The organism is Actinoplanes sp. NPDC051405 (genome assembly GCF_055586185.1).
This window is the reverse complement of sequence record NZ_JBVJIR010000002.1, coordinates 251,162-361,442: the sequence shown is the minus strand read 5'-3', so window position 1 is coordinate 361,442 and position 110,281 is coordinate 251,162. Positions and strand designations below refer to the sequence as shown.

Below are 110,281 nucleotides of genomic sequence, written 5' to 3'. Positions count from 1 at the left end.
GGACGAGTACCGGCTCGCCGCGAAACTGTTCGCCTCGCCGCTGCCGGTGCTGGTCTGCCCCGGCAACCATGACGTGCGCGACGCGTACCGCAAGGGTCTGCTGGGGATCGCCGAGGGCGGCACCGCCCCGATCAACAGCCGGCACGACGTCGCCGGCGCGGTCTTTCTGCTGGTCGACTCCAGCATCCCGGGCGCCGACGAGGGCCGGCTCGACGAGACCACGATGGCCTGGCTCGCCGGGCAGCTCGCGACCGTCCCGGCGGAGACGCCGGTCCTCATCGCCTTCCATCACCCGCCGGTCGAGCTGCACCACCCGGCGCCCGACTCGATCCGTCTGCTCGACACCGAGCCACTGGCCGCCCTGACCGCGGCCCACCCGCAGGTCGTCGCCGTGCTGACCGGGCACGCGCACACCGCGGCGGTGAGCACGTTCGCGGGACGGCCGCTGCTCGTGGCGCCCGGGGTCATCTCGACGCTGCGGATGCCCTGGGAGGGTCCGGGCCCGCTGGCCACCCGCGATCAGCCGCCCGGCGTGGCCTTCCCTCCGGGCGGCGGCACGGCTGGTGGGTGGTCGCCGGCACGTCACCGGCCTGTACGTGCACGGCCTGCTCGCCGCGGCCGGGCTCGCCGCGCTGGTGCTGCACTCGGCGCAGGCCTTCCGGCTGGTGCGGGCCGCCGGCGCGGTCTATCTGGCAGGCCTGGGCCTGTGGATGATCGTCTCGACGGTCCGCCGCCGGGAGCCACCGCCCCGGCCGCGGCGCGTCGGCCTGCGCCACCCGTACGGGCAGGCGCTGCTCGGCAACGTGCTCAATCCGAAGGCCGCCGCCGTCTACCTGACCCTCGCGCCCCAGTTCCCGGCGCCGGAGCGCCCGGTGTGGGCGCCGATGATCGTCCTGGTCACCGCGCACGCGCTTCTTGTCGTCGGCTGGCTCGGCGCCTGGATCGTCGTCTCGTCGGCGGGCGCCCGCCTGCTGCGCACCGACCGGGCCCGGCGGGTGATCAACCGGGTCGGCGGCGCGATCCTCGTGGCGCTCGGCATCCGCTCGGCGGCCTCACTGGCCTGACAGCCACCGGTACGGCGCCGCGAGCTTCTTCGCCGCCGCCGGGCCCCACGAGCCCTGCGGGTACTTCGCCAGCCGGGGTGGCGCGTCCAGGATCGGCTGCACCGCCCGCCACGCCGCCGACAGCCCGTCCGGCCGGGTGAACAGCGACCGGTCCCCGAGCAGCACGTCGTGGATCAGCCGCACGTACGGCGGCAGCGGCTCGGCGTCGGGCAGCTCGGCCAGCGGCAGTTTGATCGTCGCCGGCTCGACCTGCAGCTCGACGCCCGGCTTCTTGGCCAGCAGCCGCAGCTCGATCTGCCCGTCACCGGACAGCGAGAAGGTCAGCGCGTTCGCCTGGGCCGGCAGTCCCTTGAGCGGCCGGTCCGGGGTCCGCAGCACGATGGTGACCCGCTGCTCGCTGGCGGCCATCCGCTTGCCGGTGCGCAGCAGGAACGGCACGCCCTTCCAGCGCGCGTTGTCGATCCACAGCTTCGCGGCGACGAAGGTGTCCGTCCTCGACTTCGGGTCGATCCCCTTGACGGCGCGGTAGCCGTCGAACTGGCCCAGCACCACCTCGGCCGGGTCCAGCGGACGGAACGAGCGGATCACCCGTTCCCGGGCGGACTGCAGGTCGGCGGCGCCCAGGCTGGCCGGCGGCTCCATGGCCACCTCGGCGGCGACCTGGAACAGGTGGGTGACGAGCATGTCGAGCACGGCGCCGGTCGCGTCGTAGAAGCCGGCCCGGTCGTCGACCCCGAGGTCCTCGGGGACGTCGATCTGCACGCTCTCGATGTGCTCGCGGTTCCACATCGCCGCGAACAGCTCGTTGGCGAAGCGCAGCACGTGCAGGTTCTGGGTCGCCTCCTTGCCCAGGAAGTGGTCGATCCGGTAGACCTGCGACTCGTCCAGCACGCTGTGCACGATCCGGTTGAGCGACCGGAAGTTGCCCGGCGAGGTGCCGAACGGCTTCTCGTAGACCACCCGCGCGCCCTCGGCCAGGCCGTGCTGCCCGAGCGCCCGGGTCAGCTCGGGGAAGGTCTGCGGCGGCACGGCCAGGTAGTGCACGAGCTCCGCCTCGGGGCCCAGCTTCTTGCGGGCGCCGTCGATCACGTCGAGCAGGCTGCCGGGGGAGTCGGTGGAGAAGCCGCCGCCGGCGAACAGCAGCCGCTGCTCGAACTCGCGCCACGGACCCTTGTCCGGGTGCGGTCCGAACTCGACCAGCGCGTCGTGCACGTGCTTACGGAAGTCCTCGTGGGCGACGTCGCCGCGCCCGTTGCCCACCAGCACCCAGTCGGCGGGCAGCAGCCCCTCGATGGCCAGGGTGTAGAAGGCGGGCAGCACCATCCGCTTCGCCAGGTCACCAGTGGCCCCGAACAGTACGAACACGGTCTTCGTCGCCATGGCTCCAGCATTCACCGTTCGGAGCCCGGCTAACCGCGGATGGGCGTACCGCGGGTGTGACGCCGGACGCGTGCGCACGATGTGCCGAAAAAAGTCGCCGATATTTTGAACCGGCTGAATTCGCCGAAGATCTGAACCCGATCGCTGTGTGGTCGCGTACTTGCTGCCGGAACGACATTGATGTCCGACGACGAGGAGTGGTGATGAGACTGCGACAGCGACGACGCATCGGGACCGGCCGGACCGGGGTCAACCGTAAGGCGATCGGCGGCGCGGTCATCGCTGGTGTGCTGGTGGTGGGCGGTGTCACCGGTCTGCAGCTCGCTTCGGCGGGCGAGCAGGCGCAGGCGTCGGAGATCGTGGTGGTCGACGGCCAGAACTTCGACATCGCGGGCTGCGAGAAATTGGAAATCAACGCGGGCGCCGTTGTCTGTGACGGCGAACCATTGGCGCCGGAGGAAGAGATCGGTGCCGCCGAGGCGGCCGCCGCATCGGCGCAGGCGCTCGAGGCCGCATGCGATCAGTTCGCGATCGATCAGGCCGCCGCGGACGAGGAAGCCGCCGGTGCCGCCGAGGAGGGCGCGGAAGAGGGCGCCGCCGGTGACGAGGCCGCTCCGGCCGAGATGTCCAAGAAGGCCAAGAAGGCCGTGGCCAAGAAGTACGCCAAGGGCATGGGCGCCGAGAAGGCGGCGGGCAAGAAGAAGGGTGCCGCCGCTGAGGAGGGCGCTGCTGAGGAAGGCGCTGCCGAGGAAGGCGCCGCTGAAGAGGGCGCCGCCGAGGAGGGTGCCGGTGCCGAGGAGCTCGACGCCGCCGTCACGGACGCCCGCGCCGCTCTGCTGGTCGCCTGCCTGGACCTCTCCGCCGCCAAGGCCGCCGCGGGCGAGGCCGCCGGTGACGCTGGTGCCGGCGAGGAGGCCGGTGCTGGTGAGGCCGGTGCCGGCGAAGAGGCCGGTGCCGGGGAAGCCGGTGCTGCCGAGGAGCAGGGCGCAGTCAAGAAGAAGTAGTCAATGAGCACCGAACGGCACCGGCCCGTCCCGCACTCATCCGCGGGACGGGCCGGTGCCGTGTTCACCCAAGGTCAAAATCTGTCCGGCGTACGCACGCCGTCGGCGGTGGGCTTCCAGTCGCCGCTGTCCCGGCTGTCGAAGGTCAGCCCGGCACCCGAGGCGATGGCGATGGCGATGAAGAAGAGGAGGACGGCGATTCCCATGACGTTCACACCCTTGTTCCGGCGGTTCGTTGGCCGGTGCGCACCGGGTTGCTTGTTACCAGCATGGACCCGTGCCGAAGCCCCGGACAGTGGCAGAGATGCCATACATCTTCAAAATCCTGCCAGTACGCCGTAGGCTGTCCGCATGTTGCGCAGTGTCGCCGTGATCGCCCTTCCCGACGTGGCCGTCTTCGAGCTCGGAGTGCTCTGTGAGCTCTTCGGTTACGACCGGACCGCCGAGGGACTGCCGAGCTACGAGTTCGCCGTCTGCAGCGTCGACGGCGCTCCCGTCCGTACCCATGCGGGTTTCAGCATCTCGCCCGCCCACGACCTCGGCCCGGCCGACGAGGCCGACCTGGTCGCGGTCGTGCCCGGCACCAACGACCGGGAACCGCCGGCGGCGGTCCTCGACGCGCTGCGCCGCGCCCACGCCCGCGGCGCCTGGGTGATGAGCGTCTGCACCGGCGCGTTCACGCTCGGCGCGGCCGGCCTGCTCGACGACCGCCGCTGCACCACCCACTGGCGCCACGCCGACGCGCTGGCCGCCCGCTTCCCGCTGGCCAAGGTCGACCCCGACGTGCTGTACGTGGCCGACGGCAACGTCATCACCAGCGCCGGCACGGCGTCGGCAGTGGACTGCGGCCTGCACCTGATCCGCGAGGAGCAGGGCTCGGCGGTGGCCACCCAGCTCGCCCGCCGGATGGTCGTGCCCCCGCACCGCGACGGCGGCCAGGCCCAGTTCATCGAGACGCCGGTGCAGCCCATCGAGTGCGACACGCTGCAGCCGCTGCTCACCCACGTGCTGGAGACCCTGGACCAGCCGCACACGGTGGACACCCTGGCCGCCCAGGCCCACATGGCGCCGCGCACCTTCGCCCGCAAGTTCCGGGCCGAGACCGGCGCGACGCCCCACGACTGGCTCACCGGCCAGCGCGTGCTGCTGGCCCGGCGGCTGCTGGAGGAGTCGGACCTGGGCATCGACACGATCGCGGTGCGGGCGGGCTTCGGCAGCGCCGCGACGCTGCGGCACCACTTCGGACACCGGCTGGACACGACGCCGCAGGCATACCGGTCGATGTTCCGCACCCGCACCCACTGATCCGCCCCGCCGCGCCGCCGTGGTGGCGGCCGGGGTGGTGATCGGCACTGGATACCATGAGCCCCGCATCGGAGGTGCATGGTGACGGACGCGACGCGGTCGCTGCGGTGGTACGGCGGGCTTGCCGTGCTCTTCTTCGGCATCGGGCCGGCGGTGATGCTCACGCTGCTCGTCGTGCAGGGCCGGACCCCCGGCTCGGTCGGGGTGCTGCTCATCTTCGGCATTCCGCTGGTGCTGCTCGCCCTGGTCATCGCCGGGCTGGGGCTGACCGGCTCCGACCCCGAGCTGACCAGCCGCCGGATGCACCTGGCCATGGCCCTGGTGGCCGGCGCCGACGTGCTCATGCTGGGCGGCAACGCGATCATCCGGATGATCGCCGAGTGATCTTCCGGCGGGCCCTGCCGCTCGGGCCCGCGCTGCGCGACCGGCTGGGCCGGCCGCGCCGGGTGCGGACCATCGCCAGCAGCCCGCGGTCGCGGGTCTGGCGAGCTGAGTTCGCCGGTACGCCCGCAGTGGTCAAGCAGATCGTCGGAGGCACCGACGCGGCCCGCCGCTTCGACCGGGAGCTGACCGCTCTGCGCCTGGCCGGGGCCGCCCGCCCGGCCGTCGTGCCCGAGGTGCTCGCCGCCGACCCGCGGCGGCGGGTGCTGGTGCTCGAACACCTCGCCGAGGTCCCCGACAGCGCGCCCTGGGCGATCCGGTACGCCATCGCGCTGGCCCGCCTGCACGCCCTCAGCCCTGGCGACCTGCCCGCTGACACCGGGCCCGGGCGCCGTGACGTCCGGGCGTTCCTCGACCTGGCCCGCGCGCTGGGCGTCACCGTCCCGGCCGGCGCCGACGACGAGCTGGAAGCCCTGCTCGAACGCCTGGTGGCGGCCGGAACCGCGGCGTTGCTGCACGGCGATCCCTGCCCCGGCAACGAGATCACCACCGCCGGCGGCATCCGCTTCGTCGACCTCGAAGGTGCCGCCGCCGGTGCCGGGATCAACGAGCTCGCGTACCTGCGGATCGGCTTCCCGACCTGCTGGTGCGTGCGGTCCACGCCGGAGTCGTTGCTGATCGCCGCCGAGCGGGCGTACCGGGAGACCTGGCGGTCGTTGCGCGGTGGTGACCCGCCCGGCGACCTCGCCGACGCCTGTCTGGGGTGGGTCGTGCAGGGCGAGGCGCTGGTGGAACGGGCCGAGCGGCGCGGCACCGACCACTTCGCCCGGATGCTGCGCGCCGACTGGCAGTGGGGCACCATGACCGCGCGCGAACGGGTCGCGTACCGGCTCGGGGTGGTTGCCGCCGCGGCCGACGGACGCGCTGACCTCGCGGGCACCGTACGGCTCTGCCTCGCGATGCGGGAGGCCCTCGCCCGCCGCTGAAAATAATCTTGTTCGTCGATGTCACGCCGACCGGCTCCCACGGACCTAACTAGGTGGGAGTTCAACGGCGAACGGAGACATCGGTGCCCGACGCGTACGGCACGCACGACACACCCAAGGTGGAGCGTGCGGCGTCACCGCCGATTCCTGATGCGCCACCCGCGGAAGAGATCGAAGAGTTCTTCCGGCGCTACTGGGCAGGGCTGGTGCGCAGCCTGCTGCGGGAGGGGGCCGACCGCTGGGAGGCCCAGGACGCCGTTGCCGAGGCGATCCGGGAGGCGCTGCGTCGCTGGTCGGAGTTGACCCACCCGGTCGCCTGGGTGCGCACCGCGGCCCGGTCACACTGGCTCAAACAGCGACGCAGCGCCGGGCGCGGCGACGTCGAGGTGCTGGTCGCCGACGTCGGCGAGCTGGGCACCGGGCAGGCCGACCCCGAGCTGGTCGCTTACGAGCTGCAGGAATGGTTCGCGGGGGTGCTGGCCCAGCTGCCGCCGGCGCGGCGTGAGGCATTGGAGCTGTCGGCCGAGGGGCTGACGCCGACCGAGATCGCCCGGCAGGTGGGCAAGACGCCGGAGGCGGTCCGTACGGCTCTGAAACTGGGCCGTAAGCAGGCGGTGGCCATGTGGCAGGCGACGCCTTCGCAGCGCGGGCGGTCAGCTGAGCCTGGCGCCGAGGCCGCGTCCAAGCCCGAGGCCGCGTCCAAGCCCGAGGCCGCGTCCAAGCCCGAGTCCGAGTCCGAGGGAGGCCGGTCATGACGGCGCACGACGATCCGTTCCCGCCGGACGAGGGTGGGCTGACCCACGCGATGATGATCGCCGCGCTGAACGAGATCCTCGCCGAGTGCGGTTACGACCCGGTGCCCGAGGAGGACGAGCCCGCCACGGCCGAGGCGCCCGCGGACCGGTTGATCCAGGACGCCCGCCACCGCGCCGACGGCATCGTCGCCGCTGCGCTCGAGACCGCGGTGCAGTACACGGATGCCGCCCTCGATCAGGCCGCGCGCACGGTGCTCAGCGCTCGCCGTACCCTCGCTCCGCTGCCGGCCGCGGCCCGCCCGCTGGAGCCGGCGCGGCAGCCGGTCCCCGGCACCCGCGGCCAGAGCCTGGGCGACATGTGGTTCGCCGCCGCGGCGGCCGCGGGCGTCTACCTGCCGATCGCCGAGGATGCCGCGACGCGCACGCTGGAGGCGTACGCGGATTGTCTGCGGGCCGCGACCCAGGCGAGCCCGCCGGATCTCGACGCGGCCTACCAGGTCGGGGTGGAGGTCGTCGCCCTCGGCGTCAGCCGGCCCGAAGCGCTGCCGGCCAGCATGACCCTGCTGCTCGACCACCTCAGCGACGGCGACACCGTGCAGCGCCCGGCCCGCCAGGTCGCCGGTACGTTCGCCGCCGGATTCGCCGCCGCGATCCAGGCCCGCACACTGGCTCAGCAGGAGTCGCTGCACCGGGCCACCCAGCGCGCCGCCCGCGAGTTCCAGTCCGCCCTGCAGCACAGCGAGGCCCGCTACCACCGGCTCGCCTACTACGACCCGGTCACCGGCCTGGCCAACAAAGCGTGCCTCGTGCAGCGCCTGCGGCAGTCCGCCAACGGTGACGACCCGGACCGGCACGTCGGACTCTGCCTCATCGACCTGGGCGGCCTGGTGGCGGTCGGCGAGCAGTTCGGGGCCGAAGCCGGCGATCACGTGCTGACCGAGGTGGCCCGCCGCCTCCAGCGGGTCGCCCGGCACCCGGACTATCTGCTGGCCAGGCACAGTGCGCACACGTTCGTGCTGCTGGTGCAGGACAGCGGCGGCCTGGCGCACCTCGCCGAGCTGGCCGAGCGGCTCACCCGTGAGCTGGCCGAGCCCGCCTCGCTGCCCGGCACGGGTCTGACCGCCCCGCTGCACGCCGCGGTCGGGGTCGTCGACGTGCCGACCGCGGGCCTCGACGTCACCCGGGTGCTGGTCGACGCCGAGATCGCGCTGCGCCAGGCCCGGGCCGGCACCACCGGCTGGGCCGCGTACGACCCGCAGCCCGCCGGTCCCGGCCGGCCGCGTGCCGCCACCGGTGTCTCCGGGCTCGTCACCGGGCCGCCGTCGTACCAGCCGGTGGTGCAGCTGGGCACCGGCCGCGTCGCCGGGCTGCACGCGCGGATGGCGTGGCGGCACCCGCACCTGGGCATCCTCGACCTCGCCCGGATCGGGCAGCTCACCGGTGACCGTGACACCACGACCCGGCTCGCCGGCAGCTTCCTCGGGCAGGCCTGCCGGCAGGCGATGAGCTGGGACGGCGGCCGCAAGGGCCCGTTCATCGGCCTGGAGCTGCCGGTGCACCAGATCGGCTACCCCGACATCGTCGACCTGGTGCGGGAGGCGCTCGCCGGCAGCGGCCTGCCACCCCGGCGGCTGCACCTGCACCTGTCGGGGCTGGACGCCGTACCGGCCGGGGAGCACAGTCACACCGTGCTGACCGCGCTGGCGGCGCTCGGTGTCCGGCTGCAGCTGGACGACTTCGGCACCGGGTCCAGCAGCCTGCCGTACCTGCGGGAGCTGCCGCTGCACGGCCTGCGGTCGCCGGCGAGCCTGCTGCGGTCCCCGGCCACCGGCCCCGACGCCGACCATGACCTGCTGTCCGGGATGGCCCGGGTCGCGCACGCGCTCGGCCTGACCCTGACCGTGCACGGCGTGGATGAGGAGGGAGTCCAGGCGCGCCTGGCCGGAACGGGAGTCGACGGCGCCCAGGGTCTGCGTTACGGCCCGCCGACGACCCCGCACCAGGTGCCCGCACTGCTGCGCGGGCCGGCACGGCTGGTGACCGTCGCGGATCGGCGGGTGGCCTCATGACCGACCACAGTGGAGTAGGCTTCCTCGGCATGGGAAACGCGGACGCGGACTATTCCAGCCGGCCCAGCAGCGCCCGGATCTACGACGCCCTGCTCGGCGGCAGCCACAACTTCGCCGCCGACCGTGAGGCGGCCAAGCGGCTGCTGGCGATGATCCCCGCGGCGGGCGAGATGGCCCGGGCCAACCGCGCGTTCCTCAACCGGGCCGTGCAGTTCATGCTGGACGCGGGCGTGCGGCAGTTCCTCGACATCGGCAGCGGCATCCCGACGGTCGGCAACGTGCACGAGATCGCCCAGCGCCGCGTCGAGGACGCCCGCGTGGTCTACATCGACATCGACCCGGTCGCGGTCGCGCATGCCGGTGAGATTCTGCGCGACAACAAGTTCGCCGCCGCGGTGCAGGCCGACATGCGTTTCCCCGAAGCGATCCTCGGCCACGCGAGCGTGCGCCGGCTGCTCGACCTGGAGCAGCCGATCGGGCTGCTGCTGGTCGCGATGCTGCACTTCGTGCCGGACGACGACGCCTATCCGGCGGTCGAGCGGCTGCTGGCCAGCCTGCCGCCGGGGTCGTATGTGGCGATCTCGCACGGGGTCTCGGAGACCCCAGCGGATGCGGCGCTGGACGGGGTCGCTGACCTGTACCGGCGGACGGACGTGTCGACGGCGACCGGCCGCAGCCGGTCGCAGATCATGCGGTTCTTCGGCGACACGGTGCTGGTGCCGCCCGGGCTGGTCTGGGTGCACGAATGGCCGGCCGGCCCGCAGGGCGACGGCGACCCGGGCGACATGGCGGTGGTCGCCGCAATCGGCCAGAAGCCTTGACCGGGCGGTGGCTTTCAGCGGGCGGCGGGCTCGGAGCGGGCCGGGCGTCCTGAGCGGGCCGCGGGCCGAAGGCCCTGCTTGGGTCGCGCCGGCCGGACTCGGTCGCGCAGCTCAGACCTCGTTCTCCAGCAGCTCCCGCACCCGCGGAATGACCTCGGTCCCATAAAGGTGGATCGCCGTCATCATGTCCTCGTGCGGCAGCGTCCCGGCCGAGTACTTCAGATCAAAACGCTGCACCTCCAGCACCCCCACCGTCCGGGCGATCTTGCGGGCCACGGTGTCCGGTGAGCCGACGTGCCACGCCCCCTCGGCGATGTCCGCCTCGAAGCGTTCGCGGGTCAGCGGCGGCCACCCCCGTTCAGCCCCGATCCGGGTGATCGACGCCCGGGCGTGCGGCCACAGCGTCTCCACCGCCTCCTCATCGGTCGCCGCGATGAAGCCCGGCGCGTGCACCGCGATCGGCAGCGGCTCGCGTTCGTACTGGTCCAGGGCCCGGTGGTACAGCTCCACGTACGGTGCGAAGCGGGCCGGGTCGCCGCCGATGATCGCCAGGACCAGCGGGAAGCCGTACCGGGCCGCGCGGACCACCGACTCCGGGCTGCCGCCCACGCCGACCCAGGTGGGGATCCGCCCGGCTGCTGTCTTCGGGTAGACCTGCTGGCCGTCCAGCGGCGGCCGGACCGTGCCGGCCCAGGTCACCGGCTCCTCGCGGAGCAGTTCGGCCATCAGGTCGACCTTCTCGGCGAAGAGCCGGTCGTAGTCGTTCAGGTCGTAACCGAACAGCGGGAACGATTCGGTGAACGAGCCGCGGCCCAGGGTGATCTCGGCCCGGCCGTTCGACACCGCGTCGAGGGTGGCGAAGCGTTCGTAGACGCGGACCGGGTCGTCGGAGCTGAGCACCGTCACCGCGGTGCCGAGGCGGATCCGCCGGGTGCGGCCGGCGATGGCCGCCAGCACGATCTCCGGCGCCGACACCGCGAAGTCGTCGCGGTGGTGTTCGCCGAGCCCGAACGCGTCCACCCCGACCTCGTCGGCCAGCACCGCCTGCTCGACGACGTTGCGGATGACCTGCGCATACGGCAACGGTTCGCCGTCCGGGCCGACGGTGACGTCGCCGAACGTGTCCAGTCCGAACTCCACGGGCAGCATGTGTCGATCATGCCTCACCGCCGTGGCCGCGCAGCGTGAGCCTCGGCTGATACCGATCTGCCCGCCTAGATCGTTCGTGTCGGGAATTGGGCACCAAGGGGCAAAACTCACCTCCGCCTCACGGTGCACCGCCCAGGCTCAGCCCGCACGCATCGGGGGGAACACGCATCGAGGGGGAGGAGTGGCGACTTGAGATCGACCACAGTGCGGAGATGGGCCTGGGGGCTGGGCATCTCGACGGCGACGGCGGTGACCGCGTTCGGCGTGGCCGGCTGGCAGGCGAGCGCGGCGCCGACGCCGGGGACCACGCCGGGGGCGGCGGCCGAGCAGCCGCGGGTCTCGGATCCGAGCCCGGTGGCCGAGCCGGCCGCCGGGACGGGCAGCGACGCCCTGACGACCGGCGAGCTCGCCAAGGCCCGTACGGCCGCGCTGACGCCGCAACTGGCCGTCGCGAAGGACGTCACGGGCGCCGCCGGGCCGGAGTATCTGTCCGCCGAACTGGCTGCCGACAGCTCCGTGCGCCGCGCCGAGCTCTACTTCTACGACTACCGCACCGACAAGCTCGTCAAGCAGGTCGTCGACCTCGGCACGGGCAAGCTGACCGGCTCGTACACGGCCACCGGCATGCAGCAGCCCGCCGCCGACCGGGAGGTCGCCACGGCGCTCGACCTGGTCCTGGCCGGCCCGTACGAGAAGGATCTGCGGGCCCGCTATGCCCAGGCCACCGGCCGCACCTGGACCGGCAAGCAGGACGTCGTGGTCACCGCGCACGTCCACCAGGCCCGCCCGGCCGATCCCGCCGCGGTGCGCCGCTGCGGCGCCCACCGCTGCCTGCGGCTGGTGGTCCAGGCCGCCGACGGGCCGTTCATCGACCTCGACGACATCATCATCGACCTCTCCGGGCGCACGGTCGCCCGGCTGAAGTGACGGGGACAGCGCACAGATGAAGATCAAGCGGACCATGGGCGCGGCCGCTGCGGCCGCCCTGCTCGCGACCGCCGGCATCACCGGTACGGGGGCCGGACCGGCCGCCGCCCAGGCCCCGGCACCCCAGCAGTGCGCGGCGTCCACCACGGTCAAGGAGACCCTGCCGAACGGCACCACCTGGCAGCTGTGCTGGCGGATGCACGCCAAGAGCGGCCTGGTGCTGGAGAACGTCTCGATCGCCTCGACGCGTCATCCGCAGCCGGTGCGGATCCTCAAGTCGCTGACCCTGGCCCAGCTCAACGTCCCGTACGACTCCGGCGAGACCGAGTACAACGACATCACCGAGTTCGGCTTCGGCGGCGAGTACCTGCAGACGCTGGCCGGTGACGACTGTAAGGGCGGCTCCGCGCGGGTCGGCTCCGACGGTGGTGCTGAGCCGCAGCGGCGCAAGGTGCTGTGCGTGGGTGCGGAGGCGTCCGGGCTCGCGTACCACCTGGCCAACGACGAGACGCCGGGCAAGCCGTACGCGAAGCAGGGCCACGATCTGGTCCTGCGGGCCCTGAGCCGGGTCGGCTGGTACGAGTACGTCACCGAGTACCGCCTGCACGACGACGGCGAGATCTCCGCCCGCCTCGGCGCCACCGGTGACCTGTCGCCGATCGACTTCACCACCCCCGACAAGGGCTGGCCGATCGGCAAGGGCAAGCAGGCGTACGCGACCAACCACTACCACAGCGCCTTCTGGCGGGTGGACTTCGACATCGCCGGCGGCGGTAAGGAGCGGGTCGAGCAGTACGACTCCAAGGTGACCGGCCCGGGCAGCGTGTCCGCCAAGATCGCCACCGTGCACAAGACCATCGCCAAGGAGGGCAGCTTCACCAAGGTCAACCGCCGCTGGTGGCGGGTGGTCAGCCCCGGCGCCAAGAACGCCGACGGGCACAACCGCTCGTACGAGCTGGTCACCGGCGCGAACGACGTCTACGAGGCGCATCCGGAGACGGTCCCGGACGTGACGTTCACCCAGTTCCACGCCTGCGAGCGGTACGCGACCGGCAACGCCGACCCGCAGTGCCCCGGCCGGCGGGGCATCGTGGACTACGCGCTGCGCCCCGAGACGCTCGTGGATCCGGTCATGTGGGTGCGGGTCGGCTTCCACCACGTACCGCGTGACGAGGACCAGAGCCCGATGCCGTTGCACTGGCAGGGTTTCGATCTGGTCCCGCGCGACTTCACCGAGATCAACCGGCTCGCCCCGCCCGCCCTCAGCGGCGTCAACGGCCGGAACTGACGTGACCGCGCCGGCCCCGGGTGACGCCCGGGGCCGGCCGTCCGAGGAGGAGACTGATGCGCGTCCGCAGCCTTGTGCTTGTCCTCGCCCTGGCTCTCGCCGGGTGCGGGCCCCGATCCACGCCCGTGGCGTCACCGTCGGCGTCCGTCGCCGCGCCGAACGGCGTCGACCTGCTCTTCGCCCAGATGATGGTCGTGCACCACGCCCAGGCGGTGCAGCTCAGCCGCATCGTCGTCGCCGAGCCCGGGGTGAGCGAGCGGGTCCGGCACGTCGCCGGCTTCATCGCCCGCGACCAGCAACGCGAGATCGACGAGACGAACGCCTGGCTGGTCGCGTGGGGACGGCCGGCGGTGAACCCGGCTGATCCGGTGGTGCGGCAGCTGCACGGCGGTGGGGACGCCGCCGCGCACGGCATGCTGAGCGACGCCCAGCTCGAGCAGGTACGCGACGCGGCGCCGGCCGACGCGTCCCGGCTCTTCCTCCAGCAGATGATCGCCCACCACACCGGTGCGATCACCATGGCCCGCTCGGTGCTGGAGAACGGCGGCAACGCTTACATCCGTACGCTGGCCACCCACGTCATCAATGAGCAGACCGCCGAGAACGACGCCATGCGGGCGCTGCTCGCTACGCCGCCTCCAGGCTGAGCGCGCGGGGCCGCACCAGCATGGCGTGCATGTCGTCCGGCATGAGCGGCCGGCTGAAGTAGTAGCCCTGGATCGCCGGGCAGCCGGCTGTGCGCAGCGCGTCCCAGTCCGCGACGTCCTCCACGCCCTCGGCGACCACGGACATGCCCAGCGACCGGGCCAGCCACAGCACCGCCGAGATGATCGATGCCTTGCGCGGGTCGCTCGCCAACCCGGCGACGAACGAGCGGTCCAGCTTGACGATGTCCGCGGGCACGGACTGCAGCCAGGTCAGCGAGCTGTAGCCGGTGCCGAAGTCGTCCAGCGCGATCCGTACGCCCAGCGCCTTGAGCGCGTGCAGCCGGTCCTGCAGGTCCACGGAGTTGGACAGCAGGGCCGTCTCGGTGATCTCCAGGACCAGCCGGGCGGGGTCGTCCAGGCCGCTCGCCGCGAGCAGGCCGGCCAGCATCGGCACGAAGCCGGGCTCGGACAGCTGCCGCGGGCTCACGTTGACCGACACGTAGCCCAGCTCGTCGCGCCAAAGGTGCAGGTGGCGCAGGGCCTGGGCCAGCACGTGCTCGCCGAGCGGGACGACCAGTCCGGTCTCCTCGGCGGCGGCGATGAAGTGCCCGGGGGCGAGCAGCTCACCCTCGGTGGTCCACATCCGCACCAGCGCCTCGGCGCCGACGATCAGCCCGGTGGCGGGCGACACGATCGGCTGGAACCACACCGGCAGGGTCGCCTCGCGCCGGCCGTCCAGGGCCTGCCGCAGCCGGGACTCGGCGGTGATGCGCTGCTGCACCGCGACCCGCATGTCGTCGTTGAACAGCTCGAGGCGGTTGCCGCCGGCGCGCTTGGCCGCGTACATCGCGGTGTCGGCGGCGAGCACGGCCTGCTCGGCCTGGCGCGGCCCGTGCGCGACGGCCAGGCCGATGCTCAGCGCGATCTGCAGCTGGGCGCCGGCGACGGGGAGCGGCTCGGCCAGTGCGGCCAGCACGGCCCGGCCCACGCGTACGCCGGTCTCCTGCGGACCGGGCAGCGCGACCACGAACTCGTCACCGCCGAGCCGCGCCACCAGGGCACCGGCCGGCACCGTCCGCGTCACCCGGTCGGCCAGGGCGCGCAGCACGTCGTCGCCGGCGGCGTGCCCGGACCCGTCGTTGATCGTCTTGAAGCGGTCCACGTCGAGGTAGAGCACCGAGGCCGGGGCGGCGTCGGCGCTGAGCATGGCGAACAGGTCGACCTCGAAGGCGGCCCGGGACAGCAGCCCGGTCAGCGAGTCCTGGCGTACCTGGCGGCGCAGCGCGGCCTCGTGCTCCTGCTGCCGGGTGACGTCCATGCAGTGCACGAAGACCAGCCGCAGCTTGCCGTCGCGGTCGCGCAGCCCGTTGCTGTGCACCTCCACGTGCATGACGGAACCGTCGTCGTGCCGCCGGTACGCCGTCGTGAACGTCACGGGATCCGTCGCCTGTGTCAGCGCCTCGAAGACCCCGGCCTCGGCGGGATCCACCGCGGTGATCGGCAGGTCCGCCACCCCGTAACCCGGGGGCAGTTCCGCCGGCAGCCCGAGCCAGGACCGGTACGCCGAGTTGGTGCGCAGCAGCCGCCCGTCGGGCGCGAGCATCGCCATCGGTACGGGCGTCTCGTCGAAGGCGACGCTGAGCTGCGCCCGGCTCTCGGCCAGGTTGTCCTCGGCCCGCCGCTCCTCCGCCTCGGTCAGGCCCCAGGCGACCACCTGGAACGCCGCCGCCAGCAGCACCGCCAGCCCGTGCAGCAGCGCCCAGGTCAACGGGTGCAACTCGGCGCTGCGGTGGTCGTACGTGTGCTCACTGACGAGCGTGCCGAAGACGGCGTGGTGCAGTGTGGTGCCGACCAGGAAGGCGCCGAACGGTGCCCAGTCGCGGTACAACGCCAGCGCGGCCACCGCGACGAAGAAGCTGAAGTGCGACTCGGTGAGCCCGTCGGACATGGCGACGAAGCCGGCGCAGGCGACGGTGAAACCGGTCGCGACCGAGATCGAGGGCAGCCGGCGCGCGGGCAGCAGCACCGCACCGACGACGCACGGCAGGATCAGCAGGACGGTCACCAGCCAGTCCGCGTCCAGCCCGCCCCGCGCCGCGCCGAACACGGTCAGGCCGGGCACGGTCGAGGCGAGCAGCATGGTCAGCAGCCGGTGGCGACGAGCCCAGTCCTCGTCGCGCAAGCCGCCGCCGGTCGGCAGCCAACCGCGCATAGTCGAACTCCTGTCTCGTCAACCGTCTGGAGCCTGATCGGCGACCCGCGAGCGGGCATGAGCGATCGGCCGGCGCCGGCGGCGTAATCCGGTGGACGCGCGGGTCATCATGATCGGGTGGGAGTCACCCTCTCGGGCGGTATCAGGCCGAAACCGGGTCATCGTGTGCTCGCGGCCGGCCCGGTCCGCGAGCCTGCCCGGCTCGCCCCCGGCACGCCGGTCGCGGTGGGTCCCGCTACGAGCGCCGAAGTGGTGGCCGACGTCCTGGCCCGGCTGGCGGAGCTGGTCGCCGCGGGCGGTGCGGTCGCGGCCGGCGCGGACGTCGACCTGGGGGCCGGACACCGGTCGGCGCGGATCGACGGTGGTGCCGGGGACCGCCGGGACGCGGTGCTGGCCGCGCTGGCCGTACCCGGCTTCGCCGACCGGCTGGGCCCACCGCCGGCGCTGCTGGTCGCGCTCTTCGGCCCGGACGCGACCAAGCCGCTGGGCGCGGCCGCCCTCGAGGCGATCACCGCCGGCCGGTGGCCGGTGCTGCGGTACGCCGTGGCCGCCGCCGATCTGCTGGGTCCCGAGCAGCTTGTTCGGCTGCTCGCGCTGCGGGCGCCGCAGGGGGTCGACCCGTTCCCGTCCGGCCTGCCCTCGCTCGTCGGCTCCCATCTGGGCCGCGTTCTCGGCCCGCTGTCCGGGCCGCGGCGGCTGCGGCTGCTGACCGACCTCTGGGAGCAGGTCTGCGCGGCCGGGCTGGCCCGGCAGCACCGCGAGCGGCTGCTCGACAGCCAGCGCCGCCCGTCGGGCCATGAGGACCTGCGGGCCCGGGCCGAGCGGTTCGAGCACGACGAGATCCTGCTGCGGCTGCGCCAAGGATTCGGGGCCGAGCCGACCCTGGTCCAGGCCGCGCTCTGGGAGCCCCCGCCCGCGGTGTGGGCGGCCCGCGCGGCGCGGCTGCTCAGCGACGCCCTGGGCGCGACGGTCCTCGCCCGGCTGGCGACGACGGCGGTCGACGTCGGCTGTGCGGAAGCGCTGCGACGGCACAGCGACGAGATCACGGCGGCGATCACCACCCTCACCAAGCGGGAGGCCACCGCCGCCGGCCGGCCGGTGCCCGGCCTGTGCGAGCACCCGTCGCGGCCCGTCTGCTACCTGCGGGACCTGCAGCGCCTCCCGGCGGGCGGGCCGTTGAGCCCGAAACAGGTCCGGTACGTGCGCGACCGCCTCGCGCTGGCCCGCGACTACGGCCGCCTGGCGCTGGAGAACGCCCGCAACTACGTCGTACAAGGCCGGTTCCACGAGAACCAGGGAGCCCGCCCGGCCCGGTTGGCCTGGTCCGGCACCGGGCTCCGCGCGTGGCGTGAACAGGTCGGCTACTTCTCCCCGGAGCGCCGGGCCGGCTGGGAACATGCCACCGGCGAGCTGACCGCGGCCACCGAGACGGTCGGCGACCTCTTCTGGTACGCCGAACTCGCCGACGCCCTGGCCCGGCTGCGCGGCAACCCGGCCGCCGAACTCACCACCGACGAGTACGGCCCGTACGCGGACCCGGAAGCCGACCCGCCGGAGGACCCGCTGATGCCCCGCCTCGACGCCGTCGCCCCGGCCGCGGCCGGCACCGCTCAGCTCGCCGAGCTCGGCGGAAGCGTGGCACCGCGCCCGCGCACGTGGGCGGAACTCGTCGGTGGCCTGCTCGCCGGGGTCGCCGCCGCGGAGGCCCAGCCGGGCCGGTTCGCCGTCCCGGCCCCGGCCGAGGCCGCCGACGGCACCCTGCTGCCGGGCACCGACCTCCGCATCGAGGTGGCGCGGACCGGGCGGCAGCTCGCGCGCTGGGCCGGGTACATGGGCAACTGCATCGCCGGACCTTCGTACGTCGACGGCGCCGCGGTGGGCCGGCAGGTGCTGGTGGCCCTGCGCGGTCCCGACGAGCGGATCGTCGCCAACGTCGAGGTCCGGCTCACCGGGCGCGGCTGGCGGATCGGCGAGCTGAAGGCCCGGTTCAACGAGCACCCCGATGACGATCTGCGGCGGCTGACCCTGGACTGGGTCGCGTCGCTGCCGCTGCCGGCCGGGGAGGAGCCGGATGCGGGGGTCGAGCCGCTGTTGCCCGTACCGGTGCGGCGGGTGCAGCGACCGGCACCGGCGGCCCGGCTGACCGCCGAGGTGGGGGACCGCCTCGGCGAGCTGGCCGAAGCCGCCCTGCGGCCATCCCCGCTGCTCGCTGCCCTGATCCGCGCCGAGCCGGGCCCGGCAGCGCTGGTAGCCCTGCGGCGCAGCAGCCCGGCGACCCTGATCCGCGGCTGCCGGCGCCTGCTCACCGACGTGCCGATCACGGAGCTCTGGGCGGCGAGCGGGCACCGGCCGATGTCGGAGGCGGTGGCGGGCATGCCCGCGGCGGTGCGGGACAAGCTCGCGCCGCTGGGCGCGGATGTGCCGATCCCGCGGACCCTGCGCCGGGTCGCCCGGCTGCCGCGGGTCGCACCGGCCCGCAACGCGGAACTGGGGGCGATCCGGCTGCGGGCGGCGCTCGGGCACCTGCTGCGTGAGGACGCGCCCGAGCTGGCGCAGGCCATGGCCGGGCGACCGCCCCGGCAGCTGCTGCGCGCGGGCGTGCTGGCGGTGACGTCGTGGGGCGGCCTGGGCGCGGCGGGGGCGGTCACCGCGGTGACGGGTCGGCGGCGGGTGCGGGTGCCGGGTTATCCGCAGACGTCGCTGAACGACGAGGGCTGGCAGGCGGCCTGGCCGGACGCGGTCGAGCTGGGCGCCGAGCCGGGGGGATTCTGGCCCCGGATCGTCGCGCACGGTGCGCTGGTGCCGTCGTCCTGGCTCGGCGGCGGTGACTGGGCCGCGCTGTGGGGACGAGCCACCCGCTGACGCTCCCGCCCGGCCTCAACCCGGGGCGAGCTCCGGGACCGCGGTCTCGGTGTCGGACGAGCCGGGCACGGAAGCCGCGCCGCGCCGGTCGGCGTCAGGCCGGGGCGAACTCTCGGACCATGATCATCGTCGCGGCCTCGGAAGGGTGCGGCACGGTGGCCACGCCGCGCGCCGGCCGGGGCCGTGTCACCCGGGCGGCGCCGTAGACCGGGCGAGCCGCGGCGGAAGCCGGACGGACGACGCGCGCGGCAGCACCCGGACCGGCCGCCCGGGCCGGGCAGAGGGCCGACGCGGCCGCCCGGTGCGGACGGGACCCGCCCGCGGTGACCGACGCCGGTACCCGAGACGACCGGGGGTCTGCGGCGGTGACCGCAACCGATGCTGCGTGGCCGACGGCGGCGTGGGCCACGCGGACGACGCGGGCGGAACTGCGCGCGGTCCGGACGGCGACAGCGGCGACCGCGGGGACGGCGGCCGCGGGGACGGCGGCCGCGGGGACGGCGGCCGCGGGGACGGCGACTGCGGGGACGGCGACCGCGGGGACGGCGGCGCGGGAGCGACGGTCGGTCACCAGGACCCAGCACACGATCAGGGCGCTGGCCAGGCCCACCAGGGCGGACAGCCAGACGGCGGGCTGGCCGGTCGCCAGGCCGTACGTGCACCACGAGCCGCACGCGAAGGCCGCCAGCCACCAGCGCAGCGGTGACAGCCCGGCCAGGTCCTGGTTGCGGTCGCGCAGCAGCGACAGCGGCTGGGGGATCGCGCCCAGGATCGCCGTGCCGGCCAGCACCGCGCCCAGGAACGCCGCGGCGCGGGGGCCGCCGACGTCGGTCAGCCGGCCGGCGATCGCGCTGCCCGCCGCCGCCGTGAGGACTCCGGCCGCGCCGGCCGCGCTGACCAGCAGCTTGCGGCCGGTACGCAGTTCGCGCTGCTTCAGCAGTACCGTCACCAACACCGAGAGCCCCGCCACTCCGGTCACGGAGTTGGTCACGACCTGCACCGTCTCGCCGGTCAGCAGGCCGTAGGTGATCCAGCCGACCGGCATCGCGGTGCCCTGCCAGCAGGCGGTCGCGGAGAGTCCCTTGGTGCGGCCGCGGGCGACGGAACGCCAGACCTGGGGCCAGGGGAGAGCGATGGACAGAGCGGCGCCGAACCAGCCGAGCAGAGCGATGGAATGCATGATCCAAATCCGGTCGTCGGGACAGAGGCGGCCGGAGCGTCCCGGCCACCTGTGCCCCATCGGCGTCGCCGCCGGACCGGCTGACAAGATCCATCCGTGAGAGGTGACACGGCGGGAAACCACCGTTTCGCACCCAAGTTCCGGAGGGACCGAGCGATATGGCGACGCGCCCACTGATCGACCTGCACCGGCACCTGGAGGGCTCGATCCGCTCGAGCACGTTCCTGGACGTGGCCCGCCGCGACGGCCATCCGCTGGCGGCGCAACCCCGGCCCCGGGACCTGCTCGTCGCGGACGGGCCGTTGGGTGGGCTGCTGCCGTACCTGGCCAAGGTCGACGACCAGATCGGGGTGTTCCGCACGCTCGACGACTGGCGGCGGGCCGGGCGGGAGGCGGTCGAGGACGCCTTCGACGACGGCCTCGACTACGTGGAGCTGCGCTTCAGCCCGTACTTCATCCAGCAGCAGACCGGCCTCGCCCCGGCCGCGGTGATCGACGCGGTCGCCGACGGTGTCGCGGCCGGCAGCCGCGGCACCGGGCTGCGGGCCGGCCTGATCGCGACGATCCTGCGCGACCTCGGACCGGAACGCGCCCTGGAGCAGGTCGCCACGTTCCTCACCCGGCGTGCCGTGTGGTGCGGCGTCGACCTGGCCGGCAACGAGGCCGGGTACGCGGCCGCGCTGTTCGCCCCGGCGTTCGCCCGGGTCCGCGCCGCGGGACTGCACGTCACGGTGCACGCGGGGGAGGCGGCGGGCCCGGAGAGCGTCCGGGCGGCGGTCGAGGACCTCGGCGCCGAGCGGATCGGCCATGGGGTACGCGCCGCCGAGGATCCGCGCCTGCTGGAGGACCTGGCCCGGGCCGGGGTGACGCTGGAGGTGGCGCTGACCAGCAACACCCAGACCGGGGCGGCGCCGGGCTACCGCGACCACCAGATCCACACCCTGCTGGCGGCGGGTGTGGCGGTCACTCTCAACACCGACAACCCGCGCGTCAGTGACGTCACGCTGTCCCAGGAGCACGCCCTGGCCCGTTACGCCACGGGCCTCACCGACCAGCAGCTGACCCTGGTCGCCCGGCAGTCCGCGACGGCCGCTTTCGCCGACTTGAGCTTTCCGGAGGCCTGAACCGAACGGCAACCGTGGCGCCCCCGTTCTGCGCTCCCCGGTTTCGTCAGGGTCCCGAAGTGGATGGCATGACGGACACGCAGATCGTTGAGCTGGGGCTGCAGGCCATGACCATCGCCGCGAAGATGTGCGCGCCGGTGCTGTTGACCGCGCTGCTGATCGGTTTCGCGATCTCGTTGTTCCAGTCGGTGACCCAGATCCAGGAGGCGACGCTGTCGTTCGTCCCGAAGGCGGTGGGCGTGGGTGCGGCGATCCTGTTCTCGGGCAACTGGATGTTGCACGAGATGGTGACCTTCACGACGCAGCTGTTCGAGAAGATCCCGACCCTGGTCGGCTGACCTTCCGAGCAACGCAAAGGGCCGCCCATCGGGCGGCCCTTTTCGTTTGTCCTGGTCACACGGCCGAGGCCGCCGCCTTCACCAGCTCCACGGTCTGGTCGATGGTCGCCGCCCGGTCGGCGGCGAAGGCCTCGTCGATGATCACCAGCGGATCGGCCGGGTAGACCAGCGCCGAGATGTGCAGGTGCCCGCCCGGAATGTCGGTCGCGCCCAGCGCCAGCCGCAGGCGGTTGGACCTGTACATGCTTTCGTTGGACAGGTAGCTGCCGCCGCCACCGGACTGCGCTTGCGAACCAGGGGTCGGCCCGTTGTTGTGACACCGCACCGCGGCCGGGTCGGGACGGGTGCCGGCCGGCCATTCGCACAGCCGGGGGTTCAGGGCCGTCGGCCACGGGCCCGTACCGGCCGCGACCATCGCCGCCCACGGCAGCGTCGTCTCGATGAACTCGGGCTGGGGCTGCGGCTGCGGCCAGCGCGGCGCCGGGGGCACCGGCTCGGCCACGCCCTCGTTGTTGTTGTCCGGCGAGCCGCCGCGCCAGGCACCGGCCCACTGCTCGATGTTCATCAGGCCGCGGTTGCCCTGGCTGATCGTCATGATCAGGTCGGCGCGCTGCCGGGACCGGGCGGTCAGGTGCGGCCCGAAGGTGTCCTCGACGATGCCGGCGTCGAAGCCGCTCCACGTCACCGGCAGCGCCACGGCCTGCACCTGCACCCGGTGGCCGGCCGCGGTGAAGCGCAGCCCGTCGAGCTGCAGCGCCGACGCCCCGGACGGGTTCGACCGGCGGATCTCCCCGTTCAGCTGGTACGGGTCGAACCCGCTGACCAGCACCCGCCGCACCCCGCGCGCGAAGTCGGTGGAGGAGACCCCGCGGGCCGCGTACTCGTACGTCCGCAGCAGGCCGGTGCGCTGGTCGTCGGCCAGCGGGAACGCGGGCCGCCACTGCCGCAGGTCACGCGTGCCCATCAGCCGGGTCCAGTACAGCGGGCGGTCGTCGTACCGCTCGATCGTGCCCATCCGCACCTTGCCCTGCGCCCGCAGCACCGCCGTGCGCCACAGCCGGTCACCCTCGCGCCGCAGCACGCGCTGCGCGTCGGCGACCGACCGCGTCCGGCACAGCGACCCCGCCAGAGCCCGCGCGTACGGCGTGAACCCACCCGCCTCGACCAGCTCGTAAGGCACCCGCGTCCCACCGGGCAGCGCCGGGGTCTCGATCCGGCCCTCCTCGTAGGTGACGGGGGCTGTGCGGTCGTAACACCCCGCGGGGCCTGCGGCCGTAGCGGCCTGGGGAACGGCCAGGAGTGCCGCGCTGACAGCGATCACGGTGACCAGACGCATCGGACCTGCCTTCACAGAGGGCATCGACCTGGGTAACTATATCGTGAATCCGGGCGCGTCCCGGGTGAGAACGGACACCCGTTCCGCCCCCAGGGCCGCGGCCAGCGCGGCGGTCAGCCGGACGATGTCGGTGGCCGATTCCTCGTGCAGAGCCTCGGCCACGACGAGCGCGGTCGTGGTGTCCGCGGTGACGGCGGAGAGCCCGCTCTGCCGGTTGGTCCACCGCCGGGCGTGGGCGTTGCCGGCGGTGTCGGCGAACGTCACCTCGCCGGGCGCCGGGTGCTCCTTCTCGCCGCCGAAGGCCAGGTAGCTCTCGGCCCCGGTGGCGTGGCGCACCTCGAGGTCACCGTCGATCCGGGCGACGTCCAGCGCGGCGACCGGAATCGCGGAGGCCGCGGACATCGCGTTGCAGACGTCGACCAGCGGGTGCACGGTGGGCAGCTCACCGTCGCGCCGCATCCGGCGCAGCAGCGACTCGGAGGCGCAGCGGTACTGGGTGGCCCGGACGCCCAGGGCAGTGAGGCCCGCCGCCACGCCTGGATCTCGGGAAACTGACCTTCGGGACCGGCCGCCAGCCGTTCGCGCGCGACCATGAGCTGCTGCGCGACCACGTCGGCGGCGTGCGCGGGGGTGGGTGCGGCCGTCACGAGCAGAGCGCCCGCGGCAAGAGCCAGGAACTCCCGCCAGATGTCGTCGTGATGCTGGAACCTCATGCGATCTCCCCGGTGAGTGCGGGCACCGGACGGCGACCCGTGAGCGGCCGGCCGGGACTTTCCCCAGCGGTGGTGCGCAGGCCGATCGCCAGGCCCAGGGCCACGACGGCGATGCCGGCCCAGACCAGCGGGCGGGGCGCCGGTCCGCCCAGGGCCATCCCGGCCAGGGCGGCGGCGATCGGTGCGATGCCGGTGAGCAGTCCGGCCCGCCCGGCGCCGAGCCGCGACACGCAGGCGTACCAGAGGACGAACGCCACCGCTGTCACCGCGACCGCCAGATAGGCCCCGGCGGCCAGGTCGCTCCCGGTCAGCCGGAACGCCGCGGCCGGGCCCTCGTGCAGCACGCCCAGCACCGCCAGCATCACCGCCGCCAGCCAGGTGGCGTGCACGGACACCCCGACCGGGCCGTGCCGGGCCAGGACCGGCACCGCGAGCAGGGTGAACGCCGCCTCGCAGGCGAAGGCGACCACCGCCCAGAGCAGCCCGATCCCGTCGGTGCGGCCCATGCCCTGCACGAGCCCGGCTCCGATGGTCACCACGACCGCGCCCGCCAGGACCGCCGGCGCCGGGCCGCGTCCCTCCAGCAGCGGGCCGATCGCGGCGAGCAGCACAGGTACGCAGGCCACCGCGACGCCCAGCACCGCCGGTTCGGCGTGCCGGGCGCCCTGGACCAGCGCCACGTTGAAGATGACCAGGCCGGTCGCGGCGATGCCGGCCAGCCAGAGCCATTCGGTGCCGCGCGGGCGGACCGGCCGCCGGCGGCTCAGCGCGGCGAAGCCGAGCAACAGCAGGCAGGCCAGCGCGTACCGCAGGGCCTGGATGGTGACCAGCGGGGCGTCGGCGATCTCGGCGGAGACAGCGACGCTGCCGCCGACACAGGACATGGCCGCGGAGCCGGCGGCGAGGGGCAGGAAACGGGACACACGAACCATGCTCGGCGCGAGTATGGTCCAGCAGGAAGGACCAATCTTCGGTTCGAGGAGTGGACCAAATCGACTTCCTGGAGCTGCATCCCGGCGCGGCGCCGGCCAAGGGCGTCACGGCCTGGCTGGTCGACGCGCTGCGCGCCGCGATCGGCGACGGCCGGCTGGCCGCCGGGGCCCGGCTACCGGCCACCCGGGCGCTCGCCGGTGATCTCGGACTGTCCCGCGGGGTCGTCGTGGAGGCGTACCAGCGGCTGACCGACGAGGGGCTGCTCAGCGGGCGCACCGGGGCCGGGACCGTGGTGACCGGGCTGGCGGCCCAGCCCCAGACGCGGAGCCGGCCCCGGGAGCCTTCCGCGATGCGGCTGCCACTGCCGCCCTCACCCGGCGTCGACCTGGACCTCTCTCCCGGCGTACCGGATCTGTCGGCTTTTCCCCGGGCGGCCTGGCTGCGCGCCGAGCGGGCGGTGCTCGCGACCGCGACCAACGCCGACCTCGGCTACGGCGACCCGCGCGGCAACCCGCGGCTGCGCGGCGAGCTGGCCGGCTGGCTGGCGCGGACCCGCGGCGTGCAGACCGGCCCCGACGACCTCATCGTCGTCAGCGGCGTCGCCCAGGCCCTCGCGCTGCTGGCCCAGACCCTGCGGAGCCGGGGCAGCACCGAGGTGGCGGTGGAGGATCCCGGCTCCCGGGGCACCCGCGACGAGCTGGCCCACTGGGGGCTGCGACCGGTGCCCGTCCCGGTCGACGACGAAGGGCTGCGGGTCGACCGGCTCGCCGCCACCGGGCTGGAGACCGTGCTGCTCACCCCGGCCCACCAGTTCCCGACCGGGGTGGTGCTGAGCCCGGCCCGGCGCCGCGCCCTGCTGGCCCGGCCCGGCCTGATCATCGAGGACGACTACGACGCCGAGCACCGCTACGACCGGGCGCCGGTCGCCGCGCTGCAGGCCTCGGCGCCCGACCGGGTCGCCTACACCGGCAGCGTCTCCAAGTCGCTGGCCCCGGGCATGCGCCTGGGCTGGCTGATCGCGCCGCGCGCGCGGCACGCCGACCTGGTCACCGCCAAGCACGCCAGCGACCTGGGCAACCCGGCGTTGCCCCAGCTCATTTTCGCCCACCTGCTGGCCGGCGGCGACTACGAACGCCACCTGCGCACGGTCCGCCGCCGGCAGGTCCGCCGCCGCGACGCCCTGCTGCACGGCCTGCGCGAGCACGTGCCCCACGCGCGCGTCGAGGGCGTCGCCGCCGGACTGCACCTGCTCATCACGCTGCCCGGGCCGGCCGACGACACCGAGCTGGCGCGCCGGCTCGAACAGGACGGCGTCCGCGTCCACCCGCTCTCCTGGCACCGGCTGCTCGACGGGCCGCCGGGCCTGGTGCTCGGCTACGCCGCCCTGCCCCCGGACCGCCTGCTGGAGGCGGCCCGCCGGATGGGACGCGTGCTGGGCGCTCAGCGCGCCCGATAACGGGTACGGCTGCCGAAGGTCCGGTCCTCAAGCTCGACCCAGGCCAGCTGCGGCACCACCGCGGCCAGCTCGCCGAACACGTGCAGGGCGACCAGCTCGAACGTGGGCCGGAAGGCGAACCGCGCCGTCCACACGCCGGTCCCGAGCACCTGAGCCCAGCCGTCGAGGCGTTCGGCCAGCTCGTCGGTGTCGAAGAACCAGCCCCGCTCGGTGAGCTGGGCGTCGTCGAACGCCACGGCGGCCCGCAGCACGACCTCGACCGTGGCGCCCGGCTCCAGCGGGGACAGCCCGCGACGTTCCCGTACCGGTGACGGCAGGCCCTGCCGGGCCCGGAACGCCCGCTCGACCTCGACCTCGTAAGCCATCGTCGCCGCCGTCAGTCGAGCAGGCTGCTGTAGTCGGCGATGGTCAGCGGGGTGTCGGCCAGCGAACCGTCCGAGCGCGGCACCCACAGCGGCGCGCCGTCCGCCACGAAGGACACCGTGCCCACGTCCGGCAGGCTGGTCAGCGTGCAGACGATCTGCCCGAACGCGAGCACCTCGTCGCTGCGTACCCCCGGCCCGGCGCGGTCGCCCAGGGTGACGGTGGCGCGCCGGCCGGCCAGGTCGATGTTCGTCACGGTCGTCGTGGTCAGCGCGCTGGACAGCCCGTCCTCACTCTCCTCCGCGGTCGGCCCGGCCAGCAGGGCGTCGAGCTGCTGGGCCGGGGTCAGCGGCGCGGGCACCCGGCGCGGCACCCGGACGAGCCGGCCGTCGCGGACCAGGTAGAGCCGCAGCACCGTCGAGCCGGCCACCTGCGCCGCCGGGCTCCCGGACCGGTCCACCGGGCCCGAGGCGCCCAGGCTGCGCGGCTCGGCGTCCAGCGGCACCCCGCACCCGGCCAAGGCCAGCACGGCCAGCGTCAGCGTCCCCAGAATCCTGGCGCGTCTCATGGCCGGCACCCCGGCAGGTCCACCCGGAAGCGGGCGCCGCCGCCGGGCCGGTCCAGCACCGCGGCCGTCCCGCCGTGCGCGGCCGCGTGCTGGGCGACCAGGGCCAGACCCAGCCCCGCGCCACCCGAGTCGGCCCGGGCGCCGGCGGACCGGCCCCGGACGAACCGGTCGAAGATCAGCGGCTTGTCCTCCGGGCTGACCCCCGGACCCTCGTCGTCGACGTCGATCCGGCCCACGTCACCGTCCAGGCGCAGGCTCACCGCGACCGGGCCACCGCCGTACGCGCGGGCGTTATCCAGCAGGTTGCCGAGCAGCTGCCCGACCCGGCGCCGGTCCACGCTCCACCGGGACTCGCCGTCGGCCGCCACGATCGTCGCCGGCAACCGGCGTTCCCGGCACACCTGCCGGGCCAGATCCGCCACGTCCGTGGTGGTGCGGGCGGCCGGCCGGTCACTGCGGGACAGCTCCAGCAGGTCGTTGACCAGCTGCTGGAAGTGCGCGATCTCCTGGGTGACCAGGCCCGCGGCGGTGGCGGTGCGCTCGTCGAGGTGCTCGCGGCGGCGCTCCAGCACGCTCGCCGCCGCGGCCAGCGTCTGCAGCGGGGACCGCAGCTCGTGGCTGACGTCGGCGGCGAACCGGCGGTCGCGTTCCAGCCGGGCCGACAACTCGTCGACCATGTGGTTGAACGACGTGGTGAGCCGAGCCAGGTCAGGCTCGGCCGCCGGGTCCAGCCGGTACTTCGAGGCGCCACCGGCGATCTCCTGGGCGGCGTCGGCCACCCGGCGCAGCGGGCGCAGGACGTATCGGCTCGCGTACCAGCCGAGCCCGGCGCCCAGCACCGCCGTGCCCATCGCGACCAGGGTCAGCACGACCGTCAGCACGCTCAGGGTGTGCTCCAGCTCGCGCAGCGAGTCGATCTCGTAGAAGACGTCGCCGGGGGCGAGCGGCACCGCCACCACGATGCTGGCGTGCCCGCCGGTGCGGATCCGCTGCACCGAGGCGGTGCCCGCGGCCGCCTGCCGCTGCAGGGCCACCGGGATCGCGCCGGTGCTGCCCTCGTCGGCCTTGAGGGCGTACCAGTCGCCCCGGCGTTGCAGCAGCGCGCGGCGGCTCTCGCCGGTGTCCAGGACGCGGAGCACGGCGGCGACGTCCGGGCGGGTGGTGGCGCCCAGGCCGGCCCGGACCACCGCGGCGTCGTCGTACGCGGCCCGCACGGCGGTGCGCTCCCGTTCCTTGATCAGCGACTGCCGGGCCACCTGGTACGACGCCAGCGCCATCGTCGCCGACAGGGCCAGCGCGCCCGCGGCGAAACCGGCCACCACCCGTACCCGCAGCCCGGCGCGCCTCATCGCTGCAGCTTGTAGCCCAGGCCGCGGACAGTGACCAGGTGCCGCGGGGCGCCCTCGCCGTCCTCGATCTTCTGCCGCAGCCGGCCCACGTGCACGTCCACCAGCCGCTCGTCACCGCCGTCGTAGCCCCAGACGCGCTGCAGCAGCTGGTGGCGCGACAGCACCCGGCCCGGATGCTCGGCCAGCTCGCACAACAGCTGGAACTCCGTACGGGTGACGGCGACCGGGGTGCCGGCCAGCCGGACCTCGCCGGCCTCGGGGGAGATCTCCAGGTCCCCGAAGCGCAGCACCGGTACCTCGTCACCGGCTCCGGCCCGGGCCCGGCGGCGCAGTGCCCGCAGCCGGGCCGTCAGCTCCTTCACCGCCACCGGTTTGACCAGGTAGTCGTCGGCGCCGGCCTCCAGCGCGGCCACGATGTCGTGGGTGTCGTCGCGGGCGCTGATCACCACGATCGGCACGTCGTGGGCGCGGCGCAGGGTCCGGATGCACTCGAAGCCGTCGATGCCCGGCAGCATGAGGTCGACCAGCACCGTGTCGGCGGGCCTACGGCGCTGGGCGGCGATGCCCTCCTCGGCGGTCGGGGCGCCGGTGACCTCGTAGCCCTCGTCCTCCAGCGCCAGCACCAGCGACAGCCGGATCCGGTCGTCGTCCTCGATCACCAGCACTGCTGACATGCTCTGCATCATCCCCGCCCGGCCGCGTGCCGCCAAAGGACCGGCGCGGGCCCGGCCGGACTGTCACGCAACCGTCATACGGTTGCGGATCACCCGCCACACACCGGGTCGAACCTTGCAGCTGTGAGCGGTGAGCACGCGATGCGGGAGACGACCGTGGTCGTCACCGAGGCGCTGGCCGGTGCGACGGTCGACCGGTGGCAGTCCCGGTTCCGGGACGCGGTCGCCGGGCGCCCGGCCCGGCTGATCGTCGACCTGCGGCACAGCCCGCGGATAGACGCGGCTGCCATCGTGGTGCTGCTGCAGGTGCACCGGGAGCTGATCCGCGCCGATGCCCGGCTGACGCTGCGCGCTCCGGGCGCGCGGGTCCGCCGGATGCTGGGTCTGGCCCGCGTGGACCACGTGCTCGAGGTCGAGGAGGCCCGATGACCGCATCCGAGGTGGAGCTGGACGTACGGCTGGACGCCGTGGTCGTGCACGTGCGAGCCGGGATGGATGCCACGGCGGCGCCGACGCTGCGGGAGAGCCTCGCCGACGCCGTCGACCGGCATCCGCACGTGGTCGTGGACCTGACCGAGGTGCCGACCCTGGACGACGTCGGGCTCGGTCTGCTGGTCCGCGCGCACCGGCGGGCCCGGCGCCGGGACGGGCTCGTGGTCCTCGCCGGTCCGTCGCGGTTCGTCATCACCGTGCTGCACACGATGCACGTGGACGGGCTGTTCCCGATCTTCGACGACTGCCCGGCCGCCCTGGAATGGCTGCGCGCCGAATTTCCCGGCTGACCGCGACGGTCGGGGATGCCGCGGCCGCGGGCGCCGCCACTCGCGGGGGCACCCGAGCGGCGCGGCCTCGCGACCGCGTCATCCGGGCCCATGATCAGGTACGCACATGGCGGTCCGCCCGCGGCCACATGACGGTTGTGTGACGGCTACGGTGGCAACCGTGCGATACGTGCAGGCGCCGCAGCGGTACGACGGGCCCGGCCCGGTGCTCTTCCTGGCCGGCGGCATCACGGACTGCCCCGACTGGCAGTCGCAGGCCGTGGCCCTGCTGCGCGACACGCCCGGGCTGACCGTGGTCGATCCCCGCCGCGCCACCTTCGACCTCGCCGACCCGGACGTGGCCATCGAGCAGATCACCTGGGAGCACGCCCACCTGCACCGCGCCGACGTGGTGCTGTTCTGGTTCGCCCCGGGCGGCAGCGTCCAGCCCATCACCCTGTACGAGCTGGGCGTGCACGTCACCCGCGGGGTCCCGCTGGCGGTCGGGGCCGACCCGGGCTATCCGCGCCGGCACGACGTCGAGGTGCAGCTCGCCCTGGCCCGCCCCGGCCTGCGGGTCCACGACACGCTGGCCGCCACGGTGCGGGAGGCCGAAGTGCTCAGCTCAGCCGCCCGGTCGCCGATGAGCGGGGTCCACGAGGCGTAGGCGGATGCACTACGGTCGGTTGATCACGGTGTGGCGAAAGGAGCGCGGGTGACGGCCTCCGATCCGCAGCTGCAGGCCCTGCGAGCCCTGCACGCGGTGACCAAGCGCGTGCACGCCAGCCTGGACCTCACCCAGACCCTGGACGCTGTCGCGAGCGGGGTCGTCGAGGCGTCCGGCTTCGGCCTCGCCGCCGTCAACCTGGCCGAGGAGAACGGCGACTACACCACCGTGGCCGTGGCCGGCAGCGACGACCTGCGCCGGGAGCTGCTGGGCACCCGCGGCTCGGCGGAGAACTGGCGGGAGCTGTTCCGCCGCGCCGAGCGCTGGGGCTCGCTCTACTTCGTCGACCACCGCAACGGCGTGCCCGAGTCGCTCTACGTCTGGGTCCCGGACATCGAGCCGACCGACGACCCGGAGCTGTGGCACCCGCTGGACTGCCTGTTCGCGCCGCTGATGGCGCCGTCCGGGGAATGGGTCGGCGTGCTCAGCGTCGACCTGCCCGACGACGGGCGCCGCCCGGACGCCCAGCAGCAGGAGATCCTCGCCTTCTTCGCCGAGCACGCCGCCATCGCCATCCAGCACGCCCGGCTGCACTCGCAGCTCGAGCGCAGCCAGGCCGAGGCGGAATACGCGGCGACCCATGACAGCCTGACCGGCCTGGCCAACCGGACCCTGCTCAAGACCAGCATCGACGCCCTGCCGGCGAAGGGTGCGCCGCAGGTCGGGGTGCTGGTGGTGGACCTCGACGGCTTCAAGAAGGTCAACGACGACGCCGGGCACGAGGCGGGCGACGAGGTGCTGCGGATCGTCGCTCAGCGCCTGCAGCACCACTTGCGCCCCGACGACGTGCTGGCCCGCACCGGCGGCGACGAGTTCGTCGCGGTGCTGACCGGCGACGACCTGTCCCGGGCCCTGCCGGAGGCCGCCCAGCGGCTGCGCGAGGCGATCCGCGAGCCGATCTGCGGCAGCACCGGCGTGCACCGCATCGGCGCCAGCGTCGGCTATGCGATCGGCCGGGCCGGCGAGGACTTCTCCCGGCTGGTGGCGACCGCGGACGCGGAGATGTACAGGGAGAAGCGCCGGGCTAACGCCCCGGTCTCGTGACCCGCAGGTCGGCCGTGATGCGCTCGGCGGTGGCCAGCAGCGCCGGCAGCAGCTCGGCGCGCATCGCGGCCACCGACGTACGGCTGGCGTGCACCGAGACGTTGACGGCGGCGGTGACAGCCCCGGAACGGTCGGCCACGGGCGCGGCCATCGAGCGCAGCCCTTCCTCCAGCTCCTGGTCGACGATGGCGTAACCCTGCTCGCGGACCCGCGCCAGCTCGGCCCGCAGCTCCGCGACCGACCCGACCGTCCGCGCGGTGAGCCGCTCCAGCCGTACCCGCGACAGATAGGCCTGGACCTGCTCGGCGGGCAGATGCGCGATCAGCACCCGGCCCATCGAGGTGGCGTACGCCGGGAACCGGGTACCCACGTTGATCGCCACGGTCATGATCCGCCGGGTCGGCACCCGGGCCACGTAGACCACGTCGTCACCGTCGAGCACCGACACCGACGACGACTCGTGCACCTCGGCGGAGAGCTGTTCCAGGTGCGGCTCGGCCACGTCGGGCAGCGACAGGCTGGACAGGAACGCGTACCCGAGCTCCAGCACCCGCGGCGTCAGCGAGAACAGCCGGCCGTCGGTGCGGACGTAACCGAGGTCGGTCAGGGTGAGCAGGAAGCGCCGGGCGGCGGCCCGGGTGAGGTCGCAGATCCGGGCCACCTCGCTGAGCGTGAGCTCCCGGTGGTGGGCGTCGAAGGCCCGGATGACGGCGAGCCCACGCTCCAGGGACTGGACGAAGTGCGGCTCACGCGCGTCGTCACTCATCGCTGCGACCACCGCGTCACGCCCCGGACCCGTCGTCGGTCAGCACGGCCTCGGCGATCTTGAAGGCGGCGTTGGCGGCGGGCACGCCCGCGTACACGGCGGTGTGCAGCAGCACCTCGGCGATCTCGTCCGGACTGAGCCCGTTACGGCGGGCGGCCCGCACGTGCATCGCCAGCTCGTCATGACACTGCAGGGCGGTGAGCAGCGCGAGCGTCACACAGGACCGGGTACGCCGGTCCAGGCCCTCCCGGGTCCACACCTGCCCCCAGGCGGCCCGGGTGATGTACTCCTGGAACGGCGCGGTGAAGCCGGTGGTGGCCGCGACCGCCCGGTCGACGTGCGCATCACCGAGCACCTCGCGCCGTACGGCCATGCCCTCGGTGTAGTCGTCAGCCATCGAGCGCCTCCAGAATGAGTCGGTTCGCGGTCGCTGCCTGCTCGAAACTGGCCAGATGCGCCGCATCGGCGACGACTTCGAGCCGGGCACCGGGAATCGCCGCGGCGATGGCGGCACCGTGGGCGGGCGGCGTGGCCGGATCGTCGGCCCCGGCGACCACCAGCGTGGGGGCGGTGACACCGGGCAGGTCCGGCCGCAGATCCATGTCCTCGATCGCCGCGCACGCGCCCGCGTACCCGATCGCCGGGGTCGCCGCGACCATGTCCCGCAGCCGCCGCACCTCGCCCGGATGGGCCGCCGCGTAGCCCGGGGTGACCCAGCGGGCGACGACCGCGTCGGCGACCGCGGCGGTGCCCCCGGCCCGGACCGTCGCGGCCCGCTCGGCCCAGGCGGCCGGCGGCCCGAGCCGGGCGGACGTGCAGAACAGCACCAGCCGGTCGACCCGCTCGGGCGCGTGCGCGGCCAGCCACATGGCGGTCATCCCGCCGAGCGACAGGCCACAGACATCGGCCCGCGCGACCCCGAGCCGGTCCAGCAGGGCGAGCGCGTCGCGCCCGAGATCGGCCAGACCATACCGACCCGGGGGTACGGGGGAGCGACCGTGACCGCGCGCGTCGTACCGGATCACCCGGCGGGCGCTGAGCGCGGGCAGCTGCGGCTCCCACATGCTCAGATCCGCCCCCAGCGAATTGATCATGAGCAGCGGGGGAGCATCGGCCGGCCCGTCTGTGCGGTGATGCACCGCGACCGCGCTCATCGCCGGACCGCCGATCCGGCCTGCGGCCACGCGTGGCGCCCGGCCGCCGGGGACGTGCGGGTTCGGGCCGCGCTCATCGCCGGGCTGCTTTCAGGGCGCGGTCGATCAGGGCGTCGGAGCTGCCCAGGTAGGTCTCCGGCGACAGCAGGCCGGCCAGGCGGGCCGGGTCCAGGTGGGCGGTGATCGCGGGGTCGGTGCTCAGGTCGCCGCGGGCGACGGCCGCGCGGACCACCGCGTGCGCCTCGGTGCCCAGGGCCGGGCGCAGTGCTCCGGCGACCCGTTCGGCGAGCAGGGCGCCGTGGGTGAGGTCGAGGTTGGCGCGCATCCGGGCGGCGTCCACCCGCAGGTCCGTCAGAGCCCGGCGCAGCTGGTGGGCGGCCGAGCCGGTCGAGGTGAGCAGCGCCCGCAGCGGCTGCCACTCGGCGTGCCAGTCGCCGGCGGCCCGCTGGTGCTCGTGCGCCATGGCGGCGAGCAGGGTGGCGATCAGTCCGGGGGCCTGGGCGGCCGCGGCGGCGGCGCTGATCGCGGCGATCGGGTTGTGCTTGTGCGGCAGCGTCGACGAGCCGCCGCCGTCGCCGCCCTCGGCCACCTCACCCACCTCGGTCTGGGCGAGGAGGACCAGATCCCGGGCGACCTTGGCGATCGCCCCGGCCGCGGCCCCGAGCGCCCCGGCCAGGTCGGCGACGCGGGTCCGCTCGGTGTGCCACGGCAGGTCCGGCTCCGCCAGCCCGACCTCGGCGCTGAACGCCCCCATCATGCAGACCCCGACATCGCCGACGTCTTCGGCGCCCACGGCCTGCCCGGCGCCCGCGGCCTGCTCGGCGCCCGCGGCCTGCTCGGCGCTCGCGGCCTGCTCGGTGCCCGCGGCTTGTCCGGTGTCCGCGGCTTGTCCGGCGCCTGTTGCTTGTCCGGCGCCTCCGCGTTGCGCGGCTTCTCCGGTCCGGCCGGCCGGCGGATCGCCGGGCTGGAACGCGGCGAGGGTGCCGGCAGCCCCGCCGAGCTGGGCGGCGAGCCGGTGCTCGCGGACCTCGATCAGCCGGCGCCGTGCAGTGTCGAGGCCGGTCAGCCACCCCGCCGCGATCAGGCCGAACGTCGTCGGCAGCGCCTGCTGCAGCAGAGTCCGCCCGGCCACCACCGTCCCCCGGTGCCGGTCGGCGAGCGCCGCGGTCAGTTCGGTCACCGCGGCCAGGTCGGCCAGCAGCGGCCCGAGCGCCCGCTGCGCGACCAGCATCGCCGCCGTGTCCACGATGTCCTGGCTGGTCGCACCCCGGTGCACCAGCGGCGCGACCTGCTCGGGCACCGCCGCCCGGAGCCGTTTGATCAGCGGTACCACCGGGTTGCCCGTACCGGTCGCCTCGGCGCCCAGCTCGCCCGGGTCCACCGCCAGGCTCGCGCAGGCGGCCGTGACCGCCGCGGCGTCCTCGGCCGCGGCGAGCCCGCACCGGGCGGCCGCCCGGGCCAGCGCGGCCTCGGCGTCGAGCATCGCCCGCACCCACGCCCCGTCGGCCACGGCCGCCCGCACGTCCCCGGCGGCCAGGACCCCGTCGAACAGCCCGCCGGCGGCGGCGTCAGACGGTGAAGAAGACGGTCTCATCGGGCCCCTGCAGGGTGATGTCGAAGCGGTAGCCGTCCGAGGATTTCTCCGCGATCAGGGTGCCGCGCCGGTCGGCCGGGACGCGGGCCAGGACCGGGTCGGCCTCGTTGGCGGCCGGCTCGTCGGCGAAGTAGACGCGGGTGACGACCCGGTGCAGCAGGCCGCGGGCGAACACCGACATGTCCAGGTGCGGGGCCTGGTCCTGGACCACGCCCGGCTTGACGGTGCGGATCGCGTACCGGCCGTCGTCGTCGGTGGCGCAGCGGCCCAGGCCGCGGAAGCCGGGGGTGTGGAAGCGGCCCGAAGGGTCGCTCTGCCAGGTCTCCACCAGGGCATCTTTCACCACGTCGCCGCTGCCGTCGCGGATCTCGCCGCGCAACCACACGGCCCCGGGCGCGTCGGCCGCGACCACGTGCGGGCCCTCGTCCCAGGTGAGCCCGATCGACAGGTACGGCCCCACGGTCTGCGACGGCGTCGCGTTCGTGCTCATCGGGTCTCCATCGGCGTCGCGGCCGCCCCGCTGAGCACGATGTCGAAGCGGAAGCCCAGCGCCCACGACTCGACGGTGGCACCCAGGTCGAAGCCGGCCACCAGCCGGTCGCGGGCGAACTCCGGCACCGAGTGGTAGATCGGGTCGTAGGCGAACAGCGGGTCGTCCGGGAAGTACATCTGGGTGACCAGGCGCTGGGTGAACGCCCGGCCGAACAGCGAGAAGTGGATGTGCGCGGGCCGCCACGCGTTCGGGTGGTTGCCCCACGGGTACGCGCCCGGCTTCACCGTCACGAAGCGGTAGTTGCCCTGCGCGTCGGTCATCGTGCGGCCCACGCCGGTGAAGTGCGGGTCCAGCGGCGCGTCGTGCCGGTCCCACTTGTGCAGGTAGCGGCCGGCCGCGTTGGCCTGCCACACCTCGACCAGGGTGTCCGGCACCGGCCGGCCGTCGGTGTCGCGGACCTGCCCGTGCACCACGATGCGCTGGCCCTGTGCCTCGCCGGTGCCGTCCACGGTCAGGTCGGCGTCCGCGGCGGCCACCGGGCCCTCGCCCAGCACCGGCCCGGTCAGCTCGGTCAGCGTGTGCGGCAGCAGGATCGGCGCCTGGTGCGGGGCCCGCAGGATCGTCGACTTGTAGCCGGGGGACAGCAGCGGCGGGTGCGCGGTCATGGGTTCTCCTTCGCTCCGGTCAGTGCGCGCAGGGCGGTCAGCTCGTGCTCGTTCGGCGGCTCGGTGCTGGTCAGGGGGTCGGTGACGCGCAGTTTCCAGCCGGTGGCCGCGACGGCCTGCTCGGCGGTGACCCCGGGGTGCAGGCGGGTCAGGGTCAGCTCCCGGGTCTCCGGGTCCGGCTCCAGCACGCCCAGGTCGGTGATGACCAGGACCGGCCCGCGTCCGCGCAGGCCCAGCCGGGCCCGGTCGCCGGGGCCGCGGCCGTGACCGACGGAGGTGACGAAGTCGACCCGGTCGACGAACGTCCGCGGGCTCTGCCGTACCACCACGATGACCTCGCCGCAGGACGCCGCGATCTCCGGGGCGCCGCCCGCGCCGGGCAGCCGTACCCCGGGGTCGGCGTAGTCGGCGCCGATGACGGTGGTGTTGATGTTGCCGTGCCGGTCGATCTGGGCCGCGCCCAGGAAGCCGACGCCGATCCGGCCGGGCTGCAGCCAGTAGTTGAACATCTCCGGGACGCTGACCACCGCGTCGGCGGTCGCGGCGAGCACGCCGTCGCCGATGGACAGCGGCAGCCGGTCCGGCTTGGCGCCGATCGTGCCGGACTCGTAGACCAGGACCAGGTCCGGGGCATGGGTACGGCGGGCCAGGTTGGCCGCGGTGCTGGGCAGGCCGATGCCGACGAAGCACCGGGTGTCGCCGCGCAGGGCCCGGGCCGCCGCGACGGTCATCATCTCGTCCGCGGTCCAGGTCATGCCGTCACTCCCGTCAGCCACTGCGAGAACGCCTCCCGGTCCCGGCTGATCTTGTCCCAGGCCTGGTAGTAGTCGTTGTCGCGGTCGCTGTAGCCCATCGCGTACGAGGGATGGGCGCCGCCCGGCACGTGCGCGACCCGGGTGACCGCCCAGCCCGGCAGCACCACCGCGCCGGGCACCGGCGTCAGCTCGTCCACGATCTCCTCGACCGTGACCAGCGACCGGGCCGAGGCCAGCACGACCTCCTTGTGCACCCCGGTGATGCCCCAGAATTGCACGTTGCCGGCCCGGTCGGCCCGCTGGGCGTGCACGATGCCGACGTCCGGGTTCAGCGCGGGCACCGCGGTGAGTGTCTCGCCGGTGAACGGGCAGGTGATCGGGGCGATGGTGGCGGTGTGCTCCGGCAGGTCGGTGCCGAGGTAGCCGCGCAGCACGGCGAAGGGCAGGCCGGACGCGCCGGCGACGTACCGGTTGGCCATGCCCGCGTGGCTGTGCTCCTCGATCTCCAGCGGCCCCGGCCAGCCGTGCTGGACGGCGTCGCGGAAGCGGTGCAGCGACCCGACGCCGGGATTGCCGGCCCAGGAGAACACCAGCTTGGCCGCGCAGCCGGCCCCGATGAGCTGGTCGTAGACGATGTCCGGGGTCATCCGGACCAGGGTCAGCCCGCGCCGGCCCTGCCGGATGATCTCGTGGCCGGCCGCCACCGGGATCAGGTGGGTGAAGCCCTCCAGCGCGACGGTGTCGCCGTCGTGCACCAGCTCGGCGATCGCGTCGGCGAGCGGGACGATCGGGGCGTTCACCGGGGGAGTCCCACGTAGTTCTCGGCGAGGGTGGTGGCCGCCGCGGTGGAAGTGGTCACGTACTCCAGCTCGGCGAGCTGGACGCGGTGGCCGAACTCGTCGTCACCCTCGTGGCGGTGCAGCATCGTGGTCATCCAGTTGGAGAAGCGCTGCACCTGCCAGACCCGCTTGAGGCAGGTCCGCGAGTAGCTGTCCAGCAGCTCGTCCGTCCGTTCCCGGTAGTGCGCGGTGAGCGCCTCGGCCAGCACCCGCACGTCGGCGATGGCCAGGTTCATGCCTTTGGCCCCGGTCGGCGGAACGATGTGGGCCGCGTCGCCGGCCAGGAAGAGCCGGTCGTGGCGCATCGGCTCGACCGCGAAGCTGCGCATCCCGGTGATGCCACGTTCCAGGATCTCGCCCTCCTTGAGCGGCAGGTCGAGCCGGGTGCGCAGTTCGTCCCAGATCCGGGTGTCGGGCCAGTCGGCCAGGTCGGTGTCGCGGGGCACCTGCAGGTAGAGCCGGATGATGTCCGGGGTCCGCATGCTGTGCAGGGCGAAACCGCGTTCGTGGTGGGCGTAGACCAGCTCCTCGGCCGCGGCGGGGGAGCGGGCCAGGATGCCGAGCCACGCGTACGGGTGCTCGCGTTCGGCCGTCCGCAGCGCGCCGTCGGGCACGGCGAGGCGGGCCACCCCGTGCGAGCCGTCGCAGCCGGCCACGAAGTCGCACTCGAGGCGGTGCCGGACGCCGTTCTGCTCGTACTCCAGCACGGTGCCGTCGACGGCGGTGACCTCGGCCTCGAAGTGCAGCGGCAGCTCGTCGGCCAGCCGCGCCGCGATCAGATCCTTGACCACCTCCTGCTGGCCGTACACCGTGATGGTCCTGCCGGTGAGCGCCTCCAGGTCGATCCGGTGGCTCTCGCCGCCGAAGCGCAGCTCGATGCCGCGGTGCACCATGCCCTCCCGGCGCATCCGCTGCCCGACGCCCAGTTCGTCGAGCAGCTGCGCGGTCCCGTGTTCGAGCACCCCCGCACGAACCCGGTTCTCCACATAGGATCGCGAGCGGCGTTCCAGGATCACCGCGTCGATCCCGGCCCGCTGCAGCAACCGGGCCAGGACGAGCCCGGCCGGTCCGGCCCCGACTATGCCGACCTGCGTGCGCATGGGCGACCTCCGAATCGATGATCGTCGTTGACGTGAGGCAGAGCACACCCTACGTTCTCTATAAGAACGTACGTGCGGTGTGCGCACAAGGACAACCTAACGGAGGTTTGCGGAATGCGTCGGTTCATCACGGGGATGACCGTGCTCGCCCTCGTCGGAGCCGGGGCGGGCTGCGGATCGTCCGGAGACTCCGGTGGCGGCACCACGGACGGTGGGGTCGCGAAGGTCAAGGTCGGGATCATCCCGATTGTCGATGTCGCGCCCATCTACCTCGGGCAGAAACAGGGCTTCTTCGCCAACCGCAAGATCGACCTGACCATGGAGAGCGGCCAGGGCGGCGCGGCGATCGTGCCCGGCGTGGTCAGCGGCCAGTTCCAGTTCGGCTTCAGCAACATCACCTCCCTGCTCATCGCCCAGACCAAGAACGTGCCGATCAAGGTGGTCAGCAACGGCGTGGCCTCCACCGGCACGGCCGGCAAGGACTTCGGCGGCGTCGCGGTGCGCAAGGACAGCCCGATCACCAAGCCCGCCGACCTGGCCGGCAAGAAGATCGCGGTCAATACGCTGAAGAACATCGGTGACACCACCGTTCGCGAGTCGGTACGCAAGGCCGGCGGCGACCCGAGCGGGATCAGCTTCGTCGAGATGCCGTTCGCCAACATGCCGGCCGCGGTGGAGAACGGCCAGGTCGACGCCGCCTGGGTGGTGGAGCCGTCGCTGTCGGCCGTGGCCGCCGCCGGTGGCCGGGTGGTCGCCTGGAACTACGTCGACGCCGCGCCGAATCTGACCGTGGCGGCGTACTTCGCCTCCAGCAAGCTCATCGCCGACGACCCGGACCTGGTCAAGCGGTTCACCGAGGCGATGAACGAGTCGCTGGCCTACGCCGACGCGCACCCGGACGAGGTCCGCGAGATCCTCGGCTCGTACACCAAGATCGACCCGAAGGTCCGCGAGGCGCTGACCCTGCCGAAGTGGCCCACCGAGATCAACAAGCCGTCGGTCGAGACGCTGAGCAAGCTCGGCGCCCAGGACGGCATCTTCGGTGGTGCCACGCCCGACCTGGCCAAGATCCTCCCGTGACGGCGGTCGGGGCGGCGGCGCCGCGGACGGTGCCGGGGGGCCGGGCGCTGCTCGGCCTCTCCGGCCTGGCCGGGCTGCTCGTGCTGGTCGAGCTGCTGCCCCGCGCCGGGATCGTGTCGGACAGCTACCTGCCGCCGACCAGCCGGATCCTGGCCGCCCTGGCCGACGAGGCGGTCACCGCCGCGTTCTGGGTGGCGGTCGGGGACACCCTCACCGCGTGGGCGATCGGCCTGGCCATCGCGGTCGTGGCCGGCGTGGCCGCGGGCGTGCTGATCGGCGCGGTGCCGGTGCTGCGCGCGGTCACCGCCTCGACGGTGGAGTTCCTGCGGCCCATCCCGTCGGTCGCGCTGATCCCCCTCGCGGTCCTGCTCTACGGTTCGGACCTGGGCTCGACCCTGCTGCTGGTGGTCTATGCGGCCTTCTGGCAGGTCCTGGTCCAGGTCCTGTACGGCGTCGCCGACGTCGACCCGGTCGCCGACGAGACCGCCCGCAGCTTCCGGTTCGGCCCCTGGGCCCGGATCCGCTACGTGCTCTGGCCGACCGCGCTGCCGTACGTCTTCACCGGCATCCGCCTCGCCGCCTCGGTCGCGCTGGTCCTCGCGGTCACGACTGAGCTGGTCATCGGCGCCCCCGGCCTCGGCGCGGTCATCGCGGTCGCCCAGACCTCGAACGCGATCCCCACCATGTACGCCCTCATCGTCGTCACCGGCCTGCTCGGCGTGGCCATCAACCTGGCCGCCCGCTACGCCGAACGCCACTTCCTCGCCTGGCACCAGTCCGTCCGCGGGGAGGCACCGGCATGATCAGACGCCTGCTGCTGGTGCTCGGCCTGCCGACCGTGCTCTTCCTGACCTGGTACGCCGCCAGCGCGAACAGTGAGAACTTCTACGCGCCCCCGCTGCGCCGGATCCTCGCCGCGTTCGTCGACACCTGGACCCCCGAGCGGCTGCGCGCCGACGTGCTGCCCAGTTTGGCCCGCCTCGGCGCCGGTTACCTGCTGGCGGCACTGATCGGCATCGCGGCCGGCATCGCGATCGGCGCGAACCCACGGTTGCGCGCGGCCGCCGAGCCGGTGCTGGAGTTCTTCCGGGCCGTACCGCCGCCGGTGCTGGTCCCGGTCATCATGCTGTTCGCGGGCATCGGCACCAGCATGAAGGTCATCGTGATCGTTTCCGGCTGCGTCTGGCCGGTGCTGCTCAACACCGTCGAAGGCGTCCGCGCCACCGACGGCGTGCTGTCCGACACCAGCCGCGCGTACGGGATCACCGGCGCCGCCCGGCTGCGTCACCTGCTGCTGCCCGCGGCGTCCCCGCAGATCGTCGCGGGCCTGCGGCAGGCGCTGTCCATCGCGATCATCCTCATGGTGATCAGCGAGATGTTCGCCGCCAGCAACGGCCTGGGCTTCACCATCGTGCAGTTCCAGCGCAGCTTCGCCATCCCGGAGATGTGGAGCGGCATCATCCTGCTCGGGCTGCTCGGCTTCGGCCTGTCCGAGCTGTTCCGCCTGGCCGAGCGCCGCGCGCTGGCCTGGTACCACGGCCTGCGCGACGCCCAGCGGCGCTCGTGACGAAGGAGACGACGATGCTCGAGGTCAAGGGCCTGCGCAAGGTCTACCGGTCCGGCAGCCGCGAGGTGGAGGCGCTGCGCGACCTGACGTTCACCGTCGCCGCGGGCGAGCTGGTCTGCCTGGTGGGCCCGTCCGGCTGCGGCAAGACCACCCTGCTGCGCTGCATCGCCGGGCTGCTCGACCCGACCTCCGGCGAGGTCACGGTGGGCGACAAGAGCGGCCTGGCGATCGTCTTCCAGGAGTACGGCCGCAGCCTGTTCCCGTGGATGACGGTGCGCGACAACGTCGACCTGCCCCTGCGGCAGAAGAAGGTCGTCAAGGCCCGCCGCAAGGAACTGGTCGCCGAGGCCCTGACCGCGGTCGGCCTGGAGGGCACCGAGTCCGCGTACCCGTGGCAGTTGTCCGGTGGGATGCAGCAGCGGGTCGCGATCGCCCGGGCCGTGGCCTACGAGCCGTCGATCCTGCTGATGGACGAGCCGTTCGCCGCCGTGGACGCGCAGACCCGGGCCGACCTGGAGGACCTGGTCCGCTCACTCTGGCAGCGGCTCGGCATGACGATCCTGTTCGTCACGCACGACATCGATGAGGCGGTCTACCTGGGTCAGCGCGTGCTGATGCTGTCCGCGTCCCCGACCGTGGTGCAGGACGAGCTGACGGTGGACCTGCCCGCCGAACGCGACCAGCTGCACACCCGGGCGGATCCCCGCTTCGTCACCCTGCGGACGCGCGTCTACGCCCAGATCCAGGCGGCTAAAACGGGTACTGCTTCGGGCGCTGCTGGAGAGTTATCCAACGCAGATCGGTGAACGCCTCGGCCCCGGCCCGGCCCCCGAACCGCCCGTAGCCGGAGTCGCCCATCCCGCCGAACGGCGCGGTCGGGTCGTCGTCCACGGACTGGTCGTTGACGTGGGCGATGCCGGTGCGCAACCGCCGGGCGACGGTGAAACCGCGGTTGACGTCCTGGGTCAGCACCCCGGCGGTGAGCCCGTACGGGCTGTCGTTGGCCACCGCGATCGCCTGCTCCTCGTCGGCCACGGTCAGCACGGTCGCCACCGGCCCGAAGATCTCCTCGGTGTGGATGCGCATGTCCGGCCTCACGCCCGCGAGGACCGTCGCCGGGTAGTGCGCGCCGTCCGGCGTACCGCCGCCGCTGAGCACCCGGGCGCCGCCGGCGACCGCCTGGTCGACCAGGCCGGCGACCCGCTCGGCCGCGCCGGCGTTGATCAGCGGCCCGATCACCGTGTGCGGGTCGGTGGGGTCCCCGGCGGGCAGCCCTTTGGCCTTCTCGGCCAGCCGGGCGGCGAACTCGTCGGCCAGCGACCGGTGCACGATCACCCGGTCCGCGGACATGCAGATCTGCCCGGAGTTCAGGTACGCCCCGAAGGCGACGGCGTTCACCGCGTACTCCAGGTCGGCGTCGTCGAGCACCAGCACCGAGTTCTTGCCGCCCAGCTCGAGCACCGCCGGGGTGAGATACCGGGCGGCGAGCTCGCCGATGCGCCGGCCGACCCCGGTGGAACCGGTGAAGTTGACCCGGCGCACCCGCCGGTCCCCGATGAGCGTCTCGGCGACGACCGCCGCGTCGGCCCGGTCGTTGGTCAGCACATTCAGCGCGCCCGGCGGCAGCCCGGCGTCCCGCAGGATGTCGGCCAGGAACAGCGCGCAGGCCAGCGGCGCGTCCTCACTGGCCTTGACCACGACGGTGTTCCCGACGGCCAGCGGCGCGGCGACCGCCCGGGCCCCCAGGATCAGCGGGGCGTTCCACGGCGCGAACGCGGCGACCACCCCGGCCGGCTGCCGGATGGCCAGCGACAGCGCGGTCGGGTCCGCGCCGGCCAGCACCTCACCGACCGGCAGCGTGGTCAGGGCGCCGGCCTCGCGGAACATGCTCGCGGCCAGCCCGACGTTGAACAACGACCAGCCCAGCGTGCCGCCGGTCTCGGTGGCCATCAGCGCGGCGGCTTCGGTGGCACGTTCCTCGAGCAGGTCACCGGCGCGGGTGAGGATCCGGCGCCGCTCGGTGGGGGCGGTGGTGGACCAGCCGGCGAAGGCGGCATCGGCGGCGTCGACGGCCCGGGTGACGTCGGCCGGGCCGGCCGCGGCGATCCGGGCGACGACGCCACCGGTGTGCGGGTTGAGATCCTCGGTGGTACGCCCGTCGGCCGCGGCGACCTCGTCGCCACCGATGAGCAGGCTTCTGGTCTGGGTCACGGGCCACCTCCGAGGGGAGTGTTCGGTATGCGAACACGTGTTCGCCCCGAAACGTGCTCGAAACGCTAGTGCGGCCGGGTGGGCTGGTCAACCGCTGGGAAAGGGGGCGTCACGGGCGCAGGGTCGTCACCCGCGAAATCCCGGCCTCCCCCGATCGCTGAGCCCACAGTGGGGCACGCTCACCATCGGGCACCTGTACCAGGTCCTCGAACGGCTCTCCCGGGACGGCGACGTGGCCTCCCGCCGGCACTCGCAGCAGGTCAAGCCGGACCGCGTCGTGTACACGATCACCCCGTCCGGCCCGCCGAGCTGGCCCGCTGGCTCGACGAGCCCAGCCCGCGAGGCAGTGGCTTCCGGGACGACTTCTTCCTCAAGGTGACCGCCGCGGCCCGGACCGGCTCGACCGATACGGTACGGGCCTGTTGCGCCACCAGCGCGGCCTGCTCCTGCGCGAGCTGCGCGATGTCGGGGCCCTGCGTGCTGAGACGGCGGACCCGGTTGTTGATCTGCTGCTGTCGGCCGCTGCCCGGCATGTGGAAGCCGATCTGCTGTTCATCGAGGACGTGGACGCGGCACTGTTGCAGGACGGCGGGGTCACGCTCGCGGCGGTACGCGCGACGCCCGTTCGGCGCCACCGGAGGTTGCCGACGCCGCGTCGTGACCCCAGTTGCCAGAAATCAAGCTGCGGAGTGTCGGATCGGCCGGATGCCGTTCGTAGCGTGGGCAGACACGGACGTCGGGTCCGGACGATCAGAGGGAGCGGACATGCCTGAGTACCTCATCTACTTCAATCAGCAGTGGGTGGGTGACCACACCGAGGAGTGGTTCCGCGGACGCGGTCCCCTCGCCCGGGCCGTTGTTGACGAGATCAAGGCCGCCGGGGCATTCGTCTTCGCCGGGGGCCTGGAGGAAGAGGACGGCCCGGTCTTCAGCGCCGACGCCACGAGCGGAGAGGTGGTCTTCGTCGACGGGCCCTACGTCGAGAGCAAGGAGTTCCTGGGTGGGTTGACCATCGTGGACGTACCGGATGAGGCGGCCGCCCGGATGTGGGCCGGCAAGATCGCGGAGGCCTGCGGCTGGCCGCAGGAGGTTCGCCGGTTCAAGCCGCCGCGCGTCTTGCACGGCTGAGATCGTCACTGGTCGGCTGAGGCGTGGCCGGCTCCGTGGGCGGCCCCAAAGTGCCGCCCACGGAGCCGGCCGACGCGCCGTCACGCTTCGTGGCCATGCACGACGGAGTCCCCGACCTTCGCACCACGATCGAGGTGGAAGCGTTCCGTCAGCCAGGCGCAAGCGTCGGCCGATATGAGCGTGGGGCGGCGGCTACTCGAACTGGTCAGCGAGCTTCGTCAGCTTGGCGACGTACGCCGGCCAGTCCTGGTCCTCCGGAATGTTGGTGCTCTCGCGCTGCCAGCCGATCGCCCCGTCGTGCTGCTCGCGCATGATGTCGGCGTGGCCTGCGTGACGGGCGATGTCACAGGTCACGTGGATGATGATCCTCTGCAGGGTCACCTCGGGGCTGCCCGGCCGCCACCACGGCACCCGGCCCGGCGCGTCGAGCGGCAGCTGGTCGATCGTCTGGTCCGCGAAGACCCCGACGCGGCGATAGAGGTCGATCAGTCCGTCCTTCGTCTCGTCCTCCCGTGCGTACCAGTCTGCCTGTGGATCGGTGTCGAACGCCTGATCCGCGACCAGCTCCTCGGGCGTCGGGAACTGGCGTCCGAAGGTGGGCCCGAAGTAGCCGGCTTCGACATTGAGGCAGTGCTTGACGACTCCCAGCAGGTTGTTGCCGGTCGCGGTGCGGGGCATTCTGGCCTCGCGTTCACTGAGCCCGTCCAGCTTCCAGATCAGGTCTTCGCGAGTCGCCTGCAGGTAGTGGTGCAGCGCGGTCTTCGGGTCGGTCAGGTCAGCCATGCCGGCCAGTCTTCCTCATGTGACCGCGCTGTCCGTGTGAAGTGTCGTTGCAAGACCACAGTCAGCCGTCGGCAAGCCCCGCCTCGTAACCGGCGATCACCAGCTGCGCCCGGTCGCGGGCTTGCAGTTTGGTCAGCAGACTCCCGATGTGTGTCTTGAGGGTGCCGCGGCTGATGTGCAGGGCCGCCTCGATCTCGGCGTTGGAGAGTCCGCGGGTGACCAGGATGAGCACGTCGCGTTCTCGTGGCGTCACGTCGTCGAGGGCGCGGAGGGCAGCGGAGCGGCGTAGTGACGTGGCGATGAGCCTGCGGGTGACGCTTGGGGCGAGCAGTGCTTCGCCGGCGGCGACCGTGTGGATCGCGTCGAGCAGGCGGGGCGGGGTGATGTCCTTGAGAATGAAACCGCTCGCGCCCGCGCGCAGTGCCTGGTAGACGTGGTCGTCCAGGTCGAAGGTCGTCAGCACGAGCACGTGCGGTGCGGGGACGGCAGCCGTGATCCGCTCGGTGGCGGCGATGCCGTCCGAGCCGGGCATCCGGACGTCCATCAACACGACGTCGGGGCGGTGGCGGGCGGCGAGGGTGACGGCCTCACAGCCGTTGGTGGCTTCGGCGGTCACGGTCATGCCGGATGTCGCGTTGATGAGGTCGCGGACCGTGTGGCGGAACAGTGCCTCGTCGTCCGCCAGCAAGACCCGCAGGGGGCGGGTGGTGGTCATGTCGGGATCGGTAGCGTCGCTCGGACGGCGAACCCGCCGAGTGGTTCCCGGCCGGCGCTGAGGCTGCCGCCGTGCAGTGCGACCCGTTCCCGCATGCCGAGTAAGCCGTGCCCGGGAGAGCCGGCCGACGCCCGGGCGACGCCGTCGTCCAGGACTGTCAGGTCGAGGGCCTCGCGCGTCATTGTGATGGTGACCTCGCACCGGCTGGCGTGCGCGTGACGGCGTACGTTTGTCAGCGCTTCCCGCAGGATCCAGTGCACCGACACTCGCAGGCCGACCGGCAGTGACGACATGTCGCCCTGGTCGACGGTGACGGCGACGCCGGATGCCCGGGTCTGCTCGACGAGCCGTTCAAGGTCGGTGTCCGCCGGGTGTGTCGTATCGCGCAGTCCGCCGAGCACCGCTCGAACCTCGTCGAGGGCGGCCCGGCTGACGTGTTCGATGGTATGCAATGCTGCCTGCCGGTCGGTCTCCAGGTGGCCGGCCACCGCCGCTTTCATCGCGATCAAGCTCAGATTGTGTCCGACGACGTCGTGGACGTCGCGGGCGATTCGCAGCCGTTCCTGAGTTACCGCATGGGCGGTCTGCAGCTCCGAGAGCCGGACGGCGTGCCCGCGATGACTGCGGACGGCCCAGGCCAGTGCCCATGATCCAGCGATGACCGCGGTGCTGTAGGCGGCCACCGCCAGCGGAGTGGTCGTGAACGACTCAACACCGTCGCGAGCCGGAACCATGGGCAGCCGGGCCACGACAGCGTCGACGAGACCCGGAACAAGGACAGCCGTGAGAGCCGCGCCGAGTGCCCAGTACGCCGCTCGCGCCGAGGACAGCGCGACGGGGTACAGCGCGAACGCCACCGCGTACACCGAGACCTCGGCGCCGACCCCCACGATCACGGTCGTGCCACCGGCCGCCAGCACCACGGCGAGCACCGGAACCGGCCGGCAACGGCGGACCGTCAACGGCAGACCGAGCAGGGCGGCGAGGCACCACACCCACCAGGCCGACACCGGCCTCATCAGCACCACTGCAGCCGTCACCGCGGCCGCGACCGGTACGTCGGCTCCGACCAGCGCCCATCGCCACAACACCACGGCCCCACCGTAGCGACGCGGCCACGGCAGCGCCTCGGACCACGGTCCGATGCGCAACGGGCGGGTCGCAGCCGAAGCTCGGGCGGTGCTGATCCGTTTGTTCACTGCCCTGCTGTTCACCGTTCCCGCGGTTCCGGCCGTTCCCGCCCACGCTGCCGTGGTGAACGCCGCCGCGATCGACGCCGTAGTCCGGGCGTACCTCGACGTCTCCCGGATACCGGGGGTGGCAGTGGCCGTCGTCCAGGGCCGCGACGTCGTGCACACGGCCGGATACGGGCACACCGCGGACGGGGAAACCGTCACCGACCGCACTGTCCTGCCCATCGCCTCGCTCAGCAAATCCGTGACCGCGCTCGCCGTGATGCAACTCGTGGAGGCCGGCCGGGTCCGGCTGGACGCACCCGTACGCGATCATCTGCCGGAATTCACCATGGCCGACGACCGTGCTGCCGCGATCACCGTGCGTCAGCTGCTCGACCAGACCTCCGGCATGTCCGACGCGACGTATCGCTCCTTCAGCGGACCCGCGCCGCACACCCTGCGGGAGGCGGTCGCGTCGATGCGTGGCTCCCGACTGGCCACGGACCCGGGGTCCCGCTTCGAGTACCACAACCCGAACTATCAGGTCGCCGCCCGCCTCGTGGAGGTGGTGAGCGGGCAGAGCTTCGACGTATACCTCCGGCAGCGCATCTTCACGCCACTCGACATGACCGGCAGCCGCACCATCAGCACCGCCGACGAACTTCCGTCCGGCAGCCATGGCCACCGGATGATCGCCGGGGTTGCCTTCTCCGTTCCCGAACCGCCGGCCTTCGGCAACGGATCAGGCGGGGTGCTGAGCACTGCACGGGACATGGCCGCCTGGTTGACCACGCAGAACAGTCAGGGCCGTGGCCCCGACGGCACGCCGATCGTCTCGCCGGCCGCCATCACCGCCATGCACCGCCCGCCGGCGCACAGCTCGTACGGCCTGGGCTGGAACATCGGCACAACCGAGTCCGGCGCACCCCTCATCGACCACACCGGCGGACTGGTCACCATCACCGCGTACCAAGCTCTTCTGCCGGCACAGGGTTACGGCATCGCCGTCATGGCGAACGCCGGCAGCCAGTACGGCGACGCGCCGGCCCTCGGCGCCCGGCTGATCGCCCTGATCGAGGACCGGCCGGCGTCCGCGCCGGCAGGACCTGCACCACTCATCTGGTTCGACGTCGCCCTCCTCCTGCTCGCCCTCGGTGTGCTGGTCCTGTCCCTTCGCGGAGTCCGACACGCGCGTCGCTGGGCCCGTCACCACAGACTCGGCCACGCCTCCACAGTCGCCCGACTGCTGCCGTACCTGCTTCCACTGATGCTTCTCCTGAGGCTGCACCAGGTGGTGAGCACGCTCTATCGCGGCCGCGACATCTCCTGGGTCCAGGCCGCCTACCTGTATCCGGCCTGCACGCTCCTGCTCCTCGTCACAACATCGGGCTGCGCCGCGGTCCTCGGCACACGCCTGTTCCGATCGGCTCAGGCAATGACGGCCGCACGCAGCCGGACTGCTCAATAGTGGCCGCGGTACGGTCCCGGCAGCGATGCCGCGGACAGCGCTGTTGGTCCCCGAAGCCGGCGCTCCCTGCGAAGGTGGACCGGTGGATCCCGCGTTCCTCCTCGTGCACAGCCTGCTGCTCGGCCCGCTGACCTGGGCGCCCGTGGCTGCCCGGCTGGCCGCCTCCGGCGCGGCGACCGCAGTCCCGTCCCTGACCGACGTGACCGAACCCGACGACCCCCCGTTCTGGCCGCGAGTCACGGATGCGGTCAACGGCGCCGTGGATCGGCTGCCCGCGGACCGGCCCATCGTGGTGGTCGCGCACAGCGACGCCGGGCTGCTCGTCCCGGTCATCGTGCAGGCAGCTCGACGCCCGGTCGCCGGGTGCCTGTTCGTCGACGCCCGGCTGCCGGCCCGCGCCGGCTCCTCGCCCGCCGCGACACCCGAGCGCCTGGCCCAACTGCGGCACCGAGCTACTACGAGCAGCGGATCCCCGTGCCCGCCGGGTGGGACGACCTGCCGTGCGGCTATCTGCTCTTCGGGCCGCCCTATGACCTCATGGCCGGGGACGCGCGGGAACGCGGCTGGGCGGTGGACCACCTGCCCGGCGGCCACCTGCACCAGCTCGTCGATCCGGGCGCGGTGGCGGCACGCCTCGTCGCCGTGACCCGCACATGGGTCTGAGCCGGCTCCTCACCGCGCCGGCCGGTCACTGCCTCTCTGCCCATCGCATCCCAGGAGCCACAGCTGTGGGCGCGCCCGGAGAAATTCGTAGCCGGTTCTTGGGAATGGCCGGGCCCGCACCCTTGCGGTGCTGTGCTGGGCGGGTCCGACCACCTCCTCGAAGGGATTGTCATGAAAAGCGGAATCAGGAGCCTGACCCTGGCGGGAACGGGCCTCGCGACCGGTGTGGCGATGGCGCTGGGCCCGGCTTCGGCGGTGCTCGCCCAGGACGACACCGGGCCGGCCGGCACGCAGGGCACCACGGCCTGCGCTCCGGCCCCGGCCGCCGGCCTGGTCGCGTCCTGCCCGGACCAGGCGTCGGGCAGCCTCACCGGCACCCTGATCATCATCTTCCACGGCCACCTGCTCTGGCCGTGGACGCCGGGCGGCCCGCTCGGTGGCCTGCTCGGCAGTGGCCAGCAACCACCTGCCACCGGCGGCCCCACGCCAGCGCCCACCGGCCCGGCCACCGAACCCACGACCGCTCCGACGCCTGCCCCGACGACGGGTCCGACGGACAGTCCCACAACGGGTCCGACGGATGGGCCGACGGCGGGTCCGACGGTTGAGCCGACGGCGGGTCCGACGGTTGAGCCGACGGCGGGTCCGACGGATGGGCCGACGGCGGGTCCGACGGTTGAGCCGACGACGGGTCCGACGGTTGAGCCGACGACGGGTCCGACCGATGAGCCCGCCACGGGTCGGACCGGTGAGCCGACGGCGGGTCCGACGGACGGTCCCACGACGGGTCCGACGGCTGAGCCGACAACGGGTCCGACGGCGGGTCCGACGGATGGGCCGACGGCGGGTCCGACCGATGAGCCCGCCACGGGTCCGACCGGTGAGCCGACGGCGGCTCCGACCGCCGAGCCGGCCGAGACCGATGCCGGCACCCCGGCGACGGCGGCACCCGGCCCCACGGCGACCACGCCGGCCGATCCCACCGCATCGGCCGGGGAACCGGCCACCACCGGCGGCCTCGTCGTCGGCGTCCAGATCCCGCCCGCGTCCTGAGCGACCGACGGGACCGCCTCGTCATGCCACCGCGACGCTGCGAGCCGCCCACCGGGTCAGCTCGCAGCGTCCGGCGGAGGACATCCGGCTGCCCGACGTGATGACAAGCCGGGTGAGCGCTCAGCCTTTCACCGCGCCGGCTGTCATGCCGGCCACGATCTGGCGGTTGAAGGCCAGGAACATGATCAGCAGGATGTCCATGAACAGCAGGTTGTACTGCGTGTTGAACTGGCTGTTGACGTTGTCCAGCGTCAGCTGCACGGTCGCGTTCTGCTCACCCGGCAGGAAGTACAGCGGGTTCACGAAGTCGTTGTAGACGAAGACCGACTGGACCAGCAGGACCGTCACGGTCACCGGGCGCAGCAGCGGGAAGATGACCCGGAACAGCCGGACCGGGCCCGCGCCGTCGATCACCGCCGCCTCGTCCAGTTCCCGGGGGATCGTCGCGATGGCTACTCCACCGAGCTGCTGCAACGCGAGCTCGCCAGGACCAGGGCCGACCCGCTGCTGGGCCACCTGCTCTGGACCGGGCCGTACTCCGACCAGCGGCGCGGCATCCTGATCGCCCGGCTCGGCCCGGAGCTGCTCGCCGAATGCGTGCAGCACCTGGACGCGCTCGACCAGCTCCGCTCCCGGCCGGTGAGCCGGCACCGCGGCGACATCATCGGGCGCCTCTCGCTCTTCCTCAGCTGCCTCGCCCGGGCGGTCGTCGACGGGGTCGATGCCGGGACCGGGCACACCCACCCCCCGGTCGTCGACGCCATGCGGATGATGGAGGCCCGCCCACCCCACCAGTGGACGCTCACCGAGCTCGCGGAGGCGCTGCACCTGGCGCCCGGCTACCTGGTCCGGCTGTTCAAGTCGGCGACCGGCCTGCCGCCGATGGCGTACCTGTCGCGGCACCGCGTGGAGCTGGCGGCGGCCCGGCTGCTGCACACCGACGCGGTCAGCCGGATCGGCGAGTCGGTCGGCTGGCCGGACCAGACCTGCTTCGCCCGGCGGTTCCGCGCCCACTACGGCCTGAGCGCGTCGGTGCACCGGTCGCGCTTCACCCACAATTCGGTGGGCCTGCGCTCCTGGTCCCCGTGAGCGGTTTCTAGACGTTGAGCAGGTTCTCGATGCGGCGCAGGTGGTGGCGGGCCATCGCGAGGTTGGCCCGCGAGCGGTCCAGCGACAGGTAGAGGAACAGCCCGTGCCCGGAGCGCGCGGTCAGCGGCCGGATCAGGTGGTACTGGCTCTCCAGCGTGATCAGGATGTCCTCGATCTGCTCCTGGATGCCCAACAGCTCCATCGCGCGCAGCTTGGACCGGACGACGTCGGTGTTGCCGGCCGCGGCCACGTTGAGGTCGAAGTCGCGGGTGCCGCCCGCGATGCCCAGCGCCATGCCACTGGTGTGGTCGACCAGCGCTACGCCGATGGCGCCGTCGATGGTCATGGCGTCCTTGAGGGCAATGTCCATCTCGGCCATGTCTTCGTCCTCCAGGGGTCGGGTGGGCGGAGTGCGAAGCTACCCACGCGTTCCATCGTGATCGGCAAAGACTGATCTCGATCGGACAGGGTGTGCGGCGCCGGCAACTGTCGGCTACCCGACACCCGCCGAGGCAGCACATCGACCACGGTGAGCGTCTGCTCGGCGAGGAGGTGGCTGATGAGCGCCGAAGCGGACGACGCCGACGAGTTCGCGCGTACCCGGCTGGACTCGCTGCGCCGATTCGCGTACCTCGTCTGCGGCAGCGCGGCCGAGGCCGACGACCTGGCCCAGGTCGCCGTCGTGGAGGTGTGGCGGCGCTGGGCCTCGGTGCGTACCGACCCCGAGGCGTACGCCCGGCGCGTCATCGTGACCCGCAACGTCAGCCGGTGGCGGCGCTGGCGGCGCGAGGTGCCGTCGACCATCGCCGACCGTGACGGCGAGGACCCGGCCCACCGGCGGGTCACCGACCCGGCGCTGTGGGACGCGTTGCACGCGCTGGGCAAGCCGGAGCGGACCGTGGTCGTGCTGCACGTGCTGTTCCGGTACACGTTCGACGAGATCGCCGCGATGTCCGGCGAGCCGCGCGGCACGGTGTCCAGCCGCTACACCCGGGCGCTGCGCGCGCTGCGGCAGCATCTGCGCGCCCGGGCGGACGCGGAGCCCGGCCACGACTGGATGCTGAGGATGACGCCATGAACACCGACGACGACATGCTCGCCCGGCGGCTCGCCGTCACGCTGGCCCAGGCCGCGACCGCGCTGCCCGGCGCCCCGGCCGACGCGGTCGGCACGGTCCGGCGACGCTTCGCCCGCCGCCGGCGTCGCGTACGGATGGTCACCGGCGCGGCCGCCGCACTCGTCGCGCTGGCCACAGTGGTGGCGGTGGCGGGCCCGCGCCTCGGCCTGCGCACGACCCCGGCCACGCCGCACACCGGCATCATCCACCTGTGGACGCTCGGCACCGCCGACCGCAATTCCGGCCTGCGCGACCGCATCGGCGCCTTCAACGACCGCTCGGACGTACGCGTGGAGCTGTCCACCTTCGGCAACGACGCCTACAAGCGGGTGATGGCCGGGCCGTGGCCGGACCCGGCGCCGGACGTGTACGAGAACTGGGGCGGCGCGAGCCTCACCGAGCAGGTCCGGGCCGGCCACGCCACCGACCTCACCGACGCCGTGGCCGAGCGGCCCGAGCTGTCCGACGTGCTGCTGCCCTGCGTGCTCGAAGGGGCCAAGGTCGACAACCTGCTGTACGGCCTGCCGATGACCGGGGTCCAGCCGGTCATGCTCTTCTACAACAAGAAAGTGTTCGCCGACGCCGGCCTCGACCCACCGCGGACCTACACCGAGCTGCTCACCGCGGTGGACACCTTTCGCGGCAGGGACATCACGCCGATCGCGCTGGGCGGCAGCGAGCGCTGGCCCGCCCTGATGTACCTCGCCTACCTCACCGACCGGATCGGCGGCTCGGGCGTGTTCGCCGACATCGCCGCCGGACGACCGGGCGCCTGGCGGGACCCTGCCCTCAAGCAGGCGGCCACGCTGGTGCGGGACCTGGTGAACCGTGGCGCGTTCGGCCCGGCGGCCGACGTGACGGGCTACGAGTCCGGGGCCGCGTCCCAGGCGCTCGCCACCGGCCAGGCAGCCATGCAGGTCATGGGCAGCTGGGAGTACGGCAACCAGCTGCGCGCCGACTCCGCGTTCGCGACCCGTGACCTGGGCTGGGTGCCGTTCCCCCGGGTGGCCGGGGGCATCGGTGATCCCGCCGCCCTCGTCGGCGTACCGGCCAACTACCTCACCGTCGACGCGCAGAGCCCGTACCGGACGGACGCGGTGGACTTCCTGCTGCGGACCGTGACGTCGGACGCGTACCTGGACGGCCTGCTCCAGGCCGGCGAGGTGCCGGCGGTCCGCGACCTGGAACCGCGGCTGGCCGCCCACCCGCACGCCGACTTCGCCCGCTTCACCCACCGGCTCGCCGCCGACGCGCCCACGTTCACCCTCGTCTGGGACCAGGCCCTGCCCTCGGGCGTCGCCGGCGAGCTCCTCGACCAGACCGAACGGCTCTTCCGGCTCGAGATCACCCCCGACCAGTTCGTGGCCGTCATGGCCGCGACCCGCTGACCACCACCACCACCGTTCACGGGAGGCACCTGTGCTGATTCCGCATGCCCGGATCGCCGCGACGACCGGCGTCCTGCTCGCCCTGACCCTTGCGTTCTCCCTGCCCGCCCCGGCGTACGGGTCACCGCCGGACGAGAACGCCGCCGCGCCGCCGACCGACTGCACGGCGCAGGTCGGCTACCCGCACAACGAGGCGATGCCGGGCTATGCCGTCCCGGACCGCGAGCTGGGACGCGTCTGCGTGCCGTTCAGCCAGCTCACGCCCGCGCCGGCCGGCTACTCCGGCGACTACCGGGTGCGCGAGTTCTCGTTCGCGGCCGCACAGCGCCGGCTCGAGGAGTGCCGCGCGGCGCCACCCTGCTCGGCGCTGTCCGACGTGGCCGGCTACGAGCCCGGGCAGTTCCGGTCCACCGGCCTCGAGGACCCCACCGGTGCCATCGACCCGTTCGCGGCCCGGGTCGACCTGGCCGACATCCGCCGGCCCGCGTACTTCAGCCGCGCGCCGTACTCCGAAGGCATCGCCGCCGCGGAGAAGAGCACCTCCACCGTCGAGTTCACCGTGCCCGCCGAGCCGTACGAGGTGATCAACCGCGGTATCACCGAGCCGGTCCGGCTGCGCGGCTGGTACCTGCGCGGCCCCGGCGTGAGCGCGCCCGGTGGTCGGCGGGTCCGCGCGCTGGCTGTCCTGCTCGGCGGCCGGACCATCGAGACGACGGCCGTGCAGGACCCCGCCGACCCGCTCTACACCAAGGACGCCACGGGGGCGTACCTGGGCGTGAGCTACCCGTCGCGGGGCACGGAGAAATGGGGTGCGCGGCAGTGGCGCGAGTACCTGCTCGCGCTGCACCGGGCCGGCTTCGACGTGCTGACCGTCGACAAGCGCGGGCACGGCGTCTCCGGCGGCCTCAGCGCGGACAACACCCTGCAACAGGGCCTGGACATGCTGCGCATGGTGGACGCCCTGCAGGACGGCACCGGCCTGCGGGCGCTCGGCCCGGACGGCACCACCCGTACGGGCGCCGACGCGGTCCGTCGGATTCTCGGCGGCGGTAACCTGGCCCGGACCATGCCGATCCTGCTGGGCGGGGCCAGCCAGGGCGCGTACGCGACCCAGTGGGCGATGAACGCGAACCTGCACCGCTGGTGCGCGCTCGACACGCCGGGCCGGCCCTGCTCCGAGCCGTGGGGACACCGCAACATCCGCGGCGCGCTCCTGCTCTCCGCCCAGTGGGGCTTCCCGTTCTTCGACCCGGGCGACCTCATCTACGCGGCCGCGCAGGCGGAGGTGAACCACTTCATCTACGCGCCCACCAGCGAGCCCCTGGCGGGCATGGGTGACTGGCCGGCGACATTCATCGCCCAGGGCGCCTGGGACGAGTACCAGGGCCCGCTGGCGTCGTTCAGCGCGTACAGGCGGGCCGGTGGCCGGGCGGAACTGGCGCTGGTCCGCGGTCCGCACTCGGAGAACGAGCACGGTCCGGCCAACGTGGCCCATGTCCGGGAGCGGCTGGTGCGCTTCGCGGTGGCGACGGTGACCGGGGCGCCGGCCTCCGGGTCCCGGTTCGCCACGCTCCGGGACGCGATCGCGGCGAGCCCGCCGACGTGGGAGCCGTCGACGGTGCCGACCGCGGTCCGGTAGGGGGATGAGGAGGGCCGGCATCCACTGCCCGCCCTCCCGCCGTCGGTCCACGGCGATAATGGCGACCGACCAGAACCTACGTCGCCGGAGGGTAGTGACAGGTGGATGCACCAGGACGGGTGGGCACCGGGTTACGGGTGAGTCTGCCGGACGACCGGCTCGCCGAGGCGCTCGGTGACGTGCCGCCCGGAGTGGACCTGCTGCGCTGGGACATGACCGGTCCCGCGCCGCAGGAGGACATCGATCTCGTGGTCGTGCCGTACATTCCGGGCAACGAGCACCTGCGCCGGCTGGCCGGGGTACGGACCCGGTTGGTGCAGGCGCAGTATCTCGGCTACGACGGCGTTGCCGAGGCGTTGCCGCCCGGGCATGTCTACGCCAACGCCCGCGGGGTGCACGAGACCTCCACCGCCGAGCTGGCCCTCGCGCTGCTGCTCGCCGCGCAGCGGGGCATCCCGGATTACGTCCGGGCCGCCGGGCCGATCGCGCCCGACTGGTATCCGAGCCTGGCCGACCGGCGGGTGCTGGTGCTCGGGCAGGGCGGGGTCGGGCAGGCGGTCGAGGCCCGGCTGGCGCCGTTCGAGGTTGATCTCGTACGGGTGGCGCGTACCGCCCGCGAGGGTGTGCACGGCATCGCGGAACTGCCGGAGCTGCTGCCCACCTGCGAGGTGGTCGTCGTCGGGGTGCCGCTGACCGAGGACACCGTGCATCTCGTGGACGCCGCGTTCCTCGCCGCGCTGCCCGACGGTGCGATCGTCGTGAACGTGGCGCGCGGCCGGGTGGCGGACACCGCCGCGATTCTGCGGGAGGCCCGGTCCGGGCGGCTCCGGTTCGCCCTCGACGTCACCGATCCGGAGCCGCTGCCGGCCGGTCATGAGCTGTTCCGGCTGCCCAACGTGCTGATCAGCCCGCACGCCGGGGGTATGTCCAGCGCCATGCTGCCGCGGGTGGCCCGGCTGGTGCGGCGGCAGCTGGATCTCCTGCTGTCCGGGGCCGAGCCGGTCAACGTGGTGCTGCGGTCCTGAGGCCGGCCGCCGCCACCCGTACGGATGCGGGCAGCGGCGGCCGGGGTCGTCAGCGCCAGGTGTCGGTCCAGGTCGCCGTGCACGGTGACGCGGCGGCGGTGGTCCGCGTACGGTTCGGGTCGCTCTCCCAGACCACGGCCGACCCTTCCTTCTTGATGTACTTGTACTCCACCGCCGTGTTGCCCGGCAGCGACACCGTGGCCCGCCAGACCGGGTACGTCGCCGAGGACAGCGCGACCGCGTTCGCCGGGTTCCAGTTGCCCAGCGCGGCCGTGTTGCCGGTGACGAAGACGTTCTGGCCGAAGGTGGTGCTGACGGTCGCCGCGAAGGTCGTCGCCGCCGTCGTGCAGCCCGGCGGCGGCGTGCCGGTTCCACTGGTACGGGCGTTGGTGTGCAGAGCGAGCGCGGCGTTGGCGCCGACGGTCGCGGTGACCTGGCCGCTGCTGTTCACCGTGTACGCCGGCCCGGTGCACGAGCCGCCGGACAGGTCCCCGGCCATCACGTCGCAGTAGGTCCCGGCCGGCAGCGAGGTCTGGAAGGTACGGGTCAGCGCCGAGCCGGAACGGTTGAACGCCACGTAACCGGTGTTGCCGCGGCCGAACGCGATCTGGTTCGAGCCGTTGCTCCACCAGTTGGTGACGCCGGCGCCGGCGGCCGTGTTGCGCAGCGCGACCATGTTGGCCGTCGTGCGCCAGCGGTGTTCGCACTCCCAGCCGTTGCCGCAGCTCACCTGGTTGGTGATGCCGTTGCTCGCGGTGGGCGGCCCGGCGTCGGGCCCGGAGAAGGTGAAGCTGGACATGACCTGCGGGACACCGTACGGCCAGGCGATCATGAAGGCCTCGGCGAGCGCGTACGCGGAACCGTTCTTGTAGGTCAGCTTGGCCCGGCCGTTGCGCTGGGTGTCGTGGTTGTCCACGAAGGCCACCGCGTCACCGGAGCCGAGCCGCATCGAGCTCGCCAGGTTGTTGAGGTTGGCCAGGTTGCCGTTCTGGAACGAGCCGCCCACCACGTCGCCGTAGCGGAACTCGGTCACGTCGCCGAAGCCGGCGTACTCCTCCGGCGTGGGCTCACCGGAGCCGCCCTCGATCACCTCGGAGAAGACGTACGGGTCGCCGGTGACCGGCGCGATGAACGCCGACATGTCGCCGGCCGGCATGTGCTTGGCCGCGTCCACCCGGAAGCCGTCGACGCCCAGGCCGACCAGGTCGTTGAGGTACGCGGTGAGCTTGCCGCGCACGTACGAGGACTCGGTCTTCAGGTCGGACAGGTCGACCAGCTCGCAGTTCTGCACCTCCCACTTGTCGCCGTAGTTGGCGATGTCGTCGTTGCCGTTGCGCCCGCAGTGGTGGAAGTCGTCGTTGCCGTAGGGCACAGCCGGGTACGCGTAGTGGCTGTAGCCGTTGCCGCCGCTGCCGGTGCCGGTGGACGCGCCGCCGGCCATGTGGTTGACGACCGCGTCGACGTAGATCTTGACGCCCGCGGCGTGGCAGGTCTGGACCATGCTCGCGAAGGCGTTGCGGTCGCCGCGGCGGGTGGTGAGCTGATAGCTGACCGGCTGATAGTCCTGCCACCACGGATAGCCGCTGCCGGGCAGCACCACGTGTTCCTGGGGCGGGGAGACCTGCACGCCGCCGAAGCCCTTGGGGCCCAGCGTGGTCGTGCACTCGTTCGCGACCGAGGCCCACGGCCACTCGAAGAGGTGCACGATGACGTCCTTGGCGCCGGGCGAGGCGGTGGAGGCCTCGGCGTTCTCGGCGTTGCGGACGACGCCGACGGCCAGCAGGGCCGTGGCCAGGACGGCGGTCGTCGCGGCGGCGAGGACCTGACGGGTACGCATGGAGACCTCCAGGGGACGCGAGAGCGGTACGGCGGGGGACGGCACCGTGAAACTTCTTGCGCAAGTGCCGGAAAGTTATCAGGGTGTTTCCCGCCGGTAAAGCGACCGCTCTCGATACATGCGCCCGGATCGCCCGATTAGTTCTGTTCCTCTTGCAGTAAAGACGGTGGATCAAGGCTCACGCCACAGCGAAAGGGCAGGTCGACGGCGTTCTCGCAGGTCGTTGCACTCGCAAGAACTTTCAAAGATCAACTTAACAAGCGTTACGCGCGGATGTCAGGCGGCGGTGATGTCCACGCTCTCGGCGGCCCGGCCGGCCTTGTGGATCGCGGTCGAGCCGCGCACCACCAGCTCGGGGGAGAAGACGTACTCCGAGCGGGGTGCGCCGTGGCCGTTGATCTCGTCGACGAGCTGGCGGATCGCCGCGTTGCCCATCGCCGCCACCGGCTGGCGCAGCGTGGTCAGCGGCGGGTCGGTGAAGGCGATCAGCGGCGAGTCGTCGAAACCGACCACCGAGACGTCCCGGGGCACACTCAGGCCGCGCCGGCGGGCCGCCCGGATGGCGCCCAGAGCCATCAGGTCCGAACCGCACACGATGCCGGTCGCACCCCGGCTGAGCAGCTGACCCGCCGCCACCTCGCCGCCCTCGACGCCGAACAGGGTCAGCGCCACCAGCTCCTCCAGCTCGCGGTCGCCGGCGCCCAGCTCACGGCGCATGGCGGCGCGGTAGCCGGCCAGCTTGCGCTGCACGTTGAGGAAGCGGTCCGGGCCGGAGACGAAACCGATCCGGGTGTGCCCGAGCGCGACCAGGTGGGAGACCGCCAGCTCGCCGGCCAGCCGGTCGTCGCAGGAGATGAACGGGGCGTCCAGGCCCTCGGCGTACCCGTTGATCAGCACGATCGGCAGCGGCCGCTGCACCAGGCGGCGGTAGCGCTCGTGGTCGGCGGTGGTGTCGGCGTGCAGGCCGGAGACGAAGACGATGCCGGACACCTGGCGGTCGAGCAGCATCTCCACGTACTCGTCCTCGGTGACGCCGCCCGGCGTCTGGGTGCACAGCACCGGGGTGAAGCCGCTCTGCGACAGTGCCGACTCGATGGTCTGCGCGAAGGCCGGGAAGATCGGGTTCTCCAGCTCCGGGACGATCAGGCCGACCAGCCCGGCGCTGCGCTTGCGCAACCGCTCGGGCCGCTCGTAGCCCAGCACATCGAGGGCGGTCAGCACCGCCTGGCGGGTTTCGGTGGAGACGCCGGGCCGGTCGTTGAGGACCCGCGACACCGTCGCCTCGCTGACCTCGGCCTGGCGCGCGATGTCGGACAAACGTGCGCGCATGGGCGTCACTATAGAGCCGTCCGCGATGCGGGACGGTCGACTGACCGCGTCTGGAACTTCTTGCGGAAGCATTGCAAGGTCTTCCATTGGCGGTAATCCCTTGCTAACGTCCCCGCAACAGCCGAGCTGGCCTATGGGGGCCTTGCTTCCGGTTCCCCCCTTTATGTCCGTGCCACCTCTTCGGGCGCCGTGCTGTGCCCGATAGGAGAAGATCATGCGCATCCGTACCGCGGGTGTCATCACCGCTCTCGCCCTGGCGCTCGCCGCCGCGGGCTGTAGCAGCGGCGGCGATCCCGAAACCCCTTCCTCCGCAGCACCCGCCGGAGCCGGCGGCAAGCTGGTCATCTGGGGCGACGACAAGCGCGCCGCCGCGCTGAAGCCCTTCGCCGACAAGTTCGGCCAGGAGAACGGCGTCACCGTCGAGGTGCAGGCCATCTCCAAGGACCAGCAGACCACCTTCGTCACCGCGTCGCAGCAGGGCAGCGGGCCCGACGTGATGGTCGGCGCGCACGACTGGATCGGCAACCTCGTGCAGAACGGCGCGATCGACCCGGTGCAGCTGACCGCCGAGCAGCAGCAGGGCCTGGCCCCGAACGCGGTCAAGGCGGTCACCTTCAACGGTCAGGTCTACGGCGTGCCGTACGCGACCGAGAACCTGGCCCTGATCCGCAACACCAAGCTCGCGCCCGAGGCCCCGGCCACGATGGAGGACCTCGTCGCGCAGGCGAAGAAGCTGCGGACCGGCAAGAAGGCCAGCGAGCTGCTCTGCCTCCAGGTGGGACAGAACGGCGACGCCTACCACGCGTACCCGCTGTTCAGCTCGGCCGGCGGCTACCTGTTCGGCACCGCGGCCAACGGCGACTACGACAAGAACGACCTCGGTATCGCCAAGCCCGAGTCGATCGCCGCGTTCCAGAAGATCCGGGCGCTGGGCGAGAAGGGTGACGGCGCCCTGAAGCGGTCGATCACCGTGGAGAACTCCATCGCCACCTTCACCGCAGGCAAGTGCGCGTACCTGGTCTCCGGGCCGTGGGCGGTCACCGACGTGAAGAAGGCCAAGATCGCCTACGACATCTCGGCCGTTCCCGGCTTCGCCGGCGCCGAGCCGGCCCAGCCGTTCCTGGGTGTGCAGTCGTTCTACGTCGCGGCCAAGGGCAAGAACAAGGCGCTGGCGCAGGAGTTCGTCACCAACTACGTGACCACGCCGGAGCTGGCCGTGGCGCTCTACCAGGCCGAGCCCCGCCCGCCGGTGCTCACCGCCGCCTACGACCAGGTCAAGGGGGCCGACCCGGACCTGGCCAAGTTCGTCGAGGCCGGCAAGAACGCGGTGCCCCTGCCGGCGATCCCGGAGATGGCGTCGGTCTGGGACCCGTTCAGCAAGGCGGAGTCCGCGGTGGTCGGCGGCGCCGACCCCAAGACGGCCCTCACCGCGGCAGCCAAGACGATCTCGGGCCAGATCAAGTCATGACCGACTGCACCGAACCTCGCCCGGCGGGAGTGGCCGACGGCCGTGACGGTGAGGGCCAGAAGGGCATGACGAAGGTGGCCCGGCGATGACTGCTCTCCTGGAGCGGGAGACCGCCCCGGCCGAGGCCCCGCGCCCCGGCCGGGGTGGCCTCGCCGGCCCCCTCGTCAAGATCGCCCTGCTCGGGCTGGTCGCCGGGCTCGCCGTCTGGGCGGCGTTCCCGCTGATCGCCGAGCGGGCCTGGATCGGCCTGGCCGTGCTGCTGGCGGCCACGGCCGGACTGTTCTACCTGTACACCGGCCGCCGGCGGGTGCCCGCCAAGTACCTCGTGCCCGGCACCCTGTTCCTCATCGTCTTCCAGCTGTTCCCGGTGGCGTACACAGCGGCGACCGCGTTCACCAACTTCAGCGACGGGCACCGCGGGGACAAGCGGGAGGCCGTCGTGGCCATCCAGACCGCGTCGGTCACCCGGGTGCCCGGCTCGACCGAGTACGCGCTGACGGTCGCCACCACCGGCGACCCGGCGACCGGGCCGCTGACGTTCCTGGTGACCGACCCGGCCACCAAGGCCGTCTCGGCCGGCACCGGCGACGGGCTCAAGGCGCTCCCGGCCGGTGACGTCACCGTCAGCACTACCGGCCGGGTCACCGCGGCCGCGGGTTACACGCTGCTCAACGGCGGTCAGGCCAGTGCGCGCAGCCAGGAGATCACCGATCTGGCCGTGCCGACCGCGGGCGGGGCGATCCGCTCGCAGGGACTGTCGCGGGCGTACGAGGGCAAGGCCGGGCGGGCGTACGACGCCGGCTGCGACTGTGTCCGGGACATGACCACCGGCCGGACCTGGACCGCCGACGAGAAGGTGGGCGCGTTCGTGGCCGCCGACGGCGAGCGGCTGGCCCAGGGCTGGCGGGTCGGCGTCGGGCTGAGCAACTTCACCCGGCTCGTCACCGATTCGGCGATCGCCGGCCCGTTCGCCCGTACCCTGATCTGGAACCTGATCTTCGCCCTGGCCTCCACCGGCGGGACTTTCGTGCTCGGCCTGGGCTGTGCGCTGGCCCTGCACTCGCCACGGGTCCGCGGCCGGGGCCTCTACCGCACACTGCTGGTGCTGCCGTACGCGATGCCGTCGTTCGCGATGCTGCTGGTCTGGCGGGACATGTTCAACACCGACTTCGGGCTGATCAACAACCTGTTCGGGCTGGACGTGGACTGGTTCGGTGGCGCCGCCTCCGCCCGGATCGCGGTGATCCTGGTGCAGCTGTGGCTCGGCTACCCGTACATGTTCCTGGTCGCGACCGGCGCGTTGCAGGCCATCCCGCCCGAGCTGTCCGAGGCGTCCCGCATCGACGGGGCCTCGCCGTGGCAGTCGCTCAAGCGGGTCACCCTGCCGCTGCTGCTGGTGGCGCTGACGCCCCTGCTGATCTCGTCGTTCGCGTTCAACTTCAACAACTTCAACGCCATCTACCTGACCACCGACGGCGCGCCGTTCCCGGCCGACAACCCGGCCAACGGCGCCACCGACCTGCTGATCACCTACACCTACCGGCTGGCGTTCGGCGGCTCCGGCGCCCAGTACGGCTTCGCCGCCGCGGTGTCCATCTTCATCTTCGTGATCGTCGCGGTGATCTCCACGGTCAGCTTCCGCCGCACCCGCCGCCAGGAAGAGGTCTACTCATGAGCTGGTTCTCCCGGGTCGGCTGGCGGCACGGGGTCGCGGTGCTGGCCCTGATCTTCTCGCTCTTCCCGATCGTGTTCGTGGTGTCGGCGGCGCTCAACCCGCTGGGCACACTGTCGTCGACCGCGGCCGTGCCGACCGGGGCGTCGCTGGGCAACTTCGGCAACCTGCTCGCCGACACGGACTTCGCCCGCTGGTTCGGCAACTCCGTGCTGATCGCCGGCGTGTCGGCGCTGGCGTCGGTGTTCCTGTCGGCGCTGGCCGCGTACGCCTTCAGCCGCATGCGTTTCCGCGGCCGCCGGATCGGCCTGCTGGCCCTGCTGCTGATCCAGATGTTCCCGCAGTTCCTGGCCATCGTGGCGATCTTCCTGATGTTCTCCACCATCACCGACCTGTGGCCGGCCATCGGCTTCAACCAGGCCTGGGGCCTGATCCTGCTCTACCTGGGCGGGGCGCTGGGGGTGAACACCTGGCTGATGAAGGGCTTCTTCGACACGGTGCCGAGGGAACTGGACGAGTCGGCCACCATGGACGGCGCGTCGCACGCCCAGACGTTCTTCCGGATCCTGCTGCCGCTGGTCGCCCCGATCCTGGCGGTGACCGGCCTGCTGGCCTTCATCGGCACGATCAACGAATTCCTGATCGCCAACGTCTTCCTGACCGACACGGGCGCCAAGACCCTGTCGGTCGGCATGTACGGCCTGGTGGCGGGGGAGCGCAACAACAACTTCGGCATGTTCTGCGCGGGCACCCTGCTCACGGCGGTCCCGACGGTGCTGGTCTTCCAGTTCCTGCAGCGCTACATCGTCAACGGCCTCACCGCCGGGGCGGTCAAGGGCTGACCGGGCGGGTCACCTCGTCCCGGGCGGCGTCGAGGCCCGCTGCGGCCAGTGCTCCGGCGACCCCGTCGTCGAAGCGTTCGTAGCGGGCCACCCGGCCGTCCTCGACCCGGAACAGCGAGCCGATCCGGAAGCTGTCCTGCGGCTCACCGGTCGCCGGGTCGTGCCAGGTGGCGTCCTGCTCGACCACGACGAGGCCGTCGCCGCCGCAGAACCAGCGCACCGGCTGCGACGAGAAGCCCGAACGGCCCAGCCACTCGCTCAGCATCGCGCGGGGAGCACTGCCGCGCCCGCGGGGTCCCACGATGTCGACCTGCTCCTGGCTCAGGGACTCCACGCGGGCGCCGTCGCGAGCGTTGACGGCGGTCAGCCACTGCTCGACGACGCCGAGCGCGCCACGGGTCCGGGTCGCATTCGTCATGCCGACAGGATAGAACGCGCGCCGGTCAGCGCACACCGCTCATCAGCCGGCTGATCGGACGGGCGGCCAGGGCCAGGGCGGCCCCGATCACGATCGCGACCAGGCCCAGGATGCCGAAGTACGCGGTCTCGTGGTCCTCGCTGTAGTACTTCGCGAGAGTGCCCGAGGCCGCCGTGCCCAGAGCCACCGACAGGAAGAACAGCGCGACCATCTGGGTGTGGAACACGGGCCGGCGCCAGCTTGGTGGACAGCGACAGTCCGACCGGGGAGAGCAGCAGCTCGGCGACGGTGAAGACCAGCAGGATGCCGGCCAGCGCGAGCAGCGGGGTGCTGTTCGGGCCGCCGCCGGCCAGCGGCAGGAAGAGCAGGAACGCCACGCCCATGATCGCGGTGCCGGCGGCGAACTTGATCGGGGTCCCCGGCTGGCGCGGGCCGAGCCGGGTCCACAGTGCGGCGAAGACGCCGGACAGCACGATGATGAAGACCGGGTTGATCGACTGCACCCAGGACACCGGCATCTCCCAGCCGAACAGGTCACGGTCGAGGCGCTGGTCGGAGTAGATCGTCACGACAGTGAACTGCTGCTGGTACAGCGACCAGAACACCGCGCTGGCGACGAACAGCGGGATGAACGCGTACACCCGGCGCCGCTCGACGTCGGTGATCCGCCTGCTGCGCAGGATGACCACGAAGTAGGTGACCGCCGCGGCGATGCTCAGCACGATGACCACGTTCGACAGGGCCCCGGCCTGCAGCACGCCGGTCAGGGCCAGCACCAGGATCAGCACCGCGGCGGCGGCGACGAGCAACGCCACCGGCAGGCGGCGCCGCGGCGGCAGCGGATGGGGTACGACGCGGGCGGCGCCGGTGAGCCGCTTGCGGCCCATCGTGTACTGGATCAGCCCGATCGCCATGCCCACCGCGGCCAGCGCGAAGCCGGCGTGGAAGCCCCAGTTCTTCTGCAGCAGGCCGGTCAGCAGCGGGCCGACCAGAGCGCCGAGGTTGATGCCCAGGTAGAACAGGGAGAAGCCGGCGTCGCGGCGTTCGTCGTGCTCGTCGTACAGGCCGCCCACCAGCGACGTGGCGGTGGCCTTGACCCCGCCGCTGCCGATCGCGATGAGGATCAGCCCGACCGTGACACCGGTCAGCCCGGGCAGCACCGCGAGACTGATGTGCCCGGCCATCACCAGGACCGCGCTGAGGAACAGCACCCGTTCCGGCCCGAGCAGGCGGTCGGCCACCCACGCGCCGAGGATCGTGGCCAGGTAGACGGAGCCGCCGTACGCGCCGACGATGCTCGTGGCGGTCTGCTCGGACAGGCCGAGCCCGCCGTCGGCCGCGGAGTAGTACAGGTAGATCAGCAGGATGCCCTGCATGCCGTAGAACGAGAACCGTTCCCACAGCTCGACCCCGAACAGGTTGGCCAGCACCGGTGGCTGACCGAAGAACGTACGCTCGCGCGGTGCCGTCTCCTGCGTCATGAGTCTGTCGCATACCGCATCCGGCGCCGCCGTAAACGACGTGCCGGGCCCGGATCTTGCCCCGGGGCGCGCCGATGACCAGGCTGGGTGCCGTGACTACGTCGGGTGGGATGCGGGGACGCACGCAGTGGACGCGGGGGCTCGGTGCGCCGCTGCGGGCGTTCCTGCGTACCGAATCGGGCAGTGCCGGGGTGCTGGTCGCGGCCATCGCCGCCGCGCTGATCTGGGCCAACGTCGACACCGCGTCGTACGACGCGGTGTGGCGCACCGACTTCTCGGTGCGGTTGGGGGCCATGGGGATCACCGAGGACCTGCGGACCTGGATCAACAGCGGGCTGATGACGCTGTTCTTCCTGGTGGTGGGCCTGGAGGCACGACGCGAGTTCGACCTCGGCGACCTGCGCGACCGGCGGCGGTTCCTGCTGCCGTGCGTCGCCGGGCTGGTCGGGATGCTGATCCCGGTGCTGATCTACCTGGCCGTCACCCACGGCGGCCCGGGCGCGCACGGTTGGGGCATCGCGATGTCCACCGACACGGCGCTGGCGCTGGGCCTGCTCGCCCTGGTCGGCCGGGGTGTGCCCGACTCCACCCGGGTCTTCCTGCTCACCGTCTTCGTGGTCGACGACCTGGTCGCGCTGCTGGTCATCGCGGTGGTCTACAGCGAGGACATCGCCATGATGCCGCTGCTGATCGCCGGCGCGGCCTTCGGGGTGTGGCTGCTGCTGCGCACGTTCGGCGTCCGCAGCGCCTTCAGCTATGCGGTCGTGGGGCTGGTGCTCTGGGCGGCGATGCTGGCCAGCGGCGTCGACCCGGTGGTGGCCGGCCTGGCGATGGGCCTCACGGCGGTGGCCTACACCCCGGTACGCGAGAACCTCGAAGCCGCCAGCGGGCTCTTCAAACTGTTCCGCGAGCAGCCGACGCCGGAGCTGGCCCGTACGGCCGCACGCGGGCTCACCCAGACGCTCTCGCCCAACGACCGCCTCCAGCGCCTCTACCACCCGTGGTCGAGCTACGTCATCGTGCCGCTGTTCGGCCTGGCCAACGCGGGCATCGCGATCGACGGCGGCTTCCTGAGCCGGGCGTTCACCTCGCCGGTGACCTGGGGCGTCATCCTCGGCTACCTGATCGGCAAGCCCGTCGCGGTGGTCGGGGTGTCCGCGCTGCTCACGGTGGCGACCGGTGGCCGGGTACGCCCCACGGTCGGCTGGGCGGCGGTGCTGGGCAGCGGCACCATCGCCGGCATCGGCTTCACCGTGTCGCTGCTGATCGCGGCGCTGGCGTTCGAGGGGCCGGAGCTGGCCGAGGCGAAGATCGGCGTGCTGACCGCGGCGGCGGCCGCGTCCCTGATCACCTGGGTGGTCTTCCGCGCCACCCGGATGCTGGCACCGCAACGCCGGGCCCGGGCCATGCTCGGCGACACCGAGGTACTGACCGACCTGATCCCGGCCGTCGACCCCGAACGCGACCACGTGCGAGGACCGCAGGACGCGTCGGTCACGGTCGTCGAGTACGGCGACTTCCAGTGCCCGTACTGCGGGCAGGCCGAGCCGGTGGTCCGGGACCTGATCACCGACACGGACCTGCGCTACGTCTGGCGGCACCTGCCGCTCAATGACGTCCACCCGCAGGCGCGACTGGCCGCCGAAGCCGCGGAGGCGGCCGCCGGTCAGGGCAAGTTCTGGGAGTTCCACGACCTGCTGCTGGCCCACCAGGACCACCTCAAGATCATGGACCTGCTCCGGTACGCCGACCAGCTCGGCCTGGACACCAACCGCTTCCACGACGAGCTGATGGACCACCGGCACATGCAACGGGTCACCGACGACGTGGACTCGGCCGACCTGAGCGGGGTGTCCGGCACGCCGACGTTCTTCATCAACGGGAGCCGGCACTACGGGGCTTACGACATCGTGACGCTCAAGCAGGCGGTGAAGACCGCTCGAACCCGGGCGGGTCTCGCCCGGATTCCTCAGCCCGCCCAGGAGGAGGGGACCGCCTGACGGCGGTTCGGCGTCCGCTGGCCCACGCAGCGGCCGCAGTCGAGCTTCTGCGAGGGAGGGCCTCCCTCTCAACCCAGTAACCTAGGATGCTCTACGCCGTGAGTGGAGCAACACGTCGCGCACACCTCGGGCTTGCTGGACGAAGGGGCATGCTTGCCGGCGGTCGGCGATCGGCGACCAGCGCTTTAGGGGGCCGCGACGAGGTCCGTGACCAAGGCGACCGCCACATCGGCCTGCTGGGCAGCGTCCGGCCGGCCAGCCACCGCATAAAGCCCCTCGATGACCAGCCATACCCGATCGGCCAGCACCGGCGACCCGCCCACGCCCCGGACAAGCTCATCAACCCGAGCCCGCGAAGACGCCAGATACTCCCGGGCGACCCGCCCGGGCCCGTCGTCCTCCGACGGAAACTCGGTCAGGTAGTTGCGCATGGCGCATCCCCGGAACCCCGGTTCCCGTACCCGGTCGGCGATCTCGGCCACCAGAGCGACCACAGCTTCCCGCCCCTCGCCAGCTGCCGCGAGGGCCCGCTCGGTCGACCGTTCCCGCTCGGCGCGAACCACGGACAGATACGCCGCCACCAGCTCGTTCTTGCCCGGGAAATGCGAGTACAGCAGGTTCTTGCCGCAACCCGCCGCCGCGACGATCTGGGCCATGCCCACCGCCCGCACGCCCTGGCTGTAGAAGAGCGGGGCCACCGTCGAGACGATGCGGGCGCGAGTTCCGGATGCTGCCGTGCGGGCCATGTGGCCAATGTAACGGACCGATCGGTCCGCTCAGCCCTTAGGATCGGACCGATCGGTCCGTCACTCGAGGGGGGAGGCACGACATGCGCGACGCGGTCATCGTCGAAGCGGTACGCACACCCGTGGCCAAGGGCAAGCCCGGCGGCGCCTACGCGGAGATCCACCCGGTCGACCTGCACGCCCACGTCCTGCGCGCCGTCACCGCCCGGCTCGACGGCCTCGACCCGGCCGAGATCGACGACGTCATCGGCGGCACCGTCGGTCAGGTGGGCGAGCAGAGCACCAACAACACCCGGCTGGCCGTCCTCGCCGCCGGCTTCCCCGAGTCCGTGCCCGGCACCACCGTCGACCGGCAGTGCGGCAGCAGCCAGCAGGCGTTGAGCTTCGCCGCCCAGGGGGTCGTGGCCGGCGCCTACGACATCGTGGTGGCCTCCGGGGTCGAGTCGATGAGTCGCGTACCCATCGGCAGCTCCGCCCTGGTCGACGGCGCCCGGGCGTTCGTCGGCGGGCCCGCGGTCGCGGAGCGTTATCCCGGCGGGTTGATCCCGCAGGGGATCAGCGCCGAGCTGATCGCCCGGCGCTGGGGTCTGTCGCGCACGCAGCTCGACGAGTTCGCGGCGACCAGCCATCAGCGGGCGGCCGAGGCGTGGAAGCAGGGCTGGTTCGCCGGCCAGGTCGCGCCGCTGGCCGCGCTGGAGACCGACGAGACGATCCGGCCCGGCACCACGGTCGAGACGCTGGCCGGGCTGCGGCCCGCGTTCGCCGACGACCGCTGGGCTCAGCGCTTCGGCGACCTGGAGTGGAAGGTCACCGCCGGCAACTCCAGCCCGGTCAACGACGGCGCCGCCGCTCTGGTGGTCACCACCAGTGAGATCGCCCGGCAGCGGGGCTGGCGGCCGCGGGCGCGGGTGCACACCGCGACGGCCGTGGGCGACGATCCGATCATGATGCTGGCCGGCATCATCCCGGCGACCGCCAAGGTGCTGGCCCGGTCCGGTCTCACCCTGGCCGACATCGACGCGTTCGAGGTCAACGAGGCGTTCTCGTCGGTGGTGCTGGCCTGGCTGGCCGAGACGGGCGCCGACGCGGCGAAGGTCAACGTCGACGGGGGCGCGATCGCCATCGGTCACCCGCTGGGCGCCAGCGGCGCCCGGCTGGCGACCACCCTGCTGGGCGTGCTGGAACGCACCGGGGGACGCTACGGGCTGCAGACCATGTGCGAGGCCGGCGGTACGGCCAACGCCACCGTCATCGAGCGCCTGGGCTAACGCGGTCGCACCGGGTGGAAGCCGAACGGCAGCTCCAGCCGGTGCGCCCGGAGCAGCTCCTCGTCGGCCAGCAGGTCGGCGGTGGGGGCGTCGGCCACGATCCGGCCGTCGTCGAGGATCACCGAGCGGGGGCACAGCTGCAGCGCGTACGGCAGGTCGTGCGTCACCATCAGCACCGTCACCGGCAGCCGTTCGATGATCTCGGCCAGTTCCCGGCGGCTCGCCGGGTCCAGGTTGGACGAGGGCTCGTCCAGCACCAGCAGCTCGGGCCGCATCGCCAGCACGGTCGCCACCGCGACCCGGCGGCGCTGGCCGAACGACAGGTGCAGCGGTACCTGGTCGCGATGCGCGGCCATGTCCACGGCCTGCAGCGCCTCGTCGACCCGGGCCTGCAGCTCGGCGCCGCGCAGCCCCAGGTTGGCCGGCCCGAAGGCGACGTCCTCGGCCACGGTCGGCATGAAGAGCTGGTCGTCGGGGTCCTGGAAGACGATGCCGACCCGGCGGCGGATCTCGGCGAGCCGGGCCCGGTCGCGCGCGTCCACCCGCAGCCCGCCGACGTCGACCGTGCCGGCGCCGCCGTGCAGGATCCCGTTGAGGTGCAGGACCAGCGTCGTCTTGCCGGCGCCGTTGGGCCCGAGCAGCGCGACCCGGTCCCCGGCGCCGACGCTGAGGTCGACGCCGCGCAGCGCGACGCTGCCGTCCGGGTAGGCGTAGGTGAGGCCGGCGATCTCGAGGCTCACGCCAGCACCGCCGTGAGCGCGATGGCCGCGGCTGCGGCGGGCAGCACGGCCGAGGTCGCCCAGTCGGCGGTCGTCGCGCCGCCGGCTTCGGGCCGGGGGAGCCGTCCGTCGTAGCCGCGGGAGACCATCGCCAGATACACCCGCTCGCCGCGCTCGTACGCCCGCAGGAACAGGGCCCCCACGCCGACCGCGAACGCCTTGACCTGCCACAGGAACCGCGGGTCGTAGCCGCGCGAGAGCCGGGCGATGCGCATCCGGCGCGCGTCGTCGGCCAGGATGTCCAGGTAGCGCAGCATGAACGTGGCGATCTGGGTGAAGACCCGCGGGCAGTGCAGCCGGTCCAGGCCCAGGATCAGGTCACGCATGGTGGTGGTGGCCGCCAGCAGCAGCGAGGCGACCACGCCCAGGGTGCCCTTGGCGACGATGTTCCACGCGCCGTAGAGCCCGTCCACGGACAGCGACATGCCGAGCCAGGTGATCCGCTCGCCGTGCCCCGCGAACGGCAGGGCGACGGCGAGCACGACGAACGGCAGCTCGATGGTGGCGCGTTTGGCCAGCCACGGCAGCGGCGCCCGGGCCAGCACCGCCACCACCGCGAGCAGCAGGGCGTAACCGCCGAACGCGGCGAACTCGGTGCGCGGGGTGGCCACCACGACGATGGTGAACAGCAGCGTCGCGAGGATCTTCACCTCGGGGGCCAGGGCGTGCACCGGGCTCGGGCGGTCCAGGTGCAGCGGGTGGGCGTGGCCCGCGCCCATCAGACCTTCTCGGGGCTGCGCCGGCGGACGAGCCAGAAGACGCCGCCGCCGATCGCGAACGTCACCAGCACTCCCAGCACCCCGGCCAGCCCGGTCGACAGGTACGGGTTGTCGATGCCGCGGATGCCGTAGTCGGCCAGTGGGCTGTCGGCGAGCTGGTGGTCCTGCTCCCGCTGAAGCATGCAGGTGCCGCCGGTGATCTCCCCGTGGGAGTCGAAGGTGCAGCCCTCGCGGGCCGTCGCGTCCAGGCCGTCCGGGCTGCTGGAGGCGAAGTTGCTGACCACACCGGCCAGCAGCAGCGCGACCAGCAGGCCGCCGGCCAGGAACCAGCCGAGTCGCCGGGTCATGCCTTACCTCCCGAGACAGTGGCGGGCGCCTCCGCGGGGTTGGCCGCCACCGGCACCGGTGGGGTGCGGAAGCGGCGCAGTGCGTAGACCAGGTCCGGCCGGACCTTGGCCACGGTCGCCACGGTGGTCGCGGCGATCAGGCCCTCGCCGATGCCGATGAGCACGTGGGTGCCGGCCATCGTGCCGGAGACCCAGGGCAGGGAGAGCTGCGTGGTGCCGCCGAGCCAGTACTCGAACACGAAGCCCTGCGAGGCGGCCACCACGCCGACGATCGAGGCGATCATCGCGGTCGCCCCGAGCCCGGACGGCGTCTTGGGCAGCACCCGCAGCAGGCCGGCGACCAGCAGGTAACCGGCGGCGGTGCCGATGATCGCCATGTTGGTGATGTTGAGCCCGAGGGCGGTCAGGCCGCCGTCGGCGAACAGCAGGCACTGGATGATCAGGACGGTGGACACGCAGAGCGCGCCGACCCACGGTCCGACCAGGACGACGGCCAGGGTGCCGCCCAGCAGGTGACCCGAGACACCGGGCAGCACCTGGAAGTTGAGCATCTGCACGGCGAAGATGAAGGCGGCGACGAGGCCGGCCATCGGGGCCAGCCGGTCGTCGAGGTCGGCCCGGGCCCGCCACACACAGAACGCCAGGGCGAGGGCGGCGAAAGCGGCGAAGATCGCCGACACCGGGCCGTTCACGATCCCGTTGGCGATGTGCATCGTCTGGACGTCCATGGATCCCCCTCCGGCCGCGGGCACGCCTCGATCAGCATATGGGTCACCGTGGCAGTTGCAAACTATTGGCAACAGCGTCCCGCCGGCTGCGACCGGGATCACTTCCGGGGCGGAGCCGCCGCGCTCAGAAAGCCCGCTTTGACCAGAGTCCGGCTGAGCGGCCGCGCCAGCTCCGCGAGCCGCGCCGCGCCGTCGGCCCCGAGCACCTGGTACGCCGGAGCGGCCAGCCGGTCGGTGTCCGCCTCGATCCCGTCCCGCAGCGAGCGCCCCTCGTCACTGAGCTCCTCGCCGGCGAGCAGGCCCCGTTCCCGCAGCGCGTTCTCCTCGTCGGCCCACTCCTCGCGGCTCCAGCCCCGGCTGGCTCGCAGGAACCGGCCGTTGGCCTGGCCCGACGCCGCGTGCAGGATGATCGACTGCAACCCGCTGACCCCGGCCACCAGCAGCGCCGCCACGTGGGCGTCACCGCGGAACTCGCGCAGCAGCGTCTGGGCGTGCCACAGCACCAGGTGCGGCGCCTCCGGCCAGTCGAGGCCCACGTGCGCGGCGAACAGCGGCCGTCCCGCGGCGTACGGGATCGCCGATTCCGCCGCCGTCCGGGCCAGCTCCGCGGCCTCAGCCACCTCGGGGCTCTTCACGACGTCGCCCAGGCCGCGGACCAGGGCCGCGTCGGCGGCGTCGAGTCGGGCCGCGACCGCGGCCGCCGGCGACACGATCTCCCAGGCCGCCGGCAGGGCGCGCGCCACCAGACCGGGATGGAAGTTGTAGAACGTGGCCACCACCGGCCCGGGACCGACCGGGCCGAACGCGGCGCCCCGCGAGGCGAAGTATTCGACGCCCGCGGGCACGCCGAGCGCCGCGAAACGCTCCCGCACCTCCGGAGCGAAATAGATCATCGCGTGCAGCGGCTCGGCGAGCCGCCAGGCCTCACGGGCGAGGGCGGGCGTCACATCCATGCCCGCCATCCTGTCATTACCGGCTAGTAAGGTGCGACGGTCAGGGCCGACATCCCGGCGGTCGCATCGACGTCGATGCGGTCGACCGCCGCGGCCCAGCTCGCCGGCGTGAAGGTCTGCCCGGCGGCCACCCCGGCGTGCCGCTGCCCGTCGAGGGTGACCTGCCCGGCGCCCCGCCCGACCCGTACGCGGACCGGTGTCCGCTCGGCGGTGTGCACGTCGAAGAGGCTGACCCCACCGGACATCCGGACGCTCAGCGTGCCGTCCGGCCGCGGCAGCGTCAGCGCGATCCGGCTGGCGCCGCCGGTCAGAGCCACCCCGCCGACCCGCCCGGCGCCGAGGTCGATCGTGGACAGCCGGGCGCCGCCGGCGATCCGCAGATCCCAGCGCACGGCCGCGTTGAGAGTGATGTCGACGGACTCGGCGTCACCGTCGAGGCGTAACCGGACCCGGCCGTCCTGCTCGTCGGTGCGCGGCGCCACGGATCCGGCGTCCGGCGTGGTGATCCGGTAGAGGGTGTCGCCGAGGTCGGCGGCCCGCAACGTGACCCGCTCGGCGCCGTCGATGAGGTCAAAACCGGCACTGGTACGCCCATCGCGGGCGGCAGTGGCCAGGTGGGGAGCGGAGGGGGCGGCGGCCACCGGCGGGCTCCAGCGGGAGGGGACGGTGCCGGGGTCGCCGTCGCCGCTCAGCGCCAACACGGCGGCGCCGGTCAGCAGGAGGGCGGCGGCTGCGATTCCGGCACCGAGCAACCAGCCCCGGCCCGGCTGCGCCGGCTCCCCGCCGCTCACCGAGTGACTCCCGGCCGGGGCGCCAGGCGAAGATTTCTCCTCACCGACACCGCCGTCAAGCCGGACCCCGTCACTCGGCGGAGTGGATGGGCTTGGTGGGGCGGGGAGCCGGCGCAGCCGGGCTCGTGAAAACTTGTTCAGGGCGAGCGACAGGGCGGCGCCGGCCAAGGTGGGGGACGAGGTCGGAGCGGTCGCGGCGAGCATGGCTTCGGTGATGACCGGCAGCTCCACCGTCGGCTCCTCGCCGGCCAGCGGGGTGCCGGGCTCGGGCCAGTCCGGCGGCGGCCGCTCGGGCGATCTGTCGGTGGAGCCGGCGTCGGGGATTCCGTGCATGGTGATACCTCCATGTCGGTGCCGTCCACCGGTACGGAATCCAGCGCTCCCCGGATCGGTCCCGGCCCTAAATTTGCGCGCTCCGCATCTTTGCGTACCCCGCAACTTCGGCTACGGTGGTGGGCATGGGACTCCGTGAGCGCAAGAAGGCCGAGACCCGGGCCGCGCTCAGCTGGGCGGCCATCCGGCTCACCGTCGAGCGGGGTTTCGACAACGTCAAGGTGGAAGACATCGCCGCCGCGGCCGGGGTGTCCCCGCGTACCTTCAACAACTATTTCGCCGGCAAGGGCGATGCCATCGTGTCGCGTCACCTCGACCGGCTACGGCGCGCCGCCGACGAGTTGCGGGCCCGGCCGGCCGACGAGCCGCTGTGGACGGCCATCACCGCGGTCGCCCTGGCCCAGCTCGAGCCCGGTCCGGAGCTGGCCGCGCATCCGGTGGCCGATCAGGAGGCCTGGGCCGCCGGGGTGCGCACGATGATCGCCGAGCCGGCCCTGCAGGGTGACCTGCTGCGTGCCGGGGCGCTGGCCGAGGCGGAGGTCGCCGCGGCTGTCGCCGAGCGCACCGGCACCGACCTGAGCAAGGACATGTACCCGCACCTGGTGGCCTCCGTCGTGATGGCCGCGAACAACGTCGCCCAGGCCCACTTCCTGCGCGCCGGCCCGCACGTGTCGATGCCGGAGCTGCTCACCGAGGCACTCGCCCGGATCGCCGCGGGCCTGCCTCCGCCCTGAGCGGCCGCCACCTCGACATTCCCAGCGTCAGCCCGCCGTTCATCGGCGGGCCGGTGCCCCGTACCCGGAAGAGGGTCTCACCATGATCGACGTCGTCATCGCCGGCGCCGGGCCGAACGGCCTCATGCTCGCCTGCGAGCTGGCCCTGGCCGGGGTCCGGCCGCTGGTCCTGGAGCGGCTGCCCGAGCCGACCACCGAGCAGCGCGCCAACGGCCTGGTCGGACAGATCATCCGCATGCTCGACCGGCGCGGCCTGTACGAACGGCTCGCCGGCACCCCCGGTCCGCCCCGCCCGGCGCCCGGGTTCACATTCGCCGCCTTCCCGCTCGATCTGCACGACCTGCCGGACAACCCGCTCTACACGATGCTGGTGCCGCAGCGGCGGATCGAGCAGATGCTCACCGAGCGGGCGGCCGAACTCGGCGTGACGATCCACCGTGGTCACGAGGTCCTCGGCCTGACCCGGAACGATCGGTCGGTGACGGTCGAGGTCGCCGGCCTGGCCCCGATCGAGGCGGCCTATCTGGTCGGCGCCGACGGCGGGCACAGCGTGGTACGCAAGCTCGCCGGCATCGCGTTCCCCGGCGTGACCAGGGACGACACGGTGTCGCGGACGGCGCATGTCAGCGTGCCGGCGAGCATGGTCGACGCGCACGGGGCGCTGCACGTGCCGGGTTTCGGGGTCCTGCCGCCGTTCCTGCACACCCGTACGGAGCAGGGCGTGATCGCGTGGGCGCCGATGCCCGGCCGGGCCCCGCTGCTCAGCGTGGGGGAGCGCCACCGGCCCGGCGATGAGGTCGGCGACGGTGAGACCAGCATCGCTGAGCTGCGGGCCGCCGCGGGCCGGGTGCTCGGGGCCGATCTGCCGCTCGACGCCCCGGACGGGCCTGGTCCGCACCTGCGGCGGCGGGCGGTCGGCGGCAACACGCGGCTGGCGTCGGCGTACCGGTCCGGGCGGGTGCTGCTGGTCGGCGACGCGGCGCACGTGCACTCCGCCCTCGGGGGCCCCGGCCTCAACCTCGGTCTCGAGGACGCGATCAATCTGGGCTGGAAGCTAGCCGCGGAGGTGCTCGGCCACGCCCCGCCCGGGCTGCTGGACACGTACGAGTCGGAGCGTCGGCCCGTCGGCCGGCGGGTGACCATGCACACCCGGGCGCAGTCCGTGCTGATCGGTCCCGGCGGTGAGGTGACCGCCCTGCGCGAGCTGGTCGGTGAACTGCTGGCGCTGCCGCAGGGCCGCCGGCACATCGCCGAGCTGATCTCCGGGGCCGACATCCGCTACGACACCCCGGGAGCCGACGGCCCGCACGTCGGACGCTGGGCGCCGGACGTCCCGGGCCTGACGGAGCTGACCCGGTACGCGCGTCCGCTGCTGCTCGACCCCACCGGCCGGCTGGACGTCGGCCCGTGGGCGGGCCGGGTCGACGTCGCCACCGCCCCGGATCTGCCGGCCGCGCTGCTGCTGCGCCCGGACTGCTACGTCGCCTGGGAGGGCACCACCGGCGACGGGCTGCCCGAGGCCATGGCGACGTGGTTCGGCCGGCCCGGACCGGCCCCGGACGGAATGTCGGTGGGTGCCGCTAATCTGCCCTGATGGACGACCTGGCACAGCGGCTCGCGGAGTTGACGTTCGCGGGCCTCACCCAGGACGAGGTCACCGGCCGGATCATCGACGAGGTGGCGGCCTGGGGCCAGGCCCAGGGCTGGCGGGTCTACCGGCGCGCGCCCAGCGTGGTCCGGCTGCCGCCGCCGATGGACAAGCAGCATTCGGTGCTGGACGTGGCGTTGGCCCGCCCGGCCGCGCCGCCGATCGTCGTCGAGGTTGACCACACCGACCGCAAGCGGACGGTGGAGAAGCTGCTCGCCGAGGCCGCGGAGGGGCGGGTCGCGGTGTGGGTTCGTTGGGGGCCGGGCCGGATCGCGGAGCCGCCGGCGCCGATCCGGCTGGTGACTCTGCCGGTGACTCGCAGTCGCGGCCGGTATTCGCGGACGACTGCGCCGGACCGGCCGGCTCCGAGCCATTCGGTGGCCCCGGCCGGCCCTGGCGAGGCGGCTGAGCTTCCCCTGCCGGGGCCCGGCGCGGCAGCCGAACTTCCACTGCCGAAGCCGGCCGACCGCCCTTTGCCGGGGCCCGGCGCGGCAGCCGAGCTTCCGCTTTTTGGGCCTGGCGAGCGGCCGTTGTGACCGGCGGCGGGGCGGCGTACCGTCCGAGGTGGAGCCCGTCACCCGGAGGTGGTCGACATGCGCTCTGCCGTACTCGGTCTGGTGACCCTGCTGTTGCCCGTTCCCGGCCCGCGCTTCGCCTATCCGCGCGGAAGGCTGGCGGTCTGCGGTGAGGAGGTCTGTCAGTGGCGCAACTTCGTGCACGACCTGACGCCCACCACGACCTGCCGCCGCCATCCCGGCCGCACCGACTACGTGCCGGACGGGACCAAGCTGCGGGTCCGCTGCTTCCATGAGGGCTGCCTGCAGAGTTCGGTGCCGGTGACGTACTGGCACGACATGCACACCGCGCAGAACTTCTGCTGCCCGACCCACCTCGTCCGGGTCTGAGCGCGCCCGCTCAGCGCGCCCGGGCGGTGCGGCCCTTGAGGTGGCGGCCCATCGCGCGGGCGATCTCCCGGTTGGCGTCGCGTTCGGCGAGGGCCTGGCGCTTGTCGTACTCGCGCTTGCCGCGGGCCAGGGCCAGCTCCACCTTGGCCCAGCCCTCGTTGAAGTACAGCGACAGCGGCACCAGCGTGTTGCCCGGCTCGCGCAGCTTGTCGAGGATCCGGTCGATCTCGATGCGGTGCAACAACAGCTTGCGCGTACGCCGCGGCGCATGGTTGGTCCAGGAGCCGAAGCCGTACTCGGCGATGTGCAGGTTGTAGAGCATGAGTTCGCCCTCGTGTTCCTGGGCGAACGCGTCGACGATCGACGCGTACCCGGCGCGCAGCGATTTCACCTCGGTGCCGGCCAGCACCAGGCCGGCCTCGTACGTCTTGAGGACCGCGTAGTCGTGTCGCGCTTTCTTGTTCGTCGCGATGACCTTGCGTCCGGTCTCCCTGGCCGTGGCCGCCCCCTCGCTGTCGCCGGACCGCTGCTCCGGCCCTCATCCTCGCAAACGCCGCGGCCCGCCACCGCCCCGGCCGGGCAGCTCAGCTCAGCCGGTCGCCGTCGACCAGCTCGATACCGCGCGGCAGCACCAGCCCGGCGGCGGCCAGGTCACGCAGCAGCCGGCTGAGCGTGGCCGGTCGCAGACCGGTGTGCCCCGGGGCGCCCGGCGCTGGGACGTCGAGCGCGCGGGCCGCTTCCAAGGCGCTGTCGGTGATGGCGGCCTCGAGTGCCTTGAGTCGCCGGGCCCGCAGTGCCACGTCGGGGGAGTGCAACAGGGCGTCGTGCTGGTGCAGGAGACGGTGCAGGTTCGCCACGACCTCTTCGATCGGCGGGGCCAGCGGGCCCGGATCCGGCTCCGGGTGCATCCGGCGCCACACCGCGCGCGCCGCGCGGGGCAGGTAGATGATCGCGCCGAAGGCCAGTGTCGGCGACAGCAGGATCAGCACGATCTGCGTGATCTGCCCGGCCCGCCCGATGTCCATGCCCTGCCCGATGTCCGTGCTCAGCGTCCCGTGGCTCCAGCGAAGTCAGATCCGTAGCTTCCGCGCGCCCGCGTCGCACTGTCAAGCGCCGCGGCCGGCGCAGCGCGACCCCTTGTCACCATCTGCACGTGCCTGTCGCCGCCGGCTCCGCGGGCCGCGCGGAGTTAGATGGAACGGGTACGTGGTGGCACGGCTCGCACGCACGAGAGGCAGGCACCGATGATCTTCATTACCGCGAAGTTCCTGATCAAGCCGGAGGACGCCGACAACTGGCCGGAGATCGCGGCCGCGTTCACCGCCGCGACCCGCGCCGAGCCGGGGTGCCTGTGGTTCGAGTGGTCCCGCAGCCTCGACAACCCCGCCGAGTACGTACTGGTGGAGGCCTTCCGCGACGGCGAGGCGGGAGCGGCGCACGTGGGGTCGGCCCACTTCAAGCAGGCCCAGCTGGACCTGCCGCCGCACCTGGCCGCGACCCCGAAGATCGTCAGTCAGACGGTCGAGCAGGACGACTGGTCCGAGCTGGGCGAGATGGCGGTGCCCGGCAAGTGAACGATGGGCGGCCCCGGACCTCCGCCCGGTCCGGGGCCGCCGCTTCCGGGCCGGCCCAAACCTCGGGCCGGCCCAAACCTCGGGCCGGCCCAAACCTCGGGCCGGCCCAAACCTCGGGCCGGCCCAGTTCGAGGGCTGGCTCAAGTCGAAGGCCGGCCCAGCTCGAGGGCTGGCTCGAGTCGAAGGCCGGCCCAGTTCGAGGTCTGGCTCAGGTCAAGGGCCGGCTCAGGAGAGAGCCGCTAGCAACGCCGGGTACCAGCGGTCGGCGATCTTGCGGTTGCCGTTGTCGTTGGGGTGCACGCCGTCCGGGGTGTCGGTCGCCGTGTTGAAGCCGGTCCACTGGTCGACCACCGTGACCGGTGAGGCCGCGGTGCTGGTCGCCGCTGCCCACGCCGGGATCGCCGCGTTGAAGTTGATCACCCGCTGGCTGCATTCGGCGCAGTTGCTCGGTGTCATCGGCAGGATCTGCGCCACCAGGATCTTCATCGCCGGGTTGGATGCGCGCATCTGGCTGACCAGCTTGGTGAACGCCGCCAGAATCGTGGCGGGGGAGCGGTTGCTCCACACGTCGTTGGTCCCGAAGTGCATCATCACGACGTCCGGGTCCGTTGCCGACAGCCAGCCCGGCAGCTGGTTCTGGTCGGCGACGTTGGTGGCGAGGAAACCGCCGTGGCCCTCGTTCTCACCGTCGTAGGTGAAGCCGCAGCCCTGCCCCGGCAGGGTGCCGACGAAGTCCACCGAGGAGGCCCGCCCGGCCTGCTGCAACCGCTGCCACAGCAGGGCCCGCCAGCAACCCGGCGACCCGGTGATCGAGTCACCCAGCGCCATCACCTTGACCACGCCACCCGCCGGCGGCGGGGTCGTGGGCGGCGGAGTCGTGGGCGGCGGCGTGGTGGGCGGTGGGGTGCTGGGCGGCGGAGTGGACGGCGGCGGGGTCGACGGGGACGGGGTGGTGACTCCACCGGTGCACGAGACCCCGTTGAGCGTGAAACTGGCCGGCACCGCGTTGCTGCCGGTCCAGGAGCCGTTGAAGCCGAACGACGTGGACGCGCCGGTGGCCAGCGCGCCGTTGTAGCCGGCGTTGCGGACGGTCACCGCGGCGCCGGACTGGCTGACCACGCCGTTCCACAGCTGGGTGACTGTCTGGCCGGACGGGAAGGTCCAGCCCAGCGTCCACCCGGTCACCGGGTCGCCCAGATTCTTCACGGCCACGGACGCGCCGAAACCACCCTGCCATTGGCTGGTCACCGTGTAGGTGACCTGGCAGCCCGCGGCCGCGGACGCCGGCGCGGCCAGCAGCCCGATCGGTACGGCGGCGGCCGCGGCCACGGCGACCAGGATTCTTCTCGTCGACATCACATTCACCTCAGGTTGGGGACTTCGTCGCGGGTGACGACGTACGGGCTGGCGTACACGGCCTGGAAGGTCGACACAGGGTTGATGGCGGTGTCGCTGACGAACGTGCTGTGCCAGGTGTTGAACAGCACCCAGCGGGTCGCGGTCGACTGCAGCTGGGCGGGATCGGGGATACGGCCGTTCTCGTGCAGCGCGATCGGCACCGTGCTGCCGACGACGGCCTTCGTACGGTTGAACAGCGTGGTCAACGGCCCGTGATCGCCCGCATAGGTGTCCGCCCCGCCGATGTCCACATAGGCCTTGCCGGGCCAGAACGCCGCCTGCGGCTCCCCGTTGTACGGGTGCAGCCACACCAGGTTGTGCAGTCCCTTCACCCGGGTCAGGTAGTCGACCATGTAGCGCCACAGCCGCACGTACTGGCTGCCGCCCTCCTTGCTCCACCAGAACCAGGTGCCGCCCGCCTCGTGGAACGGCCGCCACAGCACCGCGCCGCCGCCGGCCTGCACCTGCGCGAGCTGAGCCGCCACGGCGTCCATCCGCTGCTTGAAGGTGGCGTTGTCGGCGCTGCCCTCGGTCAGCGCGGCGTTGATGTTCGCGGTGAGCTGCGAGCCGGCGTAGCCGTCCTGGGACTGGTTGGGTGCGCCCATGTGATAGCCGACCATCGGGATGCCGCCGGCGTTCCACCAGGCCAGGGCGCGAGCGCCGAAGGTCGGGGAGTCGCCCATGTCCAGGCCCCGGATCGCCGGGTACTTACCGGTGGCGTCGCGGATGTAGTTCATCTCGTAGTCCGGCCCGTCGACCCAGGTGGACTCTTGCTGGCCGGACAGGATGTGGTTGCCGTACTGGCTGTAGACGTAGCACAGCAGTCGCCGGGCCGCGGCCGTGGCGGCCGGGTCGACCGGTGTGGCTGAGCACGATCCCGAAGTGGGCGGGGTGGTCGTGGGTGGCGGGGTGGTCGTGGGCGGTGGGGCCGTCGTGGGCGGTGAAGTGCCGATCCCGCCGGTGCAGGCGACGCCGTTCAGGGTGAATCCCGACGGTGAGGTGTTGCCGCCGGTCAGCGCGCCGTTGAAACCGAACGACACGGAGGCGTTGGTGGCGATCCCGGCGTTGTAGCCGGCGTCGCGGACGGTGACCGCGGCGCCGGACTGGCTGACCACGCCGTTCCACAGCTGGGTGACGGTCTGACCGGAGGGGAAGCTCCAGCCGAGCGTCCAGCCGTTCACCGGATCGCCGAGATTGGTGATGGCCACGGACGCGCCGAAGCCACCCTGCCAGGTGTTGGTGACGGTGTAGGCGACACGGCAACCGGCCGCCGCGCCGGCGGCACCGGCGGTGACCACGGCCGCCGTGGCGACCAGGCACGGCAGCACGGCCAGCGCGACCACGCTGGATCGTCTCATCATTCCTCCCGGGGAGGGCACTCGGTACTGAACCGCGTAAGCGATAGACGGCATTGTGACATGGGAGCGCTCCCAGCAATAGGCAAGAGATTTACGAAAGTTAATTTCAAATAAATTTCGGGGGCTTGACGGGAGCATTTCCCGACGGCAGGGTTGGGAGCGCTCCCAATCGACGGGAGTCACTGCGAGGGGACTACATGCGCACCATCACCAAGTTCGCCGGCCTGGGGGGTCGTAGCGCTCGGCGCCGCGCTGCTCTCGGCCGTCAACGCGTCGGCGGCGGCCGGCTGCCAGGTCACCTACGCGGTGACCAACACCTGGCAGGGCGGTTTCGGCGCCGCCGTCGAGGTGACCAACCTGGGCGATCCGGTGAACGGGTGGACGCTGGGCTGGAGCTTCCCGTCCGGCCAGACGGTCACCCAGCTGTGGGGCGGCACCGTCACCCAGTCCGGGGCCGCGGTCAGCGTGCGCGACGCGGGCTACAACGCGGCCATCGCCACCGGTGCGAGCGCCTCTTTCGGCTTCAACGGCGCCTTGACCGGGGCCAACACCAATCCCACGGCATTCACCCTCAACGGCGTCGCGTGCACCGGCGGCACCACCACGACCCCGCCGCCGACGCCGGCCGGCACGCCTCCGGCGAGCACGCCGCCGCCCACCTCGCCGCCGCCCACCTCGCCGCCGCCCACCTCGCCGCCGCCGACCTCACCGCCACCGGCCAACGCCGGCGGGCGGCAGATGGAGCGCCTGGACCGCGGCCTGATCAGCGTCCGTTCCGGCAGCGGCAACCTGGTCAGCTGGCGGTGGCTCGCCGCCGACCCGGCCGACGTGGGCTTCAACGTCTACCGGGGCACCACCAAGGTCAACGCCACCCCGATCACCGCCTCCACCAACTACCTCGACGCGGGCGCCGCGGCCGGGGCGGCATACACCGTGCGGGCCGTGGTCGGGGGAGTGGAGCAGGCCGCCTCGGGGGCCGCGCTCAACTTCGCCAACGGTTACCTCGACGTGCCGATCCAGAACCCCGACGGCTCCGCGTACGCGGCCAACGACGCCAGTGTCGGTGACCTCGACGGTGACGGCCAGCTCGAGATCGTGCTCAAGTGGGACCCGCTGAACGCCAAGGACAACTCGCAGTCCGGTGTCACCGACCCGGTCTACGTCGACGCGTACCGGCTCAACGGGACCCGGCTGTGGCGGATCAACCTGGGCCGCAACATCCGGGCGGGCGCGCACTACACCCAGTTCCAGGTCTACGACTACGACGGTGACGGCGACGCCGAGGTGGCCATGAAGACCGCCGACGCCACCGTCTCGGGCACCGGTCAGGTGATCGGCAACGCCTCGGCGGATCACCGCAACTCCAGCGGCTACGTGCTGGCCGGACCGGAGTTCCTGACCATGTTCGACGGCCGCACCGGGGCCGCGCTGTCGACGGTGAACTACGAGCCGCCCCGCGGCACGGTCTCCTCCTGGGGTGACTCGTACGGCAACCGCGTCGACCGGTTCCTGGCCGGCACGGCCTATCTCGACGGCCAGCGGCCCAGCCTGGTCATGGCCCGCGGCTACTACACCCGTACCGTGGTGGCGGCCTGGGACTTCCGCAACGGCACGCTGACCCGGCGCTGGATCTTCGACAGCAACAGCTCCACCAACGCGGGCACCGCCGGGCAGGGCAACCACCAGCTGTCGGTGGCCGACGTCGACGCCGACGGCCGCGACGAGATCGTCTACGGCTCGCTGGCCATCGACGACAACGGGGCCAAGCTGTGGAACACCGGCCACGGTCACGGCGACGCGATGCACGTGGGCGACCTGAACCCGGCGCGGGCCGGCCTCGAGGTCTTCAAGGTCGACGAGGACGCCAGCAAGCCGACGTCGTGGTTCGCCGACGCCCGTACCGGTCAGGTGCTGTGGTCCACCCCGGCCGGCAGTGACAACGGCCGCGGCGTCTCGGCCGACATCTGGTCCGGCAGCGCCGGGGCGGAGTCCTGGTCGTCGGCCGCCGACGGGGTTCGCAGCCCGGCCGGATCGGTGGTCGCCACCCGCAAGCCCGGCTCGGCCAACTTCCTGGCCTGGTGGGACGGCGACCCGGTCCGGGAGCTGCTGGACGGCACGCACATCGACAAGTACGGCACCTCGGGCGACACCCGGCTGCTGACCGCGGCGAGCGTGCACTCCAACAACGGCACGAAGTCGACACCGTCGCTGTCCGGCGACCTGTTCGGCGACTGGCGGGAGGAGGTGATCTGGCCGACCGCGGACAACACCGCCCTGCGGATCTACGCCACCCCCACGGCCACGGACCGCCGGATCACCACCCTGCTCCAGGACGCGCAGTACCGGCTCGCGCTCGCCTGGCAGAACACCGCCTACAACCAGCCCCCGCACCCCAGCTTCTTCATCGGGGCGAACATGGCGACGCCGCCCCGGCCCAGCATCACTCAGCCATGACGCTCAGGAACGGGGCGACAGGGTGTAGCTGAAGGCCACGATGAAGTCGATGACCAGAGCCATGGACCAGGGCGCCATGACGGCCCACAGGGGAACGGTCCGGCTCAGGTCACCGACGATGAGGGTGAGGACAGCGAGCACGGTGGCGGCGACGGCGAAGGCCAGCAAGTGCCGCAGCCACTGCCGGCGCTCGCGGGCGGCGTGGGCCCGCCCGGTACGCGGTGGGCGTACCGGTGCGGGCCCACCCGCGAATCGGTGGGCGAACCGCTGGTCGGCCCAGCTGGTGAGCTGGTGGCCGAAGGCCAGCGAGACGCCGATGTAGACGGCGGCGAGGCCGTGCTCGAAGCCGGCCTCGGCGCCGCGCCGCAGATCGACGGCGGTGGCCGCGAGCAGCACCACGTCGACCAGCGGTACGGCGACCAGCAGCGCGGTGCTCAGCCGCCGGGCGCGCAGCAGATACCGGGCGGCCAGCCCGGCACCCAGCAGCACCCAGAAGCCGATCTCGCACGCGACGATCAGTGCGATCATGATGTCCCCCCGTTTTCACACGACTGTGTTGCTTCCTTGGTAACACACCCGTGCGATAATCGGCGAGTGCCGAAGGTCGTGGATCACACCGAACGCCGCCGCGAGCTCGCCGAGGCGGTGTGGCGGGTCATCGCCCGCGACGGCGTCGCCGAGATCTCGATCCGCACCGTGGCGGCGGAGTCGGGCTGGTCCTCAGGGGCGCTGCGGCACTACTTCGCCACCCGCGACGAGCTGCTCGCGTTCGCGTGCGAGCAGGTCATCGCCCGGGCGAGCGAGCGCATCCGCGAGCTCGACCCGCCGGGCACGCTGCGCGAGCAGATCGGCGCCGTGCTGGCGGAGACCATGCCGCTGGACGCCGAGCGGCACACCGAGGCGTCGATCATGTTCTCGTTCCTGACGCTCGGTCTGGGCGACCCGGCGCTGGCCCGGGTGCAGCGCCTGCACTTCACCGCGATGTACGACCTCTGCCTGCACCTGGTCCGCCAGCTGGTCAGCACCGGGCCGGAGGCGGCCGCCCGCCGGCTGCACGCGGTGGTCGACGGCCTGTCGGTGCACGTCCTGGCCGGCCACCTGAGCCCCGAGGCGGCGGCGGCCGAGCTGGACGCCTACCTCGACGAGCTGTCCGGCCGCCCCGACGAGGACGAGCCGGCCGGCTGAAGCAGCGCCGACACCGGCAGGCCGCGGATCGACGCGTCCAGGACCCGGGCCGTGTGGGCCAGCGCGATCTCGCCGCCGAGGCGCTGGACCGAGGCCGCGACCTGCATCAGGCAGCCCGGGTTGGCCGTGACCAGCAGCTGGGCCCCGGTGGCGAGCACATCCTCGGCCTTGCGGTCGCCCAACTCGGCCGCCGGGCCGGGGTTCAGCACGTTCCAGATCCCGGCCGAGCCGCAGCAGATCTCCGGGTCCGCGATCTCCCGCACCTCGAGCCCGGGGATGCCGTCGAGCAGCGCCCGCGGCTGCGCCCGGATGCCCTGGGCGTGCGCGAGATGACAGGCGTCTTGGTAGGCGACGGTCACCGGCAACGGGTGCCGGCGGGCCACCGGGCCCAGCTCGACCAGCATCTCCGACAGGTCCCGGACCTTCGCCGCGAACGCCGCCGCCCGTTCGCCGTACCGGGGATCGTCGCGCAGCAGGTCCGCGTACTCCTTCATCGACGAGCCGCAGCCGGCCGCGTTCACCACCACCCGCTCGACGCCGGCCCGCTCGAAACGGTCGATGAGCCGGCGGGCGAAGCCCTGCGCCTCCTCGTCGCGCCCGTTGTGGACGCTCAGCGCCCCGCAGCAGCCCTGCCGCGGTGGCACGACCACGTCGCAGCCCTCGGCCGCCAGCACCCGGATCGTCGCCGCGTTCACGTCCGGGAAGAACGCGCCCTGCACGCAGCCGGTCAGCACACCCACGACCGCGCGGCGGGGGCCGCGGGCCCGGACCCGGCGCGGCGGCCGGGGGACCCGGGTCAGCGGCGGCGCCAGCGACTCCAGGGTGGCCAGCGTCGGCGCCAGCCGCGGCAGCAGCCCGCTGCGGGCGACCAGCCGCTGCAGGCCGGTGGCCTGGTACGCCCGCAACGGCACCCGCAACAACCGCAGCCGCCGCGGGTACGGGAACAGTGCGAAGATCGCCTCCCGCAGCAACCGTTGCCGGGGCGGCCGGTGATGTCGTCGTTCCACCTGCGCGCGGGTGTCCTCGATCAGCCGGTCGTAGCGCACGCCGGACGGGCACGCCGTCACGCAGGCCATGCAGCCCAGGCAGGCGTCCATGTGCCGCACCATGGCGTCGCTCATCGGCTCGCCGTCCAGCCCCTCCTTCATCAGGTAGATCCGTCCGCGCGGCGAGTCCATCTCCTCGCCCCACAGCACGTACGTCGGGCAGGTGGTCAGGCAGAAGCCGCAGTGCACGCAGTCGTCCACCAGCTCCCGCCGGGGCGGGCGGTGCCCGTCGAAGGCCGGTTCGCCGGCGACCGGGCCGAGCACGTCGCGTGGTGCCGGGCCGGTGCCCCAGGTCGCGTCGACCATCAGATGCCTCCCACGAAGCGTCCCGGGGCGAACCGGTGTCCCGGGTCGAACCGGTCCTTGACCCGGCGCATCAGGGCCAGGCCGGCCACCGGTCCCCACATGTCCACGATCTCCCGGACCGGCTGGGGCGCGGTGAGCACGACGGCGTGCCCTCCCGCGCGGACAGCGGTCGCGCGCAGCCGCTCGACGACGGTCGGTGCCGACTCGACCGGCACGTCGGCGTAGAGCACGCCGGTGCCCGCCGAGCCGCGGACCGCCACCCCGGCGTCGAGCAGGTCCGGTACGTGCGACAGCGGCACGGTGAGCTTCATCCCGGCCTGGTCCCACGGGTAGCGGCCCCACCAGGAGGGGAACTCGTCGGTGGCCTGGCCGCCGAGCACCTTCTCCAGGCGGGCGGCGCGGTCGCGTACGCCGGCGGCGGTGCCCTCCACCAGCACGGCCAGGGTGACCGGGCCGGCGGCCGGCGCGTCGATCTCCACGGCGGACGGCACCACCTGCTCGCCCCGGACCGCGGCGAGCAGTGCACCGATCTCCGCGGCCGGAGCCGTCCGCAGCACCAACGCCGAGACGGGAGGCTGCGGGTGCAGGCGGAACGCGCACTCGGTGATCAGACCGAGGGTGCCGTACGAGCCGGTGAGCAGCTTGCCCAGGTCGTACCCCGCGACGTTCTTGACGACCTTGCCGCCCGCGTGCGCGACCCGGCCGTCGGGCCGGACCACCGTCATGCCGATCAGCAGGTCGCGGGCCGTGCCGTAGAGCTGGCGCCGGGGGCCGCTGGTGGCGGTCGCGACGGCGCCGCCGACGGTGGCGCCGCGCACCGGGGAGTCCAGGGCGAGCTGCTGGCCGGCCAGGTCCAGCCCGTCGAGCGGGGTCCCGGCCCGCAGCACCACGATCAGGTCGCCGGCCGCGTGCTCGACCACCCCGGTCAGCCGCCGGGTGTCGACGATCAGGTCGAGCCGGCGCGGCGGCATGCCCCAGTCCAGCTTCGTGCCGCCCCCGCGGACGACCACCGCCAGGTCGTCGCGCGCGGCCTCGTGCAGGACGGCGGCGGCCTCCTCGGTGCTGGCCGGGGCGGCGACGAACCGCGCGGGCACGCCGGCGACCGTGTCCGTGTCCGTCGCGTCGCTCCAGAGCGCCATCAGAACAGCTCCGCCGGGGTGGACTCGCCGGCCCGGTGCCGCCGGGGCACCTCGCCGCAGAGCCGGGGCGTCGGGAAGATCTTGCCGGGATTGGCCAGCCCGGCCGGGTCGAACGCGCACCGCAGCAGGTGCATCGTCTCCAGGTCGTCGTCGGTGAACATCCGCGGCATGTACTTGGCCTTGTCCATGCCGACCCCGTGCTCGCCGGTGATCGAGCCGCCGTACTCGATGCACAGGTCGATGATCGCGCCGGAGACCTCCTCGGCCCGGTCGGCCTCGCCCGGCACCGCGTCGTCGAAGAGCACCAGCGGGTGCAGGTTGCCGTCGCCGGCGTGGAAGACGTTGGCGACCCGTACGCCGTGCGCGCGCGACACCTCGCCGATGCGGTGCAGCACCTCGGGCAACGCCGTCCGGGGGATCACCCCGTCCTGCACGATGTAGTCCGGGCTGATCCGGCCGACCGCCGCGAAGGCCGACTTGCGGCCCTTCCAGAACAGCGCGCGCTCGGCCGGGTCGGCGGCGATCCGCAGCTCGAAGGCGCCGCTCGCCTCACACAGCGCGGTGACCTGGTCGAACTGGGCGTCGACCTCGGCGGCCGGGCCGTCCAGCTCGACGATCAGTACCGCGCCCGCACCGGCCGGGTAGCCGCAGGCGACGGCCGCCTCGGCGGCCTCGATGGCCAGTGCGTCCATCATCTCGACCGCCGCCGGGACCACCCCGGCGGCGATGATCGCCGAGGTCGCGGCGCCGGCCTGGTCGGTGGAGGGAAAAGCGGCGAGCAGGGTACGCACGGACTCGGGCAGCCGGGTCAGCCGTACGGTGACGCGGGTGGCGATGCCCAGCGTGCCCTCCGAGCCGACGAACGCCCCGAGCAGGTCGTAGCCCGGGGTGTCCGGCGCGCGCCCGCCGAGCTCGATCAGCTCGCCGTCGGGGGTCACCACCTGGGCGCCGGTGACGTGGTTGGTGGTGAAGCCGTACTTGAGGCAGTGCGCGCCGCCCGAGTTCTCCGCCACGTTGCCGCCGATCGAGCAGATCTGCTGGCTGGACGGGTCCGGGGCGTAGTAGTAGCCGTGCGGGGTGGCCGCCTTCGTGACGTGCAGGTTGATCACGCCGGGCTCGACCACCGCACGTTCGTCGTCCGGGGCGACCTCGACGATCGCGCGCATCTTGGACGTCACGATCAGCACGCCCTCGGCGTGCGGCAGGGCGCCGCCGGAGAGCCCGGTGCCGGAGCCGCGGGCCACGAACGGCACCCCCGCCTCGACGCAGGCGCGGACCGTACGGGCGCACTCGGTGGCGTCGCGGGGCAGCACCACCAGGCCGGGGATGACCTTGTAGTGGGCCAGCCCGTCGCACTCGTAGGTCCGCAGCTGCTGCCGGTCGTTCACGATCCGGTCCGCGCCCAGCTCGGCGCGCAGCCGGGCGGCGAGTACGTCAAGCGTGGTCATCGGCGACCCCCTGGGACAACGTAACCTTCCCGCGGCGTGGCAGTCGAGAGCCGCCGTCATGGTTGAAACATTTCGTTCATCAATGCACGTCTATGCACGCGTAGTGTCTCGATCGTCTGGAGAGATCCTCCAGGCCGATCCCAGGAGGCAATGCGTGCGTTTACGCAGACGGTCAGCCGTCGCCGGAATCCTCGCCGCGACCACAATCATCGCCGCCGCGCCCATCGGCGCCACCGCGGCACCCGCCGACCCGCAGCCGGCCGCGGCCACGCCGCTGACCGGCGAGCACCCCGACCACGACTACGACTTCGTCGACAACCGCGGTGGCAGTGCCGCACCCACCGCGGGCCAGCGCTCCCTGGTCCGCGACGACAACCTCGTCACCCGCTGGAACAAGCTGGGCACCCCGGCCTCGGTGACCCCGGCCAAAGGCAAGCTCGCCGGTGGGCTCAAGGGCGACGCCGAGGCCGTCGCGCGCGCGTTCCTCAAGAACAGCGTGGGGCTGTTCTCGTTGCGCAGCGCCGCCGTCGACAACCTGGACACCATCGCGCAGACCAAGGTCGGCGAGGGCACGGTCGTGCTGATGCGCCAGCGCTACGGCAAGCTCGCCGCCGCCCACGACGGCCTGGTCGCCGTGGCGGTCAAGGGCGGCGACGTCCTGCGGGTCACCTCGTCGCTGAGCCCGCAGACCGCCGAACCGGCGGCCGCGACGCTCACGCCCGACGCCGCATTGGCCGCCGCGCTGGCCGACGCCGGCATCGCCCGCGACGAGCTCGCCGACTCCAGGGTCCGCCAGGTCGCGGTGCCGATGCCCGGCGCCGCCCCGCGTACGGCGTACGCGGTGGTCGTGCTGAGCAAGGACGCCGACCACCCGCTCGGCTACACCACCTACGTCGACGCCCGCGACGGCAAGGTGCTGATCCGGGAGAACCTGGTCAACTTCGCCGAGGACGACCCGCACTGGAAGGTCTTCCCGGGCACGCCGACCGCGGCCGGCACCGACACCCGGCAGACGTGGTGCGCGACGACCGCGCCCGGCTGCGCCCGTCAGGTGCTCGACCCGGCCACCGGCAAGCCCTGGGACATCGACCCGGCCACCGGCACGCCGACCTTCACCAGCAGCGGCAACTCCGCCGACTCGGTGCGGCTGTGGGGCAACGGGGCGCCGGCGGTGCCCGCCGCGACCCGGCCCGACCGCGAGTACGTCTACCCCTTCACCAACCAGTGGAACACCAGCAAGTGCGACCCGAACGCGCTGACCTCGCCGGAGCAGGCCGACGCCGACGCGGCCACCGCGAACCTGTTCGCCATGCACAACCGGATGCACGACTGGTCCTACCGGCTCGGCTTCACCGAGGCCACCTGGAACCTGCAGAAGACCAACGTGCTGCCGTACGGCAAGGGCGGTGACGCCGAACGCGGCAACGCCCAGCAGGGCGCGGCCACGGCGACCACGCGCAACAACGCCAACCAGGCGACCCCGCCGGACGGCATGCAGCCGACCACGAACATGTACATGTGGCAGCCGTTCGCGGGCAGCGCGTACCCGCCCTGTGTCGACGGTGACTTCGACATGACGGTGATCGGCCACGAGTACACCCACGCGATCAGCAACCGGATGATCGCCGGGCCGGACAGCGGCATCAGCTCCAGCCAGGGCGGGGCGATGGGCGAGAGCTGGTCCGACCTGCTGGCGATGGAGTACCTGTTCGAGAGCGGCTACACCCCGCGCGGGAACACGCCGTACGTCACCGGCGCGTACGTGACCGGGGACCTGAGCACGGGCATCCGCAACTACGACATGAGCAACAGCCCGCTCAACTACTCGAACTACGGCTACGACCGTGGTGCGGCTGTGCACGCCGACGGTGAGATCTGGAGCGCCACGAACTTCGACGTGCGGCGCGCCTTCGTCACCCGGTACGGCTCGGGCACCCGGGCCCTGCAGGAGAGCTGCGCGTCCGGTGCGACGCCGGCGACCGAGTGCCCGGGCAACCGGCGCTGGGCGCAGCTGGTGTTCGACTCGTACCTGCTCGCGGCGACCGGCTCGATCAGTATGCTCGACATGCGCGACAACATGATCACCGCCGACGCGCTGCGCTTCGACGGGGCGAACGCCGACCTGCTGTGGAACGCGTTCTCCGCCCGGGGCCTGGGCGCCGGTGCGTCCAGCGGTCCGTCGGACACCGACCCGGTGCCCAGCTTCGCGTCGCCGTACGCCGACAACGTCGAAGTGACGTTCAAGGCGCTGGGCGAGGCGGCGGGCAAGCCGGTCCGGCTCTACGTCGGCGACCACGAGTTCGGCACGGTCCCGGTCGCCGACACCGACCCGGCCACCGACCTGCCGGCCACGGTCACGCTGGCCCCGGGCACGTACAAGTTCCTGGCCATCGGCGCGGGCTTCGGCCACAAGCGGTTCACCCAGACCATCTACCCGGGTGTCACCGCGACGGTCGGCGTGGTCATGCCGGCCAACCTGGCCTCGGCCGCGTCCGGCGCCACGATCACCGGCGACGGCACCAACCTGGGCCGGCTCACCGATGACGCCGAGAACGCCGCGTGGTCGGCCACCGGCGGGGCGGCGGGCCGCCAGGTCACCGTCGACCTGCCGGCCGACACGGCCAAGCTGGTCTCCCGGGTGCAGCTGAGCGCCTTCCCCGGCCCGGGTGCCACGACCGCGTCGATGTACAGCACGGTGCGCCAGTTCGAGATCCTCACCTGCAACGCGACCGCGGGTGCGGACTGTGCCACCGACGCCGGCTACAAGGTGGCGTACGCCAGCCCGGCGAACGCCTTCGACACCGGCTCGTTCCGGCCGAAGGTGCCCAACCTGCTGATCAAGTCGTTCCCGGTCCGCCCGACGCCGGCGACCCACGTGAAACTGCGGGTCCTGACCAACCAGTGCACGGGCAACCCGCTGTACGCCGGCGAGCAGGAGAACGACCCGCGCAGCGCCAGCGACTGCGCGACCGCCGCACCCGCCGCCGCGAACGTGGTGGCCGCGGAGTTCGAGGTCTTCAGCAGCTGACCCGCACGGTCCGAGGAGGTACGCGGTGGCGGCCGCGTACCTCCCGTCCCGGGCAGTGCTCCGACTGACTACAGGGGACTCTCATGGCGGGCCGGTTGCGCGTCTCGGTCGTCGTGCCGGTGTACGACGAGGCCGAGATGATCGGCCCGTGCCTTGACGCCCTGCTCGCCCAGAGCGTCCCCGCCGACGAGGTCATCGTCGTCGACAACAACTCCACCGATGCCACCCTGGCCCGGCTCACCGCCTACGCCGGCCACGTGACGGTCCTGCGCGAGCCGCGCCAGGGCGTGCAGTACGCCCGGACCGCCGGCCTGGACGCCGCTGGTGGCGACGTGCTCGCCCGCATCGATGCCGACACCCGGGTGGGTCCCGGCTGGGTCGGGCAGCTGCACACCGCCTTCGCCGACGCGCGGGTGCGGGCCGTCACGGGCCCGGTCCGGTACTACGACATCGCCCTGCCCCGGCTCGTCGATGCCGCCGATCTGCTGCTGCGACAGGCCTGGGTGCGGTGCTGCCGGGGCCGGCTCGACTGGGTCCACGGCGCCAACATGGCGATCCGGGCGCAGGCGTGGCGCTCGGTGCGGGGCTCGCTGTGCGACGACCGCGGCGTGCACGAGGATCTCGACCTCGGTATCCACCTGTACGCCGCCGGACAGCGGGTGGCCTTCGTGCCCGCGCTGGTCGCCGGGACGTCGTCGCGCCGGATCCGGGACCGGGCGCGGGACTTCCGGGCGTACCTGGTGATGACCGAACGGGGATATGCCCGGCACGCCGATGTGGTGCGGCGCGGCGCGTACCACCGGGCCTGGGTGACCGCGCGGCTGCTGATGTCGCTGCGGCCGGCCGTGCGCGCGTTGCATCTGGTGCGGCAGCGCGGCGGCCGGGGACCGGCCGCCGCGCGCAAGAACCCGATGAGCGCTACGGGATCGGGCGGCGCATCGAGTACGTGACGCCGTGCAGCCGGTGCGGCTCGTTGATGACGTGGATCGCGGCCCGGTCGTACGCCTGCCAGCCCGCCGCCCCGGCCCGGTTGAGGTGACGCAGGTCGTCGAAGCGCTCGTCGGTGCCCCAGCGCAGCGTCCCACCCGGGTGGTAGAAGGTCGCCGTCCAGTCCATGAACTTGTCCGCCCCGAAGGTGCCGGCCGCCCGGTACTCCAGGCGTGCGTATTCCCAATTCGTCACAGTCATGATTATCACTGGTGATCGACGGACCGCACGGTCCGGTAGGCCCGTCCCCGCCTGGAGAAAACCGCCCGGCCGATCCTCAACCGGGTCACCGCCGCGCCGATAAGCGGGGACATGCAATCGGTAGCGCGTATCGGCATCCTGGGCACGGGTTCCTACCTGCCCGAGCACGAGGTCACCAATGAGGCTCTGATGGAGCGGGTGACCGACACCACACCGGAGTGGATCTCCCGCCGCACCCTGATCGAGGCGCGCCGCTTCGCCGCCCCCGACGAGGCGACCTCCGATCTGGCGACCAAGGCGGCGCTCGCGGCGCTCACCCGGGCCCGGATCGACGCCGACCGGATCGACTACCTGATCGTGTCCACGTCGACCGGTGACTCGCCGCAGCCGCCCACCGCCTCACTCGTGCAGCACGCCATCGGCGCGCACCGGGCGGCCGCCTTCGACATCAACGTCGTCTGCGCCGGTTTCGTCTTCGGCCTGGCCCTGGCCAACAGCCTCGTCGCCACCCGGCCCGAGGCGGTCGTCCTCGTGGTCGCGGCCGACATCTACTCCCGGATCCTCGACTTCGACGACCGGCGCACCGCCATCCTGTTCGGCGACGGGGCCGGTGCCGCCGTGGTCGGTGCCGTGCCGGCGCCGTACGGGCTGGTCGACGTCGAGCTGATCACCCGCGGCGACGCCCACGAGCTCATCCACGTCAAGGCCGGAGGCAGCCGGCTGCCCGCGTCCGCCGAGACCGTGGCCGACGGTGGCCACTACTTCCGGATGAACGGCCGCGGGGTGCGCGACTTCGTGCTGGCCGGGGTGCCGCCGGTGCTGGCCGACCTGCTCAAGCGGGCCGGGGTCACGCCCGGCGAGGTGGACCACTTCGTGCCGCACCAGGCCAACGGCATGATGATCGGCGAGCTCGTCGAGGCGGCCGGGCTGGGCGACGCCCGTACCCATCTGGTCCTGGACCGCTACGGCAACACCGGGAGCGCGTCCGCGGCCATCGCGCTCGACGCGGCCGCCCGGGCGGGCGAGCTGCACGACGGCGAGCTGGTCCTGGTGGCCGGCTTCGGCGGTGGCATGTCGGTGGGCGCGGCGCTGCTGCGCTGGTACGGCAACTAACGGCTCAGTTTCGCGCCGAGGAAGAAGATCCCCGGCTGCCCGCTGGTCTCGAAGCCCGCACTGCGGTTGCCGCGCAGGGCCGAACCGGTGAGCGTGAGAGTGCCGGTGCGGTCGTTGCTGACGAAGAAGATCGCACCGCCACCCTCGTTGGCGTGGTTGTCGCGGATCACGGTGTCCCGGATAGTGACGGCGAACCGGTTGCCGTCGGTGTAGATCGCCCCGCCCGAGCCGCCGCCCGGGGTGCCGCCGCGGGCCGGGTTGGCGCCCCGGCCGATCGCCTTGTTGCCGGTGAAGACGCTGTTCAGCACGGTCCACGAGACGCCGATGCTGCTCAGCGCGCCGCCGTTGGAGCAGCGGCCGCCGGTGAAGGTGCTGTGCACGACGTACACCGGTTGCGACTGGGAGAGCACACGGATCGCGGCGCCGCCGAGGTCCTGGCCCGTACCGTCGCATCGGTTGGCCGTGAAGCGGGAATTGACCACCTTCAGCCGGCCGCCGCGGACGAAGATCGCGCCCCCGCCGCCGCCCTCGGCGGTCTCGCCGGTGGCGTCGCCGCCGGTGAAGGTCAGGTTCTGCACGGTGAGCCGCGGTGTGGCCTGGTCCTGGCAGTGCGAGGTGGTGAAGCGCTGGGCCTCGTCGCAGGTGTTCTGGTAGAGGATGCGCCGCTTGCCGCCGCCGCTGAGGGTCACCCGGCCACCGCCGTCGAGCACCACGGCCGGGCCGTGGTCGTTGCGGACCTTGGCCGTGGCGTGCATGGTGATCGTCACCGGCGCCGGCCCGCAGTCGAAGGTGATCACCCCGCCGGCCGCGACGGCCGCGACCACGGCGGCCGACGTGCAGCTCGCGGGCGTGCCCCGGCCGACGACCCGGTCGGGCTTGCGGGTGTCCTCCGCCCGGGCCGCGGCCGGCACCGCGGCGTCACCATCGGGGTTGCCCGGGCTCGGCAGCGGCCGTGGCGGCTTCGGGGTCGGCGAGGCGGACGAGCGTGCCGGGGCAGCGGCGGCCGAGGGCGCCGCGGAAGCCGGCGCCGGCGCGGAAGCCACGGGAGCCGGCGGTGCGGGCGGGGTGTCGCCGGTGCAGCCCGCCAGGGTGAAGGCGCAGGTCACGGTCAGGGCGATGGCAAGCGGGAAGCGCACCGCACGATGCTAAGTGGCAGCATGACTGCGGAACAGCCGGGCCGGGTTGTCGATTTGCGGCCGGCTGAAACGTCGCAGTGGTGATCGGGCCCGCACGGGGTCCCGCGCGAACGGATGACCGACATGGCGAAGTACCTGGTGCTGATCTACGGCGACGAGCAGGAATGGGCGAACACCGGGCCGCAGGAACGGGCGCGGATCGAGGCCGGCCACCAGCGGTTCGCGGCCACGGCCGGGGCCGCGGTGCTCAGCGGGCACGAGCTCATGCCGCCCGGCACGGCGACCAGCCTGCGGCAGGGACCGGCGGACCGGCCGACGGTCACCGACGGGCCGTTCCTGGAGAGCAAGGAGGTGCTCGGCGGCTTCTACGTGCTCGAGGCGGCCGACCTCGACGCGGCGATCGCCCTGGCCGGGCTGCTGCCGGAGGTGGCCGCGAGCCACAGCGGGGTGGAGATCCGGCCGATCCGGGAGAACAGCTGATCCCTGAGGGCGTCCGCGAGGCCGTCGCGGACGCGCACCGTCGCGAGTGGGCCCGGGTGCTCGCCGCGACGGTGCGCGTCACCCGCGACCTGGACCTCGCCGAGGAATGCACCCAGGACGCCTACACCCACGCCCTGAGCAGCTGGGCCGACCACGGGATCCCCGAGCGGCCCGGGGCCTGGCTCACCACCGTCGCCCGCAACCGGGCGCTGGACGCGTTGCGGCGCGCGTCCGTGCTGCGCCGGACCCTGCCGCTGCTGGTGATGGAGGAACCGGTGGCCGGCCCGGCCGAGGACGACCTCCTGCGGCTCATCTTCACCTGCTGCCATCCGGCGCTGGCGAGCGACGCCCAGGTGGCGCTGACCCTGCGGCTGCTGTGCGGGCTGTCCACCGCCGAGGTGGCGCGGGCCTTCCTGGTGCAGCACGCGACCATGGCGGCCCGGATCACCCGCGCCAAGAAGAAGATCGCCGCGGCGCGGATCCCGTACCGGGTGCCGGGGCCGGACGAGCTGGGGGAACGGCTCGACGCCGTGCTGGCGGTGCTGCACCTGGTCTTCACCACGGGCCACACCGCGCCGATCGGGGCCGTGCTGGCGCGCCGCGACCTCGTGCACGCCGCCCTGGACCTGACCCGGACCCTGCACCGGCTGCTGCCCGGGCACGCCGACGTCGCCGGTCTGCTGGCGCTGGAACTGCTCACCGACGCCCGGCGTGACACCCGGGTCTCCGCCGACGGGCGGCTGGTCCTGCTGGCCGACCAGGACCGCAGCCGGTGGGACCGGGCCCAGATCGCCGAGGGGGCGGTCCTGCTGGGCGAGGCGCTGCGGACCGGACCGCCGACCCGGTACGCGGTGCAGGCCGCCATCGCCGCCGTCCACAGCGAGGCGCCGACCTGGGCGGACACGGACTTCACGGAGATCGTCGGGCTCTACGACGTGTTGCGCGAGCTGTGGCCCTCGCCGGTGGTCGAGCTGAACCGGGCGGTCGCGCTCGGGGAACGCGACGGTCCGCAGGCCGGCCTGGACGCGCTCACGCCGCTGCTCGCGGAGCCCGCCCTGGCCACGTACGGCTATCTGAGCGCGACCCGGGCCGACTTCCTGCGCCGGCTGGGCCGCCGGGCCGAGGCCGCCGGGGCGTACGAGGAGGCACTGGCCCTGACCGACAACGACGTCGAGCGCGCGTTCCTCACGGCCCGGCTCAGCGAGGTCCGTTAGCGGTCGGCCGGCGCGTCCCAGTCGGGCAGGGCCGCGCCGGGACGGGCGAACGCCGCGAAGTCGGTGGTGTCGCGGAAGGCGGGGATGCGGTAGAGCGCGCGGGCGTACGACCACAGGTGCGGATACACGTGCAGGCCCGGGTTGATCGCGCGGAAGGCGTTGGCGCCCACGTCGTAGCGCACCAGCGTCACCCAGAGCCGGATGTCGGCCTCGGTCAGGTCGTCCCCGAGCAGGTAGCGCGACCGGGCCAGCCGCCCGTCGAGCTGCTCGAACGCCTCCAGCAGGGCCTCGCGGGCCGGTCCGGGGCGCCCGGCCGCGCCGACGCCGTGGTTGACCGCCGGGCCGAGCCAGCGGTCCAGCTCCTCGATGCGCTCCCACAGCCGCTGCGGGTACGTCTCCACCAGTGGATCGGCCAGGTGCCGGAACCGGGTCGCCAGGTCGATGCCGATGCCATGGCTGTCATTGCTGACCAGCCGGGACCCGGCCCGGTCCCAGAGCGCGGGGACGCTGACGTGGCCGTCGAAACCCTCCTCGGTGGCCTCGTAGACCTCGCGCAGCAGGGTGAAGCCGTTGACCGGGTCGGGGCCGTACTGCTCACGGAACGCCCAGCCGCGGCCGTCGCGGACGCCGTCGACGAAGGACATGGTGACGATGTCCTCGAGGCCGGCCAGGGCGCGGGTGATCGCGACGCGGTGGGACCACGGACAGAACCAGCCGCCGTACACGTGATAGCGGAAGGGGCGGGCGGTGAACTCGCCGTCGGTGGTGATCCGGCCGGTGAAGCGCAGCAGCGGCCCGGGGATGTCGGGTATCCGGTACTCGCCGAAGGTGGCAATGTCGACCGGGCTGGCCAGGCGGGTGGCAGGCGACAACTTCGGCATGACCCTCTCCTTCACGCGGGCGAGACGGCGTCTAAAGCCTAGCTGCGCGATAGGAAATGGGCAATGCTCGACGGGCGCCTACGCGGCGGTCTGGGTGGCCTGGACGGCCATCCGCGACCAGCGCATCGCGTCCATCACGGTGCCGGTGAGATCGTCGCCGACGTACGCCACGGCCACCTCGGCCAGGTCCCCGCGCTCGTAGGCGTTGACGACCCGCAGTACCTGACCCAGTGGTCCGGCTCCTCGTTCCAGGGCGGACGCGATGTCGGCGCTCAATGGCAGCTGGTGCGCCATGGCGGCGGGGGACAGGCCGAGCATGGCCGCGACGGAGGTGATCAGGCCGGCCATGAACGCGGCGTCCGAGGCGGCCCCGAAGGCACCGGCCACGTTCTCGCAGAGCCGGGCCCGGGTCAGCGCCTCGGCCATCTGCACCTCGGTCGCCTCGGCCACGTCGTCGACCACCATGAGCATGGCCCACTGCCGGATGTGCGCGACGCCGAGCATGACGACGGCCTGGCGTACCGATGAGATCTTGCTGGTGGCCCCGACCGCGGCGGAGTTGCTGGCCCGCAGCACCCGGATGGTCAGCGCCGGGTCACCCGCGATGATCGACAGGATGCGCTCGAGGTCGGTGTCGGCGGCGGTGAGCGCGCCGAGCAGTTCCAGCCGGCGCAGCCGCGACGGGGTCAGTGAGGTGGCGGTGAGGACCTGCGGGCGGCTCAGCACGTACCCCTGGCGCAGCTCGAAGCCGTAGCGGTTGCTCAGCGCGAGGTGCTCGGTCGTCTCGAGGCCCTCGGCGACGATCTGGATGCCCGGGTACGCCCGGCAGGCCGCGACGATCTCGTCGAGGTGGGTGAGGTCGCCCTGGAGCAGATCGAGCTTGACGTACGAGGCCAGCGGCAGCAGCTGCTCGTGCCCGGAGCCGTAGACGAAGTCGTCGAGGGCGATCCGGTAGCCCTGGGTGACCAGGTTGGTGACCCCGGCGACGACCTCGTCGTCCACCGTGACGGTCTCCAGCACCTCCAGCACCACGTGTTCCGGGCCGAAGGGCAGCACCAGCTCACCGGTGAGGAACTCGCGGGTCAGGTTGATGAAGCAGGTCCGGTCGCCGACGACCTCGTCGATGCCGAACTCGGTGAAGGTGTTGACGATGACCTGGCTGGTCGCGTACGTGTCGCGGCGGCCGGCCTCGACGGCGTCCATGCTGCCGCGGAACAGCAACTCGTAGGCGACGACGTCGCCGGTCCGGTCGAAGATCGGCTGCCGGCCGACGTGCACGAGCTGTGTGCCCGGCAGGGGGAGCGGCACCGTGGGTTTCACGGCCTGACTGATCGGCCGGCAGTGCGGCGGCTTGAGGTTTCCGCCACGGTCATCGCAGCGTGTTCTGGTCGTGCACCAGCAGCCACCGCTCGCCGTCGCGCGCGAACACCAGCGTGAGCAGGTAGCTCAGCTCGTACGGCTGGCCCTTGCCGTCCAGGTCGTGGTAGTCGGCCGCGAAGATCGCGATGCCGGTGTCGCCGGCGACCACCGTGCGCCGCAGGTCCAGCTCCCAGCTCCAGTCCGGGTCACCGAACCAGTCCCGGTGGAAGGCGGCGAGCTCCTCGTGGCCGCTGAGCAGGGTGCCGTTCGGCATGATCAGATTGACGTCCGGATGCACGGTCGCGAGATAGCCGTCGAGGTCCCGGCGGGCGATGGCGGCCAGGTGATGATTCACAGCAGCGGGGAAGTCCATGGCGCGCATCATGGCACCGGGCGAGGGGACAGCGGCACCGATTTCGGTGTGGGAGGATCTCGGCCCGTGCCACTTCGCCGGATCCCTTCGCTGGTCTTCGCCGCCACGGCCGCCGTGGCGGTGCTGAGTGCCCTCACCGGCTTCACCGGCTGGCTGCCGGACGCGTCCGGCGTGCTGGCGCTGCTGATGGTCGCCCTGTATTCCATCCTGTACGTCGCACAGCCGGTGCCCCGCTGGACCCTGACCGCGGCCGCCGTGGTCCTGGCCGCCGCGTCGGTCGTGACCCAGCTGCACACCGACCCGATTCCGGCCGGCTTCTCCGAGATCACGACGCGCTACGAGCAGGTGGCCGAGGGCGAGTACGCCGCGGCGGTGCTGCTGGCGATAGCGGTGGCCGCCCTGACCGTGGGGATGGTGGCGTTGCCGCAGTTCCGGCGGCCGGTCTGGCTGACCGCTGTCGCGTGCGTGGTCGCGCTGGTGCCGGTCGCCGTCGTGGCGATGGACGCCGCGGAGGAGCGCGACCTTGCCCCGGCTGTCGACCAGGGCGCGCTGTTCCGGCACCTCGCGCCGGGGATGCTGGCGACCGTCCTCGGCGGGCTGCTGCTGGTGCTCGCCGTGTCCCGCGCGGACCGGTGGTTCCTGGCGCCGGCGGGTGCGCTGCTCGTCCAGCTGGCGGCCGCCCACGCGGCGTGGAGCATGTCCGGGGCCTGGTACCTCACGGAGTGGCTGCGCGGTGTCGAGACCAGCTCGGCGTTCCTGGAGCCCGGCCTCCGGACGGATGTGTCCGCCACGGCCACGGCGAGTGTGGCCGTCGACTTCGAGGTCGGTACGGCGCTGGCGCTGGCCGCCTTGCTGGTCGGCCCGGCCCTGATCGCAGCCGGTGCGGCCCGCACCGCGGGTGACCGGGCCACCGTCGCTCGTCCGGCCTGACTCTGGGCCGCTTCGTCCGTCGGCCCGGCTTTCGTGGCCGGTCGGCCCGGCCGGCTCCTGCTCGGCGGCTGAACGCGACCGGCTCGGCCGGCGTCCGGGCCGCGGTCGGACGGCCGGCCAGGACCAAGCCGGGTAGGCCCTCGCGGGCCTACCCGGACGAGCGCCACGCCGGCGCCCGTCCGCGACGGCTCAGGAGGCGTAGCTGCCGGTGCGCAGGTCGTCGAGCAGCGACGGCCCCTTCGGCGTCCACCCCAGCTCCCGCGCCTTGCCTCCACTCGCCTGCTGGTCGAGCAGCAGCGCATCGGCGAACAACGCCCCCAGCCGCTCCCGCGACGCCTCGGCACTCTCGGGTGCCACACCGGCGTCCCCGGCCAGCGCCTCGCCCAGCTCCCGCACGGTCGGGCTCTCACCCGACGCGCCGACCAGGTAGCCGAGGCCTTCGCCGCGTTCGAGGACCGTGCGGTAGAGGGTGGCGATGTCGTCGACGTGCACAGTTGTCCAGTGCTGGCTGCCGTCGCCGATCAGGCGGACGCGGCCCTGGTCGTCGCGGCTCAGGACGCCGGCGGGGATGCCGCTGCCGTGGCCGTACACGATCGCCGGGGCGAGGATCGTCGCGGTCAGGCCGGACTCGAGGACGGACTGCTCGACCGGGAGGCGCCACGCGGTCAGCGCCGGCGGCTTCAGCGGGGCCTGCTCGGTGATGTCGGCGTTGTCGCCCCAGATCCAGATGCCGCTGGTGTGCACGTACGGCTTGGTCGTCCCGCCGAGGGCCGCGGTCGCCGCCGCCACGACGCCGCGGTCGAGGTCCTGCGTGGCGGCGTCGCCGGTGGCGGCGAGATGCGCGACCGCATCCGCCGCGGCGAACTGCTCCGTGAGCCATCCGGTGTCGAAGAGGTCACCGACGGCGGCCCGCGCACCCAGCGCGGTGGCCTTGGCGGCGCCCGCCTCGTTGCGCACCAGCGCGGTGACGCTGTGCCCGGCGCCGGCCAGCTCCGCGATCAGCGCCGACCCGAGATAACCCGTTCCACCTGTTACTACGATCGTCATGAGATCGACGCTAGACCCGGCCGGGCGAGCACGGTACGTGACGATCACCGCGCCCGGACCGGGAACAAAACCGCCTCAGGACTCCTGCAGCGCCGCCAGCACCTGCTCGCCGAACTTGTCCAGCTTGCTCTGGCCCACACCGTTCACCGTGGACAGTTCGGCCAGGCTGCCCGGGCGCTGGGTGGCGATCTGCCGCAGCGTGGCGTCGTGGAACACCACGTACGCCGGGACTCCGGCCTCCTTGGCCGCCGCGGCCCGCCAGGCCCGCAGCCGCTCGAACACCGGCGCGGCCTCGGGCGGCAGGTCGGCCGCCGGTGCCGCCGTCCTGCCCGTGCGGGCCCGCGGCGCCCGGGCGGCGCGTTCCGGCTCGCGGCGCAGCATGACCTGGCGTTCCTTGCGCAGCACGCTGCCGCTCTCGTCGGTCAGCACCAGCGTGCCGTAGTCGCCCTCGACAGCCAGCAGGCCCTGGGCGAGCAACTGACGGACCACGCCGCGCCATTCCGCCTCGCGCAGCTCGGCGCCGATGCCGAACACGCTCAGCTCGTGGTGGCGGAACTGGGTGACCTTCTCCGTGGTCTTGCCGAGCAGGATGTCGATGGACTGGCCGGCGCCGAACTTCTGGCCGCGCTCGCGCTGCAGGCGCAGCACCGTGGAGAGCAGCTTCTGGGCCGGCACCGTGCCGTCCCAGGACTCCGGGGGATTGAGGCAGGTGTCGCAGTTGCCGCAGGAATCCGCGCCGGTCTGGCCGAAGTAGGCGAGCAGCTGGCCGCGCCGGCACTGCACGGTCTCGCAGAGTGCGAGCATGGCGTCCAGGTGCGCGGCGAGGTTGCGCCGGTGGGCGAAGTCGCCCTCGGACGTCTCGATCATCTTGCGCTGCTGCACCACGTCCTGCAGCCCGTAGGCCAGCCAGGCGGTGGACGGCAGGCCGTCGCGCCCGGCCCGGCCGGTCTCCTGGTAGTAGCCCTCGACGGACTTGGGCAGGTCGAGGTGGGCGACGAAGCGCACGTCGGGCTTGTCGATGCCCATGCCGAACGCGATGGTGGCCACCATGACCAGGCCGTCCTCGCGCAGGAAGCGGGACTGGTTGGCCGCGCGGACGCGTGAGTCGAGACCGGCGTGATAGGGCAGCGCGGGGATGCCGTTCTGCACCAGGAACTCGGCCGTCTTCTCCACCGAGGCCCGGGACAGGCAGTAGACGATGCCGGCGTCGCCGGGGTGCTCGGTGCGCAGCAGGTCGAGCAGCTGGCGGCGGGGCTCGTTCTTGGCGACGATGCGGTACTGGATGTTGGGGCGGTCGAAGCTGGCGGTGAAGTGCCGGGCGCCGGTCAGGTCGAGCCGCTCGGCGATCTCACCGTGGGTGGCCGCGGTGGCGGTGGCGGTCAGCGCGATGCGCGGCACGTCGGGCCAGCGCTCGTGCAGCATCGACAGGTTGAGATAGTCGGGGCGGAAGTCGTGGCCCCACTGCGACACGCAGTGCGCCTCGTCGATGGCGAACAGCGAGATCCGGCCGCGGTCCAGCAGCCGCTGGGTGGCCGGGACGCCGAGGCCCTCCGGCGCCACGTAGAGCAGGTCGAGCTCGCCGGCGACGAAGGCCTGCTCCACCCGCCGCCGCTCGGTGAGATCCTGCGTCGAGTTGACGAAGCCGGCCCGCACGCCCAGCGTGCGCAGGGCGTCGACCTGATCCTGCATGAGGGCGATGAGCGGGGAGATCACCACGGCGACGCCGTCGCGCACCAGCGCGGGAATCTGGTAGCACAGCGACTTGCCGCCGCCGGTGGGCATCAGCACGAGGGCGTCGCCGCCGGCGATGACGTGCTCGATGATCTCGCGCTGCTCACCGCGGAAGGCGGCGTAGCCGAAGACCCGGTTGAGCACGTCGACGGCGGACCGGGGGATCTCGGGGGCGGAAGTCACCCCGCGATAGTAGTGACTTCTTCCGGGGCGGGCCCGGACCCTGTGGACAACGTGCGGGCCGCGGCGGCGGGGCGAACCGGCTTCTACAGACCCGGCAGGTCCAAGGTATGGGCGGTGTGGGTGGCCTTGGTGGCCAGGTAGCGCAGGTTCGCCGCCGACAGGTGCACCCCGGTCGGGATGCGCTCGGTGACCTCGACCCCACGGGCCTCCAACTGGGCCGCCTTGTCCGGGTTGTTGCTCAGCAGCCGGATGCGCCCGGCGCCCAGGGCCAGCAGCATCTGCGCCGCCGCGGTGTAGTCACGCTCGTCCTCGCCCCGGCCCAGCGCCACATTCGCCTCGTACGTGTCCAGCCCGGCGTCCTGCAGCGCGTACGCGTCCAGTTTCGCGTACAGGCCGATGCCGCGGCCCTCCTGGCGCAGGTAGAGCAGCAGGCCGCCCGGCTCGGCGATGCGTTCGACGGCCTCGCGCAGCTGCGGGCCGCAGTCGCAGCGCTGGCTGCCGAACACGTCACCGGTCAGGCATTCGCTGTGCGGGCGGACCAGCGGTGTCGCCTGCACGGCGCGTTCCCAGTCGCCCAGGCCCAGCGCCAGGTGCTCGCGGCCGTCGACCAGGCCGTCGAAGGTCAGGACCCGAGCGGTGGTGGCATACCCGTCCGCGAAGCGCAGCGGGACCGTGACACGCGTCCGTACCGTGGCTGGCGGGATCGTCCCGACGTCGAGCGTTCCCCAGCCGGCCGTCTCGGACATCGGCCCCCCATTTCGATCGGACGGTTCAGGTTCCCAGATCACGGCTTGCTCAGTCCCGGTAGCGCTCGGAAAGGGCGTAGCGCAGCAGCACCACGTCGCCGATCTGCCGGACCTCGGTCAGGTCGGCCCGGCGGTCCGGGCCCCACGGGAAGCTGCCGTCGCCGACGAAGCGCGGCGCCCGGGAGTCCCCGACGAAGAACGGCGCTACCACCAGCTGCAGCTCGTCGGCGAGGCCGGCGGTGAGGAAGCCGGTGTGGATCGTGCCGCCGCCCTCGACCATCAGCCGGCCGACGCCGCGGGCGGACAGGTCGCCGACCACCCGGGTCAGGTCGACCGGGTCGCCGCCGTCGATCACCGTCGCCACCTTGCCGATGCGTTCCTCGGCGCCCGGCAGGGCCGGGGTGGCGCAGTAGACCAGCTTGTCGGCGTCGCCCAGGGTGAAGAAGCGGGCGCCCGGGTCCAGGTCGCAGCCGTTGGTCACGGTGACCTTTATCGGGTCCGGCGGCAGCCCGCGGGCGAGCCGGGCGCGGCGGCGGTTCTCGTCGCGGATCAGCAGCCGCGGGTTGTCGACCCGGACCGTGGTGGCGCCGACCAGGATCGCGTCACAACCCGCCCGTACCTCATCGACCCGGTCGAAATCGGCGTCGTTGGAGAGCAGCAGCCGCTCGTCGCTCGGGCTGTCGACGTAGCCGTCGATCGACATCCCACAGCTGAGCAACACGTACGGTCGGTCGAGCACTGACGCTCCTCCTCGGGAGCGACCATCGTCACTCCGGCGTCCACCATAAGTCGAACGGCCGGCGGAGGCCTCCTCAAGCACCGGTGCTGACCAGCTCCCGCACCGGCAGCATGAGCTTCTGCGGCGGCACGACCACCGGCTCGGCCGCCGTGACCACGGCGGCGGCCCGGATCCGCGCCTTCGCCCGGGCACCGGCCAGGGCCCGGCTGACGATGACCACCAGGCCGGGCAGCGCGGCCACGAAGGCGAACAGGCCGTACACCACGGCGATGGTCAGGCCCTGGGTGGCGCTCAGGCCGGCCGCGCCGAACGCCCACGCGGTCACGCCCTCGCGCGGCCCCCAGCCGCCGATGTTCACCGGTAGCGCCATCGACAGCAGCGCGAGCAGCATCAGCGGGGCCAGCCGCAGCAGCGAGGCGTCGGAGCCGGCCGCCCGGGCCGCGACGACGAAGGTCGCCAGGTGACCGGCCAGCACGATCGTCGAGGCGAGCACGATGCCCGGCCAGTTGCGCCGGGACAGCAGGCCGGCGCGGACCTCGGTGACCCCGGTCCGCGCGGCGCGGGCCCAGCGGGAGGCGCCGCTGCGCAGCCGCCCGACGAAGAAGACCAGCAGGGCCGCGAGGCCGACGGTGGTCGCGGCCGCGACGGCGAGCCCCCGGGCGTTGGCCTGCAGGTGGGACAGGACCGGCGACGGTACGGTCAGCAGCACCGTCACGCCGACCGAGACGAGCACCACCTGACCGGCGGTCCGTTCGAGCACCACGGCCCGTACGCCGCGGCCCACGTCGCCCTCTTCCCGGCCGTGCTGCACCGCCCGGTCCACGTCACCGAGCACACCGCCGGGCAGCGCCGCGTTGATGAACAGCGCCTTGTAGTAGTCGGCGACAGCGCCGCGCAGCGACAGCTTCATGCCCAGGCCGCGGGCCACGAGGCACCAGCGCCAGGCGGAGAACACCGTGGTCGTGACGCCGATGGTGAACGCCAGGGCCAGCGCCGGGCCGTCGATCACCCGCAGGCCGTCGAGGAAGGCGCCGGTGCCCAGGCGCCAGAGCAGCACGGCGAGGATCCCCACCCCGCCGAGTACCCGTACCCACGCCCAGATCGATCGGTTCATGCGACTGCCCCCTCAGGTTCACCCTTACTGGGACTAGTACGTCCCGGCGGCGGCAGGCGGTTCAGTCTTTCTGCGCGAGAAGATCTTGATGCCCTACCGTTACCCGCAGCCGGCCCGCCTCGGCGGCCGCCGTCCGGGCCGTCAGGTAGTCGTCCAGGGCCAGGTCCGGGCGCTGGTCGGCGGCCGCGGCGACCCAGCCGCGGAGCCATTCGGCGGCGAGCGCGCCCTGCTCGGGCCCCAGCTGCCACGGGCTCGGCCGTACGCTCACCGACACCCCGGCCTTGGCGAAAGCCTCCGCCGCCGCGCCGACCGCCTCGGGTCCGAGCAGCCGCCGCTCGCCGACCGAGCGCCGCTGGTGGGCGTTGAACGCCTCGATGACCTGGGCGTCGAGCGGATCGGCGGGCTCCAGGATCACCTCGCCGACGACGGACAGGGTGAACAGCGCCGGCGTGTCCGACGCCACACACACCTCGGCCAGTGCGGCCACCTCGTCGGTGGTGAACAGGTCGAGCAACGCCGAGCAGGTGACCAGCGACGTGTTCGCCAGGTCGGCCACCGTCAGATCGGTGACATCGCCCTCGGCGGTCTCCACCGTCACTGCGGTGCCGTCGGCGGCGGCCGCGGGCAGGTGGGCGGCGGCGTGGGCGAGCAGCGCGGGGTCGCGGTCCTGCAACACCCAGCGCTGCGGGCCGGGCAGTTGCGGCGCCAGCCACCGGCCCATCGAGCCGGTGCCGCAGCCGAGGTCGCGGATGACCAGCTCACCGCCGGCCGGCAGGCGCAGCGTCGCGATCAGGTCCCGGGCCCGGGCGGCCGCGTCGGCGGGCTCGCGCAGGGTGAGCCAGGTCGAGCTGAACTCTCCGGTCATGGGTGCAGTACCTCGCTCAGTCGTCGTGTCGTGAAGTCCCAGCCACGCAGGCCGGCCCGGCGGGCGAGGGCCGCGGCCCGCCGGTCGTGGCGCAGTGCCGGCTCGGCGAGCCAGCGGCGCAGCTCAGCGGCCAGCGCCCGCGGGTCACCCGGGGGCACGAGCGCCCCGGGCAGGCTGCCGTCCGGGGCGGTGCCCAGCGCCTCCGGCACCCCGGCGACCTCGGTGCCGAGCACGGGTACGCCGTGCGCCAGCGCCTCGGTCACCACCATGCCGTACGTCTCGGCCAGGGACGGCAGCACCAGCAGGTCCGCCTCCGCGTACGTGCGGGCCAGCGCCTCCCCGGTGCGCGTCCCGGCGAACTCGATCCGGCCGGGGGTCGCCGCGGCCAGCTCCCGTACCCGGGCCACGAAGGCCGGCGCCCGGTCCAGGGCGCCGACCAGCGTGCAGGTCCAGGCCCGGTCGGCGATCAGCTGCAACGCCTCGACCAGCACGTCCTGGGCCTTGCGCGGGGTCACCGCCGCGACGCACAGCAACCGGTCGCCGCCGGTGCTGGGCTCGGCGAGCGGTGCCGGGTCGACACCCGGAACGGCGACGTGCACGCTGCCGGCCGGCAGGTCGTGCAATGCCTCCAGGCGACGCGCGGCGCCCGTACTGGTCGCCACCACCGCGGCGGCGGCGCGCAGTGATCGGCGCTCGCGGGCGGTCAGCTCGGCGGCCTCGGCGGGGGAGAGGCCCGTCTCGTCACCGAGCGGCAGGTGCACCAGCACCACCAGCCGCAGCCGGTCCGCCAGCGGCTCCAGCAGCTCCGGCACCGCGCAACCGACCAGGCCGTCCAGCAGCACCGTCGAGCCGTGCGGCACCTGCTCCAGCGCCTGCCCCAGCACCGAGCGGGCCGCCTCCGCCGGGTACGGCCAGGCCGCCGCGACCGCGATCTCGTGCACGTCGCGGGTCGCGGCCAGCCCGGTCAGCACCCGGCGGTCGTACGTGTTGCCACCGCTCGGGGCGGCCGGGTCGTCGATGCCACCCGGCAGCACCACGTGCAGGGCAGCGGTCACAGGTTCCGCTCGTAGCTCGCCCACGCGATGTGCGACTCGTGCAGGGTGACCGCGATGCCGGTCAGGCCGCGCGCCCCCGCCCCGAGCTCGCCCGACTCCGCCTTGCCGGCCAGCCGGTCCGCGATGACCTTGGCCAGGAACTCCGTCGACGTGTTGACGCCGGCGAACTCCGCCTCGTCGTCGAGGTTGCGGTAGCTGAGCGCGCCGCAGATGGCGTGCAGCTCCTCGCTCGCCCGGCCGATGTCGACGACGATGTTGTCCGCGTCCAGCTCGGGACGCTTGAACGTGGCGTCGACCACGAAGGTCGCGCCGTGCAGCTTCTGGGCCGGTCCGAAGACCTCCCCCGAGAAGCTGTGGGCGATCATGATGTGGTCACGGACGGTGACGCTGAACATTCACTCTCCTGTCGGGTAGCTGATCAGGTGGCACAGCGCGGGCAGCTCCCCGCTGGTCAGTCGCGGCATGACCGCCGGCAGCTCGGCGAAGGCCGATTCCCCGGTGAGCAGGGCGTCGAAGATCGGGTCGGCCAGCAGGTCCAGGGCGATCGCCAGCCGGTCGGCGTAACTGCGGCGCCCGCGCCGGGCCGGGGCTATCCCGCCCACCTGGCTGCTCTTGACCACCAGGCGGCGGGAGTGGAAGAACTCGCCGAGCGGGACGCTGACCTCGCGGTCGCCGTACCAGCTGAGCTCGATGACCGTAGCCTCCGCGGCCAGCAGCTCCAGCGCCCGGGTCAGGCCGGCCGAGGTGGCGCTGGCGTGGATGACCAGGTCACAGTCGCCGGTGGCGTCGGCGGGCAGGGCGAAATCGACCCCGAGGGCGGCGGCCAGCGTGGTGCGTTCCGGGTTCGCGTCGACCAGCTGCACCTTGGCGCCGGGGAAGCGGGCCAGCACGGCGGCGACGCTCGCGCCGACCATGCCCGCGCCGACCACGGCGATCCGGTCACCGACCAGCGGCGCGGCATCCCAGAGCGCGTTGACGGCGGTCTCGACGGTGCCGGCCAGTACGGCCCGGCTCGCGGGCACGCTCTCGGGCACCACGGTCACCGCGTCGGCCGGCACCACGTAGTGGGTCTGGTGCGGGTACAGCGCGAAGACCGTGCGGCCCAGCAGCTCCGGCGGGCCCTGCTCGACGACGCCGACGTTGAGGTAGCCGTACTTCACCGGGGCCGGGAAATCGCCCTCCTGGAAGGGCGCGCGCATCGCCGCGTGCTGGCTCTCCGGCACCCCGCCGCGGAACACCAGGGTCTCGGTGCCGCGGCTCACCCCGGAGTGCAGAGTGCGGACGAGCACCTCGCCGGGGCCGGGGTTGCC

At 72.9% G+C, this 110,281-nt stretch carries 110 protein-coding genes and 2 pseudogenes (2 of these 112 cut by a window edge); 51 read left to right on the top strand and 61 right to left on the bottom strand.

From position 1 onward, the window contains the following. Together ACZ6S4_RS06125 and ACZ6S4_RS06120 are read left to right on the top strand one after the other, a co-directional pair. Window positions 1-355, top strand: a pseudogene (locus tag ACZ6S4_RS06125) (metallophosphoesterase) (its annotated part extends 77 nt beyond the left edge of the window); the annotation flags it as partial. Between the two features lie 208 nt (window positions 356-563). Then, window positions 564-1,064, top strand: a complete 501-nt coding sequence (locus ACZ6S4_RS06120) for a LysE family translocator (protein ID WP_465473841.1) — start codon at window positions 564-566, stop codon at window positions 1,062-1,064. Here the strand turns inward: ACZ6S4_RS06120 and zwf are convergent. After that, complete coding sequence (zwf, locus tag ACZ6S4_RS06115; RefSeq protein WP_465473840.1) at window positions 1,053-2,444, bottom strand: glucose-6-phosphate dehydrogenase; 1,392 nt, start codon at window positions 2,442-2,444, stop codon at window positions 1,053-1,055. The two genes, ACZ6S4_RS06120 and zwf, sit on opposite strands and share 12 nt — an antisense overlap. A 203-nt stretch (window positions 2,445-2,647) precedes the next feature. On the opposite strand from zwf, the gene ACZ6S4_RS06110 reads away from it, so the two are divergent. Next, window positions 2,648-3,448 (top strand): hypothetical protein, encoded by an 801-nt coding sequence (locus ACZ6S4_RS06110; RefSeq protein WP_465473839.1) that lies wholly within the window; start codon window positions 2,648-2,650, stop codon window positions 3,446-3,448. A 74-nt stretch (window positions 3,449-3,522) separates the two neighbouring features. Here the strand turns inward: ACZ6S4_RS06110 and ACZ6S4_RS06105 are convergent, their stop codons facing one another. Beyond that, a complete protein-coding gene (locus tag ACZ6S4_RS06105) occupies window positions 3,523-3,654 on the bottom strand; it encodes a hypothetical protein (protein WP_451909460.1) in 132 nt (43 codons plus the stop codon). Window positions 3,655-3,799: 145 nt separating this feature from the next. Here ACZ6S4_RS06105 and ACZ6S4_RS06100 point away from each other — a divergent pair, with 145 nt between their 5' ends. The 6 genes from ACZ6S4_RS06100 (at window position 3,800) to ACZ6S4_RS06075 (ending at window position 9,765) form a co-directional block, all read left to right on the top strand. Next, window positions 3,800-4,753, top strand: a complete 954-nt coding sequence (locus ACZ6S4_RS06100; protein ID WP_465473838.1) for a GlxA family transcriptional regulator — start codon at window positions 3,800-3,802, stop codon at window positions 4,751-4,753. 78 nt (window positions 4,754-4,831) lie between these two features. Continuing rightward, window positions 4,832-5,137, top strand: coding sequence for a hypothetical protein (locus tag ACZ6S4_RS06095; protein ID WP_212988961.1), 306 nt, complete (start codon window positions 4,832-4,834; stop codon window positions 5,135-5,137). After that, window positions 5,134-6,120 (top strand): phosphotransferase, encoded by a 987-nt coding sequence (locus tag ACZ6S4_RS06090; RefSeq protein ID WP_465473837.1) that lies wholly within the window; start codon window positions 5,134-5,136, stop codon window positions 6,118-6,120. The genes ACZ6S4_RS06095 and ACZ6S4_RS06090 overlap by 4 nt, the downstream gene beginning before the upstream one ends. A gap of 83 nt (window positions 6,121-6,203) precedes the next feature. Beyond that, window positions 6,204-6,875, top strand: coding sequence for an RNA polymerase sigma factor (locus tag ACZ6S4_RS06085; RefSeq protein WP_465473836.1), 672 nt, complete (start codon window positions 6,204-6,206; stop codon window positions 6,873-6,875). After that, window positions 6,872-8,944 carry an EAL domain-containing protein gene (locus ACZ6S4_RS06080; protein WP_465473835.1) on the top strand — a complete coding sequence of 691 codons (2,073 nt, stop codon included), beginning with the start codon at window positions 6,872-6,874 and terminating at the stop codon, window positions 8,942-8,944. The genes ACZ6S4_RS06085 and ACZ6S4_RS06080 overlap by 4 nt, the downstream gene beginning before the upstream one ends. Window positions 8,945-8,973: 29 nt before the next feature. Beyond that, entirely contained in the window at window positions 8,974-9,765 is a 792-nt protein-coding gene (locus ACZ6S4_RS06075) for an SAM-dependent methyltransferase (protein WP_465474142.1), read from the top strand. A 111-nt stretch (window positions 9,766-9,876) separates the two neighbouring features. Here ACZ6S4_RS06075 and ACZ6S4_RS06070 read toward each other — a convergent pair whose 3' ends face one another. Continuing rightward, window positions 9,877-10,914, bottom strand: coding sequence for an LLM class flavin-dependent oxidoreductase (locus ACZ6S4_RS06070; RefSeq protein ID WP_465473834.1), 1,038 nt, complete (start codon window positions 10,912-10,914; stop codon window positions 9,877-9,879). Window positions 10,915-11,103: 189 nt separating this feature from the next. Here ACZ6S4_RS06070 and ACZ6S4_RS06065 point away from each other — a divergent pair, with 189 nt between their 5' ends. Genes ACZ6S4_RS06065 through ACZ6S4_RS06055 form a run of 3 tightly spaced genes read left to right on the top strand, consistent with a single transcriptional unit; the run spans window position 11,104 to window position 13,776 of the window. Further along, a complete protein-coding gene (locus tag ACZ6S4_RS06065) occupies window positions 11,104-11,841 on the top strand; it encodes a hypothetical protein (protein WP_465473833.1) in 738 nt (245 codons plus the stop codon). Between the two features lie 16 nt (window positions 11,842-11,857). Beyond that, window positions 11,858-13,129, top strand: coding sequence for a copper amine oxidase (locus ACZ6S4_RS06060; protein ID WP_465473832.1), 1,272 nt, complete (start codon window positions 11,858-11,860; stop codon window positions 13,127-13,129). Window positions 13,130-13,185: 56 nt separating this feature from the next. Then, entirely contained in the window at window positions 13,186-13,776 is a 591-nt protein-coding gene (locus ACZ6S4_RS06055; RefSeq protein ID WP_465473831.1) for a DUF305 domain-containing protein, read from the top strand. Here ACZ6S4_RS06055 and ACZ6S4_RS06050 read toward each other — a convergent pair. Beyond that, window positions 13,757-15,988, bottom strand: coding sequence for a putative bifunctional diguanylate cyclase/phosphodiesterase (locus tag ACZ6S4_RS06050; protein WP_465473830.1), 2,232 nt, complete (start codon window positions 15,986-15,988; stop codon window positions 13,757-13,759). The genes ACZ6S4_RS06055 and ACZ6S4_RS06050 overlap by 20 nt on opposite strands. 117 nt (window positions 15,989-16,105) lie before the next feature. Here ACZ6S4_RS06050 and ACZ6S4_RS06045 point away from each other — a divergent pair, with 117 nt between their 5' ends. Beyond that, window positions 16,106-18,850, top strand: coding sequence for a hypothetical protein (locus ACZ6S4_RS06045; protein ID WP_465473829.1), 2,745 nt, complete (start codon window positions 16,106-16,108; stop codon window positions 18,848-18,850). A gap of 94 nt (window positions 18,851-18,944) precedes the next feature. Here the strand turns inward: ACZ6S4_RS06045 and ACZ6S4_RS06040 are convergent, their stop codons facing one another. Further along, on the bottom strand, window positions 18,945-20,030 hold the full coding sequence (locus tag ACZ6S4_RS06040; protein ID WP_465473828.1) for a SemiSWEET transporter: 1,086 nt from the start codon (window positions 20,028-20,030) through the stop codon (window positions 18,945-18,947). A 158-nt stretch (window positions 20,031-20,188) separates the two neighbouring features. Between ACZ6S4_RS06040 and add the strand changes: the two genes are divergently transcribed. Both add and fliQ read left to right on the top strand, forming a co-directional pair. Beyond that, window positions 20,189-21,154 carry an adenosine deaminase gene (add, locus tag ACZ6S4_RS06035; protein WP_465473827.1) on the top strand — a complete coding sequence of 322 codons (966 nt, stop codon included), beginning with the start codon at window positions 20,189-20,191 and terminating at the stop codon, window positions 21,152-21,154. A gap of 68 nt (window positions 21,155-21,222) precedes the next feature. Continuing rightward, window positions 21,223-21,492, top strand: a complete 270-nt coding sequence (gene fliQ, locus ACZ6S4_RS06030) for a flagellar biosynthesis protein FliQ (RefSeq protein ID WP_212990639.1) — start codon at window positions 21,223-21,225, stop codon at window positions 21,490-21,492. Window positions 21,493-21,547: 55 nt separating this feature from the next. Here the strand turns inward: fliQ and ACZ6S4_RS06025 are convergent, their stop codons facing one another. From ACZ6S4_RS06025 to ACZ6S4_RS06015, 3 genes are all read right to left on the bottom strand, one after another. Continuing rightward, on the bottom strand, window positions 21,548-22,828 hold the full coding sequence (locus ACZ6S4_RS06025; protein WP_465473826.1) for a hypothetical protein: 1,281 nt from the start codon (window positions 22,826-22,828) through the stop codon (window positions 21,548-21,550). 36 nt (window positions 22,829-22,864) lie between these two features. After that, window positions 22,865-23,362 carry a B3/B4 domain-containing protein gene (locus ACZ6S4_RS06020; protein ID WP_465473825.1) on the bottom strand — a complete coding sequence of 166 codons (498 nt, stop codon included), beginning with the start codon at window positions 23,360-23,362 and terminating at the stop codon, window positions 22,865-22,867. A gap of 175 nt (window positions 23,363-23,537) precedes the next feature. Next, entirely contained in the window at window positions 23,538-24,473 is a 936-nt protein-coding gene (locus tag ACZ6S4_RS06015) for a DMT family transporter (protein WP_465473824.1), read from the bottom strand. A gap of 50 nt (window positions 24,474-24,523) precedes the next feature. Here ACZ6S4_RS06015 and pdxR point away from each other — a divergent pair, with 50 nt between their 5' ends. Further along, window positions 24,524-25,930 (top strand): MocR-like pyridoxine biosynthesis transcription factor PdxR, encoded by a 1,407-nt coding sequence (pdxR, locus tag ACZ6S4_RS06010; protein WP_465473823.1) that lies wholly within the window; start codon window positions 24,524-24,526, stop codon window positions 25,928-25,930. Here the strand turns inward: pdxR and ACZ6S4_RS06005 are convergent. Genes ACZ6S4_RS06005 through ACZ6S4_RS05990 form a run of 4 tightly spaced genes read right to left on the bottom strand, consistent with a single transcriptional unit; the run spans window position 25,915 to window position 28,884 of the window. Next, the gene (locus ACZ6S4_RS06005) at window positions 25,915-26,295 is read right to left on the bottom strand and encodes a hypothetical protein (RefSeq protein ID WP_465473822.1); all 381 of its coding nucleotides are present in this window, start codon (window positions 26,293-26,295) and stop codon (window positions 25,915-25,917) included. The two genes, pdxR and ACZ6S4_RS06005, sit on opposite strands and share 16 nt — an antisense overlap. Before the next feature lie 11 nt (window positions 26,296-26,306). Further along, entirely contained in the window at window positions 26,307-26,861 is a 555-nt protein-coding gene (locus ACZ6S4_RS06000; RefSeq protein WP_465473821.1) for a GerMN domain-containing protein, read from the bottom strand. Further along, on the bottom strand, window positions 26,858-28,210 hold the full coding sequence (locus ACZ6S4_RS05995; protein ID WP_465473820.1) for a sensor histidine kinase: 1,353 nt from the start codon (window positions 28,208-28,210) through the stop codon (window positions 26,858-26,860). The genes ACZ6S4_RS06000 and ACZ6S4_RS05995 overlap by 4 nt, the downstream gene beginning before the upstream one ends. Further along, window positions 28,207-28,884, bottom strand: a complete 678-nt coding sequence (locus ACZ6S4_RS05990) for a response regulator transcription factor (protein ID WP_465473819.1) — start codon at window positions 28,882-28,884, stop codon at window positions 28,207-28,209. Before ACZ6S4_RS05990 ends, ACZ6S4_RS05995 begins: the two co-directional genes overlap by 4 nt. 123 nt (window positions 28,885-29,007) lie before the next feature. Here ACZ6S4_RS05990 and ACZ6S4_RS05985 point away from each other — a divergent pair, with 123 nt between their 5' ends. The 4 genes from ACZ6S4_RS05985 to ACZ6S4_RS05970 all read left to right on the top strand — a co-directional run bounded on the left by ACZ6S4_RS05985 (window position 29,008) and on the right by ACZ6S4_RS05970 (window position 31,416). Next, window positions 29,008-29,313 carry an STAS domain-containing protein gene (locus ACZ6S4_RS05985; protein ID WP_465473818.1) on the top strand — a complete coding sequence of 102 codons (306 nt, stop codon included), beginning with the start codon at window positions 29,008-29,010 and terminating at the stop codon, window positions 29,311-29,313. Then, window positions 29,310-29,666, top strand: a complete 357-nt coding sequence (locus ACZ6S4_RS05980) for an STAS domain-containing protein (protein WP_465473817.1) — start codon at window positions 29,310-29,312, stop codon at window positions 29,664-29,666. Before ACZ6S4_RS05985 ends, ACZ6S4_RS05980 begins: the two co-directional genes overlap by 4 nt. Before the next feature lie 160 nt (window positions 29,667-29,826). Next, a complete protein-coding gene (locus tag ACZ6S4_RS05975) occupies window positions 29,827-30,312 on the top strand; it encodes a nucleoside 2-deoxyribosyltransferase domain-containing protein (protein WP_465473816.1) in 486 nt (161 codons plus the stop codon). A 48-nt stretch (window positions 30,313-30,360) separates the two neighbouring features. After that, window positions 30,361-31,416 carry a sensor domain-containing diguanylate cyclase gene (locus ACZ6S4_RS05970; protein ID WP_465473815.1) on the top strand — a complete coding sequence of 352 codons (1,056 nt, stop codon included), beginning with the start codon at window positions 30,361-30,363 and terminating at the stop codon, window positions 31,414-31,416. On the opposite strand, the gene ACZ6S4_RS05965 is transcribed toward ACZ6S4_RS05970, so the two are convergent. From ACZ6S4_RS05965 to ACZ6S4_RS05925, 9 genes are all read right to left on the bottom strand, one after another. Continuing rightward, window positions 31,397-32,182 carry an IclR family transcriptional regulator domain-containing protein gene (locus ACZ6S4_RS05965; protein WP_465473814.1) on the bottom strand — a complete coding sequence of 262 codons (786 nt, stop codon included), beginning with the start codon at window positions 32,180-32,182 and terminating at the stop codon, window positions 31,397-31,399. The two genes, ACZ6S4_RS05970 and ACZ6S4_RS05965, sit on opposite strands and share 20 nt — an antisense overlap. Before the next feature lie 16 nt (window positions 32,183-32,198). Next, window positions 32,199-32,579, bottom strand: a complete 381-nt coding sequence (pcaC, locus tag ACZ6S4_RS05960; RefSeq protein WP_465473813.1) for a 4-carboxymuconolactone decarboxylase — start codon at window positions 32,577-32,579, stop codon at window positions 32,199-32,201. Continuing rightward, window positions 32,572-33,336 (bottom strand): 3-oxoadipate enol-lactonase, encoded by a 765-nt coding sequence (gene pcaD, locus ACZ6S4_RS05955; protein WP_465473812.1) that lies wholly within the window; start codon window positions 33,334-33,336, stop codon window positions 32,572-32,574. The genes pcaC and pcaD overlap by 8 nt, the downstream gene beginning before the upstream one ends. A 73-nt stretch (window positions 33,337-33,409) precedes the next feature. Then, window positions 33,410-34,930 (bottom strand): lyase family protein, encoded by a 1,521-nt coding sequence (locus ACZ6S4_RS05950; RefSeq protein WP_465473811.1) that lies wholly within the window; start codon window positions 34,928-34,930, stop codon window positions 33,410-33,412. Next, window positions 34,905-35,420 (bottom strand): protocatechuate 3,4-dioxygenase subunit alpha, encoded by a 516-nt coding sequence (pcaG, locus tag ACZ6S4_RS05945; protein WP_465473810.1) that lies wholly within the window; start codon window positions 35,418-35,420, stop codon window positions 34,905-34,907. The genes ACZ6S4_RS05950 and pcaG overlap by 26 nt, the downstream gene beginning before the upstream one ends. After that, complete coding sequence (gene pcaH, locus ACZ6S4_RS05940; RefSeq protein WP_465473809.1) at window positions 35,417-36,088, bottom strand: protocatechuate 3,4-dioxygenase subunit beta; 672 nt, start codon at window positions 36,086-36,088, stop codon at window positions 35,417-35,419. Before pcaH ends, pcaG begins: the two co-directional genes overlap by 4 nt. Then, window positions 36,085-36,843 carry a CoA-transferase subunit beta gene (locus ACZ6S4_RS05935; RefSeq protein ID WP_465473808.1) on the bottom strand — a complete coding sequence of 253 codons (759 nt, stop codon included), beginning with the start codon at window positions 36,841-36,843 and terminating at the stop codon, window positions 36,085-36,087. Before ACZ6S4_RS05935 ends, pcaH begins: the two co-directional genes overlap by 4 nt. Continuing rightward, window positions 36,840-37,643 carry a CoA transferase subunit A gene (locus tag ACZ6S4_RS05930; protein WP_465473807.1) on the bottom strand — a complete coding sequence of 268 codons (804 nt, stop codon included), beginning with the start codon at window positions 37,641-37,643 and terminating at the stop codon, window positions 36,840-36,842. Before ACZ6S4_RS05930 ends, ACZ6S4_RS05935 begins: the two co-directional genes overlap by 4 nt. Further along, the gene (locus tag ACZ6S4_RS05925) at window positions 37,640-38,782 is read right to left on the bottom strand and encodes a 4-hydroxybenzoate 3-monooxygenase (RefSeq protein WP_465473806.1); all 1,143 of its coding nucleotides are present in this window, start codon (window positions 38,780-38,782) and stop codon (window positions 37,640-37,642) included. The genes ACZ6S4_RS05930 and ACZ6S4_RS05925 overlap by 4 nt, the downstream gene beginning before the upstream one ends. Before the next feature lie 114 nt (window positions 38,783-38,896). Between ACZ6S4_RS05925 and ACZ6S4_RS05920 the strand changes: the two genes are divergently transcribed. From ACZ6S4_RS05920 to ACZ6S4_RS05905, 4 genes are read left to right on the top strand one after another with little or no spacing between them, the layout of a single operon-like run. Beyond that, window positions 38,897-39,862 (top strand): ABC transporter substrate-binding protein, encoded by a 966-nt coding sequence (locus tag ACZ6S4_RS05920; RefSeq protein ID WP_465473805.1) that lies wholly within the window; start codon window positions 38,897-38,899, stop codon window positions 39,860-39,862. After that, entirely contained in the window at window positions 39,859-40,665 is an 807-nt protein-coding gene (locus ACZ6S4_RS05915; RefSeq protein WP_465473804.1) for an ABC transporter permease, read from the top strand. Before ACZ6S4_RS05920 ends, ACZ6S4_RS05915 begins: the two co-directional genes overlap by 4 nt. After that, the gene (locus ACZ6S4_RS05910; RefSeq protein WP_465473803.1) at window positions 40,662-41,429 is read left to right on the top strand and encodes an ABC transporter permease; all 768 of its coding nucleotides are present in this window, start codon (window positions 40,662-40,664) and stop codon (window positions 41,427-41,429) included. Before ACZ6S4_RS05915 ends, ACZ6S4_RS05910 begins: the two co-directional genes overlap by 4 nt. 14 nt (window positions 41,430-41,443) lie before the next feature. Continuing rightward, window positions 41,444-42,235 carry an ABC transporter ATP-binding protein gene (locus ACZ6S4_RS05905; RefSeq protein WP_465473802.1) on the top strand — a complete coding sequence of 264 codons (792 nt, stop codon included), beginning with the start codon at window positions 41,444-41,446 and terminating at the stop codon, window positions 42,233-42,235. Here ACZ6S4_RS05905 and ACZ6S4_RS05900 read toward each other — a convergent pair. Beyond that, the gene (locus ACZ6S4_RS05900) at window positions 42,180-43,640 is read right to left on the bottom strand and encodes an aldehyde dehydrogenase family protein (protein ID WP_465473801.1); all 1,461 of its coding nucleotides are present in this window, start codon (window positions 43,638-43,640) and stop codon (window positions 42,180-42,182) included. The genes ACZ6S4_RS05905 and ACZ6S4_RS05900 overlap by 56 nt on opposite strands. Here ACZ6S4_RS05900 and ACZ6S4_RS05895 point away from each other — a divergent pair. Further along, complete coding sequence (locus ACZ6S4_RS05895) at window positions 43,615-44,019, top strand: PadR family transcriptional regulator (protein WP_465473800.1); 405 nt, start codon at window positions 43,615-43,617, stop codon at window positions 44,017-44,019. The genes ACZ6S4_RS05900 and ACZ6S4_RS05895 overlap by 26 nt on opposite strands. Here ACZ6S4_RS05895 and ACZ6S4_RS05890 read toward each other — a convergent pair. Further along, on the bottom strand, window positions 43,928-44,275 hold the full coding sequence (locus ACZ6S4_RS05890; RefSeq protein ID WP_465474153.1) for a hypothetical protein: 348 nt from the start codon (window positions 44,273-44,275) through the stop codon (window positions 43,928-43,930). The genes ACZ6S4_RS05895 and ACZ6S4_RS05890 overlap by 92 nt on opposite strands. Before the next feature lie 130 nt (window positions 44,276-44,405). On the opposite strand from ACZ6S4_RS05890, the gene ACZ6S4_RS05885 reads away from it, so the two are divergent. Beyond that, window positions 44,406-44,768 (top strand): YciI family protein, encoded by a 363-nt coding sequence (locus ACZ6S4_RS05885; RefSeq protein ID WP_465473799.1) that lies wholly within the window; start codon window positions 44,406-44,408, stop codon window positions 44,766-44,768. A gap of 192 nt (window positions 44,769-44,960) precedes the next feature. Here the strand turns inward: ACZ6S4_RS05885 and ACZ6S4_RS05880 are convergent, their stop codons facing one another. The 3 genes from ACZ6S4_RS05880 to ACZ6S4_RS05870 all read right to left on the bottom strand — a co-directional run bounded on the left by ACZ6S4_RS05880 (window position 44,961) and on the right by ACZ6S4_RS05870 (window position 47,360). Continuing rightward, window positions 44,961-45,551: a DinB family protein gene (locus ACZ6S4_RS05880; protein WP_465473798.1), complete on the bottom strand. Its 591-nt coding sequence runs from the start codon at window positions 45,549-45,551 to the stop codon at window positions 44,961-44,963. 61 nt (window positions 45,552-45,612) lie between these two features. After that, window positions 45,613-46,266, bottom strand: a complete 654-nt coding sequence (locus tag ACZ6S4_RS05875; protein WP_465473797.1) for a response regulator — start codon at window positions 46,264-46,266, stop codon at window positions 45,613-45,615. Beyond that, window positions 46,263-47,360 carry a sensor histidine kinase gene (locus ACZ6S4_RS05870; RefSeq protein ID WP_465473796.1) on the bottom strand — a complete coding sequence of 366 codons (1,098 nt, stop codon included), beginning with the start codon at window positions 47,358-47,360 and terminating at the stop codon, window positions 46,263-46,265. Before ACZ6S4_RS05870 ends, ACZ6S4_RS05875 begins: the two co-directional genes overlap by 4 nt. 85 nt (window positions 47,361-47,445) lie before the next feature. On the opposite strand from ACZ6S4_RS05870, the gene ACZ6S4_RS05865 reads away from it, so the two are divergent. Beyond that, entirely contained in the window at window positions 47,446-48,909 is a 1,464-nt protein-coding gene (locus ACZ6S4_RS05865; protein ID WP_465473795.1) for a serine hydrolase domain-containing protein, read from the top strand. Between the two features lie 82 nt (window positions 48,910-48,991). After that, complete coding sequence (locus tag ACZ6S4_RS05860) at window positions 48,992-49,555, top strand: alpha/beta fold hydrolase (RefSeq protein ID WP_465473794.1); 564 nt, start codon at window positions 48,992-48,994, stop codon at window positions 49,553-49,555. A gap of 1,190 nt (window positions 49,556-50,745) precedes the next feature. On the opposite strand, the gene ACZ6S4_RS05855 is transcribed toward ACZ6S4_RS05860, so the two are convergent. Next, complete coding sequence (locus ACZ6S4_RS05855; protein ID WP_465473793.1) at window positions 50,746-51,231, bottom strand: carbohydrate ABC transporter permease; 486 nt, start codon at window positions 51,229-51,231, stop codon at window positions 50,746-50,748. Between ACZ6S4_RS05855 and ACZ6S4_RS05850 the strand changes: the two genes are divergently transcribed. Then, entirely contained in the window at window positions 51,223-51,714 is a 492-nt protein-coding gene (locus ACZ6S4_RS05850; RefSeq protein WP_465473792.1) for a helix-turn-helix domain-containing protein, read from the top strand. The two genes, ACZ6S4_RS05855 and ACZ6S4_RS05850, sit on opposite strands and share 9 nt — an antisense overlap. Before the next feature lie 7 nt (window positions 51,715-51,721). On the opposite strand, the gene ACZ6S4_RS05845 is transcribed toward ACZ6S4_RS05850, so the two are convergent. Next, window positions 51,722-52,093, bottom strand: a complete 372-nt coding sequence (locus ACZ6S4_RS05845; RefSeq protein ID WP_465473791.1) for a hypothetical protein — start codon at window positions 52,091-52,093, stop codon at window positions 51,722-51,724. A gap of 180 nt (window positions 52,094-52,273) precedes the next feature. Here ACZ6S4_RS05845 and ACZ6S4_RS05840 point away from each other — a divergent pair, with 180 nt between their 5' ends. The 4 genes from ACZ6S4_RS05840 to ACZ6S4_RS05825 all read left to right on the top strand — a co-directional run bounded on the left by ACZ6S4_RS05840 (window position 52,274) and on the right by ACZ6S4_RS05825 (window position 56,883). Beyond that, window positions 52,274-52,792, top strand: coding sequence for an RNA polymerase sigma factor (locus ACZ6S4_RS05840; RefSeq protein WP_465473790.1), 519 nt, complete (start codon window positions 52,274-52,276; stop codon window positions 52,790-52,792). Beyond that, window positions 52,789-54,219, top strand: coding sequence for an extracellular solute-binding protein (locus tag ACZ6S4_RS05835; protein WP_465473789.1), 1,431 nt, complete (start codon window positions 52,789-52,791; stop codon window positions 54,217-54,219). Before ACZ6S4_RS05840 ends, ACZ6S4_RS05835 begins: the two co-directional genes overlap by 4 nt. A gap of 31 nt (window positions 54,220-54,250) precedes the next feature. Next, window positions 54,251-55,858, top strand: a complete 1,608-nt coding sequence (locus tag ACZ6S4_RS05830; RefSeq protein ID WP_465473788.1) for an alpha/beta fold hydrolase — start codon at window positions 54,251-54,253, stop codon at window positions 55,856-55,858. Window positions 55,859-55,995: 137 nt separating this feature from the next. Then, complete coding sequence (locus ACZ6S4_RS05825; RefSeq protein ID WP_465473787.1) at window positions 55,996-56,883, top strand: 2-hydroxyacid dehydrogenase; 888 nt, start codon at window positions 55,996-55,998, stop codon at window positions 56,881-56,883. A 49-nt stretch (window positions 56,884-56,932) separates the two neighbouring features. Here ACZ6S4_RS05825 and ACZ6S4_RS05820 read toward each other — a convergent pair whose 3' ends face one another. After that, window positions 56,933-58,720, bottom strand: coding sequence for a carbohydrate-binding module family 20 domain-containing protein (locus tag ACZ6S4_RS05820; RefSeq protein ID WP_465473786.1), 1,788 nt, complete (start codon window positions 58,718-58,720; stop codon window positions 56,933-56,935). Window positions 58,721-58,996: 276 nt separating this feature from the next. Beyond that, window positions 58,997-60,049 carry a LacI family DNA-binding transcriptional regulator gene (locus ACZ6S4_RS05815; protein ID WP_360828894.1) on the bottom strand — a complete coding sequence of 351 codons (1,053 nt, stop codon included), beginning with the start codon at window positions 60,047-60,049 and terminating at the stop codon, window positions 58,997-58,999. Window positions 60,050-60,263: 214 nt separating this feature from the next. Between ACZ6S4_RS05815 and ACZ6S4_RS05810 the strand changes: the two genes are divergently transcribed. The 3 genes from ACZ6S4_RS05810 (at window position 60,264) to ACZ6S4_RS05800 (ending at window position 64,031) form a co-directional block, all read left to right on the top strand. Next, window positions 60,264-61,517, top strand: coding sequence for a sugar ABC transporter substrate-binding protein (locus ACZ6S4_RS05810; protein ID WP_465473785.1), 1,254 nt, complete (start codon window positions 60,264-60,266; stop codon window positions 61,515-61,517). 85 nt (window positions 61,518-61,602) lie between these two features. Further along, window positions 61,603-63,192, top strand: coding sequence for an ABC transporter permease subunit (locus ACZ6S4_RS05805; RefSeq protein WP_465473784.1), 1,590 nt, complete (start codon window positions 61,603-61,605; stop codon window positions 63,190-63,192). Continuing rightward, window positions 63,189-64,031 carry a sugar ABC transporter permease gene (locus ACZ6S4_RS05800; RefSeq protein WP_465473783.1) on the top strand — a complete coding sequence of 281 codons (843 nt, stop codon included), beginning with the start codon at window positions 63,189-63,191 and terminating at the stop codon, window positions 64,029-64,031. Before ACZ6S4_RS05805 ends, ACZ6S4_RS05800 begins: the two co-directional genes overlap by 4 nt. On the opposite strand, the gene ACZ6S4_RS05795 is transcribed toward ACZ6S4_RS05800, so the two are convergent. Both ACZ6S4_RS05795 and ACZ6S4_RS05790 read right to left on the bottom strand, forming a co-directional pair. After that, window positions 64,021-64,449 (bottom strand): nuclear transport factor 2 family protein, encoded by a 429-nt coding sequence (locus tag ACZ6S4_RS05795; protein ID WP_465473782.1) that lies wholly within the window; start codon window positions 64,447-64,449, stop codon window positions 64,021-64,023. The two genes, ACZ6S4_RS05800 and ACZ6S4_RS05795, sit on opposite strands and share 11 nt — an antisense overlap. After that, window positions 64,446-65,930, bottom strand: coding sequence for a peptide MFS transporter (locus tag ACZ6S4_RS05790; protein WP_465473781.1), 1,485 nt, complete (start codon window positions 65,928-65,930; stop codon window positions 64,446-64,448). Before ACZ6S4_RS05790 ends, ACZ6S4_RS05795 begins: the two co-directional genes overlap by 4 nt. A gap of 110 nt (window positions 65,931-66,040) precedes the next feature. Between ACZ6S4_RS05790 and nhaA the strand changes: the two genes are divergently transcribed. Next, a complete protein-coding gene (gene nhaA, locus ACZ6S4_RS05785; protein WP_465474141.1) occupies window positions 66,041-67,930 on the top strand; it encodes a Na+/H+ antiporter NhaA in 1,890 nt (629 codons plus the stop codon). A 185-nt stretch (window positions 67,931-68,115) separates the two neighbouring features. Here nhaA and ACZ6S4_RS05780 read toward each other — a convergent pair whose 3' ends face one another. After that, complete coding sequence (locus ACZ6S4_RS05780; protein WP_465473780.1) at window positions 68,116-68,676, bottom strand: TetR/AcrR family transcriptional regulator; 561 nt, start codon at window positions 68,674-68,676, stop codon at window positions 68,116-68,118. Window positions 68,677-68,759: 83 nt separating this feature from the next. On the opposite strand from ACZ6S4_RS05780, the gene ACZ6S4_RS05775 reads away from it, so the two are divergent. After that, entirely contained in the window at window positions 68,760-69,944 is a 1,185-nt protein-coding gene (locus ACZ6S4_RS05775; protein ID WP_465473779.1) for a thiolase family protein, read from the top strand. Here ACZ6S4_RS05775 and ACZ6S4_RS05770 read toward each other — a convergent pair. The 6 genes from ACZ6S4_RS05770 to ACZ6S4_RS05745 form a co-directional block, all read right to left on the bottom strand. Then, complete coding sequence (locus ACZ6S4_RS05770; protein ID WP_465473778.1) at window positions 69,941-70,684, bottom strand: energy-coupling factor ABC transporter ATP-binding protein; 744 nt, start codon at window positions 70,682-70,684, stop codon at window positions 69,941-69,943. The genes ACZ6S4_RS05775 and ACZ6S4_RS05770 overlap by 4 nt on opposite strands. Further along, on the bottom strand, window positions 70,681-71,442 hold the full coding sequence (cbiQ, locus tag ACZ6S4_RS05765) for a cobalt ECF transporter T component CbiQ (protein ID WP_465473777.1): 762 nt from the start codon (window positions 71,440-71,442) through the stop codon (window positions 70,681-70,683). Before cbiQ ends, ACZ6S4_RS05770 begins: the two co-directional genes overlap by 4 nt. Then, entirely contained in the window at window positions 71,442-71,789 is a 348-nt protein-coding gene (locus ACZ6S4_RS05760; RefSeq protein WP_465473776.1) for a PDGLE domain-containing protein, read from the bottom strand. The genes cbiQ and ACZ6S4_RS05760 overlap by 1 nt, the downstream gene beginning before the upstream one ends. After that, a complete protein-coding gene (locus ACZ6S4_RS05755; protein ID WP_465473775.1) occupies window positions 71,786-72,517 on the bottom strand; it encodes an energy-coupling factor ABC transporter permease in 732 nt (243 codons plus the stop codon). The genes ACZ6S4_RS05760 and ACZ6S4_RS05755 overlap by 4 nt, the downstream gene beginning before the upstream one ends. 98 nt (window positions 72,518-72,615) lie before the next feature. After that, complete coding sequence (locus tag ACZ6S4_RS05750; protein ID WP_465473774.1) at window positions 72,616-73,470, bottom strand: SCO6745 family protein; 855 nt, start codon at window positions 73,468-73,470, stop codon at window positions 72,616-72,618. Between the two features lie 23 nt (window positions 73,471-73,493). Further along, entirely contained in the window at window positions 73,494-74,594 is a 1,101-nt protein-coding gene (locus tag ACZ6S4_RS05745; RefSeq protein WP_465473773.1) for a hypothetical protein, read from the bottom strand. A gap of 125 nt (window positions 74,595-74,719) precedes the next feature. Here ACZ6S4_RS05745 and ACZ6S4_RS05740 point away from each other — a divergent pair, with 125 nt between their 5' ends. The 4 genes from ACZ6S4_RS05740 to ACZ6S4_RS05725 all read left to right on the top strand — a co-directional run bounded on the left by ACZ6S4_RS05740 (window position 74,720) and on the right by ACZ6S4_RS05725 (window position 77,881). After that, window positions 74,720-75,328 (top strand): acyl-CoA-like ligand-binding transcription factor, encoded by a 609-nt coding sequence (locus ACZ6S4_RS05740; protein ID WP_465473772.1) that lies wholly within the window; start codon window positions 74,720-74,722, stop codon window positions 75,326-75,328. An 82-nt stretch (window positions 75,329-75,410) separates the two neighbouring features. Continuing rightward, on the top strand, window positions 75,411-76,922 hold the full coding sequence (locus ACZ6S4_RS05735; RefSeq protein ID WP_465473771.1) for an FAD-dependent monooxygenase: 1,512 nt from the start codon (window positions 75,411-75,413) through the stop codon (window positions 76,920-76,922). Next, window positions 76,922-77,512, top strand: a complete 591-nt coding sequence (locus ACZ6S4_RS05730) for a hypothetical protein (protein ID WP_465473770.1) — start codon at window positions 76,922-76,924, stop codon at window positions 77,510-77,512. The genes ACZ6S4_RS05735 and ACZ6S4_RS05730 overlap by 1 nt, the downstream gene beginning before the upstream one ends. A 57-nt stretch (window positions 77,513-77,569) precedes the next feature. Continuing rightward, window positions 77,570-77,881 carry a hypothetical protein gene (locus ACZ6S4_RS05725; RefSeq protein WP_465473769.1) on the top strand — a complete coding sequence of 104 codons (312 nt, stop codon included), beginning with the start codon at window positions 77,570-77,572 and terminating at the stop codon, window positions 77,879-77,881. 10 nt (window positions 77,882-77,891) lie between these two features. Here ACZ6S4_RS05725 and smpB read toward each other — a convergent pair. Further along, window positions 77,892-78,377, bottom strand: a pseudogene (gene smpB, locus ACZ6S4_RS05720) (SsrA-binding protein SmpB); the annotation flags it as partial. An 88-nt stretch (window positions 78,378-78,465) separates the two neighbouring features. Next, complete coding sequence (locus tag ACZ6S4_RS05715; RefSeq protein ID WP_465473768.1) at window positions 78,466-78,906, bottom strand: helix-turn-helix domain-containing protein; 441 nt, start codon at window positions 78,904-78,906, stop codon at window positions 78,466-78,468. A 219-nt stretch (window positions 78,907-79,125) separates the two neighbouring features. Here ACZ6S4_RS05715 and ACZ6S4_RS05710 point away from each other — a divergent pair, with 219 nt between their 5' ends. Then, window positions 79,126-79,455: a putative quinol monooxygenase gene (locus ACZ6S4_RS05710; RefSeq protein ID WP_465473767.1), complete on the top strand. Its 330-nt coding sequence runs from the start codon at window positions 79,126-79,128 to the stop codon at window positions 79,453-79,455. A gap of 225 nt (window positions 79,456-79,680) precedes the next feature. On the opposite strand, the gene ACZ6S4_RS05705 is transcribed toward ACZ6S4_RS05710, so the two are convergent. Both ACZ6S4_RS05705 and ACZ6S4_RS05700 read right to left on the bottom strand, forming a co-directional pair. After that, on the bottom strand, window positions 79,681-80,811 hold the full coding sequence (locus tag ACZ6S4_RS05705; protein WP_465473766.1) for a cellulose binding domain-containing protein: 1,131 nt from the start codon (window positions 80,809-80,811) through the stop codon (window positions 79,681-79,683). Window positions 80,812-80,816: 5 nt separating this feature from the next. Beyond that, window positions 80,817-82,211: a glycosyl hydrolase gene (locus tag ACZ6S4_RS05700; protein ID WP_465473765.1), complete on the bottom strand. Its 1,395-nt coding sequence runs from the start codon at window positions 82,209-82,211 to the stop codon at window positions 80,817-80,819. Between the two features lie 252 nt (window positions 82,212-82,463). On the opposite strand from ACZ6S4_RS05700, the gene ACZ6S4_RS05695 reads away from it, so the two are divergent. Beyond that, window positions 82,464-84,665: a rhamnogalacturonan lyase family protein gene (locus ACZ6S4_RS05695; RefSeq protein WP_465474140.1), complete on the top strand. Its 2,202-nt coding sequence runs from the start codon at window positions 82,464-82,466 to the stop codon at window positions 84,663-84,665. Window positions 84,666-84,668: 3 nt separating this feature from the next. Here ACZ6S4_RS05695 and ACZ6S4_RS05690 read toward each other — a convergent pair whose 3' ends face one another. After that, a complete protein-coding gene (locus ACZ6S4_RS05690) occupies window positions 84,669-85,193 on the bottom strand; it encodes a hypothetical protein (RefSeq protein ID WP_465473764.1) in 525 nt (174 codons plus the stop codon). Window positions 85,194-85,259: 66 nt separating this feature from the next. Here ACZ6S4_RS05690 and ACZ6S4_RS05685 point away from each other — a divergent pair, with 66 nt between their 5' ends. Next, window positions 85,260-85,850, top strand: coding sequence for a TetR/AcrR family transcriptional regulator (locus tag ACZ6S4_RS05685; protein WP_465473763.1), 591 nt, complete (start codon window positions 85,260-85,262; stop codon window positions 85,848-85,850). On the opposite strand, the gene ACZ6S4_RS05680 is transcribed toward ACZ6S4_RS05685, so the two are convergent. Genes ACZ6S4_RS05680 through ACZ6S4_RS05670 form a run of 3 tightly spaced genes read right to left on the bottom strand, consistent with a single transcriptional unit; the run spans window position 85,799 to window position 89,789 of the window. Next, window positions 85,799-87,202 carry a (Fe-S)-binding protein gene (locus ACZ6S4_RS05680; protein ID WP_465473762.1) on the bottom strand — a complete coding sequence of 468 codons (1,404 nt, stop codon included), beginning with the start codon at window positions 87,200-87,202 and terminating at the stop codon, window positions 85,799-85,801. The genes ACZ6S4_RS05685 and ACZ6S4_RS05680 overlap by 52 nt on opposite strands. Next, on the bottom strand, window positions 87,202-88,341 hold the full coding sequence (locus tag ACZ6S4_RS05675; protein ID WP_465473761.1) for an FAD-binding oxidoreductase: 1,140 nt from the start codon (window positions 88,339-88,341) through the stop codon (window positions 87,202-87,204). Before ACZ6S4_RS05675 ends, ACZ6S4_RS05680 begins: the two co-directional genes overlap by 1 nt. Further along, window positions 88,341-89,789: an FAD-linked oxidase C-terminal domain-containing protein gene (locus tag ACZ6S4_RS05670; protein WP_465473760.1), complete on the bottom strand. Its 1,449-nt coding sequence runs from the start codon at window positions 89,787-89,789 to the stop codon at window positions 88,341-88,343. Before ACZ6S4_RS05670 ends, ACZ6S4_RS05675 begins: the two co-directional genes overlap by 1 nt. Window positions 89,790-89,943: 154 nt before the next feature. Here ACZ6S4_RS05670 and ACZ6S4_RS05665 point away from each other — a divergent pair, with 154 nt between their 5' ends. Together ACZ6S4_RS05665 and ACZ6S4_RS05660 are read left to right on the top strand one after the other, a co-directional pair. Next, entirely contained in the window at window positions 89,944-92,817 is a 2,874-nt protein-coding gene (locus ACZ6S4_RS05665) for a M36 family metallopeptidase (RefSeq protein WP_465473759.1), read from the top strand. Between the two features lie 83 nt (window positions 92,818-92,900). Beyond that, on the top strand, window positions 92,901-93,767 hold the full coding sequence (locus ACZ6S4_RS05660) for a glycosyltransferase family 2 protein (protein WP_465473758.1): 867 nt from the start codon (window positions 92,901-92,903) through the stop codon (window positions 93,765-93,767). Here the strand turns inward: ACZ6S4_RS05660 and ACZ6S4_RS05655 are convergent. Beyond that, on the bottom strand, window positions 93,736-94,005 hold the full coding sequence (locus ACZ6S4_RS05655; protein ID WP_465473757.1) for a hypothetical protein: 270 nt from the start codon (window positions 94,003-94,005) through the stop codon (window positions 93,736-93,738). The genes ACZ6S4_RS05660 and ACZ6S4_RS05655 overlap by 32 nt on opposite strands. A gap of 111 nt (window positions 94,006-94,116) precedes the next feature. Between ACZ6S4_RS05655 and ACZ6S4_RS05650 the strand changes: the two genes are divergently transcribed. Further along, the gene (locus ACZ6S4_RS05650; protein ID WP_465473756.1) at window positions 94,117-95,118 is read left to right on the top strand and encodes a 3-oxoacyl-ACP synthase III family protein; all 1,002 of its coding nucleotides are present in this window, start codon (window positions 94,117-94,119) and stop codon (window positions 95,116-95,118) included. On the opposite strand, the gene ACZ6S4_RS05645 is transcribed toward ACZ6S4_RS05650, so the two are convergent. After that, the gene (locus ACZ6S4_RS05645; RefSeq protein WP_465473755.1) at window positions 95,115-96,254 is read right to left on the bottom strand and encodes a hypothetical protein; all 1,140 of its coding nucleotides are present in this window, start codon (window positions 96,252-96,254) and stop codon (window positions 95,115-95,117) included. The two genes, ACZ6S4_RS05650 and ACZ6S4_RS05645, sit on opposite strands and share 4 nt — an antisense overlap. 123 nt (window positions 96,255-96,377) lie before the next feature. Between ACZ6S4_RS05645 and ACZ6S4_RS05640 the strand changes: the two genes are divergently transcribed. Both ACZ6S4_RS05640 and ACZ6S4_RS05635 read left to right on the top strand, forming a co-directional pair. After that, the gene (locus ACZ6S4_RS05640) at window positions 96,378-96,734 is read left to right on the top strand and encodes a YciI family protein (protein ID WP_465473754.1); all 357 of its coding nucleotides are present in this window, start codon (window positions 96,378-96,380) and stop codon (window positions 96,732-96,734) included. Between the two features lie 56 nt (window positions 96,735-96,790). Further along, a complete protein-coding gene (locus tag ACZ6S4_RS05635; protein ID WP_465473753.1) occupies window positions 96,791-97,948 on the top strand; it encodes an RNA polymerase sigma factor in 1,158 nt (385 codons plus the stop codon). On the opposite strand, the gene ACZ6S4_RS05630 is transcribed toward ACZ6S4_RS05635, so the two are convergent. The 3 genes from ACZ6S4_RS05630 to ACZ6S4_RS05620 form a co-directional block, all read right to left on the bottom strand. Further along, window positions 97,945-98,829 carry a glutathione S-transferase C-terminal domain-containing protein gene (locus ACZ6S4_RS05630; protein WP_465473752.1) on the bottom strand — a complete coding sequence of 295 codons (885 nt, stop codon included), beginning with the start codon at window positions 98,827-98,829 and terminating at the stop codon, window positions 97,945-97,947. The genes ACZ6S4_RS05635 and ACZ6S4_RS05630 overlap by 4 nt on opposite strands. Window positions 98,830-98,907: 78 nt before the next feature. Then, entirely contained in the window at window positions 98,908-100,137 is a 1,230-nt protein-coding gene (locus tag ACZ6S4_RS05625; protein ID WP_465473751.1) for an EAL and HDOD domain-containing protein, read from the bottom strand. A gap of 61 nt (window positions 100,138-100,198) precedes the next feature. Further along, window positions 100,199-100,561 (bottom strand): YybH family protein, encoded by a 363-nt coding sequence (locus tag ACZ6S4_RS05620; RefSeq protein ID WP_465473750.1) that lies wholly within the window; start codon window positions 100,559-100,561, stop codon window positions 100,199-100,201. Between the two features lie 66 nt (window positions 100,562-100,627). Here ACZ6S4_RS05620 and ACZ6S4_RS05615 point away from each other — a divergent pair, with 66 nt between their 5' ends. Then, a complete protein-coding gene (locus tag ACZ6S4_RS05615; protein WP_465473749.1) occupies window positions 100,628-101,491 on the top strand; it encodes a hypothetical protein in 864 nt (287 codons plus the stop codon). 189 nt (window positions 101,492-101,680) lie between these two features. On the opposite strand, the gene ACZ6S4_RS05610 is transcribed toward ACZ6S4_RS05615, so the two are convergent. The 9 genes from ACZ6S4_RS05610 to ACZ6S4_RS05570 all read right to left on the bottom strand — a co-directional run. Continuing rightward, a complete protein-coding gene (locus tag ACZ6S4_RS05610) occupies window positions 101,681-102,538 on the bottom strand; it encodes an NAD-dependent epimerase/dehydratase family protein (protein ID WP_465473748.1) in 858 nt (285 codons plus the stop codon). Window positions 102,539-102,613: 75 nt separating this feature from the next. Continuing rightward, window positions 102,614-104,452: a DNA helicase RecQ gene (gene recQ / locus ACZ6S4_RS05605; protein ID WP_465473747.1), complete on the bottom strand. Its 1,839-nt coding sequence runs from the start codon at window positions 104,450-104,452 to the stop codon at window positions 102,614-102,616. An 83-nt stretch (window positions 104,453-104,535) separates the two neighbouring features. Further along, on the bottom strand, window positions 104,536-105,198 hold the full coding sequence (locus ACZ6S4_RS05600) for a GTP cyclohydrolase II (RefSeq protein WP_465473746.1): 663 nt from the start codon (window positions 105,196-105,198) through the stop codon (window positions 104,536-104,538). 49 nt (window positions 105,199-105,247) lie between these two features. Then, window positions 105,248-105,937 carry a RibD family protein gene (locus ACZ6S4_RS05595; RefSeq protein ID WP_465473745.1) on the bottom strand — a complete coding sequence of 230 codons (690 nt, stop codon included), beginning with the start codon at window positions 105,935-105,937 and terminating at the stop codon, window positions 105,248-105,250. A gap of 73 nt (window positions 105,938-106,010) precedes the next feature. Beyond that, window positions 106,011-107,051 (bottom strand): lysylphosphatidylglycerol synthase transmembrane domain-containing protein, encoded by a 1,041-nt coding sequence (locus ACZ6S4_RS05590; RefSeq protein ID WP_465473744.1) that lies wholly within the window; start codon window positions 107,049-107,051, stop codon window positions 106,011-106,013. A 61-nt stretch (window positions 107,052-107,112) separates the two neighbouring features. Continuing rightward, entirely contained in the window at window positions 107,113-107,916 is an 804-nt protein-coding gene (locus ACZ6S4_RS05585) for a methyltransferase domain-containing protein (protein ID WP_465473743.1), read from the bottom strand. Further along, a complete protein-coding gene (locus ACZ6S4_RS05580) occupies window positions 107,913-108,971 on the bottom strand; it encodes a glycosyltransferase family 4 protein (protein WP_465473742.1) in 1,059 nt (352 codons plus the stop codon). The genes ACZ6S4_RS05585 and ACZ6S4_RS05580 overlap by 4 nt, the downstream gene beginning before the upstream one ends. Further along, entirely contained in the window at window positions 108,968-109,366 is a 399-nt protein-coding gene (locus ACZ6S4_RS05575; RefSeq protein ID WP_433717764.1) for a 6-pyruvoyl trahydropterin synthase family protein, read from the bottom strand. Before ACZ6S4_RS05575 ends, ACZ6S4_RS05580 begins: the two co-directional genes overlap by 4 nt. Continuing rightward, window positions 109,367-110,281: the 3' portion of a zinc-dependent alcohol dehydrogenase gene (locus ACZ6S4_RS05570; protein ID WP_465473741.1), read on the bottom strand. It continues 69 nt past the right edge of the window; the window shows 915 of its 984 coding nt (coding positions 70-984); its start codon lies off the right edge, out of view; its stop codon occupies window positions 109,367-109,369. It abuts the gene before it with no gap.

Coding starts and splice junctions, on each gene's coding strand:
- zwf (WP_465473840.1), bottom strand. CDS start 2,444: ATGGCGACGAAGACCGTGTTCGTACTGTTCGGGGCCACTGGTGACCTG.
- ACZ6S4_RS06110 (WP_465473839.1), top strand. CDS start 2,648: ATGAGACTGCGACAGCGACGACGCATCGGGACCGGCCGGACCGGGGTC.
- ACZ6S4_RS06105 (WP_451909460.1), bottom strand. CDS start 3,654: ATGGGAATCGCCGTCCTCCTCTTCTTCATCGCCATCGCCATCGCCTCG.
- ACZ6S4_RS06100 (WP_465473838.1), top strand. CDS start 3,800: ATGTTGCGCAGTGTCGCCGTGATCGCCCTTCCCGACGTGGCCGTCTTC.
- ACZ6S4_RS06095 (WP_212988961.1), top strand. CDS start 4,832: ATGGTGACGGACGCGACGCGGTCGCTGCGGTGGTACGGCGGGCTTGCC.
- ACZ6S4_RS06080 (WP_465473835.1), top strand. CDS start 6,872: ATGACGGCGCACGACGATCCGTTCCCGCCGGACGAGGGTGGGCTGACC.
- ACZ6S4_RS06075 (WP_465474142.1), top strand. CDS start 8,974: ATGGGAAACGCGGACGCGGACTATTCCAGCCGGCCCAGCAGCGCCCGG.
- ACZ6S4_RS06070 (WP_465473834.1), bottom strand. CDS start 10,914: ATGCTGCCCGTGGAGTTCGGACTGGACACGTTCGGCGACGTCACCGTC.
- ACZ6S4_RS06060 (WP_465473832.1), top strand. CDS start 11,858: ATGAAGATCAAGCGGACCATGGGCGCGGCCGCTGCGGCCGCCCTGCTC.
- ACZ6S4_RS06055 (WP_465473831.1), top strand. CDS start 13,186: ATGCGCGTCCGCAGCCTTGTGCTTGTCCTCGCCCTGGCTCTCGCCGGG.
- ACZ6S4_RS06050 (WP_465473830.1), bottom strand. CDS start 15,988: ATGCGCGGTTGGCTGCCGACCGGCGGCGGCTTGCGCGACGAGGACTGG.
- ACZ6S4_RS06040 (WP_465473828.1), bottom strand. CDS start 20,030: ATGCATTCCATCGCTCTGCTCGGCTGGTTCGGCGCCGCTCTGTCCATC.
- add (WP_465473827.1), top strand. CDS start 20,189: ATGGCGACGCGCCCACTGATCGACCTGCACCGGCACCTGGAGGGCTCG.
- fliQ (WP_212990639.1), top strand. CDS start 21,223: ATGACGGACACGCAGATCGTTGAGCTGGGGCTGCAGGCCATGACCATC.
- ACZ6S4_RS06025 (WP_465473826.1), bottom strand. CDS start 22,828: ATGCGTCTGGTCACCGTGATCGCTGTCAGCGCGGCACTCCTGGCCGTT.
- ACZ6S4_RS06015 (WP_465473824.1), bottom strand. CDS start 24,473: ATGGTTCGTGTGTCCCGTTTCCTGCCCCTCGCCGCCGGCTCCGCGGCC.
- ACZ6S4_RS06005 (WP_465473822.1), bottom strand. CDS start 26,295: ATGGCTTACGAGGTCGAGGTCGAGCGGGCGTTCCGGGCCCGGCAGGGC.
- ACZ6S4_RS06000 (WP_465473821.1), bottom strand. CDS start 26,861: ATGAGACGCGCCAGGATTCTGGGGACGCTGACGCTGGCCGTGCTGGCC.
- ACZ6S4_RS05995 (WP_465473820.1), bottom strand. CDS start 28,210: ATGAGGCGCGCCGGGCTGCGGGTACGGGTGGTGGCCGGTTTCGCCGCG.
- ACZ6S4_RS05990 (WP_465473819.1), bottom strand. CDS start 28,884: ATGTCAGCAGTGCTGGTGATCGAGGACGACGACCGGATCCGGCTGTCG.
- ACZ6S4_RS05980 (WP_465473817.1), top strand. CDS start 29,310: ATGACCGCATCCGAGGTGGAGCTGGACGTACGGCTGGACGCCGTGGTC.
- ACZ6S4_RS05965 (WP_465473814.1), bottom strand. CDS start 32,182: ATGAGTGACGACGCGCGTGAGCCGCACTTCGTCCAGTCCCTGGAGCGT.
- pcaC (WP_465473813.1), bottom strand. CDS start 32,579: ATGGCTGACGACTACACCGAGGGCATGGCCGTACGGCGCGAGGTGCTC.
- pcaD (WP_465473812.1), bottom strand. CDS start 33,336: ATGAGCGCGGTCGCGGTGCATCACCGCACAGACGGGCCGGCCGATGCT.
- ACZ6S4_RS05950 (WP_465473811.1), bottom strand. CDS start 34,930: ATGAGACCGTCTTCTTCACCGTCTGACGCCGCCGCCGGCGGGCTGTTC.
- pcaG (WP_465473810.1), bottom strand. CDS start 35,420: ATGAGCACGAACGCGACGCCGTCGCAGACCGTGGGGCCGTACCTGTCG.
- pcaH (WP_465473809.1), bottom strand. CDS start 36,088: ATGACCGCGCACCCGCCGCTGCTGTCCCCCGGCTACAAGTCGACGATC.
- ACZ6S4_RS05935 (WP_465473808.1), bottom strand. CDS start 36,843: ATGACCTGGACCGCGGACGAGATGATGACCGTCGCGGCGGCCCGGGCC.
- ACZ6S4_RS05925 (WP_465473806.1), bottom strand. CDS start 38,782: ATGCGCACGCAGGTCGGCATAGTCGGGGCCGGACCGGCCGGGCTCGTC.
- ACZ6S4_RS05920 (WP_465473805.1), top strand. CDS start 38,897: ATGCGTCGGTTCATCACGGGGATGACCGTGCTCGCCCTCGTCGGAGCC.
- ACZ6S4_RS05910 (WP_465473803.1), top strand. CDS start 40,662: ATGATCAGACGCCTGCTGCTGGTGCTCGGCCTGCCGACCGTGCTCTTC.
- ACZ6S4_RS05905 (WP_465473802.1), top strand. CDS start 41,444: ATGCTCGAGGTCAAGGGCCTGCGCAAGGTCTACCGGTCCGGCAGCCGC.
- ACZ6S4_RS05895 (WP_465473800.1), top strand. CDS start 43,615: ATGAGCAGGCTTCTGGTCTGGGTCACGGGCCACCTCCGAGGGGAGTGT.
- ACZ6S4_RS05885 (WP_465473799.1), top strand. CDS start 44,406: ATGCCTGAGTACCTCATCTACTTCAATCAGCAGTGGGTGGGTGACCAC.
- ACZ6S4_RS05880 (WP_465473798.1), bottom strand. CDS start 45,551: ATGGCTGACCTGACCGACCCGAAGACCGCGCTGCACCACTACCTGCAG.
- ACZ6S4_RS05875 (WP_465473797.1), bottom strand. CDS start 46,266: ATGACCACCACCCGCCCCCTGCGGGTCTTGCTGGCGGACGACGAGGCA.
- ACZ6S4_RS05845 (WP_465473791.1), bottom strand. CDS start 52,093: ATGGCCGAGATGGACATTGCCCTCAAGGACGCCATGACCATCGACGGC.
- ACZ6S4_RS05840 (WP_465473790.1), top strand. CDS start 52,274: ATGAGCGCCGAAGCGGACGACGCCGACGAGTTCGCGCGTACCCGGCTG.
- ACZ6S4_RS05835 (WP_465473789.1), top strand. CDS start 52,789: ATGAACACCGACGACGACATGCTCGCCCGGCGGCTCGCCGTCACGCTG.
- ACZ6S4_RS05820 (WP_465473786.1), bottom strand. CDS start 58,720: ATGCGTACCCGTCAGGTCCTCGCCGCCGCGACGACCGCCGTCCTGGCC.
- ACZ6S4_RS05815 (WP_360828894.1), bottom strand. CDS start 60,049: ATGCGCGCACGTTTGTCCGACATCGCGCGCCAGGCCGAGGTCAGCGAG.
- ACZ6S4_RS05810 (WP_465473785.1), top strand. CDS start 60,264: ATGCGCATCCGTACCGCGGGTGTCATCACCGCTCTCGCCCTGGCGCTC.
- ACZ6S4_RS05805 (WP_465473784.1), top strand. CDS start 61,603: ATGACTGCTCTCCTGGAGCGGGAGACCGCCCCGGCCGAGGCCCCGCGC.
- ACZ6S4_RS05800 (WP_465473783.1), top strand. CDS start 63,189: ATGAGCTGGTTCTCCCGGGTCGGCTGGCGGCACGGGGTCGCGGTGCTG.
- ACZ6S4_RS05795 (WP_465473782.1), bottom strand. CDS start 64,449: ATGACGAATGCGACCCGGACCCGTGGCGCGCTCGGCGTCGTCGAGCAG.
- ACZ6S4_RS05790 (WP_465473781.1), bottom strand. CDS start 65,930: ATGACGCAGGAGACGGCACCGCGCGAGCGTACGTTCTTCGGTCAGCCA.
- nhaA (WP_465474141.1), top strand. CDS start 66,041: ATGCGGGGACGCACGCAGTGGACGCGGGGGCTCGGTGCGCCGCTGCGG.
- ACZ6S4_RS05780 (WP_465473780.1), bottom strand. CDS start 68,676: ATGGCCCGCACGGCAGCATCCGGAACTCGCGCCCGCATCGTCTCGACG.
- ACZ6S4_RS05775 (WP_465473779.1), top strand. CDS start 68,760: ATGCGCGACGCGGTCATCGTCGAAGCGGTACGCACACCCGTGGCCAAG.
- cbiQ (WP_465473777.1), bottom strand. CDS start 71,442: ATGGGCGCGGGCCACGCCCACCCGCTGCACCTGGACCGCCCGAGCCCG.
- ACZ6S4_RS05760 (WP_465473776.1), bottom strand. CDS start 71,789: ATGACCCGGCGACTCGGCTGGTTCCTGGCCGGCGGCCTGCTGGTCGCG.
- ACZ6S4_RS05755 (WP_465473775.1), bottom strand. CDS start 72,517: ATGGACGTCCAGACGATGCACATCGCCAACGGGATCGTGAACGGCCCG.
- ACZ6S4_RS05750 (WP_465473774.1), bottom strand. CDS start 73,470: ATGGATGTGACGCCCGCCCTCGCCCGTGAGGCCTGGCGGCTCGCCGAG.
- ACZ6S4_RS05745 (WP_465473773.1), bottom strand. CDS start 74,594: ATGCACGGAATCCCCGACGCCGGCTCCACCGACAGATCGCCCGAGCGG.
- ACZ6S4_RS05740 (WP_465473772.1), top strand. CDS start 74,720: ATGGGACTCCGTGAGCGCAAGAAGGCCGAGACCCGGGCCGCGCTCAGC.
- ACZ6S4_RS05735 (WP_465473771.1), top strand. CDS start 75,411: ATGATCGACGTCGTCATCGCCGGCGCCGGGCCGAACGGCCTCATGCTC.
- ACZ6S4_RS05730 (WP_465473770.1), top strand. CDS start 76,922: ATGGACGACCTGGCACAGCGGCTCGCGGAGTTGACGTTCGCGGGCCTC.
- ACZ6S4_RS05725 (WP_465473769.1), top strand. CDS start 77,570: ATGCGCTCTGCCGTACTCGGTCTGGTGACCCTGCTGTTGCCCGTTCCC.
- ACZ6S4_RS05715 (WP_465473768.1), bottom strand. CDS start 78,906: ATGGACATCGGGCGGGCCGGGCAGATCACGCAGATCGTGCTGATCCTG.
- ACZ6S4_RS05710 (WP_465473767.1), top strand. CDS start 79,126: ATGATCTTCATTACCGCGAAGTTCCTGATCAAGCCGGAGGACGCCGAC.
- ACZ6S4_RS05705 (WP_465473766.1), bottom strand. CDS start 80,811: ATGTCGACGAGAAGAATCCTGGTCGCCGTGGCCGCGGCCGCCGCCGTA.
- ACZ6S4_RS05700 (WP_465473765.1), bottom strand. CDS start 82,211: ATGAGACGATCCAGCGTGGTCGCGCTGGCCGTGCTGCCGTGCCTGGTC.
- ACZ6S4_RS05690 (WP_465473764.1), bottom strand. CDS start 85,193: ATGATCGCACTGATCGTCGCGTGCGAGATCGGCTTCTGGGTGCTGCTG.
- ACZ6S4_RS05680 (WP_465473762.1), bottom strand. CDS start 87,202: ATGGTCGACGCGACCTGGGGCACCGGCCCGGCACCACGCGACGTGCTC.
- ACZ6S4_RS05675 (WP_465473761.1), bottom strand. CDS start 88,341: ATGGCGCTCTGGAGCGACGCGACGGACACGGACACGGTCGCCGGCGTG.
- ACZ6S4_RS05670 (WP_465473760.1), bottom strand. CDS start 89,789: ATGACCACGCTTGACGTACTCGCCGCCCGGCTGCGCGCCGAGCTGGGC.
- ACZ6S4_RS05660 (WP_465473758.1), top strand. CDS start 92,901: ATGGCGGGCCGGTTGCGCGTCTCGGTCGTCGTGCCGGTGTACGACGAG.
- ACZ6S4_RS05655 (WP_465473757.1), bottom strand. CDS start 94,005: ATGACTGTGACGAATTGGGAATACGCACGCCTGGAGTACCGGGCGGCC.
- ACZ6S4_RS05650 (WP_465473756.1), top strand. CDS start 94,117: ATGCAATCGGTAGCGCGTATCGGCATCCTGGGCACGGGTTCCTACCTG.
- ACZ6S4_RS05640 (WP_465473754.1), top strand. CDS start 96,378: ATGGCGAAGTACCTGGTGCTGATCTACGGCGACGAGCAGGAATGGGCG.
- ACZ6S4_RS05630 (WP_465473752.1), bottom strand. CDS start 98,829: ATGCCGAAGTTGTCGCCTGCCACCCGCCTGGCCAGCCCGGTCGACATT.
- ACZ6S4_RS05620 (WP_465473750.1), bottom strand. CDS start 100,561: ATGGACTTCCCCGCTGCTGTGAATCATCACCTGGCCGCCATCGCCCGC.
- ACZ6S4_RS05610 (WP_465473748.1), bottom strand. CDS start 102,538: ATGACGATCGTAGTAACAGGTGGAACGGGTTATCTCGGGTCGGCGCTG.
- ACZ6S4_RS05600 (WP_465473746.1), bottom strand. CDS start 105,198: ATGTCCGAGACGGCCGGCTGGGGAACGCTCGACGTCGGGACGATCCCG.
- ACZ6S4_RS05590 (WP_465473744.1), bottom strand. CDS start 107,051: ATGAACCGATCGATCTGGGCGTGGGTACGGGTACTCGGCGGGGTGGGG.
- ACZ6S4_RS05585 (WP_465473743.1), bottom strand. CDS start 107,916: ATGACCGGAGAGTTCAGCTCGACCTGGCTCACCCTGCGCGAGCCCGCC.
- ACZ6S4_RS05575 (WP_433717764.1), bottom strand. CDS start 109,366: ATGTTCAGCGTCACCGTCCGTGACCACATCATGATCGCCCACAGCTTC.